This is a genomic window from Mesorhizobium sp. BR115XR7A (genome assembly GCF_020165315.1).
Taxonomy (GTDB): Bacteria; Pseudomonadota; Alphaproteobacteria; order Rhizobiales; family Rhizobiaceae; genus Mesorhizobium; species Mesorhizobium australicum.
Map to the genome: position 1 here is coordinate 57,672 of NZ_JAIUHW010000003.1, position 109,704 is coordinate 167,375.

A 109,704-nucleotide genomic window follows, 5' to 3' on the forward strand; every position below is an offset into this window, starting at 1 on the left:
AAACCTTCCCGCGGCACGCAAGAAGATCCTCGAGGACGCCAAGGACGAATTGCGTGCGGCATTCGGGCGGCCAAAAGAGGATTAGGCTTTCGCCGCCAATGGCTCCTCAAGCTTTTTCCTCACCCCATCAAAAACGAGGTGAGGAACCCGTTTATTACCGCTATCCAGCGGGTAGGCGCCCTATTGTCTGATCTCGGGTTCGACAAGCTTGGCCAGGTTCCGCAGCGACTCCTGCCAGCCGAGATAGCAGGCTTCGGCGGGAATGGCGTCTGGAATGCCGGCTTGTGTGATGTTCACTTCGGTGCCCACGGACACTTTCTTCAGCGTCACGGTCACCTGGATCTCGCCGGGCAGGTTGGGATCGTCGAACCTGTCGGTGTAGCGCAGGAGTTCGCCCGCGACGAGCTCGACATACTCACCGCCAAACGAATGGCTGTCGCCAGTGGTGAAGTTGCGGAACGACATCTTGAAGGTACCGCCGACCTTGCCCTCGAAGTGATGAACCGTGCAGGTGAAGCCGTTCGGCGGAAGCCATTTGGCAAGCGCATCGGCCTCGATGAACGCGCGGTAGACCTTCTCCGGGCTGGTGGTCAGGACGCGGTGCAGACGTACGGTGCTGGGCATGTCGATACTCCTTCGTGGTCTCTGTTCGATGCCCCAAGGACGGGTACCACACTGCCGATCCGACACAGGCTTTTGAATTTTTTGCGGTGCGGCCCCGAATTGCTTCGAATTCCGAGGCGCGAACATCCGCGCCGAACGGCCGTGTCGCGGAAATCTATCGCGAACGGATGACGTTGTCGGTATTGGCCAGCAGCTTGCGCACGGCATTGCGCGCCGCATCCGGCCGCTGGAGGCGGATGTTCTTTTCGATTGCCTCGTGCATCTTCTGGGCGAGCTGCAAATCGTCGAGCTCCCGGGTCGTGTAGGCAAACAGGTGATCGAAGGCGGATTCGATCAGCACGCCGAGCGGCACCAGCAGATCATTGCCCGAGGCACGCAATATGGCGAGGTGGAAGCGGGTGTCGGCACGGGTCCGTTCCTGCAAGCTTTCCGCCTCTCCCATCTCCCGGCAGGCCTGGCTGATCTCGGCCATCTGCTCGTCGGTGCGCCGCATGGCGGCGAATGCGGTCGCTTCCGGCTCGATGATGTGGCGGAATTCCTGCACCGTCTTCAGGAAAACCTCGCGGTCGGGCGACGTCGCGTACCAGGCGAGCACATCGCGGTCGAGCAGGTTCCAGCGTTCCCTGGGTTCGACCCAGCTGCCGATCTTGGGGCGCGATGCGAGCAGGCTCTTGGCCATCAGCATCTTGATCGCCTCGCGCACCGCCGAGCGGCTGACGCTGAACGTCTCCGACCATTTGGCCTCATTGGGCAGGATGGTGCCGGGCGGATAATCGCCGCGCACGATCCTGAGCCCAATCTCGCTGGCCAGTGATGTGTGCACGCTGGAGCCCGGAATACGTGCCGCGTCGGCTCGCCGAACACCGGCCGGACGATCGGCGGCTACAGCCTTTTTCGGCGATTTTTCCCTGTTCGGCTTCGCGTCCCGCATGCATTCCAGAAAGGCCGGTTTAGGGAGGCTGTCAAGCGTGGTGCGGGCGTGAGGCCGCAAAGCCGGCCTCTATGCACAACCCAGCCGTGATTCGAGCTCGCTTAGGCGGTCTTGACGTATTTGCGCCAGCTGTGCTCCGGGCGGAAGCCGAGCATGTCGCGCGCCTTGCGGTTCGACAGCAGCGTCTCGTATTCACCGAGTTCGCCCTTGACCGGCACGTCGGGATAGAACCGCTTCAGGAGTTCGGCGGTCGGCAGGTCGGACGAGGTGTCGTCATTGGCGGCATTGAACACCTGGTAGCCCAGCCCATCCTTCTCGACGGCACGCAGCGTGATCTGGCCAAGGTCCCGGGCATCGATGTAGCTCCAGGCGATACGCTTGCGAAAACCAGGATCGGCGAACCATTTCGGAAACAGCGAATACTCATGCGGCTCGATGACGTTGCCTATGCGCAAGGCATAGATATCCGTGCCATTGCGCTGCGCGAAAGCGCGCGCGGTCTTCTCGTTGACGATCTTTGACAGCGCATAGCTGTCCATCGGGTCGACGTCATAGTCCTCGTCGAGCGGGAAATACGCGGGATCGCGCGGCTCGTTGGCGAACACCAGGCCGTAGGTCGTCTCGCTGGAAGCGATGATCACCTTGCGGATGCCGAGCTTCACCGCCGCCTCGATGATGTTGTAGGTGCCCATTGCATTGATGCGGAACACCTCGTTGTCGGGCGTGATCATGATGCGTGGAATGGCAGCAAAATGCACCACGGCGTCCACTGGCTGCGGGCGTAGCGAGGGGTCGAATTCGTGCAGCCCCATATAGCTAGACAGCGCGTTGAACACCTGGCCGCTGTCGGTGATGTCGGTGATCAGCGTGCGCACCTTGGGATTGTCGAGCGGCCTGGTGTCGATGTTGAGCACCTGGCAACCCTGCTCCACCAGATATTGCACGACGTGGCGCCCAGCCTTGCCGCTGCCGCCGGTGAACATGATCCGCTTCGTCATTTCTGGTCTCCACGAAAGTCCTGGGATTTACGTGTATTGTCAGACAATATTGCTTTCTGCAACCGTCTATGGCTAAAACAGCGGCGACATTATCGATAATCACGCAACAGGACAGACAGCATGAACACGACCGCTACGGGTGAGAAGATCGGCTTTGTCGGCCTTGGATTGATGGGGCACGGCATCGCCAAGAACATCGTCGACAAGGGATATTCCCTGACCTTCCTCGGCCGCAAGAACCGCAAACCGGCGGAGGATCTTCTCGGCCGAGGCGCTCGTGAGGCATCGACTTCCCGCGATGTGGCGGCGGCATCCGATATCGTCTTCATCTGCGTCACCGGCTCGCGCGAGGTGGAGGCTATCATTCGCGGTCCCGATGGCCTCAAGGAGGGTTTGAAGAAGGGGGCGGTCGTCGTCGACTGCTCGACATCGGATCCGGTCTCGACCGTGGCACTTGCCGCGGAACTCAAGGCGCTCGGCGTCGACTATGTCGACGCGCCGCTCAGCCGCACGCCGAAGGAAGCCTGGGAAGGCACGCTCGACGCCATGGTCGGCGCGCCCGATGCCGTCTTTGCCAGGGTCAAGCCGGTGATCGACACCTGGGCCGGCCGCATCGTGCATATCGGCGATACCGGAGACGGCCACCGCATGAAGCTGCTCAACAATTTCATCTCGCTGGGCTACGCCGCCCTTTATTCCGAGGCCTTGGCACTGGCGGAGAAGGTCGGCATCTCGCCGCCGCGTTTCGACAGCGTCATCCGCAATGGCCGCATGGATTGCGGCTTCTATCAGACCTTCATGCGCTGGACGCTGGAAGGCGACCGCGACGCCCACAAATTCACCATCGCCAATGCCTTCAAGGACCTGACCTATCTGGAATCGATGGCGGGGGCGGCGGGCATCGCCAATCCGCTCGGCAACGCCACCAAGAACGCCTTCGCCGGCGCTCACGCAACCGGCCCGGCCGAGCAGTTCGTGCCGATGCTGGCCACGCACATCGCCAAGGTCAATGGCATCGACCTGATGCCGACGAAGGATGGAAGGAAGCAGACGATCTGAGACCCGGACGGTCGGCTGGCCTTAGCGCCGGCCCCTTCCGATCCCCTCATCGGTGTCGGCAAGCAGCTTGTGCACGGCGTTGCGCGCCGCGGCTGGCCGCTGCAGGCGGATGCTTTTCTCGATCGCCTCGTGCAGTTTCTGTGCCCGCCGTTGATCGCCGACCTGGCGTGTGGTGAAGATGAAGAGATGGTCGAGCGCCGATTCGATCAACACGCCGAGCGGCACCAGAAGGTCGTTGCCCGAGGCCCGCAGGATGGCGAGGTGGAAGCGCGTGTCGGCACGGATGCGCTCGGGCAGGTTGGCCGCCTCGGCCATCTCCCGGCAGGCCAGGCTGATCTCGGCCATCTGCTCGTCGCTGCGCCGTATTGCGGCAAAGGCGGATGCTTCCGGTTCGATGATGTGGCGGAACTCCTGCACGGTGCGAAGGAACGCTTCGCGATCCGGCGCGGTCGCGTACCAGGCCAGCACGTCGCGGTCGAGCAGGTTCCAGCGCTCCTTCGGCTCGACCCAACTCCCGATCTTTGGCCGCGACGCCAGAAGGCTCTTGGCCATCAGCATCTTGATCGCCTCGCGCACCGCCGAACGGCTGACATTGAAGGTTTCGGCCCATTTGGCCTCATTGGGCAGGATGCTGCCAGGCGGATAGTCGCCGCGCACGATCCTGAGGCCAATCTCGCTGGCGAGCGAGGCATGGACGCTGGGCCCGGGAAAGTGCGCCGCATCCACCCTGCGCATGGCTGCCGGGTCGTGGCTGGCTTGCGCCTTGGCCCGGCCGGCTTTTTTCTTTGCCTTCTCGTCCGGCATCCACGTTCCAATAGGTCGGCCGCCAGTCACCCGGATTGATCCAAACCCGCGCGGCGCACCGATCCCGTTGCCGAAAATCCAAACCACTGACGCGTCAAAGCCGGGCTCCGATAGCCCCAACCAAGGCGTCCTGTTGAAGAATTGGAGGAAACGGGGCGCTCGTTGGCGAGCGCCCCGAAATCGCGGCCTATTTCTGGATGCAGGTGTCGACCGTGTCCTTGGTGCATTCGTCGAGACCGGTGAAGACCGGATCGTCAACCTTCTTGCCTTCGACCAGGTCGATCATCACCGATGGTGCCTTGTAGCCCATTTCGAAGGGCCGCTGGCCGACCAGCGCGGTGACAAGGCCGTCCCTGGCGATGGCCACCTCGTCGCCGATCGTGTCGGCGGCGCCGATGACGAAGTCGTTCTTGGCCAGCCGGTCCTTGAGCGGTCCGACCAGGTCGCGGTAGGGCTGCGGCGCGCCGAACAGCGGCCAGCCGCCCATGATGCCGAACGCGTCGAGCTTGGGATTGGCGGCGAGGATGTCGGTCATCGCCTGAACGCCCTTGGCTCCGTCGTCATTGGTGAATACCGGGCAGCCGGCGACTTCCGTCCAGCCGCCTTCGCCGGCAAGTGCCGTGAGGCCTTCCTTGCCCGTCAGCGCGTCGCGCATGCCTTGCGCGCGACGCAAGATGTTGTCGGCCGCCGGATTGCCCTCGATGGTGCAGATCGTGCCACCATTCGGCTTGGCCTTCTTGATGTACTCGCCGATTTTCTTGCCCATCAGGTAGTTGTCGGTGCCGAGATAGGTCTTGCGCAGTGCCGCGTCTTCCTTGGCGAGGTCGGCGTCGACGGTCATGATCGGGATCGACGGATTGGCGCTCTTGATCGTCTGTGCGATCAGTGGCGCGTTGGACGGCGAGATCGCCATCGCCACCGTGTCGGCCTTGCTCAGCATATCCTGCACGATCTGCGCCTCGCCGGCCTCGTCGGAAGTCGATGCCGGACCGGTGTAGAAGCATTCATATTCCGAGCTGGCGTTTTCCTTGTTCCATTTCTCGCAGCCCTGGTGGATGGCTTCGAAGAATGGATTGTCGAGACCTTTCACCACGATGACGAGCTGCTTCTTGGCCAAAGCCGGCCCGGCGCCCAACGCCATGGCGGCGACGGCGGCGAGCAATACTGTTTTCCTCATGTCAGTCCTCCCTTTGCAACCAGACGGACACGGCGTGCCCGCCACACAAACCAGCCGGGATGCGAGATGACTGAGACGCATGCGCCCATTCAATCCGGCCAGGCCGATAAGCATTTTCAGATACGACCCTCCCAGCGACGACGCTGCACGATCGCCAAAACCTTCCTGCCGTTGGCGCCGCCGATGGCGTCGTCAAAGCCGGCATGTCTTCCTCCGACGCTCAACTAATAACGGCTTGCCGCCAACGTCAATGCTATTTGTCCTACAAAACTGATTTTTCAAATTCCGCACGGCACTATTCGTCTGACAATTGCCCGTTCGACAATTGACGCCCGCGATGCCATTCGCGTAAATGACCGCATCGCTGCCCCCGGGAGGAGCTGGGGAAAGCCAATGGAAGCTGTCGCCTGTCCGCGTGCGGATGGGCCAGGCATGGGAGGCAAAGACGGGTGGCGGTTCTCGAACTCACCAACATCTCGAAGCATTTCGGCGCCATCCAGGCGGTCAACGACGTGTCGCTGTCGATCGAGCCCGGGGAGGTCGTGGGCCTGATGGGCGACAACGGCGCCGGCAAGTCGACGCTGGTCAAGATGATCGCGGGCAATTTCCGCCCGAGCCATGGCACGATGCGCATGGACGACAAGGAACTCATCCTGCACAAGCCGGTCGAGGCCCGCCAGCACGGCATCGAGATCGTCCACCAGGACCTGGCGCTCTGCAACAATCTGACGGCGGCGGCCAATGTCTATCTCGGCCGCGAACTGCGCCGTGGCGTCGGCCCGTTCCGCATCCTCGACTATGCGGCGATGTACAAGCGCGCCGGCCATATCTTCGCCGAGCTGAAATCCGAGACGCGCCCGCGCGATCTCGTCAAGCAGATGTCGGGCGGACAGCGCCAGGCCGTGGCGATCGCCCGCACCATGCTGTCGCAGGCCAAGATCGTGCTGATGGACGAGCCGACGGCGGCGATCTCGGTGCGGCAGGTCGCCGAAGTGCTCAACCTCATCCGCAACCTGCGTAACCAGGGCATCGCCGTGGTGCTGATCAGCCACCGCATGCCCGACGTCTTCGACGTCGCGGACCGCGTCATCGTGATGCGGCGCGGCAGGAAGGTCGCCGACAAGGCGATCGCGTCGAGCTCGCCCGAGGAAGTCACCGGGCTGATCACCGGCGCCATCGAGCAGGCGGCGTGAGAGCGATAAAACCGGGTTTCATTGCGCTGGCGCGTTTCGCTGCCGGCAGGAAAGGTCGATAATGGCAGTCACCCTTGACCAGACGATCGCGCAGAAGCAGCACACTTTCCTGTCGCGCCTGTTCTCCAGCCAGACTTTCTGGGTGGTGGTCGCCGTCATCCTGGCCTGCATCTTCCTGTCCTTCGCCACCGATGCCTTCGCCACCTCGAAGAACCTCTACAACATCACCCGCAACATCACCTTCGTCGCCATCGTGGCGCTCGGCATGACCTTCGTCATCATCACCGGTGGCATCGACCTGTCGGTCGGCTCTGTGCTGTGCCTGTGCTCGATGGTGCTGGCCGTCACCATGCATGCCGGCTATTCGATCGAGATCGGCATTCTGGCCTCGATCGCCACCGCGCTCGTCATCGGCGCCTTCAACGGCATTTTTATCGCCTATCTGGGCTTTCCGCCCTTCGTGGTGACGCTCGGCATGCTGTCGATCGCCCGCAGCCTCGCCATGGTCGCCTCCAACAACACCGTCGTCTTCCAGTTCGGCCCGGACCACGACAAGCTGCTGGCACTCGGCGGCGGCGCCTGGGTGTTCGGCATCGCCAACCCGGTGCTCTACACGATCCTTTTGGCCCTGATCACCGGTTTTGTCCTGCGCTGGACGAAGTTCGGCCGCCACATCTTTGCCATTGGCGGCAACGAGCACGCCGCGACGCTGACGGGCGTGCCGGTGCGCCAGATCAAGGTCGCCGTCTACATGATCTCGGCGCTGTCGGCCGGCATTGCCGGCATCATCGAAACCGGCTGGCTCGGCGCTGTCACCACCAATCTCGGCAACGGCATGGAACTGCAAGTGATCGCCGCCACCGTCATCGGTGGCGCCAATTTGGCCGGCGGCGTCGGCACCGCCTTTGGCGCCATCGTCGGTGCTGCCCTCATCGAGGTGATCCGCAACAGCCTTGGCTTGCTCGGCATCAACGCCTTTTGGCAGGGGACTTTCATCGGCGGCGCCATCCTGCTGGCGGTTCTGTTCGACCGCATCCGCAATTTCAGGCGCAGCGACTGAGGGCTCTTCCCCATCGAGGCGCTATTCATTCTGATCCTATCGCTCAGTCTGAAAATCGGCTGAAGCCGACCTCCATTGGTAGCGGCCAACAGCCGATGCCTTGACGGATGCCGAAAACCGGCCGCACAATCCTCCCTGCAAGCGAAGGGAGGCCAGTCGCTTGCGGGAGGATATGCCATGACGGAAGCGATCAGGCTCTACTGGGGCCGGTTCGGACATGTTTCTGTCCTGAATGTCGCGAGCGACTTCGTCACCCATGCCCATGTCGAGGCACATCTGATCATCTGGCTCGAAGGCACCGCCGGCGAGATGACCATCGGCCGCGAGACGGTCCGCCTCGGCCCTTGCACCGCCGCCGGCATCAATTCCTTCCAGCCCCACAGCCATGTCCTGTCGCAAAACGGGACGCCCGGTCTGTTTCTCGCCTTCTACATCGATCCCGACTGGGCCCGCCGCCGGCGCGACCTGCCATCCAGCGCGCCGCTGTTTTCGCGGGCGGCGATCGCGCTCGAGCCTTGGCTGCACCAGGCGGCCGCCAGCCTGCTCGACCATCTCACCGACAATGAGAGCGTCGACGATGTCGCCAACTACGAGATCGAGCGCTTCATCGACTCGGTGCTCGATGCCGCCGACGCCTCGGCGCCGCAGGAAGCGCGCGGCCGCATAAACACCGTGCAGGATTTCCGCGTTCGCAAGGCGATTCAGTTGATGAAGGCCAATGTCTGCGAACGCATCTCCTTCGACGACGTTGCCCGCGCCGTTGGCCTTTCGCGGCCGCATTTCTTCGCCTTGTTCAAGGAACAGACCAACCTGACGCCCAATGTCTACTGGAACACGCTGCGCATGGAGGAAGCGGTGCGGCAGTTGCAATGGTCGCGCGAGCCGCTGATCTCGGTCGCCTGCAATCTCGGCTTCACCACGCAAGGCAATTTCTCGCGCTTCTTCCGTGACCATGTCGGCGTGCCGCCGACGCTCTACCGCGAGGCCGCGCGGGCAATGGCCTGAGCTGGCAGCCATCTGTTTTTCAGACTGGTTGATAGGCACTCAAGACGCATTGATAAGCGCTGCGCGCGCTAGCGCCCTACCCTTGCCGCAACGAAATTCGCAAGGGAACATCATATGCCCAAAGTCACCATTTCCAGCGTCATCGACGCACCGGTCGAAAAGGTTTGGGCGCGTATACGCGACTTTAACGGGCTGCCGGATTGGCATCCACGCATGGTCGAGAGCCATATCGAGGACGGCAAGGATGCCAGCACGATCGGCTGCGTGCGCAACTTCCAGCTGGCCAGCGGTGCCCGCCTGCGCGAAAAACTGCTCGACTTCTCCGATGACAATTTCCTCGTCAGCTATTCCATCCTGGAAACGCCGCAGCCCCTCACCAATCACAAGGCGACGCTGCAGCTCAGGCGCGTCACCGACGGCGACCGCACCTATGCCGAATGGACCGCCAGCTTCGACGCCGCCGCCGAGGAAGCGGACAAGTTGGCTGAAGGCATGGGAACCAACGTCTTCCAGGGCGGCTTCAATGCATTGAAGAGCCATTTCGCCGAGCAAGGCTGAGCCAAACCACGGGAGCGCGCCATGGCGCTGGCATTGCAGACATTCTCGACCGTGAAGGACGCCAATGCGGCGCTGACGGTCGCTGGCAGCCGCTATCTCGGCGGCGGCACGCTTGTGGTTCGAGCCGCCAATGAAGGCGATATCTCCGTCTCCACTCTTGTCCGCGCCTCCGATCCGGCCCTGTCGGGCATCGCCCTGTCCGGCGACAAGGTGCACATCGGCGCTTCGGTGACCATGGCGGAGATCGCCCGTCATCCGGAACTCGGTACCCTCGCCAAGGCCGCCCGCGCCGTCGGCGGCCCGGCGATCCGCAACATGGCGACCATCGGCGGCAATCTGTTCGCGCCGGCGCCCTATGGCGATTTCGCCGTGGCCCTGCTGGCGCTCGACGCAACGATCGCTGCCGATGACGGCGAAAGCCCCATCGAGACCTTCCTGGCCGCACGGGACGACAGCCGCGCCATCGTCACGTCGGTCGGTTTCACGCTTCCGAAGCCCGACAGCTTCCGCTTCCTCAAAGTGTCGCGGGTCAAGCCCAAGGGGGTCTCGGTGCTGAGCATCGCCATCGTTCTGGAACAGGCTGGAGACGGGACCGTGTCCTCGGCGCGGGTCGCGCTGGGCTGCATGGCCGATCGGCCGATGCGTGCCAAGGCAGCGGAAAAAGCGCTGCTCGGCAGGACGCTCGACCCGGATGGCGTCGCACCGGCGCTGGCCGCCGCGGCTGAAGGCATCTCGCCCATCACCGACCCGATCGCCAGCGCCTGGTATCGCGCCGAAGTGCTGCCGGTGCATCTCGGCCGGCTGCTGCTGACCGAATAAAACCCGTGGGAGGGCGCGCGTCTGTCCGCTCCTCGGGCAGGCGCGCAAGGAGGAAGAATGGCGAAGGTCCCGGTTCAATTCACGCTCAATGGCTCCGAAAAAGCCGAATTCATAGAAAGCGGCACGACGCTGCTCAATGCCTTGCGCGACAAGGTCGGCGACACCTCGCCGAAGGGCGGCTGCCACCAAGGCACCTGCGGCGCCTGCTCCGTCATCATCGACGGCGCGTTGAGGCTCTCCTGCCTGACGCTGGCCGAGACCTGCAACGGTGCAACGATCACCACCACGTCGGGCCTCGCCGAAGGCGGCGTGCTGCACCCGCTGCAACGCGCCTTCCTCGACACATTCGCCACCCAATGCGGTTTTTGCACGCCGGGCATGATCATGGCCGCCAAGGTGCTGCTCGACCACACGCCCAATCCCAGCCGCGAGGATGTCGTCGAGGCGCTGTCCGGGAACGTCTGCCGCTGCACCGGCTACGAGCCGATCATCCAGGCGGTGCTCACCGCCGCCCGCGCCAATTCGCAGAACGCGGCCTGAGGGAAACAAGATGGAACTGCGCAAAAGCTATTTCTCGGACGTTCGCAAGGATGACCTCAACGAGATCGGTCAACCGCGGCCACGCTCGGATTCGCCAGGCCACGTCACCGGCAAGACCGCCTATTTCGCCGACCGCAACTTTCCCGGCATGCTGCATTTGAAGATGGTGCGCAGCCCTCATCACCATGCCCGCATCCGCTCGATCGACACGTCGGAGGCCGAAAAACATCCGGGCGTGGTCAAGGTGCTGACGGCCAGGGACGTGCCGCACAATGTCTACACGATCCTGATCCTGATCCAGGTCGGACCGGAAGACGAGACGGTCCTGGCCGACGGCAAGGTGCGCTGGAAGGGCGAGGCCGTGGTGGCGGTGCTGGCCGAAACCGAGCGTGCCGCCCAGGAAGCCGCCGCCAAGGTCAAGGTCGATTATGAAGTGCTGCCCGCCGTGTTCGACATGGAGGAAGCGCTGAAGCCCGGCGCGCCCATCGTCAACGAATATCACGGCCAGAACTATTACCTCTATGACAGCGGCGCGTGCCGCAAGGTGCGCTTCGGCGATGTCGAGGCGGGCTTTGCCGAGGCCGATCACGTGCTGGAGCAAAGCTATCAGTCCTCGCCCATCGAGCACGCGCCGACCGAGACCACCGGTTGCGTGGTGGCGCCCGAGGGCAATGACCGCTTCACCTGCTACACCAACACACAGGCGATGTTCTTCACCCTCGACAACACCTCGATCATCCTGCAGATGCCGGGCAGCAAGCTGCATTTTGTCGGCGGCACGGTCGGCGGCGGTTTCGGCGGCAAGGTCGATGTCATCGTCGAACCGATCGCCATCCTCGGGGCAAAACTAACCGGGCGACCAGTCTGTTTTGTCTACAGCCGCGAGGAGGAGATGCAGATCTCCTCGCCCCGCGCGGCCGAAAAAGTCGTCATCAAGGACGGCGTCATGAACGATGGCCGCATTGTCGCACGGAAGGTCACCGGCTACACCGATGCCGGTGCCTACTCCCGCCACTCGCCCTATGGCGCGCAGAAGGGCGCCGGGCACTATCCCGGTCCCTACACCATCCCCAACGTCTGGATCGACACCTACTGCGTCTACACCAATCGCACGCCGTCGTCGGCCATGCGCGGCTTCGGCGTCACCATCGGCGATTTCGCGCTGGAGGTGCAGATGGACAAGCTGGCGCGGCTGATCGGCATGGATCCACTCGAATTCCGCTTCATCAATGCCTATCGCGACGGCGACATGAAGGCGCATCGCCAGCCGACCGAGGGCGCGGCACTCATCGAATGCATGCAGGAAGCCTCGCGCGCCGCCCACTGGCCGGTGGCGGAGAAATACATGGCGATGTCCTCGTACAAGAACGGAGCTTGAGATGGCGATCAGGCGTGGACGCGGCGTCGCCGCGATCAACTATCCCACCGGCATGAACCTTGGCGGCGACCCGACCCAGGCGCTGGTGCATTCGACCCCGACCGGCAATTTCATGGTCACACTTTCCAGCGTCGATCTCGGCCAGGGCATGAAGCAGATCATGGCGCAGATCTGCGCCGAGACGATCGGCGTGCCGACCGACCGCGTCGTCGTCGACACCGCCGACACCGACACCGGCCCGCACTGCATGGGCACCTTCGCCTCGCGCGGCACACACCGCGCCGGCAACGCGGTCATCCAGGCCGCCAGGGAAGCCCGCCAGGTGATGCTTGAAGTGGCGGCCGAGGAACTGGAAGTGAATGCCTTGGACCTCGAAACCGACGGCCAGGGCAACATACTGGTCAAGGGCGCGCCGCAGAGATCGATCTCGATCTTCGATGTCGCCCTGTCGGCGCATTTCAAGCGCGGCCGCTCGATCTCAGGTCGTGGCATGTTTTTGATCCCGCGCTCCTATCCGGAGAAGGAGACCGGCGCGATGAAGCCGTCGACCTGTTACGCGCATGCCTGCACGGTGGCCGAGGTCGAGGTCGACGACGAAACCGGCGAGGTCACGGTGCTGACGGTGAAGAACGTCTTCGAGATCGGCCGCGCGTTGAACCCCAAAATGGTCGAGCAGCAGCTGGTCGGCGGCTCCTGGATGGGCATCAGCCATGCGCTCTACGAGACGACCGAGCCCTACTACCCCAACCGCGACCATGGCGGCACCGACTTCAACCAGTATCTGATGCCTGGTCCCGGCGACCTCGCCGAAACCGAAATCATCGTGCTGGAGCGGCCTTCGGCAGATGGTCCCTATGGCGCCAAGGGACCGGGCGAAATGTGCGCCAACCCCCAAATCCCGGCGGTCGCCAACGCCGTCTTCGACGCGGTCGGCGTGCGCATCGACACGCTGCCGATCACGCCGGAACGCATTTTGCGCGCGCTCAAGGCGCAAGCCGCGAACTGAGGACCGACATGCCCGAGGTAAACGCCGAAACGCTCGCGACCTCGCCGGAGGCGGTGGCCGAGCGCCTCGCCGCCTCGCGCTATCTGGCCGACGACAGCCTCGCCACCGCCATATTTCTGGCTATCCGGCTCGGCAAGCCGCTGCTGCTCGAAGGCGCGCCGGGCGTCGGCAAGACGGAAGCCGCCAAGGCGATCGCCGAGCTGCTCGGCCGCGATCTGGTGCGCCTGCAATGCTACGAAGGCATCGACGCCGCGCATGCGCTTTATGAGTGGAACTACCAGCGCCAACTGCTCGCCATCCGCCATGCCGGCGAGCACGAGATCGACATCTATGACGACCGTTTCCTGATTGCCCGGCCGCTGCTGCAGGTGCTGAAGGCGCCGCGGCAGCGTATTTTGCTGGTCGACGAGATCGATCGCTCGGATCATGAATTCGAAGCGCTGCTGCTGGAATTCCTGTCCGATTTCCAGATCAGCATTCCCGAGCGCGGCACCATCCGTGCCGCCGCACAGCCGATCGTCATCCTGACCTCGAACCGCACCCGTGAACTGGCCGAGGCGCTGCGCCGCCGCTGCGTCTATCACTGGATCGGCTATCCCGACGCCGAACGCGAGGCCGCCATCATCATGCTGCGTACTGGCGATGTCGCGGAGGCTACCGCGCGCGCGGTGGCGGCTGCGGTGCAGACCATCCGCGCCCGTCCGCTCGCCAAGCCGCCCGGCATCGCCGAAGCCGTCGAATGGGCCAATGCCGCGACGATCCTGGAAAAGGGCGGCAGCCCGTGGCCGGAAGCCTTCCGCCGCGCCATCGGCGTGTTGATCAAGGACGAGGAAGACCTCTCCTACATCGCCCCCGAGCTTGGCCGCATCGTCCAGGAGGCACTGGCGTGAGCCGGGACGTCAACGATCCCTTCTCCCCGTTCACGGGGAGAAGGTGCCCCGAAGGGGCGGATGAGGGGCGGCGCCACGATGGCCAGAAGTCGGCGCTGCCCCTCACCTGCCTGCCGGCATCCTCTCCCCGTAAACGGGGCGAGGAGAGCGTACCTCCCGCCGCCACGCCCTTCCTTGGCTTCGGCCAACTGCTGCGCCGCTACGGCTTTAGAATCGCCCCGGAGCAAATCTCTGGCTTCATGCAGGCCGTGACGCTGCTCGGGCCCCGTTCGATGGCCGACATCCGCGAGGCAGCGCTCGCCACCCTGGCGCCGCCACCTGACCGCCGCGACGAATTCGAGGCGCATTTCCAAAGCCATTTTTACGGCAACACATCAGCCGTGGTGGAAGGCGACAGCGACGAGGAAACCCGCGTCAAGGATGATGGCGGCGCCGACGACGAGCGGATCGAAGCCGAGCAGCGACAGGAAGGCGGCGAGCTATCCTCGGCGATCGAACAGTTGAGCAGCCGCGACTTCCAGCACGACGACGACAGGCTAACCGCCTTTCGTCGTCGACTGTCGAACGCCTTGCCCGCGCGCCGCTCCTTCCGCACGGTGCGCACCCATTCGCGCGGCAAGCTCGACCTGCGCCGCTCGCTCAGGGAAATCGTCAGCGCCGATGGCGATGTCCCCTCGCCGCTGCTGCGCCGCCGCCAGACCGTGCCGCGCAAACTGCTGATCCTGATCGACGTGTCCGGCTCGATGAAGCTCCACACGTCTGATTATTTGAAGCTCGCGCATGCCGCCGTGCAAGGCGCTGACCGGGCAGAAATCTTCACCTTCGGGACGCGTCTGACCCGCATCACGTCAGCGCTGCGCATCCGCGACAGGGACCAGGCGTTGGCGCGCGCGGCAGCCCAGGTCGACGACTGGGACGGCGGCACCCGCATGGGGCCAACGCTGCTTGCTTTCCTCTCCGTGCCGCGTTTTTCCGCCTTCGCACGTGGTGCGGCAGTGATCATCCTGTCCGACGCGCTGGAGCGCGGCGACCATGCCGAACTGGAGACGGCGATGCGCCGGCTGAGCGCCCGCGCGTTCCGGCTGTCGTTGGCGACACCTTTGGCCGGCGACCCGCGCTTCCAGCCGGCAACGGCGGCACTTCGCGCCATCCTGCCTGACCTGAACGATCTGGTCGACGGCTCGTCGCTCGCCGGCCTCACCGATTTCATCCTGTCGCTCGCCCGCCCTGCTCCACGGGCGGCGACAATCTGGAAAAGGGTATCGTGATGCAGAAAGCCATCGACGCGCATTTCCACATCTGGCGCCAGCAGGACCAGCCCTGGCTGGTCGGGCCGATGGTGCCGCGCATCTTCGGCCCCTACGAGCCGATCCGCCGCGACTACCCGATCGAGGAGTTTCTCGCCGACCAGCAAGGTTCCGGCGTCGAGAAAGCGGTCTACGTCCAGACCAACTGGGCGAAGGAGGATTTCGAGAAGGAAGTCGCCTTCCTGCAGAAAACGGCTGATGAAACCGGCTGGCCGCACGCCATCGTCGGCTACACCGACATGACGGTGGACGATATCAGACCCCAGATCGACCGCTTGAAAAAATATCCGCTGCTGCGCGGCGTGCGCATGCAGTTGCATTGGCACGAGACGCCAGCCTTCCGCTTCGCCACTGGCCCCGATCAGGTGATCGATCCCAGGGTACGAGCCAATGTGGCGCGGCTGAAGGATTATGACCTGTCCTTCGACCTGCAGCTCTTTCCCGCCCAGATGAAAGACGGGTTGACGCTGGTCGGAGAAAATCCAGAGACCAATTTCATCCTCACCCACGCCGGCATGCTGACCGGCATGGATCAGGAAACCACCGAAGACTGGAAGGCTGGGCTGCGCACGCTGTCGGCGGCGCCGAACGTCTACGCCAAGCTGTCTGGCCTCGGCACTTTCGTCCACCGCAACGACCCGGCGCTGATCGCCTATATCGTCGACAACGCGATCGAGATATTGGGCGCGGATCACCTGATGTTCGGTTCCAACTTCCCCATCGAGAAGTTGTGGACGAGCCACGCCGAACTGATCAAGGCCCACCGCGCGGCTGTAGCGAAGCACGGTCCGGCGGCCGAGGCTGATATCTTCTGGAATACGGCGGAGCGGATCTACCGGCCGGCTTGACCGCCAGGGAGTTCGCCGCGCCATTGGCGCGGCGATGCCCTGGCAAGTCCTTACTGCGTCGGCAGCATGCCTTCGACGTCGCTTGCCGCATCGGTGAGCGCTTCCTTGGGCGTCGCCGACTGGTCGACGATCCGCGACAGATTGTCGACGATGGTCTGTGTCACCTTCACACCGTTGGTCCCCGGAAAGGCATACCACGGAACCATCAGCGGCATCTGGCTGAGCCCGGCCTGGAACAGCGGGTTCTTCTTGTAGAAATCGCCGAGATAGTCGGAAGACTTTGCCGCGAGCTCATTGTTGGGCACATAGCCGGTGCCGGGCACGACGACCGACGCGCCATAAGGGCCGGCGGCGAATTTCGCGAATTTCCAGGCGGCGTCCTGCCTGGCGGCATCCTTGGTCAGGATGACCACGGCATTGCCGCCGGTCGGCAGATGGCCGTTGGCCGGATCGATCAGCGGGATCTTGGCCGTCCGCAGCGTGAACTTGTCGCCCACGTTCTTGATGGTGTTGACCAGCGCGCCGGTGGTCTGGAACTCGAAGCCAACCTTGCCGGCCGCGAACGCCTGCTCGCCAGCCGGCTTGGTGAAGACCGGCATGCCGCCCTCCTTCACCATCCGCTGCAGGATCTCGACTGCCTTCTCGCCTTCCGGCCCGTTGAAGGCGACCTTGCTTTCGTCCTCGTTCAGCATCTTGCCGCCGGCGCCGAACAGCAGCGCCGAAAACATCCAGTCATCGCCCTGCCAGCGGAAGTCGATGCCGTCGACGCCATTGCCGAGCGCCTTGATCTTGCCGCCGAGCGCGATGACCTCGTCCCAGGTCTTGGGCGGATTGTCCGGATCACCGCCGGCGGCCTTCACCAGGTCGGCGTTGTAATACATGATCGGGTTCGAGGTGGCGAAGGCGAGGCCGACCTGCTTGCCGTTGACCTGCGCCAGCTTCAGGATCGTGTCGGAGAAGCCGAGCTCAGCCATGTTGCCTTCCTTCTTGACCAGCGGGCCAAGATCGACGGCAACGTCGCGTTCGTTGAGCATGCGCAGACGGTTGAGACCGATGAAGGTGATGTCGGGCATTTCGTCGGTGCCGGCCTGGCGAAGGATGGTCTGGATGCCTTCCTCATAAGTGGCGGACGGGCTGGCGAACTGGATCTTGATGTCGGGATTTTCTTCCATGAACTTCTTCGAGATCGTGTCCATCACGTTCTTGAAGAAGCCGGGCATCGGATAATGGACCGTCAGCGTCGTGTCGGCATAGGCCGGAAGGGCTGTCGCCAGCGACACCGCCGCCGCGGCAAAAATCCTGGAGATATGCTTCATTGCCTCGTTGCTCCTTGTTGGCCCGGTCAGCCTTTGAGACCGGTCATGGTGATGCCTTCGACGAAGCGCTTCTGTGCGAACAGGAAGGCAACGACGAGTGGAAGGGTGATGATCAGCGTGGCGGCCATCAGCGCGCCGTAGTCGTCGCCGGCCTCGGCGGCGCGGAAATACATCAGGCCGAGTGGCGCCGTGGCGTAGGCCTGCTTGCTGACGACGATCAGCGGCCAGTAGAGATCGTTCCAGTGGGCGACCACCGAGAAGATCGCGAAGGCAGTGACCGCCGGCCACGCATTGGGGACGATGACGCGCGCGACGATCCCGAGCTCGGACATGCCATCGAGCCTTGCCGCGTGGATGAGATCGTCGGGCATGGCGCGGAAGAACTGCAGGAACATGAAGATCGCGAACACCGATATCGTGAACGGCGCCACCAGCGAGGTGTAGCTGTTGAGCAGCGACATCCGGTCGAAGGCGACATAGAGCGGCAGCGCCGTGGCATGGATCGGCACCAGCAGGCCGAGCATGACCAGCACCATCATCAGCCGCGCGGCACGGAATTTCAGCTTGGCCATGGCATAGGCGCAGGGAATCGCGACCAGCACCTGGAAGAAGAAGATCAGGCCGCACACGACGACGCCGTTCCACAGCAGCGTTGCTATCGGCACCTTGCTCAGCGCCTTGGCGAAATTTTCGGCGAAGTAGAAATGCTGGGGGACGAGCGACAGCGACGAGGTAAAGATGTCGCTCTGCGTCTTGCCGGCGGTCGAGATCATGAAGATGTAAGGCGCGAGGATCATCAACGCGCCCAGCGAAAGCAGCGCGAAACGGATGATGCGGCAGGCAGGCTGGCTGGTCATGTGTAATGCACCCGCCGGTCGAGTACGCGGTATTGGAGAAGCATCAGCACGACCAGGATCGCAAGGAAGACGACGGTCATTGCCGAGGCATAGCCGACGCGCAGGTAGACGAAGCCTTCCTGGTAGATGGTGAACAGCAGCACTTCGGAGGCCTTGTTGGGCCCGCCATCGGTCAGCATCTTCACTGTTTCGAAGACCTTCACCGCATTGGTGATGCTGATCGTGACGACGAACAGCGTCGTCGGCCCGAGCATCGGCCAGGTGACCAGGAAAAACCGGTCGAGCGCCGATTTCGCGCCATCGACGTGAGCAGCGGCGTAGAGCTCGCGCGGGATCGCCGTCAGGCCAGCCAGGAACAGCACCATGTTGAAGCCGACCGACTGCCAGACGCCGATGATCGACAGGCTGTAGAGCACGGTGCTGGAGGCGCCGAGCCAGTTCGGGCCAGGAATGCCGACCAGCGCAAGCAGCGCGTTGAGTGGCCCGATGGTCGGGTGGAAGAGATATTGCCAGACTGTCGCCATGGCGACGATCAGCGATGCGACCGGCAGGAAATAGACGGTGCGGAAGAAACCGCGCGCCCGAGGTTCGCCTTCGATCAGCAAGGCGACGCCAAGGCCAAGCACGATCGAGACCGGTGCGACGATCGCCGTATAGACCGATGTGTTCCACAGCGATTTGCGGAAGGTGCGGTCGGTCAGGAGATGCGCGTAATTCTCGAAGCCGACCAGGCGGAATTTGCCATAACCGAGTTCGAAATCGGTGAAGCCGAGGAAGATGACGGCGACCACCGGCAGCAGCACGAACAGCAGCAAGAGCACGATCGCCGGGGCCGCCAGCAGCCAGGCGGTGCGGTCCTCGCTGCGCCTGTGGAGGGCCGCGGCGCTCGGGATATTGCCAGCCAGCGCGACGCTAGACATAGGCCGGCTCCTGGCGTGCGGGCGCGGCGCTCGCCGTGCGCAGCCGCTTTCCCTCCGGCCCGAAGACCATGGCATGCTCGGGTGGAAGGAGGATACCCACCGGCATTCCCGCAATCAGGTCCCTCGCCTCGTGCGGCGCCAGCTTGGCGATGACGATGTCGCCGGTCGCATCGAGCCGGCAATGGGCAATGACTTCCGAACCGAGGAATTCGAGGCGCTCGATCCGCCCGGCAAGGCCGCTCCGCCCACTGGGAGACAGTTTGACGAATTCGGGCCGGATGCCGAGGCTGACCGGGCCGTTTGCCACCTTCTCCATCAGGGCCAACCGGATGCCTTCGAAGCTGACACGGCCATTTTCGGCAAGTGCCGGTATGATGTTGATCCTGGGCTGGCCGACGAAACGGGCGACCTCGATATGAGCCGGATCGTTGTAGATCGCCTCGGGCGCGGCGAGTTGCAGCAGATTGCCGCCGATCATCACCGCCACCCGGTCGGCCATCGAAAGCGCCTCGGCCTGGTCATGCGTCACATAGAGCGTCGGCACGCCGGCGCGGCGGTGCAGTTCGACGATCTCGCCACGGGCGTGCACCCGCAGATTGGCATCGAGGTTGGAAAGCGGCTCGTCCATCAGGAAGATCGAGGGGCGCCGCACCATGGCGCGCGCCAGGGCGACACGCTGCCGCTGGCCGCCCGACATCTGACCAGGCTTGCGGTCGAGCAGATGATCGATCTTGAGTACCGTCGCCATATCGCGGACATCCCGCGAAATGCCGGCGCGGATTTCTTTCTGGCCCGGCAATGCGGAGCCGACCAGCGGCAGGCGCTGCGTCCGGCTCAGCCGCTTCATGGCCAAGGGAACCGCGATGTTCTGGCCGGCCGTCAGATGCGGGTAGAGTGCGTAGGACTGGAACACCATGGCGATGTTGCGATCGGCCGCGGCGACCGCCGACATGTCCTTGCCAGCAACGAATATCTCGCCGCTGTCGGCATGATCAAGCCCGGCAAGAATGCGCAGCAAGCTGCTCTTGCCGCAGCCCGAGGGGCCGACCAGGGCGATGAACTCGCCCGCTTTGACATCGAGGCTGACGCCGTTCAGGACGGCATTGCCGCCAAAGGACTTGTTCAAGCCGCGGAGCGAGAGCGCGCTCATGACGCGACTTTCCTGCGGACCTTGTGCGCCTCGTGCGGGTAGACCTCGGCAACCACGTCATCCAAATAGTGGACGGTCATACCGGGTATGGCGACGATCTCGCTGGCGACCGTGTCGTCGAATTCATGCATGACGGCGCCGAGCAGCCGCTCGCCCGGCATGTCGCGCTCCATGTCGCCGACGACAAAGGCGGCCGACGGCCCCCAGACCAGCGCGGTGTTTTCGTATTTGCCTTGCCATGCCCGGTGCAGGTGACCGCTGGCGAAAAGCGCCACATCATGGGCACCGATGAGATCGTAGAGACGCTGCCGCTGTGCCGGGCGGACGCTCCAGTAACCGGTGTCATCTTCGCCGGGCGCGTCGATGAACAGCGGCTTGTGGGCGAAGAGCGCGACACGCCGGCCGCCACGGCTTTCCAGCGCCGCACGCAGCCATTCGAACTGGGCCTCTTCCTCGGCATCATCAAAGCCCATCAGCAGGCTGTCGAGACCGATAAATCGCCAGTTTCCGGCGTCCTCCGTCCAATAATCAGGACCAACCAGCCGGCGCCAGCGGTCCATGCGTTCCGCATTGACCGGCTGCAACGAACCGGGGAGATGGCCGACATCGTGATTGCCGGGCACCAGCAGCATCGGGACCGAGATTTCCCGCATCAGCTCCATGCAGAAGCCGATGTCGTCGTCCTTGTCGGCGCCGTCGACGCTGAGATCGCCGGTGTGGATGACGAGATCGGCGCCGCTTTGCGCGATCCAGGCGGCCAGCGGCTCCCAATTGCCGTTGAAATGCGGCTTGGTCGGGCTGAAATGGGTATCGGTGATCTGGACGATTTTCATGCCGGCTCCACTGCGAGAGCCGGCTGCCGGGAACCCACCGGCGCGACTTCGCGTGGGTCTCCTTAGTGCCGTTACATGTCACTTCTTTAACAGGGCAGGGGACAAATGTTCCCCGCCATGCCGATAGGCTGGCTGACGGCTAGCTTTTCACCTCGAATTGCGGATCGACCGGGATCTGCATGGCCGTGACCAGATGATTGGTCTGCCCGGCGAGCCCGATGATCGACACCAACTCGCCGTGCTGCGCGTCTGTCATGCCCTTGGCGCGCGCCGCCGCCGTGTGCGAATGCACGCAGTAGGAGCAGCCATTGGCGGTCGAAACCGCGATGTAGATCATCTCCTTGGTCAGCGGATCGATGGCACTGTCGGCGACCATCACGACCTTCAACTGCTCCCAGATCCGCTTCAGTGCCGGCGGATCATTGGCCAGCCCACGCCAGAAATTATTGACGAAATCCGATTTGCGCGTGGCGCGGATATCGTCGAACACGGCCTTCACGGCCGGGATTATTTCCACCTCGGCATCGCTCAGGAGTTTTGTCGTGGCCATGGCGTTTCCTTTCGTTGGCTCGGTGGATCAGGTCGTTGATTCAGGTCTCGAGCAAAGGGGCTAAACCGGCTTTTCTGGTTCAGTTTTCGATGCGCAAAAGCGTTTGCAGATTTGCCGAAGCACTAAACTTCGTCATCCCTGGGCGAAGCAGGCGCGAAGCGCCGTCGCGGAGACCCTGGGATCCATTCCGTGACGTCTATCGAAGTGTGCAGCAGAGCGAAATTCCGCACCGTAGCAGCGCTTCCGAGCCCCGGCATGGATCCTCGGGTCTGCGCCGCGTCGCTGCGCTCCTTGCTCCGCCCGTGGATGACGAAATGGCGGATGAGGCGGCTAACCTCCGGTGTTCCATCCAACGGTGCGATCATCCGCCTTCCCCGCCCCCTAGTGCACCGCCGCGTACATGATCTTCTCCTCCGTGGCCTCCGCCGGAGAAAACTCCTCGACGATGCGGCCTTGCCGGCAGACGAGTATCCGATCCGACAGGTTCATGATCTCCGGCAAATAGGACGAGATCACCACCACGGCCAAGCCCTCGTCGGCCAGCCGGTTGATGATCTGGTGGATCTCCGCGATGGCGCCGACATCGACGCCGCGCGTCGGTTCGTCGAAAATGACGATGCGCGGCTGCTGCACCAGCCCCTTGCCGATCACCACCTTCTGCTGGTTGCCACCGGAGAGTTCGACCACGCGCGCATTGTCGTTGATCGCCTTGATGTTGAGCGTCTTCGTCCACTCGGCCGATAGCGCGTGCATCTCCTGCTGGTTGATCACCCAGGCCTTTTCACGGCCGGCCGCCAGCAGGCCGCCAAACAGGTTCTCGGCGATGCTCATCGTCTCGAAGATGCCTTCGCTCTTGCGGTCCTCGGTGACATAGACGATGCCGTCCGCCACCGCTTCGCTCGGCACGCGATAGCGCACCGGCCTGTCGTCGAGTTCGATTGTACCGCCGCGCAAAAAATCGCGCTTATAGATGCCCGACACGACCTTGAAGGTCTCGGTGCGGCCGGAGCCGATCAGCCCGAACACGCCGGTGATCTGGCCCTCGAAGATCGAGAAGGAGTTGTTGCGCACGACATTGCTCATCGAAATGTCCTGCACCGACAGCACTTTCCGGCCCGCCTTGCGCAGCTTGGCTTCGTCGCGCTGGCGGTAGATCTGCCCCGACAAAGTGCGCCCGACCATGGCGGCGACAATTCTGTCGCGGTCGAAGGCCGGCGTGTCGTCGGTGATCACCAGCTCACCGTCGCGCAGAATGGTGATGCGGTCGGCAATCATCAATGCCTCTTCCAGCGCGTGGCTGATGAAGACGATCGAGACACCGTTCGCCTTCAGCCGCCGGATCAGCGCGAAGAAATGGCGTTTCTCCTCCGGCGTCAGGGTCGCCGTCGGCTCGTCGAAGATGATGATCTCGGCCTTGTGGTGCACGGCGCGCGCGATCTCGACCATCTGCCGCTTGGCCGCGCCCAGCGTCGCCACCATGGCGTTCGGATCGACCGGAAAATTCAGCGACTGCAGGAATTGCTGTGCTGAAATATACGTGCCGCGCAGCCGGTTGAGGAATTTTTCAGTACCGAGATAGAGGTTCTGCGCCACCGTCATCGACGGCACCAGGCTGGTCTCCTGGAACACCATGGCAATGCCGGCCTCTAGCGCGGCATGCGGCGAAGCGTAGGCGATCTCCCGGCCCTTGTGGAACATCCTGCCGGACGTGGCGTCGACGACACCGGCGATGATCTTGGTTAGTGTCGATTTACCCGCGCCGTTCTCGCCGAGCAGTGCGTGGATTTCGCCTTTGCGCAGTTCGAAGCTGACGTTCTTGACTGCCGGAACGCCCCGATAATTCTTGGTGGCGTTTTCGAGGCGAATAATTGGTTCCATCAGAAACCTCCCGAGGCGAGGTCGACGGCCAGCACGCAATCGCCACCCCTGGAAGCGATGAACAGCTGGCCGCCCTTTTCCACCACGCTGCAAATGCCGTGGCGCGTGCCGTTGGCGCGGCTGTGCAGGCTGAATTGCGGCTGCATGTTTTGATCGAGCCTGACCACCAGCCCGTAGGAACGGCTCGGCGACCACGGCTTGTGGATGCCCATGGTTCTGATGCCGCCACATTGCAGCGGTTCGAGGAAGCTGCGGCTGGAGGCAAGCGCCGGCGCGATCCAGTAGGCCGGCGGCACCTGGTCGATCATGTCCTGGCGGTAGTGCGTTTCCTGCAGCACGAATTCGATCAGCCGGTTGCGTGGCGCGAACAAGGTCAGCCACGCCCCGCCGTCGCCGGCCGGCGACAGCCGAGCGGGATAGCCGGGCAGATGCGTCAGAACGGCCGAACGGTTGCCGGTCGCACCGTCGAAGCGGACGAGCTGGTGCCGCCAGCTTTCGCTGACCAGCACATCGCCGCCGATGGGGTGGAGCCCATAGGGAAAGGCGATCCCGCCGGCCACCTTGCGGAACTCGCCACCCGCCGCGTCTCGTTTCCAAAGCGAACCGGACGCGCCCTTCTTCATCAGGTCGGCCGCCCATTGCGACGGCGTGTGCTCGGCCGACCCGTTGGCCAGCCACAGCGCGCCGTCCTCCGCGTAGGCAACAGCGGTGATGCAGCTGACACCGGCCGGCAGCGAAACCTCCTTGCCCGATATCAGCAGCCCGCCGCTTTCGAGCCCCACCGTCAGTTGGCCCGATGGCGACAGAGCCAGCGCCGTGATTGGGGAAGGAAAGGTCTCGACTACCTTCGGCTCAGTTCCGGCGGCAAGCGAATAGATGGCGTTACCGCTGGAGGCCAGCAGCCCGCCATCGGCAACCAGCAGATTGTCCGGTTCGGTCAATCCGACAAAAGCCGGCGCATCGTCGAGCAGCGTGTTGGGACGGAAGGCGCCGTCGAGCGGCGGGATGGTCACCGCCTTGCCGCGAAACATATCCAGGATTGGGTCGAGGATCATGGCTGCGCTCCCCAATATGAGGCGGAGCTGGTCCAGTTCGGGTCGGCGCCGGAAACCTTGTAGCGGCCGATGCGATTGTTGAGGATGCCGCCGACGAACAGATATCCCTTGTGCTCGCGCATCGAGGTGACCATCGGGTGCGCGCCGCCCGTCAAGTCGCCCATCGCCTCCACGATGCCGCCCTTCTCGTTGAATTTCACCACGCCGCCGGTGTTGATGTTGGGGAACAGCCATTCGTCCTGCGGCAGCCGGCGCGTCATGCGCTTGCGCATGTCGGGGTGGCGCAACGACAGGTCGAAGCTCGGCGTGCGCATGCCCAGCCACGCCATCCAGTAATTGCCGTCCGACGCGCGGTTGATGTTGTCGGGGTAGCCCGGCATGTCGCGGATGACGCATTCGGCGGTGCCCGCCTTCGGCCCTTCCAGCCAATAGCGATGCACCCGGCAGGCCCAGCTTTCGGCGAAGAACAGCGACTTGCCGTCATGCGCCGTGCAGACACCATTGGTGTAACGGTAGCCGTCGAGCAGCGTCCTTGTCGACCCATCCCTGGGATCGTAGACCAGGAGGCGGCCGGTGGCGCGGTTCTCGATCGAATCCAGCGCCCAGTCATGCGCGTCATAGCGCTTGGTCGAATCCGTAAAATAGATGCGGCCGTCCGGCGCGATATCGCAATCATTGGGATCGCGCAGCCGCGCATCGTCGACGATCGAGGTCCAGGAGCGCGACGTCTCGGCCGACAGCCTTTTGACCGCGCGATCCGGAGAGACGGAATAGAGCCCCATCGCGCCGACGCAGCTGATCAGATTGCCCCCTTTGTCAAAGGCCAAGCCCAGCGGAAAACCGCCAATATGGGCGAACACCTCCGACCTGACATAATCCGGCGCGAAGAAGCGAACGATCTCGCCATGACGCGTGCCGCAATAGAGATTGTCGTCGCGGTCGAGGATGACGTCTTCCGGCCCTTCCAGTTCGCCGAGCCCGATATGGTCGGCCGCCGACAGCCGGTTGTCGAGCGCGTAAGGCGTGCCCGAGCCCGGCACCGCGGACTGGGTTTCGCCCATCCTGAGATAGACCGGCGCGACATAGACCTCGTTCAGCACCTTGTGGCGGTTCTTGAGCCAGCGAATGTCGATGGTCACCGCCACCGCCAGCATGATGCCGAGCACCATCTGGTTGGTACCGGTGCCATAGCCCAGCCGGATCAGCCCGTTGGTCATGGTCAGCACGATGATGGCGCCCATCAGCCCCTTGATGACCGAGCCGCGCCCGCCGCCGAGACTGACGCCGCCGACCACCGCCGCCGTCAGCGCCATGATCTCGAGATTGAGGCCGGTGCCCGGCCCCGCCCCGCTCAGCCGGCAGGCGATGAGAAAGCCGCCGATCGAGGCGCAGAAGCCGGAAAAGACATAGGTCATGAACACGGTACGTCGCACCCGGATGCCGGCATTGTGCGCCGAACGCCGGGAGCCGCCGACCGCCAGCACGTGCCAGCCCGGCCGCGAGCGCGTCAGCGCGACATGGGTGACGATGGCGAGGATGATCGCCAGCCACACCGAGACGGACAGGCCCCAGAAAGTGCTGTCGCCGATGAAATCGAGCACGTCTGACGTAGCGGTCGAAAGCTGCACATCGGCTGCATAGGTGGTGACCAGGATGTCGAACAGCGCCCGCCCGAAGATGAAGGTCACCAGCGTGGTAAGGAAGGCACGCAGCCTGAGATAGCCGACAAGATAGCCGTTGATCGCACCGAACACCAACCCGGTGGCGAGCGAGGCGGCCAGCGCCAGCCAGATCGACTGTTCGAGGATGAAGAAGACATAGACGGCCGAAAAGCAGGACAGCGCGAAGATCGAACCGACCGAGAGATCGATGCCGCCGCCCAGCATCACCACCGTCATGCCGGTAACGACCATCGAAAACTCGCCGAGCTGGCGGGTCGATTCCTGCAGGGAAGAGAGCTTGAAGAAGCCTGGAATGATCGAGCCGAAAGTCGCCAATGTCACCACCAGCGCCAGGAAGGGAATGGCGTTGTCGGTCCAGCGCTTGGTCAGGATCTCGCCGACGAGATGGTCGGGCACGAGATTGTAGCGCCAGGACTGGAGGCGTTCGCGAAAGCTCATCGGGTCACTGCTGCCAGGTCTGGGGCCACAAGAGAAAGAGGTGGTCGGACGATCCGGCCACCTCGTCGATATCGGTTGCAGACGATCAGCTTACTTCGCCGCTGCTTCGGCCTGCAGCGCGCTCAGGTCCCAGCAGCTGTCGGGCTTGAGGTCGGCCTTGGTCGTCGCCTTCTCCAGCGTGTAGATGTAGGTGTGGGAGGTGCCGGCCGGCTGGCCGCTCTGCAGCAGGAATTTGATGATGGCGTTCATGTCGCCCGATTGGCGGGCAAGATCGGTCATCACCACGGCGCCGTAGGTGCCGTCGTTCAGCTTGTCGCAATCGGCCGCCTTTTCGCCGCCGCCTGTGGTGACCAAAAACACCTTGCCGTCGAGCTTGGCGTCGCGGATCGCGGCCGATGCGCCGGTGGCATCGCCATCCCAGAAGTCGATGATCGAGCAGATGTCCGGGTTCTGCTGCAGCATGGTCGTGGTCACGTTGCGCGAGGTCGTCGCATCCCAGTTGGAATCGGGCTTGGCCACGACCTTGAAGTCGGGATGCTTGTCCAGCACCTTCATGATGCCGGCATATTGGTAAAGGCTGGAGGAGTTGGCCTGGTCGCCCTGCACCAGCCCGATCTTCTTGGACGAGTTCTCGCCGCAGCCCTTGATCGCGGCTTCCGCCTCGAGCTGGCCGAGCCGGTCCCAGTCGCTGCCGACGAAAGCATCGGCGGGAAAATTCGCCGGATTGTCGACCAGGATCACATAGGTGCCGGCGGCCTGCGCCTTCTTCATAAGCTTGGAATAGGAGTTGAGGTCCGGCGCATGGATGATCAGCACATCAGGTCTGGTGTCGGACGAGATCGCGTCGGTGATCGCCTGCGCGCCCGCATCGACGACCCAGTTGGGATCGCGCGTTTCGAACGTGCCGCCCCAGGCTTCGACCTCCTTCTTCAGATAATGCGCCCAGCCCTGCGCCAGGTCGAAGCCCATCGCCAGCGGCACCAGCATGACGCGCTTGCCTTTCAGCGCTTGTGCATAGGCAGCGGGGCCTGGATCGTCGGCGGCAAAGGTCGGCGCCACGAAGGCGGTGACGGCCAGCGCCGTGGCCGCCGCCATGAGTGTTCTGATCAGTTTCATGTCTCATCCTCTGGTTCGGTTTTCATTGCCGGCCGATCGTCCCGATCGGACCGGGTACCCCAGAGCAAGATGGGCTAGCCCATCTGCTCTAAATGTCACCTTGTTGCGCGGTCTGTTCGTCGCGCGGATTGATGATGCCGTCGACGATGATGGCGCCGAGCAGGATCGCCGCCTTGATCAGGTTCTGGTAGAGCAGCGGAATGTCGATGATGGTCATGGCGTTGAGCAGGATGCCGATCAGCGCGGCGCCGACCAGCACATTGCGCACCCCGCCCCGCCCGCCCGACAGCCCGATGCCGCCGATCACCGCCACCAGCACGATGTCGTAAAGCAGCGTCGAATTGACGACACGCGTGTTGATCGAATGCAGGCTGGCCGCGGTCAAAAGGCCGGCGATCAGGGCGACGAATGCTGACAGCACGTAACGCAGGACCAGCATCGGCCGCACCGGAATGCCGATATTGCGCGCCGCGACCGGATTGTCGCCGGCGAAATAGATGTAGCGGCCCCATTTGGTGTAGCGCAGGAACAGGAAGAACAGGAAGGCGAGCCCGGCGAAGACGAACACCTCGATCGGGACGTCGAGAAAGCGCAGACCGCCGAGCAGTTCCACCCAATGGCCCTGCGGCACCGGCACGGCGTCCTGCGTGATCAATTGCGAACGGACATAGCCGAAGACCAAGGAGCCGGTCGCCAACGTGACGAAGATCGCCGGTACATCGGCGTAGGCGACGAGAAAGCCGTTGAGCAGGCCGATGGCGAGCACGCCGGCCAGCACATAGGCGAAGGCGAGCCCGTCCGGCGTTCCGCTGTTGAGCAGTTGCAGGTACCAGGCGACCGACATGGCCATGATCGCAACCGCCGACAGGTCGATGCCGCGGCCGATGATGACGACAGCCATGCCCAGCGCCAGTATACCCAGCACCGAGACGGAGCGGATAATGGCGACCAGATTGTTGGCATCGATGAAGCCTGGCAGGCCTATAGCCGCGGCAACGAACAGCACCACCGCTATGGCAAAGACAATGCCTTCCTGATTCAGGCTTCTGAAGTTCAGCCAGCCGGCCATGTTCATTGTCTGCTTTCACCCCGGTGGCAGCGCTGCCACCCCTGGAGAGAAAGCTAATCGGCTCAACGCCGCTTCGTCAAATGAATCCGCGTTCAAAACGTAGGCTGGCGATGAGATTCGCAAAGTGGACGCATTGATTGCCGAATCTGGCGCAATGCCCGGAAACTCCTGCACTTTTGGCAATTGTTTGCACCGTCTCGGCGCTTGGCGAAGCACAACACCAAGGCGAAAGGCGAAGACGGAATTTAACCCTGCGATCTGGCGGAAAAGTCGATTTCAGTTCCCGGCAACATGGCCGGAGACCTCGGCGCCGGCACCTCTCGGCAGCACCAGGAAACGGAACGACGCCACCAGCCCGATAATGCCGATCAGCAGGAAGGCTGCTCGAAAATCGACGAGGTCGAGCGCGGGCCGGTCTCTCGCGATCTGCGACAGGTTGAGGATCGCCGCCGCCACCGCGACGCCGAACAGCATCGCCACTTGCTGCAGCATCGAGGACAAGGTCGCCGCGGAGCTACGCTGGGCGGCGGCGATATCGGCGAAGGCCAGCGTGTTGAGCGCGGTGAACTGCATCGAGCGCGACAGGCCGGCGATCAGCATCAGCGCCACCACCAGCGCCTGCGGCGTCTGCGGCGAGATCGCCGCGCAGGCCATGATCGACATCGAGGCGATGATGCCGTTGATGACCATCACCGAGCGGAAGCCAAAGCGACGCAGCGTCGGCGTGGTCACCGTCTTCATGCCGAGATTGCCGAGGAAATAGGCCAGGATCATCATGCCGGCATCGACGGGCGATAGGCCGAAGCCGACCTGGAACAGCAGCGGCAAAAGGAACGGCGTGGCATTGATCGCCACCCGGAAGATGGTGCCGGCCGCAAGCGTCGAGATGGCGAAGGTTTGCACCTTGAACGAGGAGAGGTCGAGCAGCGGATGCGGCGCGCGGCGCAGATGCCGCACCGCTAGCCAGCCGACGACGATCCCCGCCGCGATCAGCCCCACCGTAGGCAAGGCCCCATCCTCCGGATGCGCGATGCGCTCGAGACCATAGAGCAGGCAGGCGAGCCCCAGCGACGTCAGGAAAAACCCCGGCCAGTCGAGCGGCTTGGGATCGGCTTCACGATCACCCGGTATGAAGCGGGCGACCAACACCAGCCCGATCGCGCCGAGCGGGATGTTGATGAAGAAATTCCAGTGCCAGGACAGATAGGTGGTGATGAAACCGCCAAGCACCGGGCCGACCACGGGCGCGAAGAGCGCCGGCCAGGTGATCAGCGCCGTGGCGTTGAGCAATTCGGATTTCGACGCGTTGCGCAGGACCAGGATGCGGCCGACCGGCGTCATCAAGGCGCTGCCCAGGCCCTGCACGGCACGGGCAACGACGAATTCGGTCAGACTCCCGGAGAAGCCGCAGGCGAGCGACGCCAGCGTGAACAGCGCGATGGCTGCGAGGAAAATGTTACGCGCGCCGAACCGGTCGGCGAGCCACCCCGACAGCGGCACGAACACCGCCATGGTCAGCATGTAGACGGTGATGCCGAGGCTCATCGCCACCGCCGGCACGCCGAAGGAAGCGCCCATCTGCGGCAGCGACGTCGAGATGATCGTCGAATCCAGCAGTTGCATGAAGAAGGCGATGGCGACGATCAGCGCCACGCGCCGCGAATTCGTGGCTGTCTCGGGCAAGGCTTCATTTTCGGGAATGGCCGTCATGTCGGGTCGGTTTCAACAACATTTAGCCAACTGCGTCCAGAGATGGACCAACAAACTTTCGTGTCGCATCGCCGCCTGTTATGGAATGAATGGGCCTCGGTCTTAAACAACAGGAACCGTGCGCGCATGAAGCCTATCTATATCGACTACCTCAACGCCCTCGACATCGAAGCGCTTGCCATGGCCGATGGCGAGATCATCGACGCCGTCGAGGCCGGGCTCGTTGCGCAAGGCAAGGGCCAGACGGTGATCGAGCCGCGTGTCCACCTCGAACCCGACCCATCCTTCCACGGCCATTTCAATGTCTTGCGCGGCTACGTCGCGCCGCTCGATACGGCCGGCGTGAAAATCGTCGGCGACTATGTCGACAATTATCTTCACGGCCTGCCGTCGGAATTCGGCATCCTCAATTTGTTCGATCCACGCACCGGCACGCCGCGCGCCATTCTCGACGCCACGGTCATCACCGACATGCGCACCGGCGCCGTCACCGCCATCGGCGCCAAGCACTTGGCACGCAAGAACGCGAAGGTGCTCGCCCATATCGGCGCGCGCGGCACTGCGTACTGGAATGTGCGCCTGCTCGACCATCTCTTCGATTTCGATGAGATCCGCGTCCATTCGCGTCGCCCAGAAAGTCGCGATGGCTTTGCCGCAAAACTCTCCGCCGACCTCGGCAAGCCCGTCACCGCGGTCGCCGACTGGGAGAGCTGCGTCAAAGGCGCCGACATCGTCGTCGAAGCCTCACGCCTGCCCGAGCCGCAGCCCCTTCTCAAGACCGAATGGATCAAGCCGGGCGCGCTTGTCGTTCCCTATGGCACGATGAGCGCGGTGGAGCTGTCGCTGACCGACATCATGCAGAAGTTGGTCGTCGACGACTGGGGCCAGTGCAAGGGCGGCAAATTCGGCTCGCTGCGCGCGCATGTCGAGACCGGGCGGTTGAGCGAAAAGACGCTGCATGCCGAACTCGGCCAGATCGCCGCCGGCCTCAGGCCGGGACGGCAGGGTGACGACGAAACCATCCTCTTCTGGCATCGCGGCCTGTCGCTCTCCGACATTGCGCTCGGCAAGGCGATGCTGGCCAAGGCGCAGGCGCAAGGCATTGGCCAAAGGCTGCGCTTCGCATGAGCGCGCTCGTCCTCACCGGGGCCGGCGTCAGTGTCGACGATGTCGCCGCCGTCGCCCGCGAGGCACGCAAGGTGGAGATCGGAGCCAATGTCATCGGCAGGCTGGAGAAGGCGCGAAAGGTGCTCGACCAGGCGGCGGCCTCCGGCCAGCAGATCTACGGCCTGAACACCGGGCTCGGCGCCAATCTTCGCACATCGGTCGAGGGTGACGCCAGCGCCTTCCAGCGCCAGTTGCTCGAGGGCCGCAGCGGGGCGGTCGGCGAAGCGCTGCCCGTCGAGGCCGTGCGCGCCACCATGCTTGCCCGTCTGACAATGTTGTCGGCCGGTGGCTCCGGCCTGTCGCCCGCCGTGTTCGTTGCCTTGGTCGAAGTCCTCAACGCCGGCGTCCATCCAGTGATGCCGTCGCTCGGCTCGATTGGCGCCGGCGACCTGGTGTTGATGACCGCGATCGCCCGCCTGCTGATCGGCGAAGGTGAAGCCGATTATCAGGGAAGGCGCATGCCAGCGGTCAAGGCACTGATGATGGCCCGCCTCGGCCCCATCGGCCTGGCGCCCAAGGATGGACTGTCGCTGATCAACGCTTCCGCCGTCTCCGCCGGCGGCGGCGCGCTTGCGGTCACGGACGCGCTGTCGGCTCTTGCCCAGCAGCACCAGGCCGGCGCGCTGACCATGGAAGGTTTCGGCGCCAACCGCACCATCCTGGACCCCCGCCTGCACATGGCGCGGCCCGCCGCCGGCCAGCAGGCAGCCGCCAAGGCGCTGCATGATCTTCTCGCCCGCGACGAAGCGCCCGCGCCCACCACCATACAGGACCCGCTGTCGATCCGCTGCATGCCCTCGATCCATGGCGCGCTGATCGAGGCGATCGGCCAGGCAAGACGCGCCGTCGAGACCGAACTCAATGCCGCCGCCGACAACCCGCTGGTTCTGAGCGACGACGAGATGGTGCTGTCGACGGGCAACTTTCACACCGCTTCGCTGGCGCTCGCCTTCGAGGCGCTAAGCCTGGCGATCGCTCAATGTGCCGCCGCCAGTGCCGCCCGCTTCATCCAGCTCACCGGTTCGGGCCGCAGCGGCCTGCCCAAATATCTGTCGCCGGTCGGTGGCGCCTCGGCCGGTTTGGTGCCGTTGCAAAAGACGGTGACGTCGATCCTGGCCGCCATCCGCCACAAGGCCAATCCGGTGATGCTCGACTTCCTGCCGGTTTCGGAAGGCGTGGAGGATCACGCCACGCAGACGCCGCTGGTGGTTTCAAAATGCGCCGACATGATCGCGCTGTGGCGGCGGCTGATCGCCTTCGAATTGATGGCGGCGGCGCAAGCCGTCGACCTGCGCGAGAGATTGACGCTGGCGCCACGCACATCAGCCGTCCACACCGCGGTACGCGCGCTCGTCCCCGCGCTCAACGAGGACCGGCCGCTCGGCGTCGATGCGGAAGCACTCCACGCAGCGCTCGCCGGCGGCAAATGGCAAACGATCCTAGCCCCGGCCGACCTTGTCGAGGAACAGGCGTAGCTCAGCCGGGTCCATATGCACGATGTGCCTGTCCTCGGGATAGGCGCCGCTGTTGACGTCGGCGACATATTCGGAAAATGCCGCCACCCGCTCCGCCTGCAGCCGGTCATATTCGGCGGCGAAATTGCGGTAGATTTTCGAGTGGCGCGGCATGTGGCCACGGTTCTGGCCAAGGATGTCGTCGGCGAACAGATATTGCGCGTCGCAGCCGGTACCCGCGCCCATCGACAGCATGATCAGCGAGGTGCGCTCCGAGATAGCCTTCGCCACCTCGACCGGTACAACTTCTATTTCGGCGCCGATCGCGCCGGCCGCCTCCAGTTGCTTGACCGCTTCGAACACCTGCATCGCCGTATCGGCGGACTTGCCGACCGCCTTGAAGCCGCCGGTCCAGGTCGCGCGGGAAGGAATGAGGCCAACATGGCCGATGACGGGAATGGCATCGTCCGCTATCCGCTTGATGGTGGCGTAGCCCGCGCTGCAATAGACCGCGTCGGCGCCGGCCTTGTACAGCCGGAAGGCCCAGCGCACGAAATCATCCGCGGTGCCGATCTCGAAGAAATTGTCGCCCGGCATGGTGAACAGGCTGGGCGCGGCATCGCGGTACTGCGGGTTGAGCACCAGTTCGGGCGGCACCGAGACGATGTCGACCCCTGCCCGTTCGGCGGCTTCCGCCTCGTCCAGGGTGAGCACGCGCAGCATGGTCAGCTGACGCTTGCCCTTCATGGCGCGCAAATCGGCGACGGTCGGTCTCTTTCGGCTCATTAAAGCGTTCCCCTCTATTGCTTGCCGTCGCGGTGCCGGATCGGTTGATCATGCAGCGCTTCAGATCTGGATCATCACCTTGCCGGCTTCGATCTTCACCGGATAGGTCGCGAGGTTGATGCAGACCGGCGCGCCCTTGGCCTGGCCGGTCTTGTAGTTGAAGCGGCCATTGTGCTTGGGGCATTCGATGATGTCGTCCATGACAAGCCCGTCGGCCAGATGCGCCTTCTCATGCGTGCAAAAACCATCGGTGGCGAAGAACTCGTCATCCGGCGAGCGGTAGATCGCGAAGGTCCGCCCACCATGGTCGAAGCGGATGACATCCTCTTCCTCGACATCGTCCACCGCGCACGCTTCAACCCAATCGGCCATCTCGTTCTCCCTCGGACATTCGCGATCGCTACTCGGCCGCCGCCGACATATCGACCTGATGGAACTCACCGCGATACGGCCTGGCCGTCGGCGGCAATTCGCGCTTGAGGTAATAATCCTCGTATTTCAGCTGCCTGAGCAGGACCGGCCAGACCTCGCGGTAGGCGTGCCACATCGACGGATTGGGCTTCGGCAGATCGTGCTTGATCAGTTCATGCAGCCTGGGCAGCGCGTGATACGGCACCATCGGGAACATGTGGTGCTCCACATGGTAATTCATGTTCCAGTAGATGAACCGGCTGATCGGGTTCATGTAGACGGTGCGTGTGTTCAGCCGATGGTCGACGACGTTGTCGGCGAGCCCGATATGCTGCAGCAGGCCAGTCGTCACCATGTGCCAGGTGCCGTAGAGGCGCGGCAGGCCGATCAGCACCAGCGGTATCCATGACCTCAGCGCGATCGCGAGGGCGATCGTCGCCACATAGATCGCGACATGCCAGCGGGCCGCGACCACGGCCTTATGCTGTTCCATCTCGGGGATATAGCTCTTCTCTTCGTCGGACAGCGTCCCGAATGCCTGCCGCACCAGCGTCGGCAGCGAATAGCGAAAGTCGAGAATGCCGGTGAAGGCGAGCGCCGCCTTCAACAGGTCCGGCGGACGCATGACCGCGATCTCGGCGTCGCGGCCGACGATGATGGTGTCGGTGTGGTGGCGGGCATGGCTCCAGCGCCATTGCACGGGATTGCGCATCAGCATGAACGAGGCGATGTGGTAGACGACATCATTCATCCAGCGCGTGCGAAAAGCCGTGCCATGGCCGCATTCGTGCCAGCGTGAGTCGCTCGACGAGCCGTAGAGCACGCCATAGACGAACAGGAACGGCACCACCCACCACGAACCCCAGAACAGGACGATACCCACGGCCGAGCCCAGGATCGCGACAATCCAGATGATGGTGTCGCGGATCGCCGGGCCGTCGGAACGCTGCATCAACTCCTTCATCGCCTTGCGCGGCACGTCGGTGTGGTACCACTCGGCCGAGGCAAGCCCGGTCTCGATCGCTGCCCTGGTGCTTTCGCCGACCAGGCTGTAGTCGCGCTTTTTCGCCATCGTCGTCAAATTGGCCTCCAATCGTCGCGCAGCGCTGGCAATCCGGTCCGCCGGCCGGAGGGCTTGCTTTGAATAAATGTCGCGCTCATGTCCTGCCGGCCAGTCTTGGAAAATTTTCTGAAGGCTGAGGATAATCCTGCTCGGGCTGCCGGGCGATATCCGCGATCCTGGCTTCGGCGCCAGCGATTTCCTCCTTGCCGTCGAGGACGCGGAACACCGCGTCGTAGGCCCGGCTTTCGCCATGCTCCAGCCAGATCATCTCACCGCGCTCGCGGGCAGCGAGATCGCCGAGCACATGGTGGGTCGATGGCTCTATCCCCAGAGCGTACTGCCCGGCCTGGAAATTCTGCCATTGGTAGGCACACGGCAACTGATCCTTGCGGGTCGCTACTTCGAAGCCGAGACCGAGCCGGTCGTTGACGACGGCCACCGGAACCTCGCCATGGGCGTCGGCGGCCATTTCGTGCTGCCAGACCTGCTCCCTGAAGTGCCGTTGCGGCGCCGGCGCGGTGCGATAGCCGACACTCTGCGCCTCGTAGCGCTCGCCGGCATGGCTGGCCCAGATGACGTCGCGGATCGGCGCCAGATAACGGGAGCCTTCGTCCAGCAAGGGATGGCTGACATTGACATGGTAGAAATACATATGCGGGGTGCGGTTGAAGCCGTGGTTGACGACATGGTCCGAAAGCCGGATCTCGTTACCCCCGACATCGGCTTCGATGCGGCGAGTGAGATGCAGATCCTCGCCAAACACCGCCGACTGCTGCACGATGCCTTCTGCCCACAGCACGCAGCGGTCGCCCTCCCAGCGCTCGCCATAGCCGGTCAGCCGCGCCGGGATGGTACCGACACGACCATGCAGCGAATGAAGCACCGTCTTCTTCCCCGGATAGTTGTAGCTCTCGGCCGGCACTTCTTCCCGCCCCAGAATGTGGTCGAGGCCGCAGGTGACGAGCAGGCCCGAGAAGGACCGCGCCCAGGCCAGCCCCGCTTCCCCTTCATAGTCGTGCAAGCCCGGATGGCGAAAGCCGCTCGGCGAATGCCAGCCGATCGCCTGGCCCTTGAAGTCGCAATCGGCGATGTCGAGCGCCCGGTCGACCAGCGCGGTGAAGCGCAGGCCCGAGCCGGTGCGGAATTCGAGCATGCGGATGCCGCGCTCCACCCCGTCGCCGAGCGTCGTCAGCCGCACGCCGGCGAACTGCGACAGCTGGCCTGACCGCTCGGCCACTTGCCGGCGCGACAGCGTCTTGCCGTAAAGCTCTACCATGCGACGCCCTTCACTTTGCCCTCGCCTCCTTGAGCAAGGCCGACATGTCGGCGCCGGTGATGATGCTTTCCACGGTCAGGAGGTCGGTGTCGGCGACCGTCTGTTCGGCGACGATCTCGCCGCGCCGCATGACGACGATGCGGTCGGCGACCTGGAAGACATGGTGGATGTTGTGGGTGATGAGCAGCACCGAATGGCCGGCGTCGCGTACCTCCTTGACGAAACGCAGCACACCGTGGGTTTCCTCGACGCCGAGATTGTTGGTCGGCTCGTCGAGAATGATCACCTTGGCGGCGAACTGCATGGCGCGCGAGATGGCGATCGACTGCCGCTCGCCGCCCGACAGCGTCGAGACCAGCGCATCAGCGTCGAGTTTCTTCGAGATGCCGACGCGCTTGAGGAGTTCGGAAGCGGCTTTGCGCAGCTTCGCGAGATCGAGCGGCGCGAACACGCCGAGCCAGCCGAAATTGACCGGCTCGCGGCCGAGGAAAAGATTGCGCGCGATGCTGAGATCAGGCGCCAGTGAGGTGTCCTGATGGATGGTCTCGATGCCGAGGTCCATCGCATCCCGGGTCGAGCGGATCGAAACCTTTTCGCCGCGTACAAAGATGTCGCCACGATCGACAGGGAAGACACCCGAGATCGCCTTGATCAGCGTCGATTTTCCGGCGCCGTTGTCGCCCAGCAGCGCCACCACCTCGCCTTCCCGCAGTGTCAGCGAGGCGTTCTTCAGCGCGCGCACGCTGCCGAAGGACTTTTGCAGGTTCTGCAGCCGAAGTACTTCTTGCACCATCGTCAGCCCCTTGCGGCGTTCTTCTGCAGCAAAGCGTGCAGGATGAGCATGGCGAGGATGATGAGGCCGACAAAGATGTTGTAGGCGAGCCCCGGCACGCCGATCAGTACGATGCCGTTGCGGATGGCGCGCAGCATCAGCGCGCCGACGATGGTGCCGAGGATGGTGCCTCGTCCGCCGGTCAGCGCCGTGCCGCCCACCACCACCATGGCGATCACTTCCAGCTCATAGCCGGTGCCGGCCACCGGTGACGCGGCCGAGATGCGGAAGGCACTGATCATGCCAGCAAGGCCGGCCAGCACCGAAGTCGCGATGAACAGCCAGATCTTGACCGTATCGGCCGGCACGCCGCGCGCCACCGCCGCGTTGCGATTGGAGCCGATGGCACTGATCCTGTTGCCGAGCTTGGCGTAGCGCAGGATGTAGATGGCAAACAGCGAGAGGCCGATGAACCACCACAGCGAGGTGTAGAAGCGGAACGAGCCGATGTTGAAGCTGCCGGCGAGCAGCGTCACGAAGAAGCCCGGCTGGTCCCAGGATTTCAGCGGAAAGCCTTGCGTAATGTAAAGCGCTGCCCCGCGCACGACGAGCAACATCGACAGCGTCACCAGGAAGGAGGAGATGCCGATCTTGGTGACGATCAGCCCGTTGATCGCGCCGATCGCGATACAAAGCAGCAGCCCGGCCAGAAGCGCGACACCTATATCCACCCCGCCATTTTGCACCAGCAGCATCACCACCACCGGCGCCAGCCCAAACACCGCGCCGACGGAAAGATCGAATTCGCCTGCCGTCAAAAGCAGCGTCATGCCGAGTGCGATGATGCCGAGCTCGGGCAGGAACGCCATCATGTTGGAGATGTTGAGCGGCGACAGGAAATTGGCGTCGGCGACCGCGAATACCGCCAGCAAAATGAGGAGGATGACGAAGGAGGAGAATTGCGGCGAGCGCAGCAGGCGCGATCTGCCTTTCACCCCCGGCACTTCGTCTTCTGCGGCAATTGTCATGACTGCTTGAACCATGCTTGAAAAGACGCCCGCCGCTTTTCCGGCGGGCGCTGTTTTTCTCATTTCTTGTCGTAAAGCTTCAGAATCGGGTCGACGCTGGAGGCGTCGTAGAGACCGAAAGTGTGGATGTCGTAGCCGATCGGCTCGCCTGACGCGGCAAGCCCGAGCAGCGCCACCGGCATGAAGCCTTGCGCAGAGGGATATTGCCAGGCGGCGGCATTGACGAAGCCGTCCTTGACGGCTTGTGCCGTCTCCTTCGAATTGCCCCAGCCGACGACGGGGATCTTGCCCGCCGGCACGCCGGCGCCATCGAACACGCGCTTGACGCTGGCGGCAACGGAATCGCCGAGCGCGATGATCGCCGGCGGATTGTTGGCGACCATGTAGTCGGTCATCTTGGCGATGATGCCAGCCGGATCGGTGCCGCAATCGACCACGTCATATTTGATCCCCAACGGATCGAAAACGCTGGCGATGCCCTCGGTCTCGAGCTGCTGGTAACTGGCGCCGGGAACCTCGACCGGCAGGAAAACCTTGTCGCCCTGCTTCACCATCTTGTGGTCGACCAGATATTTGGCCCAGATGACACCCGCTTCTTTCAGGTCCGCGCCGACATAGGCCTGCCGCCCTGTCGCCGGATCGTCGGTGTTGAAGAACACGATCGGGATGCCAGCCGCCTTGGCTGCTTTCACCTCCTCCGTCCACAGGCCCGGCTGCGCCGACGTAGTGGCGATGCCGTCGGGCTTTGCGGCAAGCGCCGAGTTGAAGGCCTCCTTCTGCGCCGCCATGTCGCCGCCGCTGAAGGAAATCTTGCAGGTTACCTTGAGCTGGTCGCAGGCCTTGGTCGCACCGGCGTTCCAGTCGATCCAGAACGCATCCGACGGACCGCCATGCGACAAGAGATAGAAGGTCTTCTGGCCGTCCTGCGCCTGCGCCGCCGTGCCAAGGGCGACGCCGGCGAGCACTGTCGCGGCGGCCGCCAATTTCAATGCGAATTTCAACATTCTTTCCTCCCTTGTTTGAAGCCGCGCCGCCGTGCACTGGTGGCGCGGCTAGCCGTCACAGGCCGTTGGCGCGGAATTTCCCGTCGAGGAATGTCTTGGCGCGCGGCACGTCGTCTTCCGACAGATGCTCGATGATCACCGGTATGTTCGGATGCTTTTCGGCCAGCCGCTGGAGGTACAGGTCGTAGTTCAGCGAGCCAAGGCCGGGCGCCGGCAGTTCGATTTCGCCAACCCCGCGGAACGTATGGCTTTCCATCGCGTCGGCATCGCCGATGTCGGCGTGCTTCTCCGACTTGTCATCGCCTGAGCGCTTGACGTCCTTGGCATGCGCTATTCTGATCTTGTCGGTCAGCGTGTCGAACACCTGGTTCAGGATCTGGTCCATCCGGTCGATGTTGTGCGTCTCGAAATAATTGGTCGGGTCCATCAGCAGGCCAAGGCCTGGATGGTCGACCTGCGCGAACATCTTCACCGTCTCCTCGACCGAGCCGACGACGTTGTTGACATAGGTTTCGAGCAGGAAGACCGCGCCATGGTCGTAAGCCGTCTGGGCAAGATCGGCGATGACCTTGCGGCATTCCTCAAAACCTTCCTCGGTCTTGTTCTTGGGGTGATGCACCCAGTCGGATTCGGTGTTGTAGGTGCCGGTCTCCGAGATCACGTAAGGGCTGCCGAACTCGCGCGCATTGCGGATGATCTCCTTGAGATAACCGACGCGCTTGTCGCGCTCCGCCTTGTCGGGATGGATGATGTTGGTGTAGCCCGACACGCAGCAGACCGGCAAATTGTGGTCGCGGAAGACGTCGCGCACCTTCCTGGCCTTGTCCTTGGTGATCTGCCCAGCCGACAGGTCGATATCCCTGAAGTGCAGGTCGAGTTGGACCGTGTTGAAACCGAGCCCGCGGATCTTCTTTGCCGTCTCTTCGAGGCCGTACGGGAAATAGCCCGTGAAAATACCTGCCTGCATCATGATCTTGAATTCCTCCCTGTAAGCGATTCAGTTGCCAGCGATTTTCAGTTAATTCCGTTTGTGGAGATTTCGGAAAGCTTGACCGTGCGGCCCGATGCCATCGAGCGATAGCCCGCTTCGACCAGCGCCATGGTCTTGACGTTGTCGGCAACGGTGAGCGCCGGCGGCGTACCGGTCTTCACGGCGTGCTGCAGCTGCTCCATGACGCCGATGAAGGCATGCGGGAACCACATCGTCTCCCAGCTGGGAGTTACCCACTCGCCGCCGGTCGTTTCGGAGGACGCATAGGTCAGCGTCGAGGCGGCACCGGTCGGCCAGCCGATCGTGCCCTTGGCGACCCCCTTGGTGCCGTCGACGCGCCAGTTGATGTGCTGGTCGTCCTTGTAGCCCTGCTGGCGTGGGCCGGACCATACGTCCTCCAGCGAGACAGCGAGCACACCCGACGGGAAGCGCAGCGTCGAGACGGTGATGCCGTCGGAATGGTCGAATGTCGTGCGCGGATCCTTGCGCGTCAGCGTCGTGATCTCATCGGGATCGCCAAAGAGGAAGCGCAGCACGTCAAGGTGATGCACGCTCATATTGGCAAGCGTCAGCCGGTCGTAGCCCTGAAGGAAGGTCTGCCAGTGCGGAATGGCGTGCATGTCGATCTGCGCGAAAACGATGTCGCCCAGCGCGCCGCTGTCGATGATCTGCTTCAACACGCGCATCGACTGGTCGTAGCGCATGTTCTGGTTGACCGAGAGTATCTTGCCGGCCTTCGCCGCCTCGTCTCGCAGCTTCACCGCTTCCTCGACCGACAGCGCCAGAGGCTTCTGAGCCAGGATCGCCTTGATGTGGTTCTGCTTCAGCGCATGGCGGATCAGCGCCGGCTGCTGGTCCGGCGGAAACGCGAGGTCGATGATCTCGACATCTGCATCCTCGATCAGCTGTTCCGGGGTGTCGTGGACGGTCGGGATGCCCCAACGGTCGGCGACCTTTTGCGCATTCGCCTTGGTACGCGAGGCGATCGCCACGACCGGAAAGCCGGCGTCCTTATAGGCGGCCAGATGGCATTCGGCCATGATCATGCCGGCGCCGACGCAGCCGATCCGATATTCCTTCGTGCGGACCTTCACATCCGGCTCGAAGCCCTTGCCTGTCATGCCTTCCTCCCGAAATCCTGTCCTTGCGGCCGCGTTCATCTTGCCAACGCGCCTCCGCCCTGTCCGAAATAATGCACGCGCGCCGGCTCGCAGGATATCGCCACCATCGCGTCGGGCCTGATGTCAGGCTGGCCGCGCAGCAAAGCCTTCAGCCGCGCTTGCCCGGCGGCGAGTGTCACCACGGTATAGCCGCCAAGCGGCTCGACCTCGAACACCCGCGCCGGGCGGCCGGGGCTCTCCTTCTCGGTGTCGCTCCAGGGCCTGACCTTGATATCCTCCGGCCTCAGCCCGATCTCGACGGCGTCGGCCGGAGCCGTGCGATCGGCGATGCTGATCGCGCCTTCGGCGGCCTCGATGCCGCCCTCGCCTTGAACGGATTTGAGGATGTTCATGACAGGCGACCCCAGCAGCCGCGCCACGTAGGTGCTGGCCGGGCGATCATAGATCTCGGCCGGCGCGCCGATCTGCCGGATCCTTCCGCTTTCCAGTATGGCCATGCGGTCGGCGATCGACATCGCCTCTTCCTGGTCGTGCGTGACATAGATCAGCGTCTTGCCGAGCTCACGCTGGATGCGCTTCAGTTCGACGCGCGTTTCCTCGCGCAGCCGCGCGTCGAGCGCCGAGATCGGATCGTCCATCAGATAGGCGTTGGGGTCGCGCACCAGGGCGCGGGCGATCGCCACCCGCTGCCGCTCGCCGCCCGAAAGCAGTGCCGGCGGCTTGTGCAGGATATGGCCGATATGCAGCTTGGCCGCGACATCGGCGACGCGCCGTTTGATATCGACCTCGGCGACCCGGCGCTCGACCAGCGGGAAACGGACATTGTCGAGCGCGCTCATATGCGGGAACAGCGCCAAGTTCTGGAACACCATGGCGACATTGCGCTCTGCTGGCGACACCGTGTTGACGGGCTTGCCGCCGATGAGGATTTCGCCGGCATCCGGCGTCTCCAGCCCGAGCACCAGGCGCAGGATTGTCGACTTGCCCGACAGCGGCGGCCCGAAGAAGCAGAAGAACTCGTTGTCGTTGACAGTGAACGAGGCGTCGTCGACGGCGAGCATCGTGCTGTAGCGTTTCGTGACATTGCGGAAGACGATGTCGGCCATGGCTCAACCCGCTCTCATCGCAAGGCCGCTAACGGCGTCAAAGACCCGCACTGACGACGCCGCGGGTGCGACGACCGCGGTTTGCCCTATCGACAGCCCGACATCATTGTCGAAGACCGCTTTCACGGCGCCGTCGCCCTGGCCGAGGTGAACGATGGTGCGCGCGCCGATGCGCTCGACGAAAGTGACAGGCATGGCAAGCCCGCGTCCATTCTCCGCCAGGGCCACCTGTTCCGGCCGAAAGCCGTAGAGCACCTCGTCGCGTGCGCCACGCATGGCCGCCGCCAGCTCGTCGGGTAATGGCGGCGTGATGCCCAGCGCCCCGAGATCGACGACCAGACCCCGGTCGCTCTCCGCAGGTCGGCCCTTGAGCAGGTTCATGCCCGGCGCGCCGATGAAGCGGGCGACGAAGACATTGGCCGGATTGTTGTAGACCTCGAGCGGCGTGCCGACCTGCTGCAGCACGCCGTGGTCCATGACCGCGATACGGTCGGCCATGGTCATGGCTTCCAGCTGGTCGTGCGTGACGTAGACCATGGTCTGCTTGAACTGGCGCTGCAGCTGTTTCAGCTCGGTGCGCATCACCGCGCGGAAGGCGGCGTCGACATTGGACAGCGGCTCGTCGAGCAGGAAGATCGCCGGCTCCATGATTGCCGAGCGGCCGATCGCCACGCGCTGCAGTATGTTGACCGACAGCCGGTCGGCCTTGCGGTCGAGCAGCGGCGTCAGTTGCAGCAGCTCGGCAATCGTGCCGACGCGACGATCGATCTCGACCGTGGCGGCGCCACGCATCCTTGGCCCGTAGGCAAGGTTCTGGCGCACCGTCATTTGGGTGAAGATCGCGTAGTTCTGGAACACGAAGCCAACGCCGCGCCGGCCCATCGGCACGCCGGCCATGTCGCGCTCGCCAAACAGGATCTTTCCGCTGGTCGGCTCTTCCATCCCGGCAATCATGTTCATCGTCGTCGACTTGCCGCAGCCTGAAGGCCCCAGCAGAGCCATGAACTCGCCATCGGCGATATCGAGGTCCATGGTCTTCAGCGCCGTGAAGTCGCCGAATGTCTTGGTGAGGTGCTTGAGCTGGATCGTGCTCATGCCGCCACCTGCCTTGCCCGGGCCATGCGCTTCATGGCGAACACGGCGACGATGGAGAGCACGACCAGAATGGCGAGCGCGATCGCCGCCACATAGCCCCAGATCAGATCCTGCGTGGTGACCTTGTAGATGTAGACGGAGATCGTTTCGGTGGCGACGCCGGGGCCGCCGCCGGTCATGATGTACAGCGTGTCGAAGATCTTGAAGTTCTCGATCACCCTTATCGCCAGCGCGATGATGATGATCGTCTTCATCTTCGGCAGCACGATGGTGGTAAAGCGCTGCCAGGGATTGGCGCCGAGCAGCGTTGCCGCCTTGATCTGGTCCTCCGGCACTCCGACCAGGCCGGCCAGCAGGATCAGGAACATCAGCGGCGTCCACTGCCAGATGTCGGCGATCATCACCGCGATCAGCGCCAGTGTCGGATCCGACAGCCAGGCAATGGTGACTTGCGTGCCCGTGATTGCCGACAGGATGTCGTTCACCGGGCCGCCGGACTGGAACAGCATGAAGAACATGTAGCCGGCCACCGCCGGCACCACCATCATCGGCATCAGGAGGACCGAATAGAAGATACGCTTGCCCGGAAAATCGTCGGCGAACAGCGTCGCCAGCGCCAAGCCTAACAGGAACTCGGCCGGCACGCAGACGACCATCACGATGACCGTGCGCTTCAGCGCACTCCAGAAGCGCGCGTCGGCGGCAAGGTCGGTATAGTTGGCGAAGCTGTTCCACATCTCCCAGGCGTTCCACCAGCCAAGGCCCGAGAGTGGCGACCAGTCGGTGACGCTGATGTAGAGCTGCATCAAGAGTGGAAAGGCCGAGATGAACAGCACCAGGATCTGCGCCGGCAAGGTCAGGCGAAAGCCCAACCGCATGCCTTCGTCGCGCAGCGCCGGCTTTGCGCGGGCCGCGTCCATCTCACCCTCCGAAATCGTCGCAACCACCGCGCTCATTGCTTGAGCGCTCCGAAAGTTAGCCCGCGCACCAGATGGCGCTGGATGGCGATGCCCATGATGACCGGCGGCACCGCCGCGATCAGCCCGAGTGCGGCCTTGGCGCCATAGAGCTGGCCGGTCATCGACGAGGACAGCGAGGCCATGTAGACGGGGATCGTCACCCATTCGCGCGTCGTCAGAAGCAGCGCGATCAGATAGTCCGACCAGTTGAGGATGAAGACGAAGAGCGCAGCACTCGCCAACGGCGCGCGCATCATCGGCAGCGTGATGCGGGTGAAGACGCGCAGCCGCGAGCAGCCCTCGACCAAAGCGGCTTCCTCGATCTCGCGCGGCATGTCGTCGAAGAAGGTCTTCATCAGCCAGAAAGCGAACGGCAGCGTGACGATGCCGTAGATCAGCGCCAGCCCCCACCAGCTGTCTGTGAAATTCAGGAAGGCCCACATGATCATCACAGGGATCATGACGGCCATCGGCGGAAACAGCCTGAGCTGGATCAGCGCCAGCGGCAGGTTCTGGCCGGAGCCGAAGCGCGACAGGCCATAGGCGGCGGCGGTGCCCGCCGACATGGCGATCGCGGTGCCGAATACCGCCGACAGAAGCGACGATAGGATCGGCTTCAGCGCGGTGCGGTCGAGCGCGACGATCAGATTGTTGGTGGACTCGCCGAACACGAACTGGAAATTGCTGAGCGTCGGGTTCTTCGGCCACCATGTCAGGTCCGCTCCCGTCGCCGACCATTCGGCGATCGGCTTGAAGGCCATCGACACCATCCACAGGATCGGCACCAGCGTGACGGCCATCGCCGCGAGGATCGCGGCGTAGCGGAATATCTCGAAGGGGACGGAACGCTTCATCTGGCTGCTTTTGCTGGTGGCGCCGGGGAAGAGCGGATGCTCCTCCCCTCCGGCTTTGATCCAGGGAGATGGATCAGCTGATCGGATCGAGAACGGTCGGCCATGCCTCCTTGTTGGTCCTGATGGCTTCGAGCAATTTGTCCTCGCCAATGCGCCGGGCGATCTTCTTCCACTCGGCTTCCGTGTCGGCCATCGCCTGCTCCGACGTCTTGGCCTTGGTCAGCGAAGCCATCAGGTTTTCGTCCAGCGCGTTGTGGAAGGCGGTGGCGCCGGGATAGTTGATGGTCGGCACCGTGCGGGCGACCGTCTCGCGCACCACGTCCATGTGGTAGGCGTGGTAGGTCTGGCGCACCAGCGGATCGGAAAAATCCGAAAGCCGGAACGGATCGAGATAGCCGCCGGGGTTGGCGCTCATCCAGGCATAGATGCGGGCCGAGCCAAGCCATTGCAGCAGGAGATAGGCGACCTCCTGGTTTTTCGACTGCGACGAGACCATGCCGGTCAGCGAGAACCACAATACCGAGCGACTGATCAGTTTGCCGTCGATCTCGCGGCCGGGCGGCAGCATCGTGCCGATCTTGCCGGTGACCTTGGAGTCCTTGTTGCCGGCATTGTCGAGGAATTTCGGCAGGTTGGAGAAGGCACAGGTCATCGCCGCGCCGCCCTTGGCGAAATTGCCGTACTGCTCCGGCCAGCCCCACGAGATCGCGTCCGGCGAATGATGGACCAGCGATTCGACATATTCGTTGGTGGCGGCGATGCCATGCTCGGAATTGATCAGCGGCTTGCCGTCGTCGCCGAACAGGAACTGGTTGGGCGAGGCCATCGACACATAGCGCTGATACCAGTTGGTGTAGCCCCAGCCCTGGTTACGCAGGTCGGTGGAGCCGAACAGGCCCTTGTCCGGACGCTGGAAGAAGGCGGCGATATCGCCGTGCTGCTTCCAGGTTTTCGGCGGCGCCAGATCGTAGCCGTATTTGTCCTTGAAGGCCTTCTTCTCGGCTTCGTCACCGAACAGGTCGGTGCGGTAGACCCAGGTCTGGAAGTCGCCGTCCAACGACACCCCATAGTTGGAGCCGCGATATTTGTTGAGCAGCGATACACCCTTGGCGCCGTCGACATAGCCGGTCTTGGGATCGTCCCATTCGGGTTTGTACTGGGCGACGAAGTCGTCGAGCTTGGCGATGCCGCCGGTCTCGGCGAGATCGCCAAGGCGATTCCACTCGGTCGAATAGATGTCGTAGGCCCCACCCTTGGTGGAGATGTCCTGCATGGTTTTGGTGAATTCCTGGCCGTTCGGCAGACCGACGATCTCGATCGGGATCCCGGTTTCCTTTTCCCACAGCTCCTTGATCGACGGCGCTCCGGCCGGAAAAGGCTGGGTGAGCTGGCCAATCGAGCCGTCCGACAGGCCAAGCACGATCTTGGCCGGCGCCTTGCCGGCGCCCTTCAAAGCCTTGGCGGCCTCAATGGCGCGGCCCTCCGGTGTGTCGGGACCGTATTGATAGCGTTCGGCGCCATCGAAGCCCGTCGGACCGCCGATCATGCCAGGTGCGAGCGCATCGGCCGCGAAGGCGCGGCCGGGACGAATGAATTGCGGAGCGATACCTGCGGCGGCCACGAACACCGCCGCCTTTCCTCCGGACGCCAGCAACCGGCGCCGCGAGATGCGGATCAGATCAGACATTGGAATTCCTCCCTCAGGCCCAATGTTTCCTCCACGAGCCCATGAGGGATATTGACGGCAGGATCAGAAGGCTGTCAACATCATTAATAATCAAAATACATCACAACATCGCATCGAGTGAGGAAATGCGTCATACCAAGGTTCATAGATCCCTCCGAATGCGTCGATTTGATGGGAAATGTGATCTCCCTTTCCGACGCGATCGTGCCGGACGAGTTGATTTAGCTTGGCGGCTTGCGCATCGGCCAAGGCCGGATACATCATTTCCCATCAGAATCGCGGATCGCGGGGCGTTGGGCGCAATCAGCCGCCAGCCGGCACTGCGTCATCCCTGATGCATTGAGGAGATGAGACGGTGCGTTCCACCCTGACCGACATAGCCCGGGAAGCCGGCGTCTCCGCCGCCACCGTCGACCGCGTGCTCAACAATCGCCCCGGCGTGCGGGCGCGCACACGCGAGATCGTGCTCGAAATGGCGCAGCGGCTCGGCTACATCGCCGAAGGCCCGAACGGGGCGCCGCCCAGGCCGGTGCCCGGCGAGGTCATCCGGCTCGACTTCGCGCTGCCGGCCGGCACCAATTCCTTCATCAAGATGCTGCACCGCCACATCGAGGCACAAGCCCTGGCGCGTCCCGATCTCGACGTCCATATCGCCACCATAGAGGGCTTCAATCCCGACCGGCTCGCCCGCCTGCTGCAGGATTTGCGCGGCCAGACGCAAGGCGTCGGTGTCATCGCGCTCGACCATCCGACGGTGCGCGAGGCGATCCGCTCGCTATCGGCCAACGACGTCAAGGTGGTGACCATCGCCTCCGACATCCTGCATGTGCCAAGGGTTGCCTATATCGGCATCGACAACCGCGCCGCCGGGCGGCTGGCCGGCTATCTGCTCAACCGTTTCATGGGACCGGGGCGCCCCGGCAAGGTGGCGCTGTTTGCAGGCTCGCTGTCCTATCGTGGCCACGAGGAACGCGAGATGGGCTTCCGGCACATATTGACCGAGGAATCCCCCAATCTGGAGATCGTCGAGATGCGCGAAATGCTCGACGACCGCGAAAAGGCCTATTCGGAGGCGTCAGCCCTTCTGGAACGCCACCCCGACCTTGCCGCGATCTACAATGTCGGCGCCGGCAACACCGGCATCGCGCGCGCGCTGAAGGAACGCGGCCGTGCGCAATCCATGGTTTTCCTCGGCCACGAGGCGACGGACGGCACCAAGGAACTGCTGCTCGACGGCACGCTCGACGCCGTCATCGACCAGAACCCGCGCGTCGAAGCCCGCGAGGCGCTCAACATCCTAACCCACGCCGTCCGGGGCCTCCCCTATGAATTGCACCAGCCGAGGCTGCAGGTGATCTTCAAGGAGAACATCCCGGAGATTTGAGGCGCGCGCAGCACTTGGCTCGGCACGCACAAAACAAGGATTTAGGCGGTGTCGGTTAGATCATTTGGAGTAATGACAGGCCTGATCGGCCGGTAGGTTGGCGCGTCCTAGAGGCAGGCGGCAGCCGGATGCAGCGCTCACCCTATCAGCGCGTGCTCATTTCCTGACCTTGCGGACAATCGCCCCGCCATCACCGCCCACATCGATCGCTATCCGATCACCGGAAACAATCTCCGAAATCCCGCAAACCACCAGCGGCATGCTGATCGCGTAGAGGAACTCGGCGACGATGGCGCCAACGGCAAGGATCGGGTCCGGCCGTTCCAGAAGAATGCCGGCCGGCGCCGTGCCCCTGCGGATTGCCTCGGCCAAGACAGAGGAAGAAGACGAGGACCCTCGCCCGCTCGGCATGACCAGTATCTTGCCGGAGACATTCTGGCCAAGGCCTGGGTGCGAATGATCCGTTATGTCGCCGGTCTCGGCGTCTATGCCGCCCCAGAAGCTGAGCGGTTGCGAGAACACCAGCGCCTCGCCCTCGGCGGCACCGGCCAGTTGGAATGTGCCGGCTCTTTCAACGACCTTCACTTCAATCGACCGCGTCATGAGGCGCCCGCACGACGTGCCCTGCGGCGGCGGAGCGGATGCAGTCCTGCATCTCGGCGAAGGCGACGGTCACGCCGATATTGCCCGGCGCATAATGCGCCCATTTGCCGGAATTGGTCATCACGACGCCGTCGAGACGCTCGAGAATCGAGGTGACATAGGTGCAGGTGTCAGCGACCGGGACCAGGCCGAACGCCTCCATGCCAGCCAATGCCCCCTCCTCCTGCAATCGTGTCAGCGTCGCGCGGCCGGTGTTGACATAGATCGGGATGCCCCTGCCCGGCGCCACCGCACGCAGCAACGGCAGCAGGCGCATCCATTCCTCATGCGAGAAATGCGGGGTGCCCAGCGACACGGCCGCCAGCGGCGTCCCGTCGGGTACGCGCGACAGCCTGGCCAGCGCTTGACCGATATCGGCGCGCGTGATGCGGATCGTTGCCTCCGGCGCTTGTCCATGGAACGCCTCGTCGAGTGTTCCCGCTTCCGGCGTGATGCCGACCGCGTGGAACAGCGCCACCGCGCCCGTCGTCGCCGCCGCCGCGCCAAGCGCCTTCAGCTGGTCCTCGTCGCGTGGCCGCGGCAGGCCCGATATGACCGGAACGCGATCGCCGCTCGCTTGCCCGATGATCAGCCCGACGCCGACGAACAGGCTGTCGCTCGGCTCCCCGTCGGCAACATCCAGCTCGAACAGGATGCGGCCGCGCCGGTTCTCGCTGAGATGCAGGCCCCAGCCCGGTGCGCGACCCGTCATGGCACAGCACAGGTCGATGAAATCGCCATAGCGGTTGGTGCGAGCGCCGATCACCGAATTGGCGAAAACGATGGCATTGGACTCGCCCCAGGCGATCTGCTGGCCGAATTCAGGCCGGAACCGCGTCTGGTAGGGGGCACAGGTGAATGTGGCCTGGCAGCCAAGTTCCAGATGCGCCGTCATCAACCGCCGCGCCGGCATTTCTTCAGCCGCCGGCATCTTGACCATGCCGGGATGAATAAGGTCGAACGACCCGACATTGAGCGTCGTCGGCACCCGGACACGTCCGCTTCCCTCGACCAGCCGCTCGACGAAATCGAGCCCTGCCTTGCCGTGATAGAGACAGCCATCGATATGGGCGCCTGAGATGTCGAGCAGGCTGCCGGCCCCAACCGCGTTCGAGAAGGCGACGAGGATTTTCATGGCGGCGGCCGCGGCTGGGCCTTGCTCGCCATCGAGCATGGATTGGTCGCGGGCCGTCAGGTCAAACGTCATCAAGGTGCTCCGGGCTTAACTTGGGCCCGGCTATGCGTTCCTCATTGTCAGCGGTCTGGCAAGAGCCGAAACGACGATCAGCCCGCCGCCGCAATCAGCACTGTGCTCTCCGGCGACCAGCGCAGCACCACATCCTGACCTTCCACCAGCCTGTCGGCGCCAGTATTTTGGACGATGACTTTCAACGTCTGGCCGGCGCAGCCGCGAGGCCGAGCGAGCGCCCGGCTTCGATCAGCGAGTCGTCGATAGCCCGTCACCTCGAGGCCGAGGCGGAGTGAAGCCGGCAGCAGCGTCAGATAGAGATTCTGCGAGAAGAAGGCGGCGTAATTGCCCAGCGTGAACGCCCACGGCTTTCCCGTCAGCGGCAGGTCGGTCATGACGGAGAAAAAAGACCGTGGCCGAGAGCGGCAGAAAGACCGAAGGCAATCGCTTTGCAGAAGAACGAAAGCCCGCTCCGGGAACCGGGGCGGGCCTTGGAGGAGGATGAAGGGGTGGGACCCTCTCCTCTTGTTTCCACGGGGGGTGTGGACCGCAATCACCATACAGCCGTCCTGCGGGGCGCATGATCACAAGCCGGCCTGCTTCCATCACATTCCAGTGCACGCCGGCGCGGGTTCGCTCACGGGACCGCGACGCCGGCGACACAAGAGGAGCCGGCTAGATGCGTCCCAGGACGACAAGGATGATGACGATGATCAACACAAGTCCGAGACCGCCACCGCCATAGTAACCGGTTCCGTAGAACGGGCCACCGCCCAGACCGCTGAAGCCGCCGAGCAGCGCGAGGATTAGAATAATGATAAGTATCGTTCCGAGACCCATGGCCTTCCCTGCTCCTGAATGCGCTCTTTCGCGCTGGTTCAACATCGCGCCATTTCGGATGTCGCAAGGTATGAACGTTTTAGAGGGGCTGGCGTTCCGCTGGACTATTGCGGCTACGGAACACACAGCCCGCAACGCAGAAAGCCCGCCTGGACGGCGGGCTTTCCAACCGGCCGGAGGCCAGGAGAGTGCGGTCAGGCCTACGGCTGGTTCCGCAACCTCCCTCAGCCTCAGCGGCGTGCGATCAGCAGGCAGAGCTGCCGCAAGTCGCGGTCATAGGTCCCTTCGCTGCTGAGGACATCGACGCAGCGCTTCTTCATGCGCGTCACCTGCGAGCTTGACATCTGGGCCACGACACCAGGAACGTTGGGGTGATTGGGATTGGATGGGTTGTTCGGGTTGGACGGATTGCTGGGATTGGTGCCGTTGCCGATGCCCGCGCCGACACCAATGCCACCGGCGCCGCCAACACTGGCGCCAAGCCCCGCATTGATGCCACCCGTTCCGCCAACATTGGCACCGAGCCCGGCGTTGATGCCGCCCGAACCACCGATATTGGCGCCGGCTCCTGCATTGACGCCATTGCTGCCGCCGACCGACGCGCCGAGCCCGGCGCTGACGCCCCTCGAGCCGCCGACATTGGCGCCGGCTCCGGCATTGACGCCACCGCTGCCGCCGACCGAGGCACCGACGCCGGCATTGATGCCGCCACCGCCGCCGACCGAGGCGCCGACACCGGCATTGACACCGCCGCTACCGCCAACCGAGGCGCCGACACCGACGCCAAGACCTGCTGCGTTTGCTGGCACGGACAGAACCATGACTATTGCACTACCCGCCAACACACTGGCGACTGTCTTGATGGTAAAGGCCATAACACTCTCCTGTTGTCGTTGCGCTAGGCACTCGGCATGCAGCCGATTGCGATGGCAACTACGTCGAAGAGAGTTTTGAGTTTCAATTCAGGCTATACATGTGAGCGACATGGTATTAACCGTCGAAACAAGAAAGCGGTAATGATAATAAAAATATAATATACTTGTAAAAAAATATCTAATGGCAGACATTTGCAATGTCTATATTTTGAGGAATTTACGAGAAAAAACGATTTGGAGCCAGCTGTTGGAGAGCCGATGATTTGGTGCCAGGCTGCTTGCTACCGAACAGCCAGAATACAGCACCTCACCTGCGGAGCAGTTCCGGACCACTAGCCGCTAAGGAGCCCTGTTGGCCAACTCTGGATCAAACAGGACGGCCACTCTCGCGTGACAGTCTGGCCTTCAGAATATCCGGTAAAACAGCCTATAGCGCACGCGCTCCATATAAGAGCGGTACTCCGGTTCCGCGGCAAGCAAGGCCTCCTCGCGCAGAATGCGGTACACCTGCAGATAGGTGATAACCGCATAGACGGCGAGATTGTAGAAGGAAAAGGCCGACAGCAGGTAAAGGACATGGCCGGTAAGGTAACCGGCATAGATCGGATGCCGCACCAGGCGGTAGGCGCCGCCGGTCATCACGCCGCGATTGGCGGGCAGGATGGCAAAGGAACGACCCAGCGACAGCTTTCCCCAGATGACGAACCACAGTGCCAGGAACTGCAGCGGCGCGGCGACATAGATGGGGATGATGGGGATGCCCGGTTCCATGGTGATCAAGGCGACACCAAAACTGGCGGTCACCGAAGCGACTACCGCAAGCGGGCTCCAGTCACGCGTCACCGGCCGCCGCGACAGCAGCAGCCAGGTAAAGGTGAGCGTCTCGGAGACCGCCACGAGCGCGATATTGAACCGGGTGGGGTCCTGCACGAAGTGATACACGCCCCGGTACACAAACAGCGCGGCGCATGCGAGCGCACAAATGCGAAAGAAGCCTTCGCGCAAGTCGGCCAGGATCTCGCGCTTGCGCGCTTCGGATATCATCCCGCCCTGGTTGACGCGCGGAAGCGTTTCGCTTTTTGGTGCAAGCAAGGCAAGAACCCCGATGATCCCTCGGAGGGACCTTTGCACGCAACCATTGCTGTGCGGTTAACCGAGAAGATCATATCGGCATCAGAAACGGCGACGGCGCCGCCGAAAGACATGCGAGACACAAGGCACGGCCGTGCAGATTGTCTCCGCTTCGAGGATCGCCAGGAATGGGTTTCGCCCGAGTTGATCCTCTCCTTAAGGGATTGGCCAGCTACCCCAGAAATGCGTTGCTGAAATACCTGGCGAAATCCGGGCTCTGCGGCAGAACCTTACCGTCGGTGTCGCGCAGAATGCCGGCGGCGAAGAGGTAGTTGCCGATCGCTTCCATCTTGGCAGGGTCCAACGTCCCGATGGCACCATTTTGCCCGCGTAGATAATTGCCCTCGAGCAGTGCCTTCAGCGAGGCGTGGACCAAGGCCGGATTCGTCAGGGCATCCTTGTTGGCGGCTATCAGCAGCGTGGCGGCCTCCCCTGGATGATCGACGGCGAATTGGTAACCGCGCCGCGTTGCCTGGATGAAGGATGACGACAATTCGGGGTTCGCCTGGAGATACGCTTCGCTCGAAGAGATAAGCGTGGTGTGCTCATCGGGGACGCCATGGTCGGCATAGACGAAACTGCGCTGCTTAACGCCCCTGAGTTCGGCTTCGACGCCCTCCCAGGTCGACACTTCCAGCGTGAAGTCGACCGAACCGTTGGCCAGCGCCTCGTAGGCGGAAGTGCCCAGCGTCACCGTCTCGAAATCGCCCTTGCCGCCGTCGTGACGGATGATGGTCGAGATCAGCGCGGTCTCCCAGGCGCTGCCGAAACCGCCATAGGTCAGGCCATCCAGATCTTTCGGGCTTTTGATGTCGCTGCGCGCGGCATTGAACACCAGCCGGCCTGTCTCGGACTGCACGACGGCATAGACGCCCTTCAGATCGGCCCCCGCGGTCTTCTGGGTGAACAGGCTGATGGTGCCGTTGATCCCGAAATCGGCGACATGGTTGGCGACAAGCGTGCCGGCACCGGTATCGCTGTAGGGCAGGATGTCGACCTCGAGGCCGGCTTCGCGATAAAATCCCTTATCGCGGGCGACGAACAGCCCAATGTGGTTGGTGTTGACCGTCCAGTCGAGGGCGACCGTGACCGTCCGCGTTGCCGCGAAGGAGCGGCTCGATCCGGTGATCAGCGGTACGCTGCCGGCAAGGGTGAGCAGCAGGGCTTGCCTGCGCGTCAAGTCAGTCATGGTCATGTCCTTCGGATGGCTAGGGGTTGAGCAAAATGTCGAGAATCTCGGCCTCGAGTGGCCCCGCCTGCCGCGTGGCCGCGCTGGCGGGATCGCGCGGGCGCGGCAGCGGCACCTTGATCTCGCGCACGACCCGGGCAGGCCGCGCGGACAGCACATAGATGCGGTCGGACAGGAACAGGGCTTCGCGCACGTCATGAGTGATCAGCAACGCCGTCCAGTGGTGGTGTCGCCACATCTGTTCGAGCCAGCGCTGCATGGCCGCGCGGGTCAGTGCGTCGAGCGCGCCGAACGGCTCGTCGAGCAGCAACATATCGCGTTCCTGCACCACGGTGCGTAAAAGCGCCGTGCGCTGGCGCATGCCGCCCGAGAGCTGCGCTGGAAAGTGCCACTCGAAGCCGGCAAGGCCGAACTCGGCAATCAGCGGAGCCACACGCTTCCGTGCCGCCTTGCGGCTGACGCCTTGCACCTCGAGTCCGAGCGTGGTGTTGTCGAGGATGCGCCGCCACGGCATCAGCGCGTCGCGCTGCGGCATGAAGGCGAAATGCCTGCCGTGATCGTCGAGCGGCACGCCGTCGAAGAACATCTCACCCTCGCCATGCTCGGCGCCGGTCAGAAGCTGGAACAGCGTCGACTTGCCGGCTCCCGAAGGTCCAAGGATCGAGACGAATTCGCCGGCATCGACACGAAGCGAAATGTCGGCGAGCACATCGAGCCCGCCAAACGCCTTGCGAACATGCCGCAATTCGAGCCGGCTCATGCTTCTGGACCTTTTCCGGCGCCTTGCCTGCCAGCGGCTCGTTCCCAGGGCATGGCAAGACGCTGCAGCAGCATCGTCAGCCCGAACAGGACAAGGGTGAGCGCTGCGCTGACGCAGACGGCGGCGAGCACCAGGTCGGGACGGAAATTGTTCTTGGCGTTGAGCATGTAGATGCCCAGCCCTTTGGCCGCGCCCGCATATTCGGCGAAAATGGCGCCGACCACGGCATAGGTGATGGATATCCTGAGGCCAGCGAAGAAATAAGGCAGCGCCGAAGGCAATCGTGCCAGCATGAAGACACGCCAACGCCCTGCTCCCATGGCACGCAGCATCTGACCGATCTCCACCTCGGTAGCCTCGTAGCCCTGCACCAGCGCGACCAGCATCGGGAAGAAGGTGACCAGCGCCACCAGCATGATCTTGGGCGTCAGCCCGAAGCCGAACCACAGCACCACCAATGGCGCGATGGCGACCAGCGGCAAAGTCTGGCTGACTATGAAGATGGGAAACAGCGCTCGCCGCAAAGGCTGGAAGAAGTCGACCAGCATCGACAGGGCGAAGGCGGCACTGAGCGAACAGGCAAAACCGATCAGCGTGGCGCGGACCGTGGGAATGGCGTTGTCGACCAAGGCTTCCCGATTGAGCATCGCCTGTTCGAAGACGCGCGAGGGCGCCGGCAGAACCGTCGGCTTGATGCCGGAAATGTTTGCGTACAGTTCCCAGGCCACGAGCACCAAACCGATCGATATCACGGCCGGCGCTGTTTTTGCGAAGAAGCCCGCGACGTTACGCGGGTTGAATGACGATGAGACCACGAGCGGTTCAGACGGCGGTGGGACTGTTGGCCGAGACCGTGACATCGAGGGTTACATGGCCGGCGCCGGGCCCGAAGCGGCAGAAGGCTTCATCGAGGGCCGAGAAGATCGCGCCGGCATCGCCGCGCAGCTTGGTGCAGAAATTCTTGGAGCGATCGTAGACGCCGGACTGCTTCAGGAAATCTATGCAGCCATAGATTTCGTCCATGTGGTCGTCAGTGCCCATCACATAGAGCGAGAACTGCGCCGCCGCCGGCTGGCCAGTGGCCGGCGCGCCGCGCACTGCGGTGATGGCGGCTTGCTTGCGCGGGCCGAGTGGCCCGGCAGGTCCGCCGAACGTGTCGGAGCGGCAGATCGGGTCATCCGGCTCGCCTGGGCAGCCACGCGAAATGGTGGCTGACAGCACGCAATGCCTGCCGCTGCCAGACGCGGCCACGAAAAGGTCGCGCAGCGCAGGGAATAACACCTCGGGGGGCCCGACCAGCAAGGTCGAAATGTCGTCGGTCTCGATCCTGAGCTTATCGCGGTACGGATCGAGCGCGCCGAGCGCGCCCAGAATGATGCCGACGAAATCGTCGGCCATTGGATATAGGGAAACCTGTGCGCCTGAAAACATCGCCCGCCTCGCTCCGCTGGTATTACCCAGATCAGCTTCTAGGGTCTGTGGGCTTGCCGCCCCCGTCTCAGCCCCGACCGTACGGAGCACCCCTGTGGATAGGCGCGTTAAAGCATCATTCGGACGGTTGGGAAAGCTGTTTTTTTGGCAAGCCGCGCCAAAGCATTGCCCGAGCTCCAGGACAATTGGGCATCGCCGGCGCGGAAATTTGTCTGGAACCTTCGCCATTCCGAGGGGTTGTCCCACCAGTCGCTGGACGCGATTCCAGGATCAATTTTCCGTTCGGGATTGTGTCAAAACAAGAGATAGAGCGGTTCATGATTTCCGCGAAACCGTGCACCGTTCCCGGCGACGAGTTCACAGAAAATGGAGACAAATCATGTTCATGAAAATCCTCGCGGCTTCGGCCTTCACCATTGCCGTTGCAACATCCGCCATGGCGCAAAGCAATAGCGCGGCGGGCGCGGATGGGTCCGGCGGCAGCGGCAAGTCCGTCACTGTGGACCCAAGCACCCCGGCTTCGCCCAGTACGATCGATCCGGGCGCGACCAACAGCACGACCACCACGCCGGGCGACATGAATTCCAATGCGGACAAGAATTGCCCGACCAACCCGCAGGGTGCACAGACGGACGCCAACGGCAACGCCACCGCGCCGACCGTGAATGACAACAACTGCGGAAAGTAGTTTGCCATCGCGATATGGGAACCGCGGACGCAGTTTCCACGGTTCCCACTATTGGGATTCAGTGTCCGCGACTACTCGCTGGCGGCTGTGGTGCCGCTTCACTGCCCACCCGGCCAAAGACCCTTAATTCAGCGTACGGTCTGCCGGCCCGGGGGCGTGGGAACGAGGCGTATATTTTCATCAGCCGTTTGAGCAGGCGCCCGTAGGTGAGGTGCCGAACCCGGCCGTTGGCAAGATCGAACTCCACCGTCCCCCATCGCCTTACCGGACCCTTTCCGGTTGGCGGACCCAGTCGCCTGACCTGGAAGGCCAGCCTGACCTGGCGGCCGGCGACATCCAGATAGATACCGGGTTTAGCGCCCAATACGTGCCACATCCGGGCAACGTGCCCGATCGACATGTCGGGCAAAATCGCCATGTGGTCCCGCTCAAGTCGAGCCCAGACGAAATCACCGGCTGGCTGCCGCATCCCCGACACCAGATTCTTGCAATAGGCTGGCGCCACCTCACGCACCAACCGGCGCATAGCGCTCGCCACGCTGTCCACCATATCCCGCCGCGACCTCCAGTCTGCTTCGGTGAACGGCACTTGTCCGAGGATGTCGCCGTCGTCGAAATTGGCCGACATCTTATGCAGTGTCACGCCGCCATGGACGGCATGCTGGCCATCCGCGACAAGACGATGGAGAGGATGTGGCCCCCGGTAATTGGGCAGCAGCGCCGGATGAAAATTAAGCCCGCCCTTGGGAAAGAGGTCGAGCAGCTGCTGTGGGATCAAGGTCGGGAAAGCGAAGCAGATCAGCACATCCGCGGCGATGTCAGGCAATTGCCGGGCAAGCTCGTTCCAGTCGTAAGGCCGGCGGAATTCGATCAGCTTTACCGGCGTGTTGCCGAGATAGCGCCTGAGCAAACGCCGGCGCCTCAGCCTGCGCCGAAAATTGCCAATGCTGAAGCCTCTGGATGGGCGTTGAAAACCAGGCACGATGATCGCACCAACACGGTTTCCCGCCTCGATCCATCCGGAAAGCAGCGGCCCGGTATAAGCAGAAACATCCAGGATGAAAATTGCAGTGAGTTGCCCGGCGCGGGCCGCAGGTTCCGAAGAAATCATCTTCTCAAGCCCAGCGGGGCAAGACGTAGCCTGCCCGCGCCAGCAATTCGATCACTCGGCCAGCCAGGCCCGAAAGCCGGCCTGGCCGGTCAGGCTGCCTTGGAAGAAAGCGGTCCCGCCGCAACACTTGAGAGTCTTTCCCGCTTCACCAACACCGGCTTTTCGTAGATCTTCTTCATGCTCATCCCCGATGATCAATCAACCTGCGCAGTTGGCCAGCAATGCAGCGAACTGTCAACCGCCGGACGGCGGCTAACAGCCCCTATGCGTATGATCCTTGGCAATCGACGGGCGTTTACACCCAACCTGCTGCCAAAACGGCTGGTGAGCCTTATGAAACCGCCTTTTCACGAACCGGCAGCTTCCAGCCTGGTCTGACGAAATGGCAGGTGTAGCCGTTGGGATATTTCTCGAGATAGTCCTGGTGCTCGGGTTCGGCCTCCCAGAACGCTCCGGCCGGCGCGAGTTCGGTGACGACCTTGCCGGGCCACAGGCCGGAGGCGTCGACATCGGCGATGGTGTCCTCCGCCACACGCTTCTGCTCCTCATCGGTGTAGTAGATTGCGGAGCGATAGCTCATGCCGACATCGTTTCCCTGGCGATTGCGCGTCGTCGGATCATGTATCTGGAAGAAGAATTCCAGAAGCTGGCGAAAGCTGATTTTCGCCGGGTCGAAGGTGATCTCGATGGCTTCGGCATGCGTGCCATGATTGCGATAGGTGGCGTTCGGCACGTCGCCGCCACTGTAGCCGACACGCGTGGCAAGGACACCCGGGAAGCGCCGGATCAAATCCTGCATGCCCCAGAAGCAGCCGCCGGCAAGCACTGCACGTTCGCTCGAAGTCGCCATGTCACGTCTCCTCAAAAGGCAATTCCGGGGGAAGTGTAGCGGCTCTCCGTCGGGAATTGCGCGGCAACAAACTTGGATAGCGCCATAAATGGGCATTGTTGCCTGGTTCGTCCAGTCAGACGAGCGGCCGTCCGCTTGTATTATAGGGAATGGGATCGCACGTCGCCGCTCACCCTAGCTGCGCGGATGCCGGGTCCGGCTACTGGCGGCAGCCGGCAGATATCGCGTGCCGGGCGGAATGACGGCAAAGCTGATCGCCACCGGCGGTGCCTCGCGCGACCAGTTGAAAAGAACGGTCTTGACCGGGATATTGTCCACCCACGCCAGAAATCTTGACGGCACGTGACGACCCGACCAGACCATCAGCATGCCGTGATCGTGCAACCGCTGCCTCGTGATCCAGGGTGCGAACCGCATATCGAGATCGGTGAAGATAGACGGCTTGTCATAGGCGTTGAGGCCAGCCAGCATGGCAAGATTGGTGTCGCCACCGACGATGTCGAGCCTGCCCGGCGCCGCCGCGTGCCAGATTGCCTCGGCCTCGTCCGAGATCGGCCGCGCCGGCCAGCAGACGGCGTCCATGCGTCCCCGCACATTGCAGTCCGTCCATCGGATCGCCCCATAGGCGCCCGACATGGCGACGATGCAGATGAAGGCGCAGATCGCCAACCTCCTCATCTCGACGGCACCGAGCCGGTGACCGAGAAAGGCGAGCGCGACGACGCCGACAAGATTGTACATCGGCGCGCCCCAGGCTTCGCCGGTGCCAGTGAAAAACGAGACCATCATGATCAGCGCCGCCGGCCCAAGCCCCATCCAGCAGAGATAGACGAGCGTGTCGCGCTCGACCGGCATTTGCGGGGCTGGTGAGCGCCGCAATAGCCCTGATAGCGCCAACACCAGGAGAAAGCCGGAAAGGCCGGCCATTTGGACGCCGATATAATAGAGCCGCGCCCGGTGCTCGCTCACCCATGCATCGCGGCCGGCGAAATAGGTCAAAGGCAGGAAATCGATGCGGTAGAGTGCGATGGCAAGTGGCGCGGCGGCGGCGAGAAACACAGCCAGGCCAAGCCATGGCCAGGGTGTCGCCAGCCGGCTGCGCGCACGTGGGTCGCACAGCAGCCAGAGGCCGCCGAAGGCAAGCAGCAAGCCGGTGGAAAACTTGGCGTAGAGCCCAACGCCCGACACCAATCCGAGCGCCAGCCACCAGCCCGGCCCGCCGCCGCGGCTGGCGCGCCACAGCAACCAGCAGATCGCCGCCCAGAACGGCATCTGCGCATAGTCGTGATTGAATTGCGGCGTCGGCCAGCCGAAGAAATAGACCGACGGCATCAAAAGCACGGCGGCCAGCGCTTTGTCGCGGCCGAGCGTGTCGCGAGCCAGGAGGTGGACCAGGACGAAAGTGGCCGAGATCGTCAGCTGGGCCAGCAGATATTGCGGCCAGCGGAACGATCCGGTCAGGAGATGACTGGTCTCGAGCAGCCAGCCGGGGAGTTGCGGATGCTTGTAGGTCAAAAGCACCCATTCGCGGCCCCACATGAAGCCTTCCACGACGTCGCCGGGCGGTGCGGGATCGATGAGTGTTGGCACCAGGGTCCAGCACAGGATCTGCACCAGGCACAAAAGTGCCAGCAAACCCCAAGGGTGCCGAAGCAGCGCGGACCAAACCAATGACGAGTCCAGGCCCACGGCAGGCAGTGCTGCCGGCACCCAACGATCCATGGAGTCGTCAATTCCCGCCATGCCGCGCTTAAATCACATCGCCCGGTTTGCCGAATAGCCCCAAGGTCAAAGCTTACAAAAAAGTATACTTGCGTGCCATTGCAATACCAAGATTGAGCGGGAATCTCGGCGTTCTATTGCCCTCCCCGGGCAAAACAGCCCGCACACCTGATCCCACTTCAGCATCCCGGACATTCGATGCGTCACCAGCATGCCGTCATCCATCACCGCGCGCTCGACTTCTGGCTGGCGCGCGCGGCTGTCCTCGTCATCATCTGCCTGCAGCTTCTGGTCATCAACGATCTTTCGTTCGGCCCTCGCTGGCTGGCGCCGGCGCTGGAGGCCGCCCTGCTGGTGCCCCTATCCGTGGCCACCGCCTGGACGCAGGTCGCCACCCAGAAAGCGGTCGAGGAAGAGCACTGGTATCTCGTCGGCCGTTTTCGCGTCATGATCCGCAGGACGGCCCTGGTAATGACCGGCGTCGTCAGCGTCATGAACTGCGGTTCGCTGGTGCTGCTGGTGCGCGTGTTGCTGGCGGGACATGCCGGCAGCAGCGGCCAGACATTGCTCGTCGACGCGCTCAACATCTGGCTCACCAACATCATCGTCTTCGCCTTGTGGTTCTGGAGCACCGATCGCGGCGGGCCGCCGACCTGCGGACTGGTCAAACGCGCCCATGCCGATTTCCTGTTTCCGCAAATGACCCTGGACGATCGCGAGATCCGCGACTGGCTGCCTGGCTTCGTTGATTATTTCTTCCTCGCCTTCACCAATGCGACGGCGTTTTCACCAACCGACACCTTGCCGCTTTCCCAGCGCGCCAAGCTTTTGATGATGGCGGAGGCGATGATCTCGCTGCTCACGATCGCGCTGGTCGCGGCCCGCGCCGTCAACATCCTGGCCTGAGTACGGTTTTTCCGACCTTGCGCCGAAGAGGAGCCGGGCCTCGTATCCGTGAACGATGAGCGGCCCGAAAACGCAAGAAAGCCCGCCCTGGCGTGAGCCAAGGCGGGCTTGTGGTTCGATCGAGCCGTCAGGTGCCGGTCCCAAAGCAGGGCCGGCCGTCAGTCCTCCGGGGCTGGCCCGAACTTCCGCACGATCACCTCGAACAGAATATCCGAGAGGACGTCCAGTTGGTTGACGGCGACATCAAAATCCCTGGGCAGCACCGACAGCACGATCTTCAGATACTGGTCCGGCTTGTCGGTCCGCACCTCGGCGAGGACACCGGCGCCATGCGCCTGAAAATCGGCCCGCACGGCGGCCAGGAAATCGTCGCCCAATGTTTTCTTGGTCCGCTTCGGCCGGGGCGTCTTGGCGGCTACCGGACTGGCAGCGGGCTTGCGCCTTGCCGCCCTGGCCTTGCGGCGCGCCGGCCCGGTTTCATCAGTCATGGGTCCGCGCCCCGACATTGACATCACCGGCGGCGGCCTTCGGCGGCGCCTGCCTGGCCCGCTTTTTCAAACGGGCGGATTTCTTCCTGGCCTTTCCGCGCTTCGGCTTCGCGGCCTGTGCGGGCCTCGCCACAGGCCTTGCGGCCTTGAGCCGCGCCATGGCGAGACCTACGAGCTGTGCGCCGATACCGGCCTGCGGAAAGCAGAAGCCACCGGCCGCATCGCGCACCATGCCGATCAGCACGCCGGCGGGAACCTCCTCGACGCGGCCGAGGCGCGCCACAGGGCCGGCGCCCTCGAATTCGCCGATGGCGCTGACGATCTCGCGGCCGTCATCGCCGGTGATGATGCTGGCATAGCGGGGCATGGGATTCTCGCATCTCGCGGAAGCAGCGCTCTACGGCGCCACCGCATCGGCAGGCAGCCCAACCAGGGGCCAGAAACAGGAAACCCGCCTCGGCGGCGGGTCGGTGGCGCAAATCAGCACCATGGATGGATTTATAGCATCGCTGCCCTCACCGGTCAATGCCAAATAGGAAAAAATTCACATTTCCCGAGGGGGCACGATCCCGTCCGCTGACATTTATCCGGCTATTCATGAACCGGCTCCTGTGAAATCATCAGCGCCAGCTCATGGAATGATTCCCGTCGCACGGCCTTGTAGGAGAGGACGATGGACAGACCAGCCATGGCATCCGTCTTCAGGATGCGGCACGCTCCGGCCACGGTTTCCGGTGTGCGCAGCACCGGCCAGGGCCAGGCGGATCCGGTCATCCGGGTGCACTCGCTTGGCGAAGCGATCCGCTTCGTCGCCAACGCTTACCCCAATTACGACATCGGGACCGTCGCCATAGATTGCGGCGACCCTTCGATCCCGCGCCTCGGCAGCCTGGAAGTCAGGGCGCTTTGGCGCGAGTATGGCGAGCGCCTGACGCAGGAGTAGCGCCCGACCGCTCACGATCGGCGCGCTGGTTCCCGCACGCCGGCCGGATCGGAAACGCCGCTGATGCGTTCCACTGCGATCAACGGAGGGAGAAATCCATGAACGTCGCCAACCTGCAACTCGAAGGCCTGCTGATGGCCGTCGCCTCGATCAACCACGTCCTGGTAAAAAAGGGGGTGCTGACGTCGGAGGAGATCGACATCGCGCTCCGCAAGGCCGAGGCGTCGGAAACCGGCGAGGAGCGATCGGACGGCATGTCGGCGTCGAACCGCGACGCCGTCAATTTTCCGATCCGGCTGCTGGAACTCGCCAACCAGTGCCAGCCGGAGGCCGACATGCCGTCTTTCTCGAAGCTGGCCCGCATGGTCGGCCAGATGAAGGAGCCCTACAACGATCAGATGTGAGATCCCTGCCCCTGGCGGGCTCCTCATGCCCTGCCCCCGGCATGCTCATTACGCCCTGCCCGGCCATCCCAGGTTCAGCGCCAGAATTCTTCCAGGTCCGTGGACCGCCGCGAACAGCAGTCCGGCCAGGAACGAAAAATGGTCGACGAAGAAACCGAACTCGGCCTGGTTGCCGGCCCAGTGGCTGGGTCCGTGGAAGGCAAAGGCAAGGAACAGCACATAGGCGGCGGCGACCAGGGCGGCTTGGGTGAAGAAGGCGCCGCTGAGGAAACACAGCACCAGGGCCACCTCCAGGATTGCCGCGCACCATGCCAGGAAGAGCGGGAACGGAAAGCCCGCGGCCGCGATATAGCCCGCCGTGGCCTCCATGCCCAGGAACTTGAAGGTCACCGCCATCAGGAAGACGGCGGCGAAGATCAGGCGGGCGACGAGAAGGGCCGCGGTCTGCCACGGCGATTGTGCGATTTGGGGCGACATGGTTGTTCTCCAGCTTCATCAGCCCCAAGGACGCCCCGCCATGTGCCGATCCGACATGCCGGGCGAAAATTTTCACCGGTTCCGGTTTGGCGCCCGATGCTATGGCAGCCCACCGCCCGAAGGAAGAAGCAAGACCGCTTCCCGGCAGGCCCAGCTTTAGAAATTCTTAATCATCCTGAAACTTGTCCGTAACGCTGATCGTGATATTGTTAGCCGGGGCTAATGCACAGCTATGTCTGGTGCACGATATGGGTGGGTGGGTTTTGGGCGCAAGCGTCAGGCTGGGGACGAAGTCCTATCTGGTCCGGACACCGGTTCTGGAGTGCGAAGGCTGCGGCGGCACCGGACAGGTTTTCCAATGCCCGCGCTGGACGAGTTCCAGCGGCCTTTGCTGCCCCGCCGGCACGCATCGCCGCGGCTGTCCCGGCGCCAGCGCGCGCTGCGCCCAATGCAGCGACACCGACAGCACCGGCCCGACCTCTTCATCGGCCTAGGCTGAACTGGCGTTGCTCCGCGATGGAACCAGCATCGCCGATCCGTGTTATGTGTGACCGCGACATATAGGCGTCCGCGCGACCATGCGGCTTACAGAAAGTGAGGCCCGACATGCCTGACGACAAATCCAAGACCAAACAGGACCGCAAGCTGGTCTCGAGCGAGGAAACTTACGAGGTCGCGGCCTTCGCGCGCAAATACGGCATTCCGCAGAGCGAGGCCCAGACCATCATCAAGCGCTACGGACCCTCGCGCAAGAAGCTCGACAACCACATGGCCGCCCGCGGATAGAAGGAGCGGCCGCAAGGCGGCAACCAATTCGCCGGCATGGCGTTGAAGAATGCTGCGGGCCGCGTCAACCGGGCTCGGCGGTACGGTGAACAGGATGTCTTTTTCCCGGTTTCTCATCCTGGCCAACGAAATGGCAGACGAGCATCTGTCCCGCCCGGCCCGCGGCATGCCAAACTGACGGAGCCGGCCATGGCTGGAGCAGCCCTATGGCAGGCAAAGCCAGGCTGGCGAAACGGAGGGCGCAACCATGTCCGACACAACACGCAGGACCGGCAGTTGCCTGTGCGGTGGCGTGCATTTCGTCGTCAACGGCCAGCCGTCGCGGGTTGGCCTTTGCCATTGCAAGGATTGCCGCAAGGCGGGTGGTTCGGTCTATTCGGCCTTTGCCATCTGGCCGCGCGATGCGTTCGAGACATCGGGCGAGGTCGCCAGCTACGGCACACGCAGCTTCTGCCCGACCTGCGGCAGCCGCGTCGCCTGGGTCGACGACAACGAGGCCGAGGTGATGCTCGGCAGCCTCGACGTCGCACCGACGGATTTGGCACCGCAATATGAATTGTGGACCGGCCGGCGCGAGACCTGGCTGCATGCCTTGCCCGACGCCGAGCAGTTCGAACATGACCGGCCGCAAGCACAGGATGTCGATCTGCCGGCGGCCAAGCCCTCTTCGGACGCCGTCGCGCGCGACTGAAAGCATGGTTAAAAATTGATTGTCCGGGCTTGGAACCCTCCCCTGTCGTCGACGTTATCCGGCGCTTCCTCGGTGCATGTCGGCCGATGTGCATGATTCATGGAGACGACCGTTGAACGACAAGATGTTTCCCCGACCGATCCGCCTGAAATTCGCTCCCGAGCGGGAGCGCGTGGTGCGCAGCGCCTGGGAGGGGCTGGAATGCCTTGGCGACTGGCCGGCCGGCCAAGGCCGCCGATACCGGGCGGCACTGCGCAGCTGCCGCGATGCGCTGGACGGCTGGACGCCGGCGGAAAAGGCGATGCGGGCGATGATCGACGCCGCGCGCGAGGCGCGCATCCTGCAATGAGGCCCTGGTAGCGGGCAATGAGGACCCAGTAGCGGGAGAAACCAATGGCCGGTTTGATGCTGTCGACACCGCTGCGGGTCAAGCCTCATGGCTCGGACACGATCCGCGAGGTGGCCACGCTTCAGGACGCCAGTGAAATCCTGATCGACTGGCCACAAGCCAGGCGCGGCCCCTTCTACCAGACCGCGCGCGAAAAGATCGAGTCGGCGCTGGCCAACAATGAGGGCGCGGCACAGGCGCAGGAAGCCTTCACCGCTGTCTGCGATCACGCCGGCCTTCTGGTCAGGTAAGTCAAGGCACCATGGAAACGAAAAGCAGGCGAACTCGCCTGCTTTCTTGTTGCGGAACCGCTTTCGGTCATTCCACTGGCAGATCGCCGTCCACGATCGGGTGGGAGGCCTCGAAGCCGAAGCTCTTCGGCGCCGTCAGCATCAGGACGATAACGATGGCAATAGAGGTAAGCAACTCGGCTGTACTGGCAACATCTCTCACGGTCCATCCTTTCCAGATCCGGTTTGTCAGAGAAACGTTTCCTGGTCTGCGAAGTTCCTCCGCCGCCATGACAATGCTGCCGAACGATCTCTACTGCTTTGGCGGCTGGGGCGGCACTTCGCCCGGCTTGATGACCGGCGTCTTGCCTTCGTCGGGTGCCGGCGCGGCCATGCCCTGGTCGCCTGTGGGGGGCGGTTTCAGCACGCCGCCGCAATCGTTGAGCTTTTCGCTCAGGTCGCCGCTGCCGGACTGCTGCTTGCCGCCCTGATCCGTTTGTGCCCGGCATTTGTCGGCCTGCTGGTTCGGCGACTGCTGGGCCGTCTGTGCCGCTGCCGGCAATGCCAGGGCCAGCATCGCGGCGCATGACGCAATGACGAGGGATTTCATCTCGGCCTCCTTCGTTGAAGCCGCCCCACGGCGGCCTTCCGTTCACGGGGACAACGTCCGCCGGCCCAAAAGGTTGGCCCAAGGGATTGGGGGAGAGCTTGCGCGGGATCGGCCCGTTGCGGCCGGCGCTTGCGAAGGCGCCGCAACCAATCCCGTTCTCCAGCCGTTGCCTGTGCCGGAGGCCAGCCATGTTCGAGCATTTCCAGCCTATCGACGTCGACATCGAGGACGCCGGCATCTTCGTGCGCCGCGCCGGTGCCGGACCGGCGGTGCTTTTGCTGCACGGCTTTCCGCAAACCCATCTGATGTGGCGCGATATTGCGCCGCTGCTTGCCGATCGTTTCACCGTCATCTGCGCCGACCTGCGTGGCTATGGGCGCAGCGCCTGCCCGGCCTCGAGCGCCGATCATGCTCCCTATGCCAAGCGGGCCATGGCATCGGAGATGGTGGCGATGATGGCCAGGCTCGGCTTTACCAGCTTCATGGTCGCCGGCCATGATCGCGGCGGGCGCGTCGCCTACCGCATGGCGCTCGACCATCCCGGCCGTATCGAAAAACTCGCCGTGCTCGACATCGTCCCCACGGCCGACGCCTGGGATCGGGCCGACGCCCGGCTGGCCCTCGGCTTCTGGCCGTGGTCCTTGCTGGCACAGCCCGAACCCTTGCCGGAAAAGATCCTGGCGGGCGCCGCCAACGCCATCGTCGACAATGCGTTGGGTGGCTGGGGGTCGTCGCCCGATGTCTTTCCGGCCGGCATCCGCCAGGCCTATGTCGAAGCCTTGCGCGACCCCGCCCACCTCCACGCGATCTGCGAGGAATACCGGGCCGCGGCAACGCTGGACCGCGATCACGACCGGGCGGACAAAGCCGCCGGCCGGCGCATCGCCTGCCCGGTGCTGGCCTTGTGGAGCGGGCAAGGCGCGCTCGCCCAATGGTATGCCGGCGAAGGTGGGCCGTTGGCGCTCTGGCGGAACTGGGCCGACGACGTGCGCGGCCGCGCGATCTCGGGCGGACATTTCTTCCCGGAGGAGGCGCCCGCGCAAACGGCAGGTGCGCTGATCGATTTCTTCGGCGGGCTCAAGTCGGATGCCGGTTAGCCACCCGCCACCGGGCACCTCGGATCAGCCGGCTGGTTCCTCCGCTATATCCTCGCCCTCGGGCTCGCCGGGCCGGAAAAGATCGGGCATTCGCGGACATTCCTCGAACCGATGGTCGCGGCCGCCGCAGAAGGAGCAGCACATCGCCTCGCGGCCCTCGTTTCCGAGCCGCCATTGCGGTGTTTCGTAAGGTTTCCTGCCGTCCATGCCCAGCAATGCGCGACGCCTGATTTGGTTGCGCGGCGCGCCAACGCGCGCCCGGCTAGGCCCGTCGCGGAACCAACGGACACGATAGGGGGTTATGTGCGACAATGCATGCGGCCATTCCCCGGCGAATCCGGGCCAGCCGCGTTCGCAATTCCGTCAAACCGAAGAGAACCATCATGTCCGTTCGCGTTCCGACCCTGTTGATGGCCATGGCCGTCGTGCTCGCGGCGACCGGTCTGGCCGACGCCCGGCCCGACAGCCGCTCCATGGGCTGCGCTCAGATCCGGGCCATGATCCAGAACCACCGCGCCGTGGTGCTGACCACTGGCCCCAACACCTACGATCGCTATGTCAGGCAGTTCGGCAACGAGTGCGACTGGCCTGAAGTGCCGATGTCGGCCTATGTCCCGTCCCGCGACGGGGACTGCCCGGTCTATCGCTGCGAAGAGCCGGTCAACAATTTCCCGAATTGACCGCAAGCTGCCTGGGCGCCATAACGTGCCGGCTTTCCCGCTTCGTCTAATGGTAGGACAGCGCCCTTTGAAGGCGTGAATCGTGGTTCGAGCCCATGAGCGGGAACCAGGCAGCTGCAAGCCAACGAGTAGCCGGAACCAGGTCGGGTAGCTCCCGATCCTCTCCGATCAATCATGCCGTAATCCGGGGACAGGTAAAAAACCGGCCGGTACCCGGGCAGGAGGAAGGTGGCTTCCTCCCTGGACCTCCGTCGCGATTGACGGCCAGGTAACGTTACGTTAACTTTAATTTAGCTTAAGCTAAACTAGGGGGATCTAATGAAGATGGTTTTCATTTGCCTGGCGCTTGTCCTCGCCGGCTCAAATGTCGCTGCGGCACACGAAAAGAAGGCGACCGTCACCGCCTCGAAGGCATGCGCTGGTCTGTCGATCAAGGCGGCGGTGGCAGCAAAATTGGACTGCACAGCAACCGGAACAGCAACATCGACCCCGACCGACGCAGCGAATGCCAAGCCGCGCCTTGGGTACCAAAACCCTTGGACCATGTCCTCGTTTGGCCTTTGATGTTCCCGGAATTCTGGCTGTCCAGAGGCGCGGAGACCGAAGCCGCCGGGCTCTTGATAAGGCGTGAGTGCTTTCAGATCTCGTCCCTGGCCTTTTCCCGCACGTCCTGAGCTTCTCGACAATCGGACCAACCGATTGGGGTCGCTTCCGTCAGCATGAAACCTTGCGGCCTGTTGGACGTTCATTGTCGGCCAACAGGAGAGTTTCATGGATCCGGCAACCGCGGCGGTGATGATCATGCTGTCGTGCAACGCATCGCTTTGTCGGCCCACGGAGTCGCGCCCGGTCGTCTATTCATCGATGGCGCAGTGCCAAGCGGCGCTTGAAATCAGATTGGCACCCTGGCCGAGCGGCGAAATGGTCGGCCGGTGCAAGCAGGTCGACCGGATGGCGACCGGCTCGATTGCCCCGGAAGGCTATGCCTCGGTTCAAGTCACGCGTGGAATCGGCGGCGATGCGATCACTACCAACTATTTCGTTCCGAGAGCCGACGACTGAATCAGAGGCCGGACGCCGGGGCTACCGGGCGGTTGATGATTTCGCCCGCGGACGTCGGCAGGTGTTTGAACCGAACCTCCTGAAACCATTTCATGGACCCCGCGTTGACGACCCGGGGCACCGCCAGACACCGGAGAGAGTCCATGACCGTCAATTGCCGCATATCCATCGACAACAGGCCCGACGCCACCAATGTTACTTTCCAGGCGGTGCCGCGCATTGGCGAGAGCGTGTCCCTGTCGGTCGACGGAAACCCACAGGATCTGCGGGTCTCGCGCGTCGTGCACGTTCCCAACGGTGGACTGGAAGGGGCCGCGATCATCGTCGAAGTGACGACCAGCATCCTCTAGGATTGGTTCGCGCGGAGATGCCCGGAAAGCCTCACGCTACAGTGATCGGCCGCGATAAACCTCATGCCGCCCAACGCGTTCCACGGGCTAAACATGGTCTAGGTTCCAATGCAAACTGCATGGTTCTCCAAGCCCGTCGTCGTTTCGGTAGGCGTTGCCGGAGCCATCCGCAACCTGTCCAACACACAACAGGCGATCGAGCTCCTGACGACACATTGGCGCGATGCCGGGAGCCTGAAACATCAGTCCGCGCTGCGCGCCTGCCGCCGGGCAATGAGCGGCGACTTGCCCCCCGAAACCGCCAGGGAGGCCTTTGTCGAGGCCGCGCGCGAGGCGCATATCCTGGTCGAGCAGGTGCAGCCCGACAGGGAATAGGGGGCGGCGTCCAGACCGGCGGATCGCCCTAGATGCCGAAACCCGGCGAAACACCATCGGCCTCGCTGCCGGCCTGCGCCACGATGATGGAGGCCAGGGGCGCGCTCAGCTGCCATTTGAGATGGCCGGGCGACCGCTCCAGAATGGCGGAGCCACCCAGCGACTGCGGCGCCACACGCTGCAGCACGACAGTGCCGAACCCCTTGCGCGTGGTCTGATCGCGCCGGTCGCCGGGACGCGGTTCGCAGTTTTCCTCCCAGGTCAGTTGGAATTCCCGTTCGCCAGCGGAGCCGGGAGCATGCGCTCCCGAGCCGATGGTCCAGGTAATCTCGACCCGGCCGCCTTCGCTGCCCAGCGCGCCATACTTTGATGAGTTGGTGCCCAGTTCGTGAAAGGCCATGCCGAGGTTCTGCACCGCGTTCGACTGCAGCGTCAGGACCGGGCCGGAGAGCAGGATCTGCTCCTCGAGGCCGAACGGCTTGAGATGTTCCTGGATAAGGTCGAACAGGCTCGCCCCCGCCCACTCCGAGGTGACGAGCAGATCGTGCGACCGCGACAGTGCCATGATGCGGGCGCGGATCAATTCCTCGAACTCGCCTGGACCATTCGAACGCTTGCTGGTCTCCCTGACCATCGACAGGATGACCGCGAACTGGTTCTTGACCCGATGGTTGACCTCCCGCATCAGCAGCCTGATCCGGCGCTCGCTCTCCTTGGCGGCGGAAATATCGCGGGCGATTTTCGAGGCGCCGATGATTTCGCCATCGCCGTTCTTGATCGGCGAAATCGTCAGTGAGACCGAAATCAGCGCTCCGTCCTTGCGCTTGCGCGTCGTCTCATAGCTCGCCACGCGGTCGCCGCTGCGAATCTTGCTGATGATCTCGGTCTCCTCGCTCTTGAGGTGATCGGGAATGAGCATGAGGACGGATTGGCCGATCGCCTCCTCGGCGGTGTAGCCGAACATGCGCTCCGCCGCCTGGTTCCAGCTTTGGATGACGCTGTTCAGGTCCTTGCTGATGATGGCATCGAAGGAGGAATCGACAATTGCCGCGAGCCGGGCGTCGGCGGTCGCCCCCTGTCTGTCGCTGCCGTCGATGTCGTTCATCGCCACCCGCAATTGCATCTTTCCCGATCAGATAAGGCGCAAACGGATCAAGGCAATCGCCGGCGCGAGAATGGAAGGCTTACCGCGAAAGTTTTACTCCGCCTGTTCCGGCGGGGCCTTGCCGTCGCCATTGGGCAGGAGCACGCCGAATTCCTGCGACTTGGCGCCCACCTCGGCCGTCAGGAAGCCATCGGAGGCAAGGCCACGGCGCAGCAATTCGCGTACCGCCGCCGAGCGGCTGGGCATGCGTTTGTCGAAACGCCAGTTTTCCAGTGCGGCCAGTTCATCCTGGGTCAACATGATCTGCAGTCGTTCCGGGCGTTCCAGGTCAGCCATGTGCGCCTCCAAGCGCAAAGATCAGGCGAGTTAGTAACCGTCTCATTCTACTTACAGTTAGGAATTTCGGCATCCTGCGTCAAGCGCGGTCAGTGGGTGAATGCAGCGTCGTACCAAAGATGATCACTCAACGCAGGTTGCCCATTCGTGTAACTATGCTAACTAGCTGATTCTATTAATTGTTTTTTCACTTTTAACTTGCCATGCGCCGCCATGGGGCGCATCCTGCCAGCTTGAGGAAACCAACTCGCTTTGGGAGGTTTCAATGCGATACGACTACTCCACACGGCTGCGTGAAGACGTCTATGCGAGCGTCCGCGCAGCGTTCAAAACCGCGGGCATCATCAATGTGTCGGTGGTGGCGGAAAGGATCAGGGTCAGGAACCTGGCCGAGAACGTCGCCCTCGAGGACATTGAACATCTGGTCCTGCAGGCTGCACAACTGGTTGGCGCTGCGATCGAATTCGACGCTTTGGGCAACGGATTGGCCCCGCCTGGAACCGGATTCGTCGAGAACCGTGATGAGAGCTCGATGATCCCTCTCGGTCTGCATCGATCAGGCTCGATGCAATAACCAGAAGCGCCAAGGTGCGCCGGCTCCATGCGCCATGGAACCAGTCCGGCCTTCGGAGATTACCGCATCGTCCAGCAGAGGAGGATGTCGTGAAGGCCCTGCGCAGTCTGCTTGCCGAACTGTCGTCGAGCTGGCTCCAGCGCCGCAAGGCGCAAAAGCCATCCGCTGGAAATCCAGTCAAACCCGTGTCCCGCGTCCCCCGCCAGGCCGCGACGGTGAGGCCGGTACACAAGCCAAGGTCGCCCTCCTCCCGCGATGTCGCTTCCAATATGTGAACGACCGAGATCGACCCAGTCTCGGAGATCAACCGGCACCCACGTCTATGTCGAGGCCGCCGAGGCCTTTCGGGAGGTGGCGCGCTGTCGCCGCATCCGGCGTTTGGCGACGAGCTTGAGGGCAATTGGCGGCTCGTTCGACAGCGCGCCGACCACTGCGTCCACCATGCCATGCGCCACGAAATCCGCGTTGATGTCACGAGCGAGCTTCGCGGCCGCTTCCTTGTCCTCATTGAGGCCCTGCGACCAGAACACGATTCCCACCCTCAACGCCGCTTTCGCCCGCTTCAGCCGGCGAACCAGAAACCGGGCATGTTTGATGGAATCCCGGTTCAGGAAGCCGACCACCACGGTATCGATGGTTTCGAGCTCGAGACGGCGGATGTTGGCGGGTTCCATATCGGCAAAGCCGGCCTTCGACACCGTCGTGCCCTGGACTTCCAGCACCTGTGCCAACATCGCGGCGGCGGCATCGTCCAGTTCACCGCGGCCGCCTGTGCAAAGCACCGACGTATCCGTGCCGTCGGGCAGTTCGGTCTCGTCTTCGCGGGAAGGATCCTTGTCATCCGGCTCCTCTTCGGCCGCCGGCGGGGCATCCTCTTCCTCTGCTTCCTCATGCGCGCTGTCGTCGAGGTTTGCCACCATCGCCAGGGCGCTCTCGGCCACCTGACGCCTTTGCTGGTCGCCCATGACACCGCGCGCACGGTCCTGCTCGCCCAGCAGCAGGGCGGGAATGGCCACCTTGTCGTAGAACTCGACCAGATATTTCTCTTCCAGCATCTCCTCGGCGTGGTCCGTGGCTTCGTCAGGGTCACCGGCCAGCAGACGCTGGTAGAGGCGTGCGTGGGGTTCGAGCACGGGCTCGTTGCCAAACAGGACATCGAGGAACTCGAACTGCGGCACGTGCCTGCCCAGCACCACCAGGCACACGGTGAGCGGTGTTGACAAAACCAGCCCGAGGGGGCCCCACAGCCACGTCCAGAAGATGGCCGCAACGATGATGGCCAGGGACGACAGCCCGGTTCGCGAGCCATAAAGCCAAGGTTCCACGACATTGCCGGTGATCAGTTCCATCACCACGAACAGGGCGGCTGTCCACAGCACCAGCGACCAGCCCGGCGCCACGGCCAGCGCTAGGAACAGCGGCAGCAGCATGCCGATCGCCGGGCCGATATAGGGAACGAAACGCAGGCCAAGTGCCAGCAGCCCCCACAGCAAGGCATTCGGAATGCCCAGGATCCACAGGCCGGCCGCGATTGGTACGGCATACACGATGTTGACGACCAATTGCATCAGCAGGTACCGGCCAACACGCTTGCCGGCATCCTGAAGCGCCTCGGTGGTACGGTGAAGGTCCCCATACCCGACAAGGCGGATGAAGCGGTCGCGCAAATCCTCCCGCTCCAGCAGCATGAAGATGACGACGACGATGATCAGCCCGGCCGATCCGAGCGGGCTGATCAGCGGCCCGACTATGTTCTGCAGAACCTCCAAAGGCCTTTCGCGCGAGACGATCTCGACCGGCACCGGTTCACGCGGCGGCTTTTCCGGGGTGGCGGCCGGCGGCGACGTCTCCTGCCTGTCGATCTCCTGGCCGACACGTTCGACCACCTTGCTCAACCTGGCAATGATCCCTCCCCCAACGCCAGTCTCCTTGAGCGATCGGACCTTGGTCAGGATGTTGGCCTGGTAGACCGGGATGTTTTGCGCCAGTTCGCTGACCTGCGTGGCGACGATGAAGCTGAAGAGGGCAAGTGCGGCGAAAGCCCCCAATACGCTGACGATGACGGCGGCAATCCGGGGAATGCCGGCCCGTTTGAGCGCGGACACAAGAGGGGCGAGCGCGAAAGTCAGCAACAGCGCGATCGCTATCGGCAGGAAAACCTCACGCCCGAAATACAACGCCGCCACCGTGGTGACGATGGTGGCTACATTGGGCAACGACGTTCGGGGGTGCGGGGCGGCGGGCGAAAGAATATCCTCCAAGCCATGCGCGGGCGACGCCATCCCGTTTCGACGATTGGCCGCCATTCCATGCCTCCCCTGCCAGTCCCATGATCGGGCATATAGAGCCGGCCAGCAACATTAGCCAGAGGTGGAAAGACACGCCGTCCAAAGGGCGGTTTATCCGATACGGCGGCCGCTGACTCGGATCAGCGCGCGCCGTGCCGCGCCAGCGCATGCTCGATCAAGATATCGATGACCTCGCTGTAGCCGATGCCGATCGCGGCCAGCGCCTTGGCGTACATCGATATGTCGGTGAAACCGGGCAGCGTGTTGACCTCGTTGACCAGCAGGGAGCCGTCGGCGCGCAGGAAGAAGTCGACGCGCGCCATCGCCTCGCAGCCGAGTGCCTTGAAGGCTTGCCCAGCCATTTCCCTCGCCCGGTCGATCACCGCTGCCGGCACATCGGCGGGCACTTTGACCACCGCGCCGTCGGCGTCGAGATATTTGGCCTCATAGGTGTAGAAGCCGTGCTTGCCGGCCGGGATGATCTCGCCGGGCAGCGACACCGTGAGCGAGCCGTCGGCCCGTTGCAGCACCGAGCACTCGATCTCGCGGCCTTCGACGAATTCCTCGATCAACGCCTTGCCGTCATAGCGGAAAGCCGTTTCGACGGCCTGATCGAAACCATCCCTGTCGTTCACCTTGCTCACTCCGAACGACGAGCCCTGGCGCGCCGGCTTGGCGAAGAATGGCAGCCCCAGCGCCCCGGCGATCTCCTGGAAGGAACCGACGTCGTTACGATGGACGGTGACCGAGCGGGCGACGGCAAGCCCGGCTCCGTGCATGAGCCGCTTGGCGACATCCTTGTCCATGGCGGCGGCCGAGGCCAGGATGCCGCAGCCGACATAGGCGACGTCGGCAACCTCCGCATAGCCCTGCACCGAGCCGTCCTCCCCGAAAGGACCGTGCAGCACGGGGAAGACGACATCGACCGGCGCCAGGTCAGCCCGCGTTCCCATAGGCGACGCTGAGATCAGCCGGCCCTTGCCGCCGGGCAGCAGGGCTATCTCCATGCCATCCTGCGACACTGGAGCTCCCGCCCCTTCGCCGATGGCCTCGGACGCCGGCTGCAGCAGCCATCTGCCCTCCCTGGAAATGGCGATCGGCACCACCTCGTAGCGCGTCCGGTCGATCGCCTTCAGCACATTGGCGGCCGAAAGCCGCGACACGTCATGCTCGGCCGAGCGCCCGCCATAGAGGATCGCAACCCTGATCTTTCCGGTCATCGAAATCCCTCATCTGTCAAAATCAAATGGCGACGGCAATGCCGCGATTGGCAAAGAAGCGGTCGAAAGCGGCTGGCGCCAACACTGCGTTGGCCTGTGTGGCACTGGTATGGCCGGATGGGTTGTGAAAGCGGAACCCTTCATCCGAGGCGGCGGTGACCAGAACCAAATGTCCGCCCTTCGACGGCGGCTCGCGCTCGGGCCAGCGGATCGAACTGCTGACCGAAGCGATGAAGAACCGCGACCGGCCGAGGATCGACGGAATGTCAGCCGTCGCGACATCGGTCATCACCTCGGCATCGAGGCCGAATTCCGCCTTCACGAAGGTGACGAAGGGCGCATAGATCAGCCCCTTGATCGAGCCTTCATTGACGACATAGCCGCCATACGGAGTGCATCGCCTGGCCAGTTCGATCGTCGGCACGATCTCGCCGCGCGTCGCCAGGATCATCTTGAGACACGCCATGCCGCAGACATTGGCGGCCCAGGCCGTGTATTCATCGAGCGTGGCAGCGCCTGATCCCTGCCATAGCGGATCCCGCCGCAACGCGGCTTCGGCGCCGTCGGCGAGCACCGCCAGCGTCATCTCAGGCGTCTCCCACTGACTGAAAAACGGCACGGTTTCAGGCAATGGACTCATGCGAACTCCCCGGGTCTTCAACTCGTATACGAGCATACAAGATTGGAGAAAAGCCGCTCGGACCTGTCGAGGCGCGCGGCGTCTACTCGACCTTCGTCCAGCCAAAAACCAGCCAGGCGTATTTCGATTTTTCGTCGGGTTCGGCGGTATAGGTCATCTGGATGTCGCCGCCCTTGGCGTAGATATCAAGCCGGGGTGCCGTGTCCAGCTCCAGCCATAGCGAACTCTTGTTGAAGAACCAGGTTCCGCACCAGATGCAGGAACCTGATGCCGGGTCACCGGGCTGATGGAAATTGTAGCGGCCGTCCGCCGTGATCTCCAGATAATCGAACGCGCCGTAAAACGCGGTCACCGTCTGCTGGAACTCATTGGCGGCCGCTTCCTGTTCCGGCGTTGCCGCATCCTTCATGTCGCGCGGCGGCCGGATGGTCGCGCCGCTGAGTTGCCATTTGCCGACAAAGTCCTTCTGGGTCGGAAGATATTCCTCCTGAGCCTGCGCCGAAGATATATGAGAAATTGTTAATATGAATGGTGTGGCCATGCCCAAAATCGTAAGCAACGGCGCGGCGACACGGATCGCCCTGGCTGATTTTTGCATAAAAATTGTTTCTCCACGGTGGGCAAGAGATGGTCTGTTCGGGATGTTATTGGGAAAGACCTCGCGCATTGCTTTGAGGTCGATTCCCGTCAGCCATTTCCCGGTTAGCACCGCGGCCACCAATCTGGCAACGCAAGGCACGGCTCAACAAGGCTGATCGGCGCCAGTCTCCACTGTCTCGTGCCGCTTGCGAAGGTGCCGGCGCGAGAAAGCCCGCTTGCGGCTGGCAGCCCTGTCATTGACCGGATGTGCCGGTTGTTTCCCGCCTTCTTTCGAGAGCGAAGAGGTCGGTCGGCGCACCGTGCGGCGTCACCTCGCCTTCGAAGCGAAAAACGTGTTTTTCCAGGACGCGCCGCGAAGGCGGCATCGGCCGTGCGACCAGTCCGATAACCCGCTCGGCATGCAGGTCGAAGGCAAAAGCCAGGCCGCGCCTTTCCAGTCGTGCCGCCGGCTCACTTCGTGTTGATCACCGAAGCGGCCCGATAGGTGTCCATGGTCGCGCCGTTGCGGTCCTCGTCGAACAGCGTATCGCTGCCGAAGCTGGCGCGCAGGCCGATGACGACCTTGTTGGCCCTGGTGTCCTGCGTAGACGTTTCGAACTTCCTCCGCTCGAATTCATAGCGTCCGAACACCGCCCATGGCGTTTCGTCGAACCGGTACATGGCCTGCACGGCGGCACCGACCACGTCTTCGTTGGTGCCGTTATAGTCGGTTCGGTTGAAGTCGAGCTCCGCATCGAGGCGAAGGTTCTTCCGGACGAAGTAGCGCGCCACCGCGCGTACGCCCCATTGGTCGCCATGAAAGTCGCTGATGGTGAGCTGGCCGAAACTGGCTTGGCCATAGAGGGTCAGATTGCCGAAATAGAGTTGTGCTTCCGGGCCGACCGCATAGTTGTTTACGGTCACGCCGCTTTCGCCGACAGATGTGTAGGCGGCGAAAATGCCGGCGGCGAAACGGTCGGAATCGCGGTAGAAGCCATGGACCGCACCGCGCGTGTCATCCAGGGGATCGTAATGGCCCCAGATGCGGTCGTAGGTCAGGTCGCCCTGCAAATTCCAGCGCTCGGCAAACGGAATGTTGACGCGCACGGCGCCGCCGCCGGCCCGGGTCGTGTAGTCGTCGCCGACGAAGCGAAGCCCGCCGAGATAGAGTTCGCCGTAGCCCGAAACATGCGGCGTCACCACCGTCTCCGCTGCCAGCGGCTGCTGCGTATCGGCGGCGTAAGCGGAGGTCGCGGCGACCAGCGACGACGCGGCGAAGATTGAAAAGCGATGCATTAGAGCCCTCGAATGCGAATTTCCGGACCAGCGTCCGGCCGTGGAGATCAGAATTTGTAGGCCACGCCGATCCGCAGATCCTGTGTCGTCAGTTCGATGGCATCCCGATTGAGGGGAGCGCCATTGGAGAAGGCGTGGCGCACGGAGGTGTGGCGGCCGAAATCGGCGAACCTGTATTCGCCCCGAACCACCCAATTGTCGGTGACGGCGTATTCGCCGCCCGCACCCAGCGTATAACCCGCGACGGTATCTCGGACGTCGGCATAGGGACCGCCCGGAATGTTGGTGGTCGTGTGTTTGTAGCTTGCCACCGCCAGGCCGCCGGTGACGAAAGGAAGCCAGCGATCGATCGCATAACCGGCTCTGAGGCGCACGGTGCCTACCGCCTCAAGCTCGAGCTCGCCACCAAAGGCGGGGTCGTCGACGCCGAGCGCCCGGTAGAGCGTCGTGTCGTTCACGCTTGCAAAGCTGTAGTCTCCCTCGACGCCAACAACCAATCCGCTGTCGAACTGCTTGTTGTAGCCGGCAAACACACCGCCGAAACCGCCGGACGGGCTGTAACCCCAGCCGTAATTGTCGAAGCTGCCCGGCGCGAAAGTCTGTCCGACCCTGGCGTCGCTCCGGGCATATCCGGCCTGTGCTCCGAAATAACCGCCGGACCAGTTGTAGCTGGCCGCGACCGGCAAGGTCTCGGTGGGGTCGGCGGCCAACGCCATGCCGGCGGGAACGAAAAGAAAGGCAGTGGCGAGAAGAATCGTTTTCATTGCTTGTCTGCTGTCCCCGGGATGCTGCACCACGACCGACATGGTCAGTGGCGGTCAGTCGAAGCTACGGTGTTGCATTGATCGCCGGCGGCGTCTTGGGCTGGACAGCATCGGAATTGTCTTGGAGCGCGCCGCCGCACCCCGCCCGGCCGGTGTGGCCGTTCAGCATCAGCCGCGGCGCAGGCAAAACCCCGGCGCGGACGCCAGGGTTTTGTTCGAACCGGCGTGTCAGAACTTATAGCTGAGGCCGACGCGTAAATCGTGCGTCTTGAGATCGATGTTCGAAACCGTGCCAAGACCAAAAATCGGCACCGAGAGATCCTCTTTGCCAAAGTCGGAATAGCGATATTCGACGCGGGCGATCCATTTGTCGGTGAAAGCGTGCTCGACGCCGGCCCCAACCGTCCAGCCAAGATGGGTTTCGTCGTGGATTGTTACTGTACCGAGGGGACCACTGCTGACCACACTCATTTCATACTTGGCCGCTGCCACGCCGGCACTGATATAAGGCAACGTCCGATCGAACGCATAGCCGGCCCGCAGCCGGGCCGAACCCGACCACTTGAGTTCGCTCGACAACAACGCGCCGGCACCGGCGAAGGTCCCCACCGCATCGACATTGCTGTAGGCAAGGTCAGCCTCGGCGCCGAGCACGAAACGGTTCGCCAATTCCTGATTGACGCCGATATGGATGCCACCAATAAAACCGTCCGGATCGAAGGCAGCATTGACGTCGGTGCCCCCAATGCCGGCGCCGCCGATGAAGAGATTGGATTTCCCGGCTACGTAACCGAAGTGAACGCCGGCATAGAGGCCGGACCAGTCATAGCCGGCAGCAACCGGCAAGGTTTCGTTGACGTCCGCCGCGGACGCCATGCCGGCTGGCGCAAGCACGAGGATGGTGGCGAGAAGAATCGTTTTCACTGTTTGCTACCCCAATGATGTTGCTTTCCCCGGCCGTGGAAAATACTCCGCGGCGACCCGGGTATCGTCGAGGTTTTGCATTGTTCGCGGGCGGCGTCTTGGGCTGAGCCGCATTGGAATTGTCGTGGAGAGCGCTGCGGCACTCGGGCCGATCAGTGTGGCCGTTCGGCATCAGTCGATCGGTTCGAAGACAACTGATCCGACTCGCTTCGAGTCCTTGTCTTTGGTGCCGCGCTTCCGCCCGGAATTGCGAAAACAAGGAGTTAGAGCGGCCATCGATTCTGTGAGACGATGATTCGCTCTAACGGGCGGCGTTCGGCGTCGAGCCGAAGCGGCGGCGGAAACAGCGATTGAAGTAGGAGACGTCGGAAAAGCCGCTCAACAGCGCGATCTCGCTGACCCGCATGCGGTCGTTGCGCCGGTCGCGCAGCATGCGGTGGGCTCTCTGCAGACGCAGTTCGAGAATATGCTCGGCGAAACTCGAGCCCGTTTCCTGCAGGAGATCATGGACGTAGCGCGCGGAAAGCCGCAAACGCTGGGCGATATGCTGGGCCGAGATGCCGGGATCGGCGAAATTGTCCCGCATCGTCTGCAGGATGGCTTGCAGCCTTGCCGCGCGCAGGCCTCGCACGCCCGCCAGCTCGGCGATCTCGCCCTTGGCGCCCGTCGCCAATCCGATCAGGTCGACGATCGTTTCGGTGGCATGGGCGACAAGATCGGGCAAGAGCAATGCCGGCCCCGCTTCCAGGAAGCCGCAATAGCGCTTGAGCATGTCGAGCGCTTCATTGTCGACGCCGATGGTCAGCGCCAGGCGGTCCTCGACATGGGCGAAGGCATTTTCCATGATTTCGCGGGGCACCACGACATTGGTCCAGACATTGCGGTCGCCGCCGGTCATTTCCAGCGCTTCCGAAGCCGAGACCAGCGCGCCTTCGCCCCTGCCGATGCTGTAGTCGCGGCCGGTCTGCACACCGCTCAGCCTGGTGTCGCCATCGTTGACCAGCAGCAGATAGCCGTCGCGGCCGTCGTCGGCGATGTTGCGCGTCTTGCGGCTCGCATGCTTGATCGTCCCGGCCATCCGCCCGAGCACCAGCGGCCCGATGGCGGTGGCTTCGATATCCGCCTGGAACGGCACATTGCCGGAGATGGCATATTCGACCGACCAGATCTCGGCGACATGAATGTCCTGCCAGAGCGCGAAGCGCGCGCGGTCGTCGAGATGCGACGGCAGATCGAGCGAAGAGAAGACGTTCTTTTTCAACGAGCAACCGGCCTTTCCCGCGCACGCGTCTTCCCTGAAACCGCACCGTATGGGACCGATTTGCCTCTTGTCCAGAGACGGCGCCATCCATGCTCCGCAGGACAATTTCAGTGCCGCCCAGGTCAAGAATCCGATCGGATTCGCCGGTGTGGCGTCCGAGTCTCCGAAATACCCCGGAAATGCGGCATCGGAATCACCTCGCCTCAACGCGGTCGACCGATTGCTCCTAGAACGTGATCTTCACCGACGCGGCGCTGCGGTTGGCCGGGCCGTGGTGGACGGCCTCGATGTTGTTGCCGTCCGGGTCGAGCAGGAAGGCGGCATAATAGCCGGGATGATAGGACCGCTCGCCAGGCGCGCCATTGTCCGTGCCGCCGGCTTCGAGCCCGGCCTTGTAGAAGGCATCGACCATGGCGTGATCCCTGGCCTGGAAGGCCAGATGATGACGTCCGGTCAGCTTTCCCAGCGCGGCCCGGCTGTCGGCGCTGGAAATGAACAATTCGTCGGCCCAGAAATAATCCTCGCCGGTGCCGCCGATCGGGACACCAAGGACTTGGAAAACCGCCTCGTAGAAACGCCGGCTGGCGGGGAGATCCCGGACCACGAGCTGGAGGTGGTCGATGAGCCGGCCGCGATGCAATTCCTGGGTTTCCATGAAAGCGCCTCCTCGCAAGGCCTCGAATTTAGGCGCGGTTGGCAGGGCGTCAACGCGGGCGCGAGCCTCTGCTGACAACCAGCGACAATTTTTCGAGCCCGATGGAACTTTTGCACCGATGGCAAGTTTGGAGGCGCGGCGGGAGAATGTCGGTTGGATTGTTTTCAGAAGCTTGAAGCGCTGGTCGACGGCGCCAATGCCGATGCCATCGAGGAAGCGAACGCATTGCTGCGCCGGTTCAAGGACAGGTCCGAACAGACGACGCGGGCCATCGACGAGTTCATGCTGGACTTCAAGACATTGGTCTTCGTCGTCGAAGCCGGCGAAGAGGGTTTCCAAAGGCCGATCCGCAAGCTCGCCCGCGCCAGGCTTGCGAAGCTCAAGCAGCTGGTGAACGTGCCGGCTTAGGCGCATGCCGCTCTTTGCTATTACGCAATTCCGGGGAAAGCGCTGGGCGCTCTCCCGGGAAAACCATTTCAGACTTTCCTGGAATTTGCTCTAACCCTTGAGCAGCGCCGCCAGCCGGGGAATGCCCTCGCTCACCGCGCTGCGGGTGGCCAGCGTGAACGACAGCCGCAGCGTGTTGCGCCCGGTGCCGTCGGCGTAAAAGGCGTTGCCCGGCACGAAGGCGACCCGCGCCTCCTTCACCGACCGTGCCAGGAGGTCCGTGGCGTCGGTGCCCTCCGGCAGCGTCACCCAGACGAACATGCCGCCTTCCGGACGGCTCCAGGTCACCCCCTCCGGCATGTTGGCTTCAAGCGCGCCGAGCAGGCCGTCGCGGCGCTCGCGGTAGGCGCCGATGAGTTTTTCCACCTGGCCGTCGAACACGGCTTCGGCGACGCGGTGCATCACCATCTGGTTGACGGACGGGCTGTGCAGGTCCGAAGCCTGCTTCATCAGCACCAGTTTTTCCACCACGTGGCGCGGCGCGCAAACCCAGCCGACACGCATGCCCGGCGACAGAATTTTCGAGAACGAGCCGCAATAGAGCGTGCGCGCCTTGTCGATGCCGCCGGACCTGATGCAGTCGAGCGCCAGGATCGGCGGCACACCCTCGCCGTCATAGCGCAGCGCCCGGTAGGCAGCATCCTCGATGACGGCGATGTCGAGCTCGCCGGCAAGGTCGAGCACCGCTTCGCGCTGCTTTCGGTCCAGCGTGTTGCCGGTCGGGTTGGCGAAATCGGGCACCAGATAGGCGAATTTCACCTTGCCGCCATGAGCGGCGGCGGCAGTGTGGTAGGCATCGGGCGTCATGTTGCCGCCCTCGGGCCGCAGCCGGTCATAGCGCGGCTCGTAGGCGTTGAAGGCCTGCAGCGCGCCGAGATAGGTCGGCCATGTCACCAGCGCGGTATCGCCTGGCGACAGGAACAGCTTGCCGAGGTAATCCAGCGCCTGCTGCGAGCCGGAAGTGATGAAGATGTTGGCTTCGTCGCAGGCCACGCCGAGCTTGCCCATTTGCCCGGCGAGCCAGCGCCGCAGCGGCAGATAGCCTTCCGAAACCTGGTATTGCAGTGCTGCCCCCGCTTCCGGGCCGCCGAGCACGTCGGCATAGGCATCGCGGATGGCGTCCGCCGGAAACAGCGACGGATCGGGAATGCCGCCGGCGAAGGAGATGATGTCGGGCTGGTCGAGCAGCTTCAACAGCTCGCGGATTTCGGAGGCCTTCATGCGCGATGAGCGCGAGGCCAGAAGGTTCAAAAGGGTCACGACACGCCTCCCCGGACGTTTTTACAATAGGTCAACCTGACTGACCTATATCCGCTTTGCCAGGCGATTTGAATAGTGCCTGAAGGGCTTCCGCTATACGCCAGTCACCGCCAGGCCCGAACCGGCACGGGTTTCCGCTAAAGGCTCTTCTTGTAACCAATATGGCTGGCACTGAAGCCGAGCCCTTCATAGAAGCGGTGCGCATCCGCTCGCCCCTTGTCGGTGGTGAGCTGCACAAGGCCGCAGCCCCGCGCCCGGCACTCGTCGATCGCCCATTCGAACATCTTCTTGCCGACGCCGTCGGAGCGCCTGCCGCTGACAACGCGAACCGCCTCGATCTGCCCGCGCCAGCCGCCCTTGCGCGAAATACCGGCAAGGAAGCTGATCTGCAAGGTGCCGATTACCTCCGCGCCATCCACGGCCACGGCAAGCAGCTGATTGGGATCGGCATCGATGGCGTCGAAGGCATCGATATAACCCTGCGCCAACGGCAACGAGGCGTCTTCGCGGGCGGCGCCCAGCGGATCGTCGGCGAGCATGGCGACGATGGCTGGCAGGTCGGAGGCTTGCGCCTTGCGGAATTGGATGTCGGTCATGGACGTGAGATACGGCCGCCCGACGCTGGCGGCAAGCCGCTGATGGAATGGAGATCAATGGGCGGCAGGACAATGAGGGGCGGCGCAACCTCTCGAGGTTCAATCCCCGTCGCCCGCGGGCTTCGCCTTGCCGCACTGCGCCAGCACCTTGCCGATTGCCCCACTGGAACCCTTCAGCGCAAAACTGATCGAACCATATTTGGCAGCGCTGACCGACACGTCCCCCTTGGACCGCAACAGGTCGAGCAGCGGGTCCCCCTTCTCCAGATCGACCACGAAATAATTGTACATCGCCTCCAGCTGCAGGGTTTTCGTCACCGTCTTGCCGTCGGCCTTGAAGTCGAAAGCGCCGCTGATGCCCGGCTCCAGTTGTTGGCCGCTGGCGCCCACATCGTAGCTCAGCACCGGTTTGTCGTAGCAATTGAGCATCAGATAGGCGTCGCCCTTCGGCCCGCCGCAGACCGAAGCGGTCAGCACGCTGCCGCCCTCGTCTTCCTCCATCTTGGCGCTCCAGCCGCCGCAGGATGCAGCGAAGGCCGATTGCGCGCCAAGCACCGCCGCCAAGGCACCGGCGGCAACGAGATTTCTTCTCATGACTTCCCCTCCGGGCCATTTGCAGCGCCCGCCGGCAGCATATAGGAAAAGCCGTTGAATGGCATTGCATGTGCCGCGCGCCTTGGAGAGAGCGGTGTTGAGAACCTTTGGTCGCCTGTATCTTCCGACCGCGGCTCTGGTGGCCTTGCCGCTCGCCGCGCATGCCGAATGGAAGCCGGTCGAGAAGGTCGAGACCTACGCCATTTCAGGCCAGTCCGGGCTCGAGCTCTACCGGTCGATTGGCGAGAACGGGCCGAATGTCGGCATTACCCGCGCCATTGCTCACACCAATTTCAAGCTGACCTGGACCAGGGATTATCAGCCGCGTGCCGGAGCCTGCGTGCTGGTCTCGGCCAAGCCAAAGCTCATCATCACCTACACCTTGCCCAGCCCCTCCTCGCCGCTGCCGTCCGCCATCCAGAAGAACTGGGAGGTTTTCCTCGCAGGCGTCAGCGCCCACGAAAAGGTGCATGGCGCGACCATTGTCGACATGGCGCGCAAGATCGAGGCGGCGACGGTCGGCCTCACCGTCCCCGACGATCCCAAATGCAGCAAGATCCGGGTCGAGATGACCAAACGCCTGTCCGCCCTTTCGCAGGCGCAGCGGCAGGCAAGCCGCGATTTCGACCGCATCGAACTCGGCCAGGGCGGCAATCTGCAAAAGCTCATTCTTGCCCTGGTCAATGGCGGCTGAGCCACCGCGCCTCGCGGCGCGGCGGCATATTCGCGGTTCGCTCCGCCCTAGCGGCTGAGATCAAGCGCGGCTGACAAATCCCCCATCGGCGGCTCGCCATTGGCGGCCAGCGCCTTGTCGCGGGCGACGATGCCCGTCAGCACCGGCAGATCGTAGCGCGCGGTGATGAAGCGCAGGATCGACGTCGTATCGTATTGCGTGTGGTCGACCGTGCCCATCCTGGCATAGGGCGAGACGATGAAGGCCGGGATGCGGTTGCCCGGGCCCCAGCGGTCGGCCTTGGGCGGCGCGACGTGATCCCAGAAGCCGCCATTCTCGTCATAGGTGACGACGACCAGCATGTGGCTCCATTGCGGGCTCTTCTCCAGATGCGCGACGAGGTCGGCCAGATGCCGGTCGCCCGATGTCACGTCGGCATAGCCTGAGTGCTCGTTGAGATTGCCCTGCGGCTTGTAGAAGGCGACCTGCGGCAGCTTGCCGTCGTCGATCGCCTTGATGAACTCGACGCCATCCAGGCCGCCATCCCTGAGATGCTCGGTGCGCGCGGCGGTGCCGGGCGCGTAGGCGGCGAAATAGTTGAACGGCTGGTGGTGGAACTGGAAGTTCGGCACCGGCGTGGCGTTCTTGCCGTCGAGGGTAGCCTGCCAGGCGCCGGCGTACCAGGCCCAGTCGACCCCCTTCAGCGACAGGAGATCGCCGATGGTGATGTCGTGCTGCGGCGGCAGCGTGGTGGGCGCGGCCGGATCGGCCAGCGCCTTGTCACCGCCCTCGGCAGGCTTGTTGGCGCTCGGCTGATAGGGCGGCTGCATGGTGTTGACGGCGTAAAAATCGGGCGTGATGGCGCCGTCATTGACGAATTTCGGCACGCCGCCCAGCGCCGACGGCGGCGAATTGTCGGCCACCTTCAAGGTCGTTCCGTCGGCCTCGACCACGGCGATCTGGCCCTTGATCGGACTCGTGTCGGCATGCGGATAGACCGGCGTACAGGCGCAGGCGAGCTGGAAATGGTTGAGGAAGGAGCCGCCAAAGGCGCCCTGGAAGAAATTGTCGGCCAGCACATATTTCTTCGCCACCTGCCACATCGGCAGGCTCGAGCCGTCATAATGGCCCATGACCAGCCCGCCGGAATCGGCCCAGGCGACGAATTTATCGTTCTTGCCGCCGTCGATCTGCATCTGCTCCTGGTAGAAACGGTGCCACAAATCGTGGGTGATGACATTGGCGCCTTCGTTGAAGCCCTTGGGATCGTCGATGGCGAAGGCCGCGTTGGCGAGATGCGCGGTCTGCGCCTCCGTCACCACGGGCGTGACGCCCTTTCCGGTCAGCCCGCCCCAGGCCGGCGGCAGTTCGGTCAGCGGCTTGCCGTCGCGGTCGAGCTGACGCGCCTGGTCGGCCGAGACATTGGCCAGTCCATTGGCGCCGGGGAAGCCACCATAAAGATTATCGAAGCTGCGGTTCTCCGCATAGATGACGACGACGGTGTCGATCTTGTCGAAGCCGGGAGGGGCGGCATTGGCGGCCGCAAGGGGAAACAAGGCCGAACCGGCCAGACAAAAGGAAGTGAGGAACTTGGGCCTCGTCATGGAAAGACCTCGTGGCTTGACTTTAACTAGAAGAGCTATTGCGCGGGAACCATAGGCAGCTAACGTGGATGCCTTGTCACCTTTGTGACATCCGCCGCCGCGGCGAACACGGTTTCGTGAGCACTGGGACCGGTCATCAATCCGTTGCACTGCGTTCTTATTTCCGGGCCAAAGCGGACCGTGCCCCATGATGACGAGACGATGGAAAAGCCTGATGATCGCGAGTGCCGCGATCTCGGCATTTGGCTTTGCCGCACCCCCGAATACGGCGGGGCCGGACGGCGTCCATCCCGGTCCGCTGTCGCGCGACCAAGCCTTCGCACGCGCCGAGGCGCTGACTGCCTTGGGGCGAAAGATGTTCTTCGACCCGGCGCTCTCGGCTTCGGGAAAACAGGCCTGTTCCTCCTGCCACGATCCGCGCCATGCCTTCGGTCCGGCCTCGGCATCTCCGGTCGAGATGGGTGGCCCGAACCTCGACCTGCCTGGCGTGCGCGCGGTTCCGTCGCTGCGCTACCTCGAGGCGGCACCCGCCTTCACCGAGCATTTCCACGATTCCGAGGACGAGGGCGACGAGAGCGTCGACAATGGCCCGACCGGCGGTCTGACCTGGGACGGCCGCGCCGATCACGGTGTGGACCAGGCGAAAATCCCCCTGCTCTCGCCCTTCGAGATGGCAAACAAGGATGCCGTGGCGGTCTCCGCCGCCTTGCGCAAGTCAGCCTATGCCGATGACTTCAAGGCAACCTTCGGCAACGATGTCTTCGACCGCCCGGACGATGCCTTCGACGCCGCCGCCGAGGCGCTTGGCACGTTCGAGCAGAGCGCGGTCGACTTCTACCCCTATTCCAGCCGCTACGACGCCTTCCTCGCCGGCAAGGCGACGCTATCGGCGCGGGAACTGCATGGCCGCGCCCTGTTCGAGGACGAGGCGAAAGGCAATTGCGCCTCCTGCCACCTCAGCGAACCGGCCAATGACGGTGAGCCGCCGCAATTCACCGATTTCGGCCTCATCGCCATCGCCGTGCCGCGCAATCCGGCCATCCCGGCCAACGCCGACCCGACCTATGTCGATCTCGGCCTGTGCGGTCCCCTGCGCACCGATTTCCGTGGCCGCACCGACTATTGCGGCCTGTTCAAGACACCGAGCCTGCGCAACGTGGCGCTGCGCAAGAGCTTCTTCCACAACGGATATTTCCACACGCTGCGCGAAGCGGTGGCCTTCTACGCCAGCCGCGACACCGACCCCGGCCGCTGGTACCCGAAAAACGCTTACGGCACGGTCGACAAATATGACGATTTGCCAAAGGCTTACTGGCCGAACTTGAATCAAGACCCGCCCTTCGACGGCAAGAAACCCGGCGACAAGCCGGCGCTCAACGATGCCGAGATCGACGATATCGTGGCGTTTCTGCAGACGCTGACGGATGCGGATCAGGCGGCGAAGCGGTCGCAGTGAACTGGGAAGCCACGCCATAGGGGTCGCTAGTTGACCTGGCGACTAATCCGAAGCCCTCCCTCGCTTCGTCATCCTAGGGCGGAGCAAGGAGCGAAGCGACGCGGCGCAGACCCTAGGATCCATGCCGCGACGCTTGCGACGGACAAAACGGTGCCGAACCTGGCTCCAAACTCCGACGAAACGCATCAAACCGCTACCAACCTGTTCCGCGAAACAGCTCGAACCATTCCGGATTGGTCTTCTCGATCAGTTCGATCTTCCATTGTCGCGACCAGCGCTTCAGCGATTTCTCGCGTTGAATGGCGTCACGAATGTCGAAATGTTCCTCGTACCAGACCAACCGCTGCACACCGTAGCGCCTGGTGAAGCGCGAACCTTCGCCGGATTTGTGCTCCGGCATGCGGCGACCGAGATCGTTGGTGACACCGATGTAGATGGTGCCGCCCTTCTGGCTCGCGGTCATGTAAACATAGCCGGTCATGCGTTGACGGTAACCGCCAACCCGTCCGGGGACTATCCTCGTTCGCCGTATTTTTTCGGCCCACGTCGCGGCATGGATCCTAGGGTCTGCGCGGCGTCGCTTCGCTCCTTGCTACGCCTAGGATGACGAAGGGAGGGAGGGCTTCGGCTAATCTGAGAGGTATGGGATCGCCGCCAGCCGCCCCTCACAGCGCCCGGATCACACCCCCATCCACGCGGATATTCTGCCCGGTAATATACCCTGCCCCGTCCGACGCCAAAAACGCGATCGTCGCGGCGATCTCCTCTGATGTGCCATAGCGCTGCATCGGCACGTTGTCGCGGCGCTCTTCGGTGGCGGGCAGGCTGTCGATCCAGCCGGGCAGCACATTGTTCATGCGCACATTGTCGGCCGCGTAGGTGTTGGCGAAAATCTTGGTGTAGGCGGCAAGGCCGGCGCGGAACACGGCCGAGGTCGGGAACATCGCGTTCGGTTCTGCCACCCAGGCCGTCGAGATGTTGATGATGGCGCCGCCCTTCTGCTTGACCATCTGCGGCGCCACGATGCGCACCGGCCGGATGACGTTCATCAGGTAGACGTCCATGCCGGTGTGCCACTGCTCGTCCGTGATCTCCAGGATCGGCGCGCGCGGTCCATGGCCGCCGCTGTTGACCAGCACGTCGATGCGGCCATAGCGCTCCAGGGTCAGGTCGGCGAGCCGCTGCAGATCGTCGTTCGACTGGTTGGAGCCGGTGACGCCGAGCCCGCCAAGCTCCTTGGCCAGCGCCTCGCCCTTGCCGGACGAGGACAGGATGGCGACCTTGAAACCATCCGCCGCCAGCCGCTTGGCCGCCGCCGCCCCCATGCCGCTGCCGCCGGCCACGATGACGGCTGTCTTTTCTACACTCATCGGATTTCCTTTTCAGATTGGCGAGAGCTACGGTTTCAGCGGTCCTATAGCCGGTTTCGCCGCGCAGTTCGAACGAGAAAGCCTGAATCGAGCTGCAGAAAACTTGCGCGGTGAGCTGCGCCCTATCCTTCCACCGTCTCCAGCTCGTTCAACAGCGTGCCTTCCATGTCGGGCTCGTCGCCGGAGCAGACGCACAGCATCTCGGCGTCGCCCTCGCCCACCGACAGATAGGCGTGGCCCATGGTGGAATCGATGTAGACGCTCTCGCCCGCTTTCAGCCGCACCGGCGCGTACTGGTCGGTGTGCAGCTCGATCTCGCCCTTGAGCACGATCAGGAATTCCTCGCCGGCATGCCTGGTCAGCGGGCCGAACTCTTGCGGCGTGCGGGCGCGCGCATAGGCGTGGATCGGCACCATGCGCTTGCGCACCAAGTCGGTGGCGAGATACCGGTAGTCATAATTTCGGGTCAGCTGGCGCAGCGTGTTGGACTGCGAGGTGACCGAGCGGCGGGTGCGCGCTGCCGGCTGCTTGCGGTCGCCGCTCAGCAGTTCCGTCACATGGATGCCGAGCCCCTCGCAGATCTGCAGCAGCTTGTCGTAGGTCAGCGACATCTGGTCGTTTTCGACCTTGGACAGCGTCGACACCGCGACGCCGGTCAGCGCGCTGACCTCCTGCAAGGTCCAGCCATGGGTTTTTCTCAAAGCCCGCAGACAATCACCGAGATTGGGTTGCTCCGACATTGCCAGCTCCAAGGCGCGGGATCGCGCCGCTCCACTCTAGGTAGTCGAACTCCCCGCAGCCATCAACAACACCGAAATTTTCTTATACGCTAAATATTGACTGGATACGAAATTATTTTTACGACTGATGAATGCAGTCGAACTCCTTCAGAAAAATCGTCGTCATCGGCGGCGGCATTGCCGGCCTCTCACTTGCCGCCGAGGTGGCGGCCTCGGCCGAAGTCACCGTCATCGAGCGCGAACCGCATCTCGGCTACCACGCCAGCGGACGCTCCGCCGCTCTGTTCACCGAGACCTATGGCAACCGCCTCGTGCGCGGGCTGACGCTGGCCAGCCGGCAGGCAATCGTCGAGGGCGGTTTCGTCGCCCACCGGCGTGGCGCGCTGCATGTCGGATGGACCGGTGACGATGCCGCCATCGACAAGCTGGCTCGTGATTTGCAGGCGCTGGTGCCATCAGTGCGCCGCCTCTCGGCGGCCGAGCTCCACGCGCTGGTTCCGGTCATTGCCCAGCAAGCCACATGCGGCGGCGTCTATGAGCCGGACGCGGTGGATGTCGACACGGACAAGATGCTTGCGACCTGCGCGTCCAAGCTCAAAGCCGGCGGCGGCACCATCCGCACCGGCGAGGAGGTCCGCGCCATCTCACGCGACGGCAGCGCTTTTCGGGTTGAAACAAGCGCCGGCGTCTACTCGGCTGACATCATCGTCAACGCCGCCGGCGCCTGGGTCGATGTCGTCGCCGGCATGGTGGGACTCCCGGGCCTCGGCTTCCAGCCGAAACGGCGCACCGCCTTCCTGTTCGATCCGCCCGCCGGGTTGGACATCGCCGGCTGGCCGCTGGTGGTCGACCTGCACGAGCAGTTCTACTTCAAGCCCGATGCCGGCAGATTGATCGGTTCGCTCGCCGACGAGACGGATTCCGAGCCTTGCGATGCGTATCCCGAGGATATCGACGTCGCCATCGCCGTCGACCGCATCGAACAGGCGACGTCTATGCGCATCGGCCGCCCGTCGACGCCGTGGGCGGGCCTGCGTACCTTCGCTCCCGACCGCACGCCGGTCGCCGGCTTCGACCCGCGCCTGCCCGGCTTCTTCTGGCTCGGCGGCCAAGGTGGCTACGGTTTTCAGGTGTCGCTGACGCTGGCCAGGCTGAGCGCGGCGCTGATGCGCGGCGAGCCCCTGCCCAACGACGTCACCGCACTCGGCGTGACCGCTGGGGCGCTGGCGCCCGATCGCTTCCTTACCCCGGCGACGACGCCATGAAGTTCCTTCCCTCAACCCCGAAGTGTCATCAGGAGCGTTTGCGATGAAATCTCTGCGCGCGGTGCTTGCCCCGTCCCTTCTGGCCACGTCCCTCCTGGCCACGTCCGTTCTGGCCTCATCCGTCCTTCTCGGCGGACAGGCCTACGCCAAGACGCTGGTCTATTGCTCGGAAGCCAATCCCGAGACCTTCAACCCGGCGATCGGCATCGCCGATTCCACCATGGACGCCGCCGCCAAGACGATCTTCAACCGGCTGGTCGAGTTCAAGCCGGGCACCACCGAGGTCGGCCCGGCGCTCGCCGAAAGCTGGGATGTCTCGTCGGATGGCAAGGCCTACACCTTCCATCTCAGGCACGGCGTGAAGTTTCAGTCGAACGAGCATTTTTCGCCCAGGCGCGACTTCGACGCGGACGACGTGCTCTACACCTTCAACCGCCAGCGCGACGCCAACAATCCCTATCACAAGCTTGGCGGCGGCTCTTACGAGTACTTCAACGCGCTGGGCATGGGCACGCTGATCGACAGAATAGACAAGGTCGACGACTACACCGTGCGCTTCACGCTGACGGCTCCCAACGTCACATTCCTGGCCGGGCTGGCGCTCGACTATCTCTCCATCCTGTCGCTGGAGCAGACCGAAAAGATGGTCGCGGCCGGCACGCCGGAGCTGATCGACAGCATGCCGGTCGGCACCGGACCGTTCGTGCTTGAGGCCTATGTGCCCGACAGCCAGGTCCGTTATGCCGCAAACAAGGATTACTGGCGCGGCGCGCCGAAGATCGACACGCTGGTCTTCGCCGTCACGCCCGAGCCGACCACCCGCGTCGAGCGCATCAAGGCCAATGAATGCCAGGTCGCCGCCCCGCCGCCGCCAAGTGCCGTCGCCGACCTGCGCAGCGATCCCGACATCACGGTTCTCGATCTCAAGGGCCAGAACATCGGCATTCTCGGCTTCAATGTCGAGCACCAGCCGCTGGGCGACGTGCGCGTGCGCACGGCACTGGCCAAGGCCGTCGACCGCAAGGCGATCGTCGATGCGGTCTATGCCGGCGCCGGCACGGTGGCCGGCAGCGTCGTGCCGCCGGCGCAGCTCGGCGCCGTCACCGATGCCGGCATCGAGTACGATCCCGATGGCGCCAAGAAACTGCTCAAGGAAGCGGGCCATGAAAGCGGCCTCAAGATCAGCCTGTGGGCGATGCCGGTGTCGCGCCCCTACAATCCCAACGCCAAGCGCATGGCCGAGATGATCCAGGCCGACTGGGCGAAGGTCGGCGTGCAATCGGAGATCGTCAGCTTCGAATGGGGCGAATACCTCAAGCGCACCGCGGCGGGCGAACAGGACGCCTTCCTGCTCGGCGGCAGCAGCGACAATGGCGATCCCGACAACATGCTGAGCTATCTGCTCTCCTGCGACGGCGTGAAGGGTGGCTCCAACCGCTCGCGCTGGTGCGACAAGGATTTCGAGAAGCTGCTCGACGAGGGCCGCGTTGCCGCCGACCCGAAAGAGCGCGCCGCGATCTATGGAAAGGCGCAGGCCATCCTGAAGGCCGAGGTGCCGGTGGCGCCGATCGCCCATTCGATGGTGGCGATCCCGATCCGCAAGAGCGTGCTGAATTACGTGCTCGACCCCTTCGGCCGGCAGAATTTCGCCGCCGTCGACATTGCGGAGTGAGGCTTGTCGCGCTGGGTACCCCCCTCATCCGGCCGCTACGCGGCCGATTTTGCGAAGATCCCGCGATCCACAAAAAGCGAGACCACCATGCCAAAAGACCTGAACGCTCTTCTCGCCACCTACATCGCCGATGGCGCGGTGGGTGCGTCGCTCGCCTATGCCAGGGGTGACACCACACCAACCGCCCTCACATCAGGCCTCGCCGATCGCGCGCTGGGCACGCCTGTCACGTCGGACCAGCTGTTCAAGATCGGCAGCTGCACCAAGACCTTCGTCGCCGCGGCCCTGGTCAAGCTCGCCGAGACCGGCAAGCTCGACCTCGGCGCGCCGATCGCCTCCTGGTTCCCGGACCTGCCTGGCGCCAAAACCATTTCGGTACGCCAGCTGGTCAACCATCGCAGCGGCCTGCCGGAATTCGAATATTACATTCCGATGGACCCGAGCCGGCAATGGACGCCGCAACAGCTGGTCGACATCGCCTTCGCCTCCGACAAACAGAAGCCACCGGGCGGACCGGCCGTCTACAACAACACCGGCTATGTCCTGGCCGGCATGGTGATCGAGGCCGTCACCGGCCAGAAGCTGGGCGCCTATGTCAGAAGCGCGGTCCTTGAGCCACTCGGCCTGAACAACACCTGGTCGCCGGCGACCGAGGCCTTCCCCGATAAATCGATGGTGCGCGGCTATTACCACCGGCCGCCGCCGGCGCCGAACGCGCCCACCGACATCGCCTCGGGCGGCGAGATGTGGCGCATGGACGGCGTGCTGCCCTACTCCGAAGCGCTGCAGGATTCGTCCGACTCCTTCCCCTTCGGCGCCGCCTATGGTTGCGGCGACATGGTGTCGACGCCGTCAGACATGGTGGGTTTCATGCGCGGCCTGTTCTCCGGCGGACTGTTGTCGCCGCCGTTCTTCGCCGAGATGTTCGAACACCGCGTGCCGGCGAGTTTCCCCGGCACCCGCATGCGCGAGACGGGCGCGGGCATGTTCCAGAGCACCTATGCGGACCGCGCCTTCTACGGGCACCAGGGCAGCATTCCGGGCTACGTCGCCGTCATGCTGCACGATCCCGAGACGGACCTCACCATCGCCATGACCAGCAATGTCGGCTCCGGCAATCGCCTCTCCTTCCAGGCGAGCGGCATGCATCCGGTGGTGGACCAAGCGATCGCGACAATCTTGCGGCTGTGATCTTAGGGAGGGTAGGAAATCGAACTGCTGCCGTCAGAGGGCCTCACGCGATCTATGCGCGGACGTCAGCCATCTCTGCGCCTCTCGAAGAGCTGGAGGTATCGTTCGAACACGAAAAACCGATTGCGTCTTTGGCCGGTGACTTCGATTAGAACGCCGTGGCTTATGAGATCGGCAATCAATGACGTAGCCGTGTTTGTCGTCGTGTCCAACAGAATGGTGACACCCTTCACGTCGACCAATGGTTGCCTGTAGAGATGTCTTACAAGTTGTTGCGCGTTTCCTTGACGGCGATTGCTGAAGCGCGGCAGCGTTTCCCGTTCTATCCGCTCTTTAAGCACCAGAATTTTGCGGAACACGTCAGCAGACGCACGCGCTGTCTCTTCAACTCCGTGGAGAAAGAAAATCAGCCAGTCGCGCATATGGTTGCCCTCGCGTACGGCCATGAGGTGATCGATATACGCTGTCTTGTTGCGCTCGAAATAGTCGGACAGATAGAGCGCGGGTTTGACAAGAAGCCCCTGCGAGGCGAGGTAAAGCGAAATCATCAGGCGGCCCAGCCGCCCGTTGCCATCCAGGAACGGATGGATGGTTTCGAATTGATAGTGGGCGATCGCAATGCGGATGAGTGGCGGTACGCGCAGGCTGTCGGCATGGGTGAATTTTTCCATATCGCTCATGAGCTCGGGAACATGCTCGTGATGCGGGGGCACGAAGACCGCGTTTCTTAGACTCACGTCAATCCAGTTCTGACTGGTTCGAAATTCGCCGGGTTGCTTGGTGTCGCCGCGCACCCCCTGCATGAGGATGGCGTGAGTTTCCTTCAGTAGCCTGTTGGAGAAAGGCAGGCGCTCCAGGCTGGTAATGGCGCTATTGATCGCTTGGATATAGTTCTGCACCTCCTCCCAGTCGTCGCGTGCCTCAGGAGACAAATCTTCGAGCTGCTTGAAAGCGTCCTCGATATTGGTGTGGGTGCCTTCGATCCGGCTGGACTGGGTTGCTTCCTTCGCAACGTACATGCTGATGAAAAAATCGATATCGGGAACGAGTTGTGCGAATGCATTCAATTCACCCAATGCTCGATCGGCGCGGCCAAGCACCTCTATGATGTTCGGGTCGGAGACGATCCAGGGATGATTGATCGAGGTCGGCACGAAGCTGCGATGTTTCAACCGCTTTTCGTACTGCCCCGCCTTGTAAGACGACAAATCCATATTTCAGAAACGTCCACGATTTCTACAATAAGAAAATCGTTATGTCAGATTCGACCAACCTCCAAAAGCTATTTCAATTTCTCACCAGGTTTCTGAAATAAGGGTTCGGCTATTTCAGAAACTTCCGTATTGTGGCTTCGACGGGCCAGCGGCCTGCACCCGGTGGTGGATCAAGCGATCCGTACCATTCTCGACTGACCGCGTTTAGCCGCTCCTCCGGGAAGACGGATCGGGCAGGCCCGGCAGCATCTGGCTCAGCACCCGGTCGCGAAGGAAGAAATGGTGGAAGATGGCGGCGGCCGCGTGCAGGCCGGCGATCCACATCATGACGTCGCCGAGCGTGCCGTGGATCTCCGCCAGCGGCGCGCCCCAGCTGCCGGAAAACGGACCGATAGCTCCCAGCCCATAGACAGTGACCGGGTGGCCGCCGAACAAGGCGCCGACCATGGCTGTCGCCGGAACGGCGAACAGCAGCGCATAAAGCGCCCAATGCGTTGCCTTCGAGGCGACCTCCATCCAAGACGGCATGGCCGGGGCATCGGAATGCGGTCGAACCGACGCCAGATCAGGCGAACGACCAGCAAGCAGAAAACGGTGAAGCCGAGCGACTCGTGCAGCAGCAGCGTCGACGCCCTGGCCGCTGAATAGACCCGCTCCGGCGGACCGCCCGCCGAGACCAGGAAGGCAATGAGCACCAGCAATGCCGTCAGCCAATGCAATGCCTGGGCGAGGCGCCCATAGCGGGTTGTCGTGCCGGACAGCGACATGCGAGAGCTCCGAAACGGTTGGACATCTCCCCTCGCCCGCAAATGTGGCCTTATTTCAGCTGTTCCTCAATCGCCTTGCCCGAGCGAATGGCATCGCCGAGTTCGCCGGCGCGCGGCCCGACAAGGTTCAGCTCATACTCGTGGAGTGGAAATTCGCGGCGGTCGCGGCCACGATCTCGGCATTGTCCCTCGCCACCGTTCCATCGGCGAGTGTCTTGCCGTCCTCCAGCCCGACCCGTGTCGACCAGCGCTTTTGCCGCGCAAGGGCGACGAACGGCCAGACCGTGCCGTCGACGCCGTGCAGCAGGATCTGCCGCCGCACGCTCGCGCGTTCGAGAATGGCGGCGATGCCGTGCGCCTCGTCGAGGGCTGCAGGCAGGTCCGGTATGTCGATCTCGATCAGGATGCGCAGTACGCGGCCGTGATCGGCGAGCGTCACGAAGCGCTCGGCATCTTCCGTCGTGGCCAGCCCCGCCTCGATGCCGACGCCCTGCTTGCGCAACAACTCCATCACGGCGGGCGCGTCGGTTTCTGAAAGATTGACCGAGGCATAGTCGGGCAGTTCCCGCCAGGCGGCGATCGCCGCGCGGGTGCGCGCCACATCGTTCTCGATCCAGGCGCCGGTCGAGACGCCGATCAATGTGCCCGGACAGGCCTGGCGCACGGCAAGGACCGTCGCATCCACCGCCGCCAGGCTTTCGCGCCCGCCGGCGCCGCGCGAATGGATGTGCAGTTCGGCGGCACCCGCGGCGACGCAGGAAGCCGCATCGCCGGCCATTGCCTGTGCCGTCAGCGGTAGCCTGGGATGGAAATCGCGCGAACGCGCGCCGTTGATGCAGGCTTGGACGATCATCGATTTCACCTCGGGCAAAAGAGCGCAGTCTAGACAAGCCGCCAAACCGCGCAAAGCCGGCAGGGCCGTCACTCCTGACACGATGGCGCCGCCAGCAGCACGGCGTTCGCCGGCATTTGAATAAAAGGCGCCTGTGGATATTTACCCCACCTTGCGCCAGGCAGGCCAATATCCATCAGGGCGGGATCATGGAGGGAACCATTGACCAGCGATTTTTCAGCCGCCCGTCTCCATCTCGAACGCGCCTACCATTATCTGCGCGGCAATGACGAGACGAGCCGCGCCACATGCGAGGCCCTCGACCTGTTGATCGAGATGGTAGCGGAAGCACAACACAGGAAGCCGGAACCCGGGGTGCTGGAATTTCCGCGAGCGTCGGCACGCCGACTCGGCTGAACAGCACGCGTGGCGTTGTTCAGCCCGCGCGGATCAAATCTTCGTCTTCACGCATGTCGCTCCGGGCCGCTTTTGGAGCGGCATGCATTTGATCTCTCAGGACGCCTTGCGTCTCGACGCGGCACCGGCCATTCGCGCCGATTGCGCCACGACCCGCTCCAGCGGTTCGGGCCGGTGCAGCAGAAAACCCTGACCGAACTCGACGCCCATATCGGCCAGCATGGCTACCGTGTCCTGCCGCTCGATCTTCTCGCCCACCACGGCGCAGCCGAGGCTGCGGGCAATGCTGGTGATGGCCAGCACGATCTCGCGGTCGAAGCGGCTTTCGGTGACGTGCTCGATGAAGGAGCCGTCGATCTTGATGGCGTCGACCGGAAAGCGCCTGAGATATTCGAACGAACTCATGCCGGCGCCGAAATCGTCGAGACTGACCCGGCAGCGCCGCTCGCGCGCCTTGCGCACGAACGCCTCGGCGGCGTCGAAATTGGTGACGGCGGCGGTTTCGGTGATCTCGAAGCCGATGCCGGAATGCGGCGTCCCGGTCTCCTCGATGACCCGGTCGACAAAGTCCCACAGTCCTGGGTCGCTCAGCGTCTGCGCCGACAGGTTGAAGCCGAGCGTGATCGCGCCGGACTTCATCGCCGCGCCGTGCCGAGACAGGGCGGTGCGGATGATCCAGCGGTCGAGCCGCGCGGCAACGCCGAAACGCTCCGCCGCCGGAATGAACTCGCCGGGCGGGATCAGCCGGCCGCCCTGTCCGGCAAGCCGCGCCAGCACCTCGACATGGCGGCTCTCTTCCCAGGGCCTGCCCAGCCGGTGGATCTGCTGGCCGAACAATTTCAGCCTGCCGTCATCCATGGCGTCGACCGTGTCGGCGGCGAGCCGCGCCGCATTGAGGCCGACCGAACCGGAGACGGCATCGGTCGAAAACAGCGCGAAGCGATCGCGCCCGGCGGCCTTGGCCGCGTAGCAGGCATCGTCGGCGCAGGCCAGCGCGTCGGCAACCGTGGTGGCACGGTCGCGGACGACGGTGATGCCGATGCTGGCCGCCAACCGGCGCGACGTCGCGGCGAGGCCGAGATCGGCGTCGCGCACGGCCGCCAGGATGGCGCCGGCCAGACCTTCGGCTTGCACGGCGTCGCAATCGGGCACCATCAGGGCGAACTCGTCGCCGCCGAGCCGCGCCGCATGCGCCGATGGCGGCAGGCAGCGGCCGATACCCGCCGCGACGCTCTTCAGCGCCAGATCGCCGGCGGCATGGCCGGCGAAATCGTTGAGGGCCTTGAAGTAGTCGAGGTCGACATAGAACACCGCCAGCGGCACGGCCGTGGCGATATGGTGGGCGAGCAGACGGTCGAAGGCGGCGCGGTTCCAAAGGCCGGTCAGCGCGTCGTGGCGGGCGGCGAAGGCAAGCTCCTGTTCGCGCAGCTTGTCCTCGGTGATGTCGCGCACGGTCCCCAGCACCTGGCCGGTGGCACCGGCGGCGGCGATGAAGCGCAGCAGCGATTCGACATGCCGGATCTGGCCGTCGCGCTTGATAATGCGGTACTGCGCGGCGATGACGCCGTCGGTTCCCAATGGCACCCTGTGGGCGCGTTCGGCGGCGTCCTTATCGTCGGGATGCAGGTAGCTGTGCCAGAGATCGGCCGTCACCTCGTCGGTCACTGCGACGAGGCCGAATATCTCTCTTGTGCGCGTGTCCCAATAGCTCTTGTTGGTAGCGATGTCGTAGTGCCAGATGCCGGTGCCGCTGGCGGCGAGCGCCAGGCGAAAGCGGATATTGACCTGTTCGAGCGCGGCTTCGGCCGCCTTCTGCTTGGAGATGTCGGTCTGCACGCCCATCAGCCTGAGCGGCTTCCCGTCGGCGTCGCTCTCGACGATGCCGCCTCGGTCGAGCACCCAAACCCAATGGCCCTGCTTGTGCTTGAGCCTGAGTTCGGTCTCGATGGCGTCGGTCAGCCCGGCAATGTGGCGGTCGCCGCTGGCCTGCGCCCGTTCCCGGTCGTCGGGATGGGTAAGCTGCAGCCACAGGTCACTGGTATTGGCGAGTTCGCCGTCCTCGTAACCCAGCATCCGGGCCCAGGTCGCCGAATAGAAGCAGTCCCCGGTGCTGAGATCCCAGTCCCAGACGCCAAGATGGGCGCGCTCCAGGGCCTTGGCCCAGAACGCTCCGCTGCGACTTTTCTTATCCTGACCCGCCATCGCCCGTTCCGCCACCCCCGTCCCTGGGCAATCTGCGGCAAAACCAGAGAAGAAACCGTTACCGGGCCGCGGAAGGGCGGAATGTCCACGCTCCCGGCGACAATCTTGGCATCAGCCTTTCGATTGGCCGGCAAGAACCGGAGTTTGGCGCGCCTCGATTGGTCATAGGAATGGCCGTGTTCACCAGCCAGTCCGGTGATCACGAAGCAAGACAGGAAAAGGACCTCCCAATGACCAAGCAGGAAGACAACAAGGCCGTCGTCGTCAGATGGTTCACCGACTTCTGGGGTGAAACCTGCGACCTCTCCGTCGTCGACGCCGTCGCGGCCCCCGATATGCTGCTCAAATACTCGCTGCACGAGCCGCGCCGCGGGCGCGACGACATCAAGGCCTTCATGACCGATTTTCGCGCAGCCTTCCCGGATCTCAACTTCTGGGCCACCGCCGATCTCATCGCCGAGGGCGACTATGTCGTCGGCCAGTGGGAGGGCGGCGGCACGCATACCGGCCCGGCCTTCGGCGATTTTCTCATCGGTTCGCTGCCCGCCGCCACCGGCCGCACGATGCGCTTCACCGGCACCACGGTGCTCAAGGTGATCGACGGCAGGATCGTCGAGGAAATCGGTCTCGACGACGGCGTCACCGCCCTTACCCAGCTCGGCCTCATCAAGCCCGCCTGAGAAATCTCACGCAGAACCGAGGTGGGGGCCAGGCGGCATTGCCGCCGCCTGGCTATGCCGCTTACTGGCTCGGCGCCATCGCGTGTTCGCACGACACTTTCGGGTTCATGTCGGCGAACGTGCCGGTCGGGTTGCCTTTCCAGGCCCAGACATGCAGTTCGTAGAACTCACCCAGGCCATAGCGGTTGGGCGCGCTGTTGAAGTTGAACAGCTGTCCCTCGAGCGACGCCGGCCCCTTCGAGGTAATGTATTCGACCGCCACCAGCTTCAGCGTGCCGTCGGCCATCGGCTCGTACATCACCGCTTCGGGACGGGCGATGTCGATCTTGTCGTCCTTCAGGTACCCGCCATTGACATAGTGGATGCCCATGGCGCCGCCGGTGATGCCGCTGGCGCAGGGAATGGGCGCATAGCCTTCCGCCGTCGCGGCGTTGACATCGAGAAACCGGCTGTTGGCGGCCCGCACCTTTTCGGCCAGCGGATTGGCACCGGACGCGGTTTCAGCCGCCTCCTGGTGCGCCTGGGCAAAGGTGGTCCAGGCGGCCAGAATGGCCCCTGCCACGAAAAGCCCGTTGCGAAAATCGCGTATCATGTTTGTTCCATTCTTCTTGAAAAAGCACAGCGGGCCGGCCGCCGAAAATACGGAGGCCCGGCAGGCAAGCGCCGTGGCTGTTGTTGCTTGGTGATCCCGGATACGGTGCAAGGAATGCCGGGAGAGATCATCCCTTCGGCAGATACGGGATCGTTCCGGCCAGATCGGTGTCGTCGATCAGCTGGAAACGGCTGTCGCTGCCGCCCTGGCGGGCCGAAACGAAGGGCGCGTAGGCCGGATCGTTGGTGAAGGCGCGCGCCGCCGCTTCCGACGGGAACGCCATCAGGGCGATCAGCGTGGTGTCGAGCGGCTTGCCTTCGAGCGTCTTCACATTGCCGCTGCGCGACAGATATTTGCCGCCATGCTTGTGGACGAGGTCGTGCACCGAGGCGGCATAGGCCGGCACCCATTTCGGGTCCTTCATCTTGATGTCGGCGATAACGTAAGCAGTCATTGTCGTCTCCTGGTTGCGGCGCACAGGGATATCCCGTGCAACCGTCCAGAGGGCTCGCATGGCGGGACCCGAGCCGACCAGTCCGCGATCTGTACTGGGCCGGTACAGTTTCTGTACTCGCCGCTTCAATCACGAAGGACTAATGTTGCCCGCAGGTTCTAGGGAGAGGCACGGTCATGACCCAGCACGGATACAAACAGTTCTGCCCGCTATCGATGGCCGCCGAGGTGCTGTGCACCCGCTGGACGATGGTGCTGATGCGTGAGCTTGTGGCCGGTTCGACCCGTTTCAACGACTTGCGCCGCGGCGTGCCCAAAATGTCGCCGACCCTTCTGTCGCAACGGCTTAAGGAGCTCGAGCTGGCGGGGATCGTCGAGCGCAAGGAGGTCCCGGGAGAAAAAGGAATTTTCGACTATCGGCTGACGGAAGCCGGCCGCGATTTGCGCCCGGTCGTCGAGGCGATGGGCTTCTGGGGGCAGAAATGGGTCGAGTCCCGCCTGTCCCTCAAGAACCTCGATCCGTCGCTGCTGATGTGGGACATGCGGCGCAATTTGAACCCCTCGCCGCTGCCCGAGGGACGCACGGTGATACAATTTCTGTATCAGGAACTCCCCGCCTCCAAACGCTCCTGGTGGCTGATCGTCGAAAAGCACGGCGAAGTCGATCTGTGCTGGTATGATCCGGGCTTCGACGTCGACCTCTATGTCTCGACCGACCTGCACACGATGACGGCGATCTGGATGGGAGTGCTCACCGTCGAGAAGGCCGGCCCGAAGGTCGCCCTGACCGGCGACCAGGCCATCGGCAGGAAGATGCAGGCCTGGCTGGGGCTGAGCCCGTTCGCGGTGGAGCCCAAACGCGCGGCGTAGGAGCCGGTCCTGTCTGTGCAGGCATTCTCGGCTGCGCTCACATGCAACATCCCGGTTCCAATCACGCGTGCGCCTCCTGACAGTTGTCAGGAAACGGGTGGCGAGGCCGGCTTTTGGCGGCTTCAATGCCGGCCATGTTCATCACCCTGGCCAAACATCTGCAACCCGCGCCGCTGCCGGTGGCCGACGATCCACGCTGGGCGCGCATTGTCGCCCGCGACAAGTCGGCCGACGGCGCATTCTGGTATTCGGTGGCGACGACCGGCGTCTATTGCCGGCCCTCCTGTCCGTCGCGGCGCGCCAACCCCGCCAATGTCCAGTTGCACGACACTTTACAGGCGGCGAAGGCGACAGGCTTTCGCCCATGCCGGCGCTGCAATCCGGACGGCCCTTCGCTCGAGGCCGCCAACGCCGCGATGATCGCCGATGCCTGCCGCAGGATCGAGCAGAGCGAGGAGGAACCGTCGCTGATCGAACTGGCCGATGCCGCCGGCCGCAGCCCCGGCTATTTCCACCGCGTCTTCAAGGCGGTAACCGGGCTGACACCGAAGTATTATGCAGCGGCCGGGCGTGCCGCCCGGGTCCGCCAGGGGCTGGAAGACGGCGTCAGCGTGACATCGGCGATCTACGATGCGGGCTTCAATTCGAGCGGGCGCTTCTACGAGAAATCGACCGGCATGCTCGGCATGACGCCGACGCGCTATCGCGCCGGCGGCGCCAACGAAGAGATCCGCTTCGCCGTCGGCGAAACTTCGCTCGGCACCATCCTGGTCGCCTCGAGCCGGAAAGGCGTCGCCTCGATCCTGCTCGGCCAGGACCCCGACGCGCTGGTGCGCGACCTGCAGGACCGTTTCCCCAAGGCGCGGCTAGTCGGTGGCGACAGCGACTACGAGGCGCTGGTGGCCCGCGTCGTTGGCCTCGTCGAGGCGCCGGCGCTCGGTCTCGACCTGCCGCTCGACGTGCGCGGCACCGCGTTCCAGCAGCGCGTCTGGCAGGCCTTGCGGGACATCCCGGCTGGCCGCACGGTTTCCTATGCCGAGATCGCCGGCCGTATCGGCGCGCCGAACGCAACCCGCGCCGTCGCCGCCGCCTGTGCCGCCAACGCCCTTGCGGTCGCCATCCCTTGCCACCGTGTGATCAGGAAGGATGGCGCCCTGTCGGGCTATGCCTGGGGCGCCCAGCGCAAACGCGCGCTGCTCGACCGCGAGGCCGGCGATGCTGCGGAGAATGCCTCGCGGTCCTCGCGGGCCTGACGGCAATGCGCGCGATGGCCAGTTCTTCCACCACCGGTGCGAACGGTCAGGTCGCCAACGGCGCTGCCGTCAGCCTGGAGGACGCGGAGGCGCTGGTGTTGGCCGTCATCGGCACGCTTGTCGAGGATGGCAAGGCCGAGTGGAGCCGCACGACGACCGGCGAGTTCGAGCTGCGGCTGATATCAGGCGAAGTTTTTTTGCTGGACGAGGTCGGCGTCACCCGTGTCGCTTGAGGCGGTCCAAAACCGCACCTGCTTTCGCCGTTCAGCCCCCTGGATTGAATTTGAAAGCAAGCATCGGAGTGAGCGGCACCGGCCAGTTCGTTAGGGTCAAGGCATAGACAGGAGTGAAGGCAATGAACCACATTCAAACCGATATGCAGGCGACAACCACCAGCGTCCTTGACACCATCAGCTACGCCATCGGCCAGTCCGCGCTTGGAAACATCCTGGCGGCGCGCAGCCCCATCGGCGTCTGCGCCATCCTCATCGGCGCCGACGCCGGCACGTTGCGGCAGGACCTCGCCAACCGCTTCCCCGGCAGGGTGCTGCTCGAAGACGCGGCCGGCCTGCGCGATGATCTCGCGGCGATAGCGCGCTTCATCGAAACGCCCGGCGCCGGTCTCGACCTGCCGCTCGACATACGCCACGGCACGCCCTTCCAGCAGCGCGTGTGGGAGGCGCTGCGCGCCATCCCATGCGGTGCCACCGTCACTTACACCGCCCTAGCCCGGCGCCTCGGCGTGCCGGACGGCGCCCGCGCCGTGGCGACGGCCTGTGCCGCCAACGCCATCGCGCTCGGCATTCCTTGCCACCGGGTGTTGCGCGCCGACGGCTCGCTGTCCGGCTACCGCTGGGGCATCGAGCGCAAGCGCGCCTTGCTGGAAAGGGAGGCCGCGATATGAACGCCGACGCCAGGGTCGCGCCATCGCTGGTCGCAGCCGCCGAGACACGCATCGCCGCCTATGACTGGCAGGCGCTCGCCACCGAGCTCGACAGCTTCGGCTGCGCGGTGATGGAAAAGCTGCTCTCGGCCGATGAGTGCCGGCAACTCGCCGGCCTCTATCCCCAGGAGCAGCATTTCCGCAGCCACATCCACATGGCCAGGCACGGTTTCGGCAAGGGCGAATACCGTTATTTCCGCTATCCCTTGCCCGATCTGGTCGGCGGCCTGCGCGGCGCGCTCTATCCCAGGCTGGCCGCGGTCGCCAACCGCTGGAACGAGCGCATGGGGATCGCCATGCGCTATCCCGCCACGCATGGCGCGTTTCTCGACCAGTGCCATGCCGCCGGCCAGGTCAGGCCGACGCCGCTTTTGCTGCAATATGTGCCCGGCGATTTCAACTGCCTGCACCAGGACCTCTATGGCGACCTCGCCTTCCCGCTGCAGGTGGCGATCCTGCTTTCAGAACCCGGCGAGGATTTCACCGGCGGCGAGTTCGCCCTGACCGAACAGCGGCCGCGGATGCAGAGCCGGGTCGAAGTGGTGCCCCTGCGCCAGGGCGATGCGGTGGCTTTCGCGGTCCACAACCGGCCGGTGCAGGGCACGAAAGGCAACTACCGCGTCAACCTGCGCCACGGCGTCAGCCGCCTGCGCTCCGGCATGCGCCACACGGTCGGCATCATTTTTCACGATGCGAAGTGAGCGCCGGCTCATGCTCCCAATAGGGCGGATCGCCGAAAGCGTTGCGCAGCCATGCGGTAAGTGCGCGCAGTTTGGCGGATCCGCGCCGATCCTCGGGACAAGCGATATAGATGGTGGCTCCTTCAGGCTCCGCACCCACATCGACGACCGTCAATCGCTTGTCGGCGATCTCGGTGCGGATGAAGTAGGCGGGGAGCAGCGCCAGGCCTAGGCCGGCAAGCGCGGCGTCGCGCATCAAAATCCCATTGTTGACGCGCAGCGCGGTTTCCGGGCGGATCGTCACCAGCCGCCGCGAAATCTTGAACCGCCAGTCGGCGGCACCTCGGATGGAATAGATGATGCCCTTGTGGCGCTTCAAGTCATCGGTGGTCACGGGCAACCCGAATTGCTCGGTATAATCCGGCGAGGCCACCAGGAAGCGACGGCTGGAAGCCAACTTCTTGACGATCACAGGTCCATCTTCGACGACCGGCCCATGACGCACAATGGCATCGTAGCCATCGGCCACCATGCTGACGAAACGATCCTCGAGATCGAGCGTCAGTTCGATTCCCGGGTGCTTGGCCAGGAAGCCATATAGCGCCGGGCCGAGATGGAGGATGCCGAAACTGGTCGGCGCCGATATCCTGAGCGGCCCGGCGAGTTCGCCGCGGCGCTCGGCGATTTCGGCGCGGGCATCGGCCACCTCCTGCATGATGCGCTTGGCGCGCTCGTAAAAACCTCGTCCCGCCTCGGTGATGGAGAGTTTGCGGGTGGTGCGGTCCAGCAGCTTTGTGCCGAGGCCGCGCTCCAGTTCCGACAGTCGCTCGCTGATGACGGATTTCGACAGGCTCATGCGCCTGGCCGCTTCGCTGATCGAACCGGATTCCGCTACGGCGACAAACGCGGCGGCCGATTCGAGCTTCAGCATTGTTCGGCTTTCCCGAATTCACCGTCAGGCGACAGCCACCTAACGAAATCAAGGACATGGTGCCATAATTGTACAAGCCGCGATACCGCGATCACAGAACAAAAGCTCGGAGAGTGCAGCATGTTTCGTCCGTTGGTTGTCGTCCTTGGTCTGCTGGCCATGAGTGTTCCGGCCTCCGCGCGCGTTGTCGCGTTTCCGGCCGGCTTCAAGACGCAGACGATCGAGACCAACGGCACCAGCCTGAACGTCCGTGTCGGCGGACAAGGGCCGGCGGTCGTGCTGCTGCATGGTTTCGCCGACACCGGCGACATGTGGGCGCCGGCTGCGATAGCGTTGATGAAGGACCACACCGTGATCGTGCCGGACCTGCGCGGCATGGGCCTTTCGGCGCATCCCGACGGCGGCTACACGAAGAAGAACCAAGCCGTCGACATCGCCGGCGTGATGGACGCGCTGAAGATCGACAAGGCCGACCTGGTCACCCATGACATCGGCAACATGGTCGGCTATGCGCTGGCCGCGCAGTATCCGAAGCGCATCACCAAATGGGTTGTCATCGACGCGCCGCTGCCGGGCATAGGCGACTGGGACAAGATCAAGCAGAGCCCGCTGCTGTGGCATTTCAACTTCCGCGGCCCCGACATGGAACGGCTGGTGGCGGGCCGCGAGCGCATCTACCTCGATCGCTTCTACAACGAATTGTCGGCCGACCCCAAGAAGATCGACGAGGCGACGCGCGTCCACTACGCCAAGCTTTACGCCCGGCCACATGCCATGCACGACGCCTTCGAGCAGTTCAAGGCATTCGACCAGGATGCGATCGACAATCAGGCGATGCTCACCACGGGCGGCAAGCTGACCATGCCAGTGCTCGCGGCGGGTGCGGAAAAATCGGCCGGCACGACGCAGGCCGACATCTTGCGGTTGGTCGCCAGTGACGTGACCGGAGCCATCGTGCCTGCATCGGGCCATTGGATCATGGAGGAAAACCCGGACGCCACCGTCACGCTGATTACAGATTTCCTCGCCAAGTAACAGCACGGCTTCAGCGACCACCGCGGGCTCTGCCAGGGCCGACCTTTGTAACGATGAAGCCGAACGGGATCGCGCCCAGCAATGGTGCGGCCCGTCGCGACAATGGGAGACATTCTATGCCGTTAACGCATTTCCTGACTCTGGGAACCGCCGTTCTCCTGACGGCGACAGCACCGGCGTCAGCCGCCGATGTCCCGAAGAAAACGGTCGTCCTGGTGCACGGCGCGTTCGCCGACGGATCGAGCTGGAGCAAGGTCATTCCCTTGCTGGAGGCCAAGGGGCTCAATGTGGTGGCCGTGCAAAATCCTTTGAGCTCGCTTGCCGCCGATGTCGACGCAACCATGCGCGTCATTGATGCCCAGCCGGGTCCGGTCATTCTCGTCGGTCACTCCTGGGCCGGCGTCGTCATCAGCCAGGCCGGCGTGAACGACAAGGTCAAGGCGCTGGTCTACGTCGCCGCATTCGCGCCGCCAAAGGGCGTGTCGATCAACGAGCTTGGCAAGGGTCAGCCGCCGCCGCCCTGGGCAAGCGCGCTGCAACCCGACAGCGGCGGCTATCTCAGGTTGAGCGCCGAGGGTGTCGCCAAATATTTCGCGCAAGACCTGCCGCCGGCGGAAATCGGGGTGATCGCCGCCACCCAGGGACCAGCCTTCTCCGGTATCTTCGACGAAAAGCTCACCGCGGCCGCGTATGAGACAAAGCCGAGCTGGTACATCGTCGCCAGGCACGACGGAATGATCCCGCCGGCGGCCGAGGCCGCGATGGCGAAGGCGATCGGCGCCAAGGTCACCGAGTTGCCGACCAGCCACGTCGCCATGCTCGCCAAGCCCCGCGAAGTCGCCGATGTTATCCTGGCGGCGGTGGACTCGGTGAAGTAGGCAGGGAAACGATACCGGCGAGGAGGCCAGGATAGATCCCCTCCACGTTTGCCATCTCCAGGATCCACGGGCAGGCATAATAGTCGCTGATGCTGTCGATCACCCCGCCCGTGGCGCCGATCCGGACCAGATATGCCTGCCGCCAGACCTCGCCATATTGCCTGTCGACGACCAGCACCATCTCCCCTTCGAACGCGCCTGGCCGCACGCGCCAGGGCAGTTCGCTGCGCTCATATTCGACGAAGTAGGGCGAAGCCGACAGCAAGCCGCTGTAGCAGTCCGACACCTGGAGGCGTGCATCGGCGCTGGTCAGTGCCCGCACGCCGTCCCAGTCCCTGGCGTTGAAGAGCGCGACATAGCGATCAAGCAGCCGCTCCAGTTCGGGGTCGTGTGGCGGCGCCGCGGCCGGTTGCGCGGGTAGAGCGGCGAGCTTGGCGCGGCCGCGATTGAGCGCCGATTTGACGCCGCCCGGTGTCGAGCCGACCAGCTCGGCGATCTCCTCCAGCGAATGGTCGAAGACATCCTTGAGCAGCACGCAGGCGCGCTCCTTCGGTGGCAGATGCACCACCAACCGCTCGATGGCGCGGCCGGCGCCCGGACCGG

General features: G+C 63.6%; 120 protein-coding genes, 1 tRNA gene, 3 pseudogenes and 1 riboswitch (2 of these 125 running past the window's edge). Of the genes and pseudogenes, 47 read left to right on the forward strand and 77 right to left on the reverse strand.

Annotated elements, in window-relative coordinates; translation table 11 throughout:
* A protein-coding gene (locus tag LB557_RS07115; protein ID WP_015317112.1) for a DUF3175 domain-containing protein crosses the window boundary here: on the forward strand, nt 1–85 show its final stretch. 206 nt of this gene lie to the left of the window's left edge; the window shows 85 of its 291 coding nt (coding positions 207–291); its start codon lies beyond the left edge, outside the window; it ends in the stop codon at nt 83–85.
* Nucleotides 86–180: 95 nt separating this feature from the next.
* Here the strand turns inward: LB557_RS07115 and LB557_RS07120 are convergent, their stop codons facing one another.
* From LB557_RS07120 to LB557_RS07130, 3 genes are all read right to left on the reverse strand, one after another.
* The gene (locus tag LB557_RS07120) at nt 181–624 is read right to left on the reverse strand and encodes an SRPBCC family protein (protein WP_015317111.1); all 444 of its coding nucleotides are present in this window, start codon (nt 622–624) and stop codon (nt 181–183) included.
* A 154-nt stretch (nt 625–778) separates the two neighbouring features.
* Complete coding sequence (locus LB557_RS07125) at nt 779–1,555, reverse strand: FadR/GntR family transcriptional regulator (RefSeq protein ID WP_224641236.1); 777 nt, start codon at nt 1,553–1,555, stop codon at nt 779–781.
* A 101-nt stretch (nt 1,556–1,656) separates the two neighbouring features.
* Nucleotides 1,657–2,553: an NAD-dependent epimerase/dehydratase family protein gene (locus LB557_RS07130; RefSeq protein ID WP_015317109.1), complete on the reverse strand. Its 897-nt coding sequence runs from the start codon at nt 2,551–2,553 to the stop codon at nt 1,657–1,659.
* 120 nt (nt 2,554–2,673) lie between these two features.
* Here LB557_RS07130 and LB557_RS07135 point away from each other — a divergent pair, with 120 nt between their 5' ends.
* Nucleotides 2,674–3,612: an NAD(P)-dependent oxidoreductase gene (locus LB557_RS07135; RefSeq protein ID WP_140615500.1), complete on the forward strand. Its 939-nt coding sequence runs from the start codon at nt 2,674–2,676 to the stop codon at nt 3,610–3,612.
* A 21-nt stretch (nt 3,613–3,633) separates the two neighbouring features.
* Here LB557_RS07135 and LB557_RS07140 read toward each other — a convergent pair whose 3' ends face one another.
* Both LB557_RS07140 and LB557_RS07145 read right to left on the reverse strand, forming a co-directional pair.
* Nucleotides 3,634–4,416, reverse strand: a complete 783-nt coding sequence (locus LB557_RS07140; RefSeq protein ID WP_224641234.1) for a FadR/GntR family transcriptional regulator — start codon at nt 4,414–4,416, stop codon at nt 3,634–3,636.
* 187 nt (nt 4,417–4,603) lie between these two features.
* Complete coding sequence (locus LB557_RS07145; protein WP_140615496.1) at nt 4,604–5,593, reverse strand: sugar-binding protein; 990 nt, start codon at nt 5,591–5,593, stop codon at nt 4,604–4,606.
* A gap of 449 nt (nt 5,594–6,042) precedes the next feature.
* Between LB557_RS07145 and LB557_RS07150 the strand changes: the two genes are divergently transcribed.
* The 11 genes from LB557_RS07150 (at nt 6,043) to LB557_RS07200 (ending at nt 16,197) form a co-directional block, all read left to right on the forward strand.
* The gene (locus tag LB557_RS07150; RefSeq protein ID WP_140615494.1) at nt 6,043–6,786 is read left to right on the forward strand and encodes an ATP-binding cassette domain-containing protein; all 744 of its coding nucleotides are present in this window, start codon (nt 6,043–6,045) and stop codon (nt 6,784–6,786) included.
* Between the two features lie 61 nt (nt 6,787–6,847).
* Entirely contained in the window at nt 6,848–7,846 is a 999-nt protein-coding gene (locus tag LB557_RS07155; protein WP_015317104.1) for an ABC transporter permease, read from the forward strand.
* 177 nt (nt 7,847–8,023) lie between these two features.
* Nucleotides 8,024–8,851, forward strand: coding sequence for a helix-turn-helix domain-containing protein (locus LB557_RS07160; protein ID WP_224523439.1), 828 nt, complete (start codon nt 8,024–8,026; stop codon nt 8,849–8,851).
* A 114-nt stretch (nt 8,852–8,965) separates the two neighbouring features.
* Nucleotides 8,966–9,409 carry an SRPBCC family protein gene (locus tag LB557_RS07165; RefSeq protein WP_140873246.1) on the forward strand — a complete coding sequence of 148 codons (444 nt, stop codon included), beginning with the start codon at nt 8,966–8,968 and terminating at the stop codon, nt 9,407–9,409.
* Between the two features lie 21 nt (nt 9,410–9,430).
* A complete protein-coding gene (locus tag LB557_RS07170) occupies nt 9,431–10,228 on the forward strand; it encodes an FAD binding domain-containing protein (protein WP_224641233.1) in 798 nt (265 codons plus the stop codon).
* 57 nt (nt 10,229–10,285) lie between these two features.
* Nucleotides 10,286–10,768: a (2Fe-2S)-binding protein gene (locus LB557_RS07175; RefSeq protein ID WP_224641231.1), complete on the forward strand. Its 483-nt coding sequence runs from the start codon at nt 10,286–10,288 to the stop codon at nt 10,766–10,768.
* A 10-nt stretch (nt 10,769–10,778) separates the two neighbouring features.
* Nucleotides 10,779–12,146, forward strand: coding sequence for a xanthine dehydrogenase family protein molybdopterin-binding subunit (locus LB557_RS31565; protein ID WP_140873241.1), 1,368 nt, complete (start codon nt 10,779–10,781; stop codon nt 12,144–12,146).
* Nucleotide 12,147: 1 nt separating this feature from the next.
* On the forward strand, nt 12,148–13,152 hold the full coding sequence (locus LB557_RS31570; protein ID WP_140873239.1) for a xanthine dehydrogenase family protein molybdopterin-binding subunit: 1,005 nt from the start codon (nt 12,148–12,150) through the stop codon (nt 13,150–13,152).
* An 8-nt stretch (nt 13,153–13,160) separates the two neighbouring features.
* The gene (locus LB557_RS07190; RefSeq protein ID WP_224641229.1) at nt 13,161–14,042 is read left to right on the forward strand and encodes an AAA family ATPase; all 882 of its coding nucleotides are present in this window, start codon (nt 13,161–13,163) and stop codon (nt 14,040–14,042) included.
* Entirely contained in the window at nt 14,039–15,310 is a 1,272-nt protein-coding gene (locus LB557_RS07195; RefSeq protein ID WP_224641226.1) for a vWA domain-containing protein, read from the forward strand. The genes LB557_RS07190 and LB557_RS07195 overlap by 4 nt, the downstream gene beginning before the upstream one ends.
* Nucleotides 15,310–16,197 (forward strand): amidohydrolase family protein, encoded by an 888-nt coding sequence (locus tag LB557_RS07200; RefSeq protein WP_181171117.1) that lies wholly within the window; start codon nt 15,310–15,312, stop codon nt 16,195–16,197. Before LB557_RS07195 ends, LB557_RS07200 begins: the two co-directional genes overlap by 1 nt.
* A 50-nt stretch (nt 16,198–16,247) precedes the next feature.
* Here LB557_RS07200 and LB557_RS07205 read toward each other — a convergent pair whose 3' ends face one another.
* From LB557_RS07205 to LB557_RS07260, 12 genes are all read right to left on the reverse strand, one after another.
* Entirely contained in the window at nt 16,248–17,513 is a 1,266-nt protein-coding gene (locus LB557_RS07205; RefSeq protein ID WP_224641224.1) for an ABC transporter substrate-binding protein, read from the reverse strand.
* A gap of 26 nt (nt 17,514–17,539) precedes the next feature.
* The gene (locus tag LB557_RS07210) at nt 17,540–18,370 is read right to left on the reverse strand and encodes a carbohydrate ABC transporter permease (RefSeq protein WP_224641222.1); all 831 of its coding nucleotides are present in this window, start codon (nt 18,368–18,370) and stop codon (nt 17,540–17,542) included.
* Nucleotides 18,367–19,290 (reverse strand): carbohydrate ABC transporter permease, encoded by a 924-nt coding sequence (locus LB557_RS07215; RefSeq protein ID WP_015317092.1) that lies wholly within the window; start codon nt 19,288–19,290, stop codon nt 18,367–18,369. The genes LB557_RS07210 and LB557_RS07215 overlap by 4 nt, the downstream gene beginning before the upstream one ends.
* Entirely contained in the window at nt 19,283–20,440 is a 1,158-nt protein-coding gene (locus tag LB557_RS07220) for an ABC transporter ATP-binding protein (RefSeq protein ID WP_224641221.1), read from the reverse strand. Before LB557_RS07220 ends, LB557_RS07215 begins: the two co-directional genes overlap by 8 nt.
* Nucleotides 20,437–21,273, reverse strand: a complete 837-nt coding sequence (locus LB557_RS07225) for a metallophosphoesterase family protein (protein ID WP_224641219.1) — start codon at nt 21,271–21,273, stop codon at nt 20,437–20,439. The genes LB557_RS07220 and LB557_RS07225 overlap by 4 nt, the downstream gene beginning before the upstream one ends.
* 139 nt (nt 21,274–21,412) lie before the next feature.
* The gene (locus LB557_RS07230; protein ID WP_224588001.1) at nt 21,413–21,823 is read right to left on the reverse strand and encodes a carboxymuconolactone decarboxylase family protein; all 411 of its coding nucleotides are present in this window, start codon (nt 21,821–21,823) and stop codon (nt 21,413–21,415) included.
* A gap of 381 nt (nt 21,824–22,204) precedes the next feature.
* Nucleotides 22,205–23,701 (reverse strand): sugar ABC transporter ATP-binding protein, encoded by a 1,497-nt coding sequence (locus LB557_RS07235; protein WP_224641217.1) that lies wholly within the window; start codon nt 23,699–23,701, stop codon nt 22,205–22,207.
* On the reverse strand, nt 23,701–24,756 hold the full coding sequence (locus LB557_RS07240; protein ID WP_224641215.1) for a hypothetical protein: 1,056 nt from the start codon (nt 24,754–24,756) through the stop codon (nt 23,701–23,703). Before LB557_RS07240 ends, LB557_RS07235 begins: the two co-directional genes overlap by 1 nt.
* On the reverse strand, nt 24,753–26,876 hold the full coding sequence (locus LB557_RS07245; RefSeq protein ID WP_224641213.1) for an ABC transporter permease: 2,124 nt from the start codon (nt 26,874–26,876) through the stop codon (nt 24,753–24,755). The genes LB557_RS07240 and LB557_RS07245 overlap by 4 nt, the downstream gene beginning before the upstream one ends.
* Before the next feature lie 90 nt (nt 26,877–26,966).
* Nucleotides 26,967–27,992 carry a sugar ABC transporter substrate-binding protein gene (locus tag LB557_RS07250; RefSeq protein ID WP_224641212.1) on the reverse strand — a complete coding sequence of 342 codons (1,026 nt, stop codon included), beginning with the start codon at nt 27,990–27,992 and terminating at the stop codon, nt 26,967–26,969.
* 88 nt (nt 27,993–28,080) lie between these two features.
* Nucleotides 28,081–29,067 carry an ABC transporter permease gene (locus LB557_RS07255; protein WP_224713040.1) on the reverse strand — a complete coding sequence of 329 codons (987 nt, stop codon included), beginning with the start codon at nt 29,065–29,067 and terminating at the stop codon, nt 28,081–28,083.
* A 270-nt stretch (nt 29,068–29,337) separates the two neighbouring features.
* Nucleotides 29,338–30,771, reverse strand: a complete 1,434-nt coding sequence (locus tag LB557_RS07260; protein WP_224643608.1) for a DHA2 family efflux MFS transporter permease subunit — start codon at nt 30,769–30,771, stop codon at nt 29,338–29,340.
* Nucleotides 30,772–30,897: 126 nt separating this feature from the next.
* Here LB557_RS07260 and LB557_RS07265 point away from each other — a divergent pair, with 126 nt between their 5' ends.
* Together LB557_RS07265 and hutH are read left to right on the forward strand one after the other, a co-directional pair.
* On the forward strand, nt 30,898–31,899 hold the full coding sequence (locus LB557_RS07265; protein ID WP_140876223.1) for an ornithine cyclodeaminase family protein: 1,002 nt from the start codon (nt 30,898–30,900) through the stop codon (nt 31,897–31,899).
* Nucleotides 31,896–33,413, forward strand: coding sequence for a histidine ammonia-lyase (hutH, locus tag LB557_RS07270; protein ID WP_224643609.1), 1,518 nt, complete (start codon nt 31,896–31,898; stop codon nt 33,411–33,413). Before LB557_RS07265 ends, hutH begins: the two co-directional genes overlap by 4 nt.
* On the opposite strand, the gene LB557_RS07275 is transcribed toward hutH, so the two are convergent.
* From LB557_RS07275 to LB557_RS07340, 14 genes are all read right to left on the reverse strand, one after another.
* A complete protein-coding gene (locus LB557_RS07275) occupies nt 33,378–34,178 on the reverse strand; it encodes a 3-methyl-2-oxobutanoate hydroxymethyltransferase (protein WP_224643610.1) in 801 nt (266 codons plus the stop codon). The two genes, hutH and LB557_RS07275, sit on opposite strands and share 36 nt — an antisense overlap.
* Nucleotides 34,179–34,238: 60 nt before the next feature.
* Nucleotides 34,239–34,550 (reverse strand): MocE family 2Fe-2S type ferredoxin, encoded by a 312-nt coding sequence (locus LB557_RS07280; RefSeq protein WP_140824144.1) that lies wholly within the window; start codon nt 34,548–34,550, stop codon nt 34,239–34,241.
* A gap of 28 nt (nt 34,551–34,578) precedes the next feature.
* Nucleotides 34,579–35,661: a fatty acid desaturase family protein gene (locus tag LB557_RS07285; RefSeq protein ID WP_140725561.1), complete on the reverse strand. Its 1,083-nt coding sequence runs from the start codon at nt 35,659–35,661 to the stop codon at nt 34,579–34,581.
* A gap of 85 nt (nt 35,662–35,746) precedes the next feature.
* Nucleotides 35,747–36,928, reverse strand: coding sequence for an aldose 1-epimerase family protein (locus tag LB557_RS07290; protein ID WP_224643611.1), 1,182 nt, complete (start codon nt 36,926–36,928; stop codon nt 35,747–35,749).
* A gap of 10 nt (nt 36,929–36,938) precedes the next feature.
* The gene (locus LB557_RS07295; RefSeq protein WP_140824141.1) at nt 36,939–37,721 is read right to left on the reverse strand and encodes an ATP-binding cassette domain-containing protein; all 783 of its coding nucleotides are present in this window, start codon (nt 37,719–37,721) and stop codon (nt 36,939–36,941) included.
* A 2-nt stretch (nt 37,722–37,723) separates the two neighbouring features.
* A complete protein-coding gene (locus LB557_RS07300; protein WP_224643612.1) occupies nt 37,724–38,743 on the reverse strand; it encodes an ABC transporter permease in 1,020 nt (339 codons plus the stop codon).
* 44 nt (nt 38,744–38,787) lie between these two features.
* Nucleotides 38,788–39,732: a substrate-binding domain-containing protein gene (locus tag LB557_RS07305; RefSeq protein ID WP_140620622.1), complete on the reverse strand. Its 945-nt coding sequence runs from the start codon at nt 39,730–39,732 to the stop codon at nt 38,788–38,790.
* A 55-nt stretch (nt 39,733–39,787) separates the two neighbouring features.
* Nucleotides 39,788–40,702: a sugar phosphate isomerase/epimerase family protein gene (locus LB557_RS07310; RefSeq protein ID WP_224643613.1), complete on the reverse strand. Its 915-nt coding sequence runs from the start codon at nt 40,700–40,702 to the stop codon at nt 39,788–39,790.
* Between the two features lie 44 nt (nt 40,703–40,746).
* Nucleotides 40,747–41,844 (reverse strand): Gfo/Idh/MocA family protein, encoded by a 1,098-nt coding sequence (locus LB557_RS07315; RefSeq protein WP_224643614.1) that lies wholly within the window; start codon nt 41,842–41,844, stop codon nt 40,747–40,749.
* 35 nt (nt 41,845–41,879) lie between these two features.
* Entirely contained in the window at nt 41,880–42,950 is a 1,071-nt protein-coding gene (locus LB557_RS07320) for an ABC transporter ATP-binding protein (protein ID WP_140824139.1), read from the reverse strand.
* A gap of 3 nt (nt 42,951–42,953) precedes the next feature.
* Nucleotides 42,954–44,045, reverse strand: a complete 1,092-nt coding sequence (locus LB557_RS07325; RefSeq protein ID WP_224643615.1) for an ABC transporter ATP-binding protein — start codon at nt 44,043–44,045, stop codon at nt 42,954–42,956.
* Nucleotides 44,042–45,001, reverse strand: coding sequence for a carbohydrate ABC transporter permease (locus LB557_RS07330; RefSeq protein ID WP_015317069.1), 960 nt, complete (start codon nt 44,999–45,001; stop codon nt 44,042–44,044). The genes LB557_RS07325 and LB557_RS07330 overlap by 4 nt, the downstream gene beginning before the upstream one ends.
* A complete protein-coding gene (locus LB557_RS07335) occupies nt 44,998–45,858 on the reverse strand; it encodes a carbohydrate ABC transporter permease (RefSeq protein ID WP_015317068.1) in 861 nt (286 codons plus the stop codon). Before LB557_RS07335 ends, LB557_RS07330 begins: the two co-directional genes overlap by 4 nt.
* 73 nt (nt 45,859–45,931) lie before the next feature.
* Nucleotides 45,932–47,545, reverse strand: coding sequence for an extracellular solute-binding protein (locus tag LB557_RS07340; protein ID WP_140620628.1), 1,614 nt, complete (start codon nt 47,543–47,545; stop codon nt 45,932–45,934).
* Between the two features lie 355 nt (nt 47,546–47,900).
* Between LB557_RS07340 and LB557_RS07345 the strand changes: the two genes are divergently transcribed.
* Entirely contained in the window at nt 47,901–48,929 is a 1,029-nt protein-coding gene (locus tag LB557_RS07345; RefSeq protein ID WP_141906994.1) for a LacI family DNA-binding transcriptional regulator, read from the forward strand.
* A gap of 156 nt (nt 48,930–49,085) precedes the next feature.
* On the opposite strand, the gene LB557_RS07350 is transcribed toward LB557_RS07345, so the two are convergent.
* The 11 genes and pseudogenes from LB557_RS07350 to LB557_RS07395 form a co-directional block, all read right to left on the reverse strand.
* Complete coding sequence (locus tag LB557_RS07350; RefSeq protein ID WP_140824134.1) at nt 49,086–49,532, reverse strand: aconitase X swivel domain-containing protein; 447 nt, start codon at nt 49,530–49,532, stop codon at nt 49,086–49,088.
* Nucleotides 49,516–50,778, reverse strand: a complete 1,263-nt coding sequence (locus tag LB557_RS07355; protein WP_224643616.1) for an aconitase X — start codon at nt 50,776–50,778, stop codon at nt 49,516–49,518. The genes LB557_RS07350 and LB557_RS07355 overlap by 17 nt, the downstream gene beginning before the upstream one ends.
* 77 nt (nt 50,779–50,855) lie before the next feature.
* Nucleotides 50,856–50,972 (reverse strand): annotated as a pseudogene (locus tag LB557_RS31750) (spermidine/putrescine ABC transporter ATP-binding protein); the annotation flags it as partial.
* Nucleotides 50,973–51,029: 57 nt separating this feature from the next.
* Nucleotides 51,030–51,204: pseudogene (locus LB557_RS31755) on the reverse strand (ABC transporter permease); the annotation flags it as partial.
* Nucleotides 51,205–51,435: 231 nt separating this feature from the next.
* Nucleotides 51,436–51,600 carry a DUF3309 family protein gene (locus tag LB557_RS07365; RefSeq protein WP_023769518.1) on the reverse strand — a complete coding sequence of 55 codons (165 nt, stop codon included), beginning with the start codon at nt 51,598–51,600 and terminating at the stop codon, nt 51,436–51,438.
* A gap of 230 nt (nt 51,601–51,830) precedes the next feature.
* Nucleotides 51,831–52,475 carry a hypothetical protein gene (locus LB557_RS07370; RefSeq protein WP_224643617.1) on the reverse strand — a complete coding sequence of 215 codons (645 nt, stop codon included), beginning with the start codon at nt 52,473–52,475 and terminating at the stop codon, nt 51,831–51,833.
* 405 nt (nt 52,476–52,880) lie between these two features.
* A complete protein-coding gene (locus LB557_RS07375) occupies nt 52,881–53,567 on the reverse strand; it encodes a methyltransferase family protein (RefSeq protein ID WP_224531680.1) in 687 nt (228 codons plus the stop codon).
* 211 nt (nt 53,568–53,778) lie between these two features.
* Nucleotides 53,779–54,795, reverse strand: a complete 1,017-nt coding sequence (locus LB557_RS07380; RefSeq protein ID WP_224643618.1) for an ABC transporter substrate-binding protein — start codon at nt 54,793–54,795, stop codon at nt 53,779–53,781.
* Between the two features lie 19 nt (nt 54,796–54,814).
* Nucleotides 54,815–55,555 (reverse strand): ABC transporter ATP-binding protein, encoded by a 741-nt coding sequence (locus LB557_RS07385; RefSeq protein ID WP_224643619.1) that lies wholly within the window; start codon nt 55,553–55,555, stop codon nt 54,815–54,817.
* Nucleotides 55,552–56,415: an ABC transporter permease gene (locus LB557_RS07390; protein WP_224643620.1), complete on the reverse strand. Its 864-nt coding sequence runs from the start codon at nt 56,413–56,415 to the stop codon at nt 55,552–55,554. The genes LB557_RS07385 and LB557_RS07390 overlap by 4 nt, the downstream gene beginning before the upstream one ends.
* On the reverse strand, nt 56,378–56,986 hold the full coding sequence (locus LB557_RS07395; protein ID WP_015317050.1) for a YkoF family thiamine/hydroxymethylpyrimidine-binding protein: 609 nt from the start codon (nt 56,984–56,986) through the stop codon (nt 56,378–56,380). The genes LB557_RS07390 and LB557_RS07395 overlap by 38 nt, the downstream gene beginning before the upstream one ends.
* A riboswitch (TPP riboswitch) is annotated at nt 56,977–57,090 on the reverse strand. Its footprint overlaps the gene before it by 10 nt.
* Nucleotides 57,091–57,365: 275 nt before the next feature.
* Here LB557_RS07395 and LB557_RS07400 point away from each other — a divergent pair.
* Nucleotides 57,366–57,674 (forward strand): hypothetical protein, encoded by a 309-nt coding sequence (locus LB557_RS07400; protein ID WP_224587962.1) that lies wholly within the window; start codon nt 57,366–57,368, stop codon nt 57,672–57,674.
* A 58-nt stretch (nt 57,675–57,732) separates the two neighbouring features.
* Here LB557_RS07400 and LB557_RS07405 read toward each other — a convergent pair whose 3' ends face one another.
* The 3 genes from LB557_RS07405 to LB557_RS07420 all read right to left on the reverse strand — a co-directional run bounded on the left by LB557_RS07405 (nt 57,733) and on the right by LB557_RS07420 (nt 61,225).
* Nucleotides 57,733–58,785 carry a formyltransferase family protein gene (locus LB557_RS07405; RefSeq protein ID WP_224643621.1) on the reverse strand — a complete coding sequence of 351 codons (1,053 nt, stop codon included), beginning with the start codon at nt 58,783–58,785 and terminating at the stop codon, nt 57,733–57,735.
* A 331-nt stretch (nt 58,786–59,116) separates the two neighbouring features.
* Nucleotides 59,117–59,635: a peptide-methionine (S)-S-oxide reductase MsrA gene (msrA, locus tag LB557_RS07415; RefSeq protein WP_140620653.1), complete on the reverse strand. Its 519-nt coding sequence runs from the start codon at nt 59,633–59,635 to the stop codon at nt 59,117–59,119.
* Between the two features lie 174 nt (nt 59,636–59,809).
* Entirely contained in the window at nt 59,810–61,225 is a 1,416-nt protein-coding gene (locus LB557_RS07420; RefSeq protein WP_224643622.1) for a glycosyltransferase family 39 protein, read from the reverse strand.
* A 330-nt stretch (nt 61,226–61,555) separates the two neighbouring features.
* Here LB557_RS07420 and LB557_RS07425 point away from each other — a divergent pair, with 330 nt between their 5' ends.
* Nucleotides 61,556–62,263: a hypothetical protein gene (locus tag LB557_RS07425; protein ID WP_140876260.1), complete on the forward strand. Its 708-nt coding sequence runs from the start codon at nt 61,556–61,558 to the stop codon at nt 62,261–62,263.
* A 158-nt stretch (nt 62,264–62,421) separates the two neighbouring features.
* On the opposite strand, the gene LB557_RS07430 is transcribed toward LB557_RS07425, so the two are convergent.
* Both LB557_RS07430 and LB557_RS07435 read right to left on the reverse strand, forming a co-directional pair.
* Complete coding sequence (locus LB557_RS07430) at nt 62,422–62,751, reverse strand: hypothetical protein (RefSeq protein ID WP_224643623.1); 330 nt, start codon at nt 62,749–62,751, stop codon at nt 62,422–62,424.
* On the reverse strand, nt 62,744–63,118 hold the full coding sequence (locus tag LB557_RS07435; protein ID WP_140824123.1) for a hypothetical protein: 375 nt from the start codon (nt 63,116–63,118) through the stop codon (nt 62,744–62,746). The genes LB557_RS07430 and LB557_RS07435 overlap by 8 nt, the downstream gene beginning before the upstream one ends.
* A gap of 306 nt (nt 63,119–63,424) precedes the next feature.
* Here LB557_RS07435 and LB557_RS07440 point away from each other — a divergent pair, with 306 nt between their 5' ends.
* Entirely contained in the window at nt 63,425–63,694 is a 270-nt protein-coding gene (locus LB557_RS07440; protein WP_015317042.1) for a hypothetical protein, read from the forward strand.
* A 98-nt stretch (nt 63,695–63,792) separates the two neighbouring features.
* Nucleotides 63,793–64,098: a hypothetical protein gene (locus LB557_RS07445; RefSeq protein WP_015317041.1), complete on the forward strand. Its 306-nt coding sequence runs from the start codon at nt 63,793–63,795 to the stop codon at nt 64,096–64,098.
* Between the two features lie 48 nt (nt 64,099–64,146).
* On the opposite strand, the gene LB557_RS07450 is transcribed toward LB557_RS07445, so the two are convergent.
* Nucleotides 64,147–64,575 carry a DoxX family protein gene (locus LB557_RS07450; protein ID WP_140620672.1) on the reverse strand — a complete coding sequence of 143 codons (429 nt, stop codon included), beginning with the start codon at nt 64,573–64,575 and terminating at the stop codon, nt 64,147–64,149.
* Between the two features lie 606 nt (nt 64,576–65,181).
* On the opposite strand from LB557_RS07450, the gene LB557_RS07455 reads away from it, so the two are divergent.
* From LB557_RS07455 to LB557_RS07470, 4 genes are all read left to right on the forward strand, one after another.
* Entirely contained in the window at nt 65,182–65,361 is a 180-nt protein-coding gene (locus LB557_RS07455; RefSeq protein WP_015317039.1) for a DUF3606 domain-containing protein, read from the forward strand.
* 247 nt (nt 65,362–65,608) lie between these two features.
* Nucleotides 65,609–66,052 carry a GFA family protein gene (locus LB557_RS07460; protein ID WP_140618065.1) on the forward strand — a complete coding sequence of 148 codons (444 nt, stop codon included), beginning with the start codon at nt 65,609–65,611 and terminating at the stop codon, nt 66,050–66,052.
* A gap of 112 nt (nt 66,053–66,164) precedes the next feature.
* The gene (locus LB557_RS07465; RefSeq protein WP_023782817.1) at nt 66,165–66,401 is read left to right on the forward strand and encodes a DUF982 domain-containing protein; all 237 of its coding nucleotides are present in this window, start codon (nt 66,165–66,167) and stop codon (nt 66,399–66,401) included.
* 44 nt (nt 66,402–66,445) lie between these two features.
* Complete coding sequence (locus tag LB557_RS07470) at nt 66,446–66,691, forward strand: DUF982 domain-containing protein (RefSeq protein WP_224642156.1); 246 nt, start codon at nt 66,446–66,448, stop codon at nt 66,689–66,691.
* 67 nt (nt 66,692–66,758) lie between these two features.
* On the opposite strand, the gene LB557_RS31575 is transcribed toward LB557_RS07470, so the two are convergent.
* Entirely contained in the window at nt 66,759–66,893 is a 135-nt protein-coding gene (locus tag LB557_RS31575) for a hypothetical protein (RefSeq protein ID WP_263496731.1), read from the reverse strand.
* 90 nt (nt 66,894–66,983) lie between these two features.
* Entirely contained in the window at nt 66,984–67,280 is a 297-nt protein-coding gene (locus tag LB557_RS07475) for a hypothetical protein (RefSeq protein ID WP_140716212.1), read from the reverse strand.
* A gap of 188 nt (nt 67,281–67,468) precedes the next feature.
* On the opposite strand from LB557_RS07475, the gene LB557_RS07480 reads away from it, so the two are divergent.
* The 7 genes from LB557_RS07480 (at nt 67,469) to LB557_RS07510 (ending at nt 70,844) form a co-directional block, all read left to right on the forward strand.
* On the forward strand, nt 67,469–68,377 hold the full coding sequence (locus LB557_RS07480; protein WP_140876266.1) for an alpha/beta fold hydrolase: 909 nt from the start codon (nt 67,469–67,471) through the stop codon (nt 68,375–68,377).
* A gap of 383 nt (nt 68,378–68,760) precedes the next feature.
* Nucleotides 68,761–69,057: a hypothetical protein gene (locus tag LB557_RS07485; protein WP_181166456.1), complete on the forward strand. Its 297-nt coding sequence runs from the start codon at nt 68,761–68,763 to the stop codon at nt 69,055–69,057.
* 35 nt (nt 69,058–69,092) lie between these two features.
* Nucleotides 69,093–69,166: transfer RNA gene (locus LB557_RS07490), tRNA-Gln, on the forward strand.
* A 209-nt stretch (nt 69,167–69,375) separates the two neighbouring features.
* Complete coding sequence (locus LB557_RS07495; protein WP_140716216.1) at nt 69,376–69,621, forward strand: hypothetical protein; 246 nt, start codon at nt 69,376–69,378, stop codon at nt 69,619–69,621.
* Nucleotides 69,622–69,828: 207 nt separating this feature from the next.
* Nucleotides 69,829–70,119: a hypothetical protein gene (locus LB557_RS07500; protein ID WP_140791362.1), complete on the forward strand. Its 291-nt coding sequence runs from the start codon at nt 69,829–69,831 to the stop codon at nt 70,117–70,119.
* 143 nt (nt 70,120–70,262) lie between these two features.
* A complete protein-coding gene (locus tag LB557_RS07505) occupies nt 70,263–70,469 on the forward strand; it encodes a hypothetical protein (RefSeq protein ID WP_015317029.1) in 207 nt (68 codons plus the stop codon).
* 108 nt (nt 70,470–70,577) lie between these two features.
* Nucleotides 70,578–70,844: a DUF982 domain-containing protein gene (locus LB557_RS07510; protein WP_224642158.1), complete on the forward strand. Its 267-nt coding sequence runs from the start codon at nt 70,578–70,580 to the stop codon at nt 70,842–70,844.
* A 28-nt stretch (nt 70,845–70,872) separates the two neighbouring features.
* Here LB557_RS07510 and LB557_RS07515 read toward each other — a convergent pair whose 3' ends face one another.
* The gene (locus tag LB557_RS07515) at nt 70,873–71,967 is read right to left on the reverse strand and encodes a sensor histidine kinase (RefSeq protein ID WP_224642161.1); all 1,095 of its coding nucleotides are present in this window, start codon (nt 71,965–71,967) and stop codon (nt 70,873–70,875) included.
* Nucleotides 71,968–72,042: 75 nt separating this feature from the next.
* Entirely contained in the window at nt 72,043–72,285 is a 243-nt protein-coding gene (locus LB557_RS07520; protein ID WP_015317026.1) for a hypothetical protein, read from the reverse strand.
* A gap of 265 nt (nt 72,286–72,550) precedes the next feature.
* Here LB557_RS07520 and LB557_RS07525 point away from each other — a divergent pair, with 265 nt between their 5' ends.
* Complete coding sequence (locus LB557_RS07525) at nt 72,551–72,859, forward strand: hypothetical protein (protein ID WP_140725400.1); 309 nt, start codon at nt 72,551–72,553, stop codon at nt 72,857–72,859.
* A gap of 320 nt (nt 72,860–73,179) precedes the next feature.
* On the opposite strand, the gene LB557_RS07530 is transcribed toward LB557_RS07525, so the two are convergent.
* From LB557_RS07530 to LB557_RS07570, 9 genes are all read right to left on the reverse strand, one after another.
* Nucleotides 73,180–75,165, reverse strand: a complete 1,986-nt coding sequence (locus LB557_RS07530; RefSeq protein WP_224642164.1) for an AI-2E family transporter — start codon at nt 75,163–75,165, stop codon at nt 73,180–73,182.
* A gap of 122 nt (nt 75,166–75,287) precedes the next feature.
* Complete coding sequence (locus LB557_RS07535) at nt 75,288–76,367, reverse strand: D-alanine--D-alanine ligase family protein (protein WP_140665766.1); 1,080 nt, start codon at nt 76,365–76,367, stop codon at nt 75,288–75,290.
* Between the two features lie 22 nt (nt 76,368–76,389).
* Nucleotides 76,390–77,007, reverse strand: coding sequence for a C39 family peptidase (locus tag LB557_RS07540; protein ID WP_224642166.1), 618 nt, complete (start codon nt 77,005–77,007; stop codon nt 76,390–76,392).
* Nucleotides 77,008–77,089: 82 nt separating this feature from the next.
* On the reverse strand, nt 77,090–77,548 hold the full coding sequence (locus LB557_RS07545; protein ID WP_224642243.1) for a hypothetical protein: 459 nt from the start codon (nt 77,546–77,548) through the stop codon (nt 77,090–77,092).
* Between the two features lie 509 nt (nt 77,549–78,057).
* Nucleotides 78,058–78,882, reverse strand: coding sequence for an outer membrane beta-barrel protein (locus tag LB557_RS07550; RefSeq protein WP_140665760.1), 825 nt, complete (start codon nt 78,880–78,882; stop codon nt 78,058–78,060).
* A 47-nt stretch (nt 78,883–78,929) separates the two neighbouring features.
* Complete coding sequence (locus tag LB557_RS07555) at nt 78,930–79,646, reverse strand: outer membrane protein (RefSeq protein WP_140618048.1); 717 nt, start codon at nt 79,644–79,646, stop codon at nt 78,930–78,932.
* Nucleotides 79,647–79,874: 228 nt separating this feature from the next.
* Entirely contained in the window at nt 79,875–80,522 is a 648-nt protein-coding gene (locus LB557_RS07560; RefSeq protein WP_224583711.1) for an outer membrane protein, read from the reverse strand.
* Nucleotides 80,523–80,871: 349 nt separating this feature from the next.
* Nucleotides 80,872–81,831, reverse strand: coding sequence for an AraC family transcriptional regulator (locus LB557_RS07565; protein WP_041163409.1), 960 nt, complete (start codon nt 81,829–81,831; stop codon nt 80,872–80,874).
* A gap of 226 nt (nt 81,832–82,057) precedes the next feature.
* Entirely contained in the window at nt 82,058–82,486 is a 429-nt protein-coding gene (locus LB557_RS07570; protein WP_015317017.1) for a VOC family protein, read from the reverse strand.
* A gap of 153 nt (nt 82,487–82,639) precedes the next feature.
* On the opposite strand from LB557_RS07570, the gene LB557_RS07575 reads away from it, so the two are divergent.
* The gene (locus LB557_RS07575; protein ID WP_224642169.1) at nt 82,640–82,894 is read left to right on the forward strand and encodes a hypothetical protein; all 255 of its coding nucleotides are present in this window, start codon (nt 82,640–82,642) and stop codon (nt 82,892–82,894) included.
* Between the two features lie 90 nt (nt 82,895–82,984).
* Here the strand turns inward: LB557_RS07575 and LB557_RS07580 are convergent, their stop codons facing one another.
* The 3 genes from LB557_RS07580 to LB557_RS07590 form a co-directional block, all read right to left on the reverse strand.
* Nucleotides 82,985–84,154, reverse strand: coding sequence for a PLP-dependent aminotransferase family protein (locus tag LB557_RS07580; protein WP_181171350.1), 1,170 nt, complete (start codon nt 84,152–84,154; stop codon nt 82,985–82,987).
* A gap of 176 nt (nt 84,155–84,330) precedes the next feature.
* The gene (locus LB557_RS07585; RefSeq protein ID WP_015317014.1) at nt 84,331–84,789 is read right to left on the reverse strand and encodes a GNAT family N-acetyltransferase; all 459 of its coding nucleotides are present in this window, start codon (nt 84,787–84,789) and stop codon (nt 84,331–84,333) included.
* A 99-nt stretch (nt 84,790–84,888) separates the two neighbouring features.
* Entirely contained in the window at nt 84,889–85,383 is a 495-nt protein-coding gene (locus LB557_RS07590) for a hypothetical protein (protein ID WP_224642171.1), read from the reverse strand.
* 58 nt (nt 85,384–85,441) lie between these two features.
* Between LB557_RS07590 and LB557_RS07595 the strand changes: the two genes are divergently transcribed.
* Complete coding sequence (locus tag LB557_RS07595) at nt 85,442–86,077, forward strand: DUF922 domain-containing Zn-dependent protease (protein ID WP_224642173.1); 636 nt, start codon at nt 85,442–85,444, stop codon at nt 86,075–86,077.
* A 47-nt stretch (nt 86,078–86,124) separates the two neighbouring features.
* On the opposite strand, the gene LB557_RS07600 is transcribed toward LB557_RS07595, so the two are convergent.
* Complete coding sequence (locus LB557_RS07600; protein ID WP_224642175.1) at nt 86,125–87,660, reverse strand: acid phosphatase; 1,536 nt, start codon at nt 87,658–87,660, stop codon at nt 86,125–86,127.
* Between the two features lie 214 nt (nt 87,661–87,874).
* On the opposite strand from LB557_RS07600, the gene LB557_RS07605 reads away from it, so the two are divergent.
* Nucleotides 87,875–89,116 carry a cytochrome-c peroxidase gene (locus tag LB557_RS07605; RefSeq protein ID WP_411970534.1) on the forward strand — a complete coding sequence of 414 codons (1,242 nt, stop codon included), beginning with the start codon at nt 87,875–87,877 and terminating at the stop codon, nt 89,114–89,116.
* 193 nt (nt 89,117–89,309) lie between these two features.
* Here LB557_RS07605 and LB557_RS07610 read toward each other — a convergent pair whose 3' ends face one another.
* The 3 genes from LB557_RS07610 to LB557_RS07620 form a co-directional block, all read right to left on the reverse strand.
* Nucleotides 89,310–89,597, reverse strand: a complete 288-nt coding sequence (locus tag LB557_RS07610; protein WP_041163796.1) for a GIY-YIG nuclease family protein — start codon at nt 89,595–89,597, stop codon at nt 89,310–89,312.
* 184 nt (nt 89,598–89,781) lie between these two features.
* On the reverse strand, nt 89,782–90,486 hold the full coding sequence (locus LB557_RS07615; protein ID WP_141906984.1) for an SDR family oxidoreductase: 705 nt from the start codon (nt 90,484–90,486) through the stop codon (nt 89,782–89,784).
* A 122-nt stretch (nt 90,487–90,608) separates the two neighbouring features.
* Nucleotides 90,609–91,226 (reverse strand): helix-turn-helix domain-containing protein, encoded by a 618-nt coding sequence (locus LB557_RS07620; protein WP_224642178.1) that lies wholly within the window; start codon nt 91,224–91,226, stop codon nt 90,609–90,611.
* Nucleotides 91,227–91,357: 131 nt separating this feature from the next.
* Between LB557_RS07620 and LB557_RS07625 the strand changes: the two genes are divergently transcribed.
* The 3 genes from LB557_RS07625 (at nt 91,358) to LB557_RS07635 (ending at nt 95,354) form a co-directional block, all read left to right on the forward strand.
* A complete protein-coding gene (locus LB557_RS07625) occupies nt 91,358–92,491 on the forward strand; it encodes an NAD(P)/FAD-dependent oxidoreductase (protein ID WP_224642180.1) in 1,134 nt (377 codons plus the stop codon).
* Nucleotides 92,492–92,534: 43 nt separating this feature from the next.
* Nucleotides 92,535–94,163, forward strand: coding sequence for an ABC transporter substrate-binding protein (locus LB557_RS07630; RefSeq protein WP_224642182.1), 1,629 nt, complete (start codon nt 92,535–92,537; stop codon nt 94,161–94,163).
* 87 nt (nt 94,164–94,250) lie between these two features.
* The gene (locus LB557_RS07635; RefSeq protein ID WP_224713041.1) at nt 94,251–95,354 is read left to right on the forward strand and encodes a serine hydrolase domain-containing protein; all 1,104 of its coding nucleotides are present in this window, start codon (nt 94,251–94,253) and stop codon (nt 95,352–95,354) included.
* A 65-nt stretch (nt 95,355–95,419) separates the two neighbouring features.
* Here the strand turns inward: LB557_RS07635 and LB557_RS07640 are convergent, their stop codons facing one another.
* From LB557_RS07640 to LB557_RS07650, 4 genes and pseudogenes are all read right to left on the reverse strand, one after another.
* A complete protein-coding gene (locus LB557_RS07640) occupies nt 95,420–96,526 on the reverse strand; it encodes a Fic family protein (protein WP_224713042.1) in 1,107 nt (368 codons plus the stop codon).
* A 246-nt stretch (nt 96,527–96,772) separates the two neighbouring features.
* Nucleotides 96,773–97,096 (reverse strand): cytochrome b, encoded by a 324-nt coding sequence (locus LB557_RS31580; RefSeq protein WP_263496719.1) that lies wholly within the window; start codon nt 97,094–97,096, stop codon nt 96,773–96,775.
* A gap of 74 nt (nt 97,097–97,170) precedes the next feature.
* Nucleotides 97,171–97,335, reverse strand: a pseudogene (locus LB557_RS31850) (cytochrome b); the annotation flags it as partial.
* Between the two features lie 127 nt (nt 97,336–97,462).
* Nucleotides 97,463–98,188 carry a 3-keto-5-aminohexanoate cleavage protein gene (locus tag LB557_RS07650; RefSeq protein ID WP_224642187.1) on the reverse strand — a complete coding sequence of 242 codons (726 nt, stop codon included), beginning with the start codon at nt 98,186–98,188 and terminating at the stop codon, nt 97,463–97,465.
* A gap of 201 nt (nt 98,189–98,389) precedes the next feature.
* On the opposite strand from LB557_RS07650, the gene LB557_RS07655 reads away from it, so the two are divergent.
* Nucleotides 98,390–98,584 (forward strand): hypothetical protein, encoded by a 195-nt coding sequence (locus LB557_RS07655; protein WP_023774040.1) that lies wholly within the window; start codon nt 98,390–98,392, stop codon nt 98,582–98,584.
* Nucleotides 98,585–98,680: 96 nt separating this feature from the next.
* On the opposite strand, the gene LB557_RS07660 is transcribed toward LB557_RS07655, so the two are convergent.
* A complete protein-coding gene (locus tag LB557_RS07660) occupies nt 98,681–100,786 on the reverse strand; it encodes an EAL domain-containing protein (protein ID WP_224642189.1) in 2,106 nt (701 codons plus the stop codon).
* Nucleotides 100,787–101,016: 230 nt separating this feature from the next.
* Between LB557_RS07660 and LB557_RS07665 the strand changes: the two genes are divergently transcribed.
* The gene (locus tag LB557_RS07665) at nt 101,017–101,466 is read left to right on the forward strand and encodes an ester cyclase (protein WP_224642190.1); all 450 of its coding nucleotides are present in this window, start codon (nt 101,017–101,019) and stop codon (nt 101,464–101,466) included.
* Between the two features lie 61 nt (nt 101,467–101,527).
* Here LB557_RS07665 and LB557_RS07670 read toward each other — a convergent pair whose 3' ends face one another.
* Both LB557_RS07670 and LB557_RS07675 read right to left on the reverse strand, forming a co-directional pair.
* Nucleotides 101,528–102,058: a hypothetical protein gene (locus LB557_RS07670; RefSeq protein WP_224642191.1), complete on the reverse strand. Its 531-nt coding sequence runs from the start codon at nt 102,056–102,058 to the stop codon at nt 101,528–101,530.
* A gap of 127 nt (nt 102,059–102,185) precedes the next feature.
* Nucleotides 102,186–102,512, reverse strand: a complete 327-nt coding sequence (locus LB557_RS07675; RefSeq protein ID WP_149902579.1) for a DUF1330 domain-containing protein — start codon at nt 102,510–102,512, stop codon at nt 102,186–102,188.
* Nucleotides 102,513–102,688: 176 nt separating this feature from the next.
* On the opposite strand from LB557_RS07675, the gene LB557_RS07680 reads away from it, so the two are divergent.
* The 5 genes from LB557_RS07680 (at nt 102,689) to LB557_RS07700 (ending at nt 106,278) form a co-directional block, all read left to right on the forward strand.
* Nucleotides 102,689–103,381 carry a winged helix-turn-helix transcriptional regulator gene (locus LB557_RS07680; RefSeq protein ID WP_224642192.1) on the forward strand — a complete coding sequence of 231 codons (693 nt, stop codon included), beginning with the start codon at nt 102,689–102,691 and terminating at the stop codon, nt 103,379–103,381.
* Nucleotides 103,382–103,515: 134 nt separating this feature from the next.
* Nucleotides 103,516–104,634: a bifunctional DNA-binding transcriptional regulator/O6-methylguanine-DNA methyltransferase Ada gene (ada, locus tag LB557_RS07685; protein WP_224642244.1), complete on the forward strand. Its 1,119-nt coding sequence runs from the start codon at nt 103,516–103,518 to the stop codon at nt 104,632–104,634.
* A 14-nt stretch (nt 104,635–104,648) separates the two neighbouring features.
* Nucleotides 104,649–104,867 carry a hypothetical protein gene (locus tag LB557_RS07690; RefSeq protein ID WP_224642193.1) on the forward strand — a complete coding sequence of 73 codons (219 nt, stop codon included), beginning with the start codon at nt 104,649–104,651 and terminating at the stop codon, nt 104,865–104,867.
* Between the two features lie 122 nt (nt 104,868–104,989).
* A complete protein-coding gene (locus LB557_RS07695) occupies nt 104,990–105,538 on the forward strand; it encodes a methylated-DNA--[protein]-cysteine S-methyltransferase (RefSeq protein ID WP_224642194.1) in 549 nt (182 codons plus the stop codon).
* Complete coding sequence (locus LB557_RS07700; RefSeq protein ID WP_224642196.1) at nt 105,535–106,278, forward strand: 2OG-Fe(II) oxygenase; 744 nt, start codon at nt 105,535–105,537, stop codon at nt 106,276–106,278. The genes LB557_RS07695 and LB557_RS07700 overlap by 4 nt, the downstream gene beginning before the upstream one ends.
* Here the strand turns inward: LB557_RS07700 and LB557_RS07705 are convergent.
* Nucleotides 106,256–107,188, reverse strand: a complete 933-nt coding sequence (locus LB557_RS07705) for a LysR family transcriptional regulator (RefSeq protein ID WP_015316991.1) — start codon at nt 107,186–107,188, stop codon at nt 106,256–106,258. The two genes, LB557_RS07700 and LB557_RS07705, sit on opposite strands and share 23 nt — an antisense overlap.
* Before the next feature lie 120 nt (nt 107,189–107,308).
* Between LB557_RS07705 and LB557_RS07710 the strand changes: the two genes are divergently transcribed.
* Together LB557_RS07710 and LB557_RS07715 are read left to right on the forward strand one after the other, a co-directional pair.
* Nucleotides 107,309–108,223 (forward strand): alpha/beta fold hydrolase, encoded by a 915-nt coding sequence (locus LB557_RS07710; RefSeq protein WP_224642197.1) that lies wholly within the window; start codon nt 107,309–107,311, stop codon nt 108,221–108,223.
* Nucleotides 108,224–108,339: 116 nt separating this feature from the next.
* Nucleotides 108,340–109,101, forward strand: coding sequence for an alpha/beta fold hydrolase (locus LB557_RS07715; protein ID WP_140716277.1), 762 nt, complete (start codon nt 108,340–108,342; stop codon nt 109,099–109,101).
* Here the strand turns inward: LB557_RS07715 and LB557_RS07720 are convergent.
* Nucleotides 109,070–109,704, reverse strand: partial view of a sigma-70 family RNA polymerase sigma factor gene (locus LB557_RS07720; RefSeq protein ID WP_224642198.1) — the 3' portion only. 364 nt of this gene lie beyond the right edge of the window; 635 of the gene's 999 nt are visible here — the last part of the coding sequence; the start codon falls outside the window, past its right edge; its stop codon occupies nt 109,070–109,072. The two genes, LB557_RS07715 and LB557_RS07720, sit on opposite strands and share 32 nt — an antisense overlap.

Bases quoted from the DNA above. Each gene is read 5' to 3' on its own strand.
- LB557_RS07275 (WP_224643610.1), bottom strand. From the start codon at position 34,178: ATGAGCCGAAAGAGACCGACCGTCGCCGATTTGCGCGCCATGAAGGGC.
- LB557_RS31565 (WP_140873241.1), top strand. From the start codon at position 10,779: ATGGAACTGCGCAAAAGCTATTTCTCGGACGTTCGCAAGGATGACCTC.
- LB557_RS07430 (WP_224643623.1), bottom strand. From the start codon at position 62,751: ATGACTGATGAAACCGGGCCGGCGCGCCGCAAGGCCAGGGCGGCAAGG.
- LB557_RS07240 (WP_224641215.1), bottom strand. From the start codon at position 24,756: ATGATCCTCGACCCAATCCTGGATATGTTTCGCGGCAAGGCGGTGACC.
- LB557_RS07475 (WP_140716212.1), bottom strand. From the start codon at position 67,280: ATGAAATCCCTCGTCATTGCGTCATGCGCCGCGATGCTGGCCCTGGCA.
- LB557_RS07425 (WP_140876260.1), top strand. From the start codon at position 61,556: ATGCGTCACCAGCATGCCGTCATCCATCACCGCGCGCTCGACTTCTGG.
- LB557_RS07625 (WP_224642180.1), top strand. From the start codon at position 91,358: ATGCAGTCGAACTCCTTCAGAAAAATCGTCGTCATCGGCGGCGGCATT.
- hutH (WP_224643609.1), top strand. From the start codon at position 31,896: ATGAGCGCGCTCGTCCTCACCGGGGCCGGCGTCAGTGTCGACGATGTC.
- LB557_RS07680 (WP_224642192.1), top strand. From the start codon at position 102,689: ATGACCCAGCACGGATACAAACAGTTCTGCCCGCTATCGATGGCCGCC.
- LB557_RS07130 (WP_015317109.1), bottom strand. From the start codon at position 2,553: ATGACGAAGCGGATCATGTTCACCGGCGGCAGCGGCAAGGCTGGGCGC.
- LB557_RS07620 (WP_224642178.1), bottom strand. From the start codon at position 91,226: ATGTCGGAGCAACCCAATCTCGGTGATTGTCTGCGGGCTTTGAGAAAA.
- LB557_RS07290 (WP_224643611.1), bottom strand. From the start codon at position 36,928: ATGGTAGAGCTTTACGGCAAGACGCTGTCGCGCCGGCAAGTGGCCGAG.
- LB557_RS07315 (WP_224643614.1), bottom strand. From the start codon at position 41,844: ATGACAGGCAAGGGCTTCGAGCCGGATGTGAAGGTCCGCACGAAGGAA.
- LB557_RS07260 (WP_224643608.1), bottom strand. From the start codon at position 30,771: ATGACGGCCATTCCCGAAAATGAAGCCTTGCCCGAGACAGCCACGAAT.
- LB557_RS07155 (WP_015317104.1), top strand. From the start codon at position 6,848: ATGGCAGTCACCCTTGACCAGACGATCGCGCAGAAGCAGCACACTTTC.
- LB557_RS07495 (WP_140716216.1), top strand. From the start codon at position 69,376: ATGAAGATGGTTTTCATTTGCCTGGCGCTTGTCCTCGCCGGCTCAAAT.
- LB557_RS07460 (WP_140618065.1), top strand. From the start codon at position 65,609: ATGTCCGACACAACACGCAGGACCGGCAGTTGCCTGTGCGGTGGCGTG.
- LB557_RS07400 (WP_224587962.1), top strand. From the start codon at position 57,366: ATGTTCATGAAAATCCTCGCGGCTTCGGCCTTCACCATTGCCGTTGCA.
- LB557_RS07500 (WP_140791362.1), top strand. From the start codon at position 69,829: ATGGATCCGGCAACCGCGGCGGTGATGATCATGCTGTCGTGCAACGCA.
- LB557_RS07330 (WP_015317069.1), bottom strand. From the start codon at position 45,001: ATGAGCGCGGTGGTTGCGACGATTTCGGAGGGTGAGATGGACGCGGCC.
- LB557_RS07340 (WP_140620628.1), bottom strand. From the start codon at position 47,545: ATGTCTGATCTGATCCGCATCTCGCGGCGCCGGTTGCTGGCGTCCGGA.
- LB557_RS07200 (WP_181171117.1), top strand. From the start codon at position 15,310: ATGCAGAAAGCCATCGACGCGCATTTCCACATCTGGCGCCAGCAGGAC.
- LB557_RS07335 (WP_015317068.1), bottom strand. From the start codon at position 45,858: ATGAAGCGTTCCGTCCCCTTCGAGATATTCCGCTACGCCGCGATCCTC.
- LB557_RS07235 (WP_224641217.1), bottom strand. From the start codon at position 23,701: ATGGAACCAATTATTCGCCTCGAAAACGCCACCAAGAATTATCGGGGC.
- LB557_RS07210 (WP_224641222.1), bottom strand. From the start codon at position 18,370: ATGACCAGCCAGCCTGCCTGCCGCATCATCCGTTTCGCGCTGCTTTCG.
- LB557_RS07140 (WP_224641234.1), bottom strand. From the start codon at position 4,416: ATGCCGGACGAGAAGGCAAAGAAAAAAGCCGGCCGGGCCAAGGCGCAA.
- LB557_RS07535 (WP_140665766.1), bottom strand. From the start codon at position 76,367: ATGACCGGAAAGATCAGGGTTGCGATCCTCTATGGCGGGCGCTCGGCC.
- LB557_RS07120 (WP_015317111.1), bottom strand. From the start codon at position 624: ATGCCCAGCACCGTACGTCTGCACCGCGTCCTGACCACCAGCCCGGAG.
- LB557_RS07380 (WP_224643618.1), bottom strand. From the start codon at position 54,795: ATGACTGACTTGACGCGCAGGCAAGCCCTGCTGCTCACCCTTGCCGGC.
- LB557_RS07160 (WP_224523439.1), top strand. From the start codon at position 8,024: ATGACGGAAGCGATCAGGCTCTACTGGGGCCGGTTCGGACATGTTTCT.
- LB557_RS07570 (WP_015317017.1), bottom strand. From the start codon at position 82,486: ATGGAAACCCAGGAATTGCATCGCGGCCGGCTCATCGACCACCTCCAG.
- LB557_RS07190 (WP_224641229.1), top strand. From the start codon at position 13,161: ATGCCCGAGGTAAACGCCGAAACGCTCGCGACCTCGCCGGAGGCGGTG.
- LB557_RS07220 (WP_224641221.1), bottom strand. From the start codon at position 20,440: ATGAGCGCGCTCTCGCTCCGCGGCTTGAACAAGTCCTTTGGCGGCAAT.
- LB557_RS07310 (WP_224643613.1), bottom strand. From the start codon at position 40,702: ATGATGCAGGCAGGTATTTTCACGGGCTATTTCCCGTACGGCCTCGAA.
- LB557_RS07355 (WP_224643616.1), bottom strand. From the start codon at position 50,778: ATGACGTTTGACCTGACGGCCCGCGACCAATCCATGCTCGATGGCGAG.
- LB557_RS07255 (WP_224713040.1), bottom strand. From the start codon at position 29,067: ATGAACATGGCCGGCTGGCTGAACTTCAGAAGCCTGAATCAGGAAGGC.
- LB557_RS07585 (WP_015317014.1), bottom strand. From the start codon at position 84,789: ATGACCGACATCCAATTCCGCAAGGCGCAAGCCTCCGACCTGCCAGCC.
- LB557_RS07230 (WP_224588001.1), bottom strand. From the start codon at position 21,823: ATGGCCACGACAAAACTCCTGAGCGATGCCGAGGTGGAAATAATCCCG.
- LB557_RS07600 (WP_224642175.1), bottom strand. From the start codon at position 87,660: ATGACGAGGCCCAAGTTCCTCACTTCCTTTTGTCTGGCCGGTTCGGCC.
- LB557_RS07700 (WP_224642196.1), top strand. From the start codon at position 105,535: ATGAACGCCGACGCCAGGGTCGCGCCATCGCTGGTCGCAGCCGCCGAG.
- LB557_RS07445 (WP_015317041.1), top strand. From the start codon at position 63,793: ATGAACGTCGCCAACCTGCAACTCGAAGGCCTGCTGATGGCCGTCGCC.
- LB557_RS07550 (WP_140665760.1), bottom strand. From the start codon at position 78,882: ATGCATCGCTTTTCAATCTTCGCCGCGTCGTCGCTGGTCGCCGCGACC.
- LB557_RS07125 (WP_224641236.1), bottom strand. From the start codon at position 1,555: ATGCGGGACGCGAAGCCGAACAGGGAAAAATCGCCGAAAAAGGCTGTA.
- LB557_RS07580 (WP_181171350.1), bottom strand. From the start codon at position 84,154: ATGAAGGCCTCCGAAATCCGCGAGCTGTTGAAGCTGCTCGACCAGCCC.
- LB557_RS07650 (WP_224642187.1), bottom strand. From the start codon at position 98,188: ATGATCGTCCAAGCCTGCATCAACGGCGCGCGTTCGCGCGATTTCCAT.
- LB557_RS07505 (WP_015317029.1), top strand. From the start codon at position 70,263: ATGACCGTCAATTGCCGCATATCCATCGACAACAGGCCCGACGCCACC.
- LB557_RS07165 (WP_140873246.1), top strand. From the start codon at position 8,966: ATGCCCAAAGTCACCATTTCCAGCGTCATCGACGCACCGGTCGAAAAG.
- LB557_RS07295 (WP_140824141.1), bottom strand. From the start codon at position 37,721: ATGGTGCAAGAAGTACTTCGGCTGCAGAACCTGCAAAAGTCCTTCGGC.
- LB557_RS07480 (WP_140876266.1), top strand. From the start codon at position 67,469: ATGTTCGAGCATTTCCAGCCTATCGACGTCGACATCGAGGACGCCGGC.
- LB557_RS07660 (WP_224642189.1), bottom strand. From the start codon at position 100,786: ATGGCGGGTCAGGATAAGAAAAGTCGCAGCGGAGCGTTCTGGGCCAAG.
- LB557_RS07435 (WP_140824123.1), bottom strand. From the start codon at position 63,118: ATGCCCCGCTATGCCAGCATCATCACCGGCGATGACGGCCGCGAGATC.
- LB557_RS07665 (WP_224642190.1), top strand. From the start codon at position 101,017: ATGACCAAGCAGGAAGACAACAAGGCCGTCGTCGTCAGATGGTTCACC.
- LB557_RS07560 (WP_224583711.1), bottom strand. From the start codon at position 80,522: ATGGCGTCCGCGGCGGACGTCAACGAAACCTTGCCGGTTGCTGCCGGC.
- LB557_RS07510 (WP_224642158.1), top strand. From the start codon at position 70,578: ATGCAAACTGCATGGTTCTCCAAGCCCGTCGTCGTTTCGGTAGGCGTT.
- LB557_RS07280 (WP_140824144.1), bottom strand. From the start codon at position 34,550: ATGGCCGATTGGGTTGAAGCGTGCGCGGTGGACGATGTCGAGGAAGAG.
- LB557_RS07305 (WP_140620622.1), bottom strand. From the start codon at position 39,732: ATGTTGAAATTCGCATTGAAATTGGCGGCCGCCGCGACAGTGCTCGCC.
- LB557_RS07325 (WP_224643615.1), bottom strand. From the start codon at position 44,045: ATGAGCACGATCCAGCTCAAGCACCTCACCAAGACATTCGGCGACTTC.
- LB557_RS07470 (WP_224642156.1), top strand. From the start codon at position 66,446: ATGGCCGGTTTGATGCTGTCGACACCGCTGCGGGTCAAGCCTCATGGC.
- LB557_RS07635 (WP_224713041.1), top strand. From the start codon at position 94,251: ATGCCAAAAGACCTGAACGCTCTTCTCGCCACCTACATCGCCGATGGC.
- LB557_RS07285 (WP_140725561.1), bottom strand. From the start codon at position 35,661: ATGGCGAAAAAGCGCGACTACAGCCTGGTCGGCGAAAGCACCAGGGCA.
- LB557_RS07630 (WP_224642182.1), top strand. From the start codon at position 92,535: ATGAAATCTCTGCGCGCGGTGCTTGCCCCGTCCCTTCTGGCCACGTCC.
- LB557_RS07615 (WP_141906984.1), bottom strand. From the start codon at position 90,486: ATGAGTGTAGAAAAGACAGCCGTCATCGTGGCCGGCGGCAGCGGCATG.
- LB557_RS07555 (WP_140618048.1), bottom strand. From the start codon at position 79,646: ATGAAAACGATTCTTCTCGCCACTGCCTTTCTTTTCGTTCCCGCCGGC.
- LB557_RS07320 (WP_140824139.1), bottom strand. From the start codon at position 42,950: ATGGCCGACATCGTCTTCCGCAATGTCACGAAACGCTACAGCACGATG.
- LB557_RS07710 (WP_224642197.1), top strand. From the start codon at position 107,309: ATGTTTCGTCCGTTGGTTGTCGTCCTTGGTCTGCTGGCCATGAGTGTT.
- LB557_RS31580 (WP_263496719.1), bottom strand. From the start codon at position 97,096: ATGCCGTCTTGGATGGAGGTCGCCTCGAAGGCAACGCATTGGGCGCTT.
- LB557_RS07395 (WP_015317050.1), bottom strand. From the start codon at position 56,986: ATGTTTTCAGGCGCACAGGTTTCCCTATATCCAATGGCCGACGATTTC.
- LB557_RS07545 (WP_224642243.1), bottom strand. From the start codon at position 77,548: ATGGCCACACCATTCATATTAACAATTTCTCATATATCTTCGGCGCAG.
- LB557_RS07175 (WP_224641231.1), top strand. From the start codon at position 10,286: ATGGCGAAGGTCCCGGTTCAATTCACGCTCAATGGCTCCGAAAAAGCC.
- LB557_RS07590 (WP_224642171.1), bottom strand. From the start codon at position 85,383: ATGAGAAGAAATCTCGTTGCCGCCGGTGCCTTGGCGGCGGTGCTTGGC.
- LB557_RS07265 (WP_140876223.1), top strand. From the start codon at position 30,898: ATGAAGCCTATCTATATCGACTACCTCAACGCCCTCGACATCGAAGCG.
- LB557_RS07520 (WP_015317026.1), bottom strand. From the start codon at position 72,285: ATGGCTGACCTGGAACGCCCGGAACGACTGCAGATCATGTTGACCCAG.
- LB557_RS07405 (WP_224643621.1), bottom strand. From the start codon at position 58,785: ATGATTTCTTCGGAACCTGCGGCCCGCGCCGGGCAACTCACTGCAATT.
- LB557_RS07225 (WP_224641219.1), bottom strand. From the start codon at position 21,273: ATGAAAATCGTCCAGATCACCGATACCCATTTCAGCCCGACCAAGCCG.
- LB557_RS07300 (WP_224643612.1), bottom strand. From the start codon at position 38,743: ATGGTTCAAGCAGTCATGACAATTGCCGCAGAAGACGAAGTGCCGGGG.
- LB557_RS07595 (WP_224642173.1), top strand. From the start codon at position 85,442: ATGGCATTGCATGTGCCGCGCGCCTTGGAGAGAGCGGTGTTGAGAACC.
- LB557_RS07715 (WP_140716277.1), top strand. From the start codon at position 108,340: ATGCCGTTAACGCATTTCCTGACTCTGGGAACCGCCGTTCTCCTGACG.
- LB557_RS07525 (WP_140725400.1), top strand. From the start codon at position 72,551: ATGCGATACGACTACTCCACACGGCTGCGTGAAGACGTCTATGCGAGC.
- LB557_RS07515 (WP_224642161.1), bottom strand. From the start codon at position 71,967: ATGCAATTGCGGGTGGCGATGAACGACATCGACGGCAGCGACAGACAG.
- LB557_RS07610 (WP_041163796.1), bottom strand. From the start codon at position 89,597: ATGACCGGCTATGTTTACATGACCGCGAGCCAGAAGGGCGGCACCATC.
- LB557_RS07705 (WP_015316991.1), bottom strand. From the start codon at position 107,188: ATGCTGAAGCTCGAATCGGCCGCCGCGTTTGTCGCCGTAGCGGAATCC.
- LB557_RS07455 (WP_015317039.1), top strand. From the start codon at position 65,182: ATGCCTGACGACAAATCCAAGACCAAACAGGACCGCAAGCTGGTCTCG.
- LB557_RS07390 (WP_224643620.1), bottom strand. From the start codon at position 56,415: ATGTCACGGTCTCGGCCAACAGTCCCACCGCCGTCTGAACCGCTCGTG.
- LB557_RS07250 (WP_224641212.1), bottom strand. From the start codon at position 27,992: ATGAAACTGATCAGAACACTCATGGCGGCGGCCACGGCGCTGGCCGTC.
- LB557_RS07440 (WP_015317042.1), top strand. From the start codon at position 63,425: ATGGACAGACCAGCCATGGCATCCGTCTTCAGGATGCGGCACGCTCCG.
- LB557_RS07670 (WP_224642191.1), bottom strand. From the start codon at position 102,058: ATGATACGCGATTTTCGCAACGGGCTTTTCGTGGCAGGGGCCATTCTG.
- ada (WP_224642244.1), top strand. From the start codon at position 103,516: ATGTTCATCACCCTGGCCAAACATCTGCAACCCGCGCCGCTGCCGGTG.
- LB557_RS07385 (WP_224643619.1), bottom strand. From the start codon at position 55,555: ATGAGCCGGCTCGAATTGCGGCATGTTCGCAAGGCGTTTGGCGGGCTC.
- LB557_RS07245 (WP_224641213.1), bottom strand. From the start codon at position 26,876: ATGAGCTTTCGCGAACGCCTCCAGTCCTGGCGCTACAATCTCGTGCCC.
- LB557_RS07530 (WP_224642164.1), bottom strand. From the start codon at position 75,165: ATGGCGGCCAATCGTCGAAACGGGATGGCGTCGCCCGCGCATGGCTTG.
- msrA (WP_140620653.1), bottom strand. From the start codon at position 59,635: ATGGCGACTTCGAGCGAACGTGCAGTGCTTGCCGGCGGCTGCTTCTGG.
- LB557_RS07365 (WP_023769518.1), bottom strand. From the start codon at position 51,600: ATGGGTCTCGGAACGATACTTATCATTATTCTAATCCTCGCGCTGCTC.
- LB557_RS07170 (WP_224641233.1), top strand. From the start codon at position 9,431: ATGGCGCTGGCATTGCAGACATTCTCGACCGTGAAGGACGCCAATGCG.
- LB557_RS07605 (WP_411970534.1), top strand. From the start codon at position 87,875: ATGATCGCGAGTGCCGCGATCTCGGCATTTGGCTTTGCCGCACCCCCG.
- LB557_RS31570 (WP_140873239.1), top strand. From the start codon at position 12,148: ATGGCGATCAGGCGTGGACGCGGCGTCGCCGCGATCAACTATCCCACC.
- LB557_RS07145 (WP_140615496.1), bottom strand. From the start codon at position 5,593: ATGAGGAAAACAGTATTGCTCGCCGCCGTCGCCGCCATGGCGTTGGGC.
- LB557_RS07690 (WP_224642193.1), top strand. From the start codon at position 104,649: ATGGCCAGTTCTTCCACCACCGGTGCGAACGGTCAGGTCGCCAACGGC.
- LB557_RS07215 (WP_015317092.1), bottom strand. From the start codon at position 19,290: ATGTCTAGCGTCGCGCTGGCTGGCAATATCCCGAGCGCCGCGGCCCTC.
- LB557_RS07450 (WP_140620672.1), bottom strand. From the start codon at position 64,575: ATGTCGCCCCAAATCGCACAATCGCCGTGGCAGACCGCGGCCCTTCTC.
- LB557_RS07135 (WP_140615500.1), top strand. From the start codon at position 2,674: ATGAACACGACCGCTACGGGTGAGAAGATCGGCTTTGTCGGCCTTGGA.
- LB557_RS07540 (WP_224642166.1), bottom strand. From the start codon at position 77,007: ATGAGTCCATTGCCTGAAACCGTGCCGTTTTTCAGTCAGTGGGAGACG.
- LB557_RS07350 (WP_140824134.1), bottom strand. From the start codon at position 49,532: ATGACGCGGTCGATTGAAGTGAAGGTCGTTGAAAGAGCCGGCACATTC.
- LB557_RS07370 (WP_224643617.1), bottom strand. From the start codon at position 52,475: ATGGCCTTTACCATCAAGACAGTCGCCAGTGTGTTGGCGGGTAGTGCA.
- LB557_RS07675 (WP_149902579.1), bottom strand. From the start codon at position 102,512: ATGACTGCTTACGTTATCGCCGACATCAAGATGAAGGACCCGAAATGG.
- LB557_RS07695 (WP_224642194.1), top strand. From the start codon at position 104,990: ATGAACCACATTCAAACCGATATGCAGGCGACAACCACCAGCGTCCTT.
- LB557_RS07485 (WP_181166456.1), top strand. From the start codon at position 68,761: ATGTCCGTTCGCGTTCCGACCCTGTTGATGGCCATGGCCGTCGTGCTC.
- LB557_RS07205 (WP_224641224.1), bottom strand. From the start codon at position 17,513: ATGAAGCATATCTCCAGGATTTTTGCCGCGGCGGCGGTGTCGCTGGCG.